Annotated in this window: 100 protein-coding genes, 3 tRNA genes, 1 other RNA gene and 1 pseudogene (2 of these 105 cut by a window edge); 44 read left to right on the forward strand and 61 right to left on the reverse strand. The window is 34.3% G+C overall.

Going from position 1 to position 115343, the window contains the following annotated elements; all coding sequences use genetic code 11:
- A protein-coding gene (locus BB050_RS14425) for an ABC transporter ATP-binding protein (RefSeq protein WP_066034028.1) crosses the window boundary here: on the reverse strand, nucleotides 1-955 show its 5' portion. It extends 800 nt beyond the left edge of the window; the window shows 955 of its 1755 coding nt (coding positions 1-955); its start codon is at nucleotides 953-955; its stop codon lies off the left edge, out of view.
- 150 nt (nucleotides 956-1105) lie between these two features.
- Nucleotides 1106-1840 (reverse strand): tRNA pseudouridine(38-40) synthase TruA, encoded by a 735-nt coding sequence (gene truA, locus BB050_RS14430; protein WP_066034029.1) that lies wholly within the window; start codon nucleotides 1838-1840, stop codon nucleotides 1106-1108.
- 282 nt (nucleotides 1841-2122) lie between these two features.
- Here truA and BB050_RS14435 point away from each other — a divergent pair, with 282 nt between their 5' ends.
- Entirely contained in the window at nucleotides 2123-2617 is a 495-nt protein-coding gene (locus tag BB050_RS14435) for a metallophosphoesterase family protein (protein WP_066034030.1), read from the forward strand.
- On the opposite strand, the gene BB050_RS14440 is transcribed toward BB050_RS14435, so the two are convergent.
- The 3 genes from BB050_RS14440 to BB050_RS14450 all read right to left on the reverse strand — a co-directional run bounded on the left by BB050_RS14440 (nucleotide 2618) and on the right by BB050_RS14450 (nucleotide 4763).
- A complete protein-coding gene (locus tag BB050_RS14440; RefSeq protein WP_066034031.1) occupies nucleotides 2618-3532 on the reverse strand; it encodes a sensor histidine kinase in 915 nt (304 codons plus the stop codon).
- Nucleotides 3533-3543: 11 nt separating this feature from the next.
- Nucleotides 3544-4203, reverse strand: coding sequence for a response regulator transcription factor (locus tag BB050_RS14445; protein ID WP_008468668.1), 660 nt, complete (start codon nucleotides 4201-4203; stop codon nucleotides 3544-3546).
- Nucleotides 4204-4352: 149 nt separating this feature from the next.
- Nucleotides 4353-4763 carry a DUF4293 domain-containing protein gene (locus BB050_RS14450; RefSeq protein WP_008468670.1) on the reverse strand — a complete coding sequence of 137 codons (411 nt, stop codon included), beginning with the start codon at nucleotides 4761-4763 and terminating at the stop codon, nucleotides 4353-4355.
- Nucleotides 4764-4944: 181 nt separating this feature from the next.
- On the opposite strand from BB050_RS14450, the gene rho reads away from it, so the two are divergent.
- Entirely contained in the window at nucleotides 4945-6780 is a 1836-nt protein-coding gene (gene rho, locus BB050_RS14455; RefSeq protein WP_066034032.1) for a transcription termination factor Rho, read from the forward strand.
- Nucleotides 6781-6918: 138 nt separating this feature from the next.
- Here rho and BB050_RS14460 read toward each other — a convergent pair whose 3' ends face one another.
- The 4 genes from BB050_RS14460 to BB050_RS14475 all read right to left on the reverse strand — a co-directional run bounded on the left by BB050_RS14460 (nucleotide 6919) and on the right by BB050_RS14475 (nucleotide 10293).
- Nucleotides 6919-7935 carry a M28 family peptidase gene (locus tag BB050_RS14460; protein ID WP_008468690.1) on the reverse strand — a complete coding sequence of 339 codons (1017 nt, stop codon included), beginning with the start codon at nucleotides 7933-7935 and terminating at the stop codon, nucleotides 6919-6921.
- A gap of 9 nt (nucleotides 7936-7944) precedes the next feature.
- The gene (locus BB050_RS14465; RefSeq protein WP_008468691.1) at nucleotides 7945-8913 is read right to left on the reverse strand and encodes a DUF3667 domain-containing protein; all 969 of its coding nucleotides are present in this window, start codon (nucleotides 8911-8913) and stop codon (nucleotides 7945-7947) included.
- A 44-nt stretch (nucleotides 8914-8957) separates the two neighbouring features.
- Nucleotides 8958-9731, reverse strand: a complete 774-nt coding sequence (locus BB050_RS14470; protein ID WP_066035177.1) for a dienelactone hydrolase family protein — start codon at nucleotides 9729-9731, stop codon at nucleotides 8958-8960.
- Nucleotides 9732-9840: 109 nt separating this feature from the next.
- Entirely contained in the window at nucleotides 9841-10293 is a 453-nt protein-coding gene (locus tag BB050_RS14475) for an Lrp/AsnC family transcriptional regulator (RefSeq protein WP_008468693.1), read from the reverse strand.
- A gap of 225 nt (nucleotides 10294-10518) precedes the next feature.
- Between BB050_RS14475 and rocD the strand changes: the two genes are divergently transcribed.
- Nucleotides 10519-11769, forward strand: coding sequence for an ornithine--oxo-acid transaminase (gene rocD, locus BB050_RS14480; protein WP_066034033.1), 1251 nt, complete (start codon nucleotides 10519-10521; stop codon nucleotides 11767-11769).
- A 139-nt stretch (nucleotides 11770-11908) separates the two neighbouring features.
- Here rocD and BB050_RS14485 read toward each other — a convergent pair whose 3' ends face one another.
- The 8 genes from BB050_RS14485 to BB050_RS14520 all read right to left on the reverse strand — a co-directional run bounded on the left by BB050_RS14485 (nucleotide 11909) and on the right by BB050_RS14520 (nucleotide 25554).
- Nucleotides 11909-13561 (reverse strand): arylsulfatase, encoded by a 1653-nt coding sequence (locus tag BB050_RS14485; protein ID WP_066035178.1) that lies wholly within the window; start codon nucleotides 13559-13561, stop codon nucleotides 11909-11911.
- Nucleotides 13562-13710: 149 nt separating this feature from the next.
- Nucleotides 13711-14970: a YeiH family protein gene (locus tag BB050_RS14490; RefSeq protein ID WP_066034034.1), complete on the reverse strand. Its 1260-nt coding sequence runs from the start codon at nucleotides 14968-14970 to the stop codon at nucleotides 13711-13713.
- Between the two features lie 88 nt (nucleotides 14971-15058).
- Nucleotides 15059-16678: a sulfatase-like hydrolase/transferase gene (locus BB050_RS14495; protein WP_066035179.1), complete on the reverse strand. Its 1620-nt coding sequence runs from the start codon at nucleotides 16676-16678 to the stop codon at nucleotides 15059-15061.
- Nucleotides 16679-16853: 175 nt separating this feature from the next.
- The gene (locus BB050_RS14500) at nucleotides 16854-17570 is read right to left on the reverse strand and encodes a thioredoxin domain-containing protein (protein WP_066035180.1); all 717 of its coding nucleotides are present in this window, start codon (nucleotides 17568-17570) and stop codon (nucleotides 16854-16856) included.
- A gap of 12 nt (nucleotides 17571-17582) precedes the next feature.
- A complete protein-coding gene (locus BB050_RS14505; RefSeq protein WP_066034035.1) occupies nucleotides 17583-18641 on the reverse strand; it encodes a sterol desaturase family protein in 1059 nt (352 codons plus the stop codon).
- Nucleotides 18642-18819: 178 nt separating this feature from the next.
- Nucleotides 18820-20736 (reverse strand): arylsulfatase, encoded by a 1917-nt coding sequence (locus BB050_RS14510; protein WP_066034036.1) that lies wholly within the window; start codon nucleotides 20734-20736, stop codon nucleotides 18820-18822.
- Between the two features lie 197 nt (nucleotides 20737-20933).
- On the reverse strand, nucleotides 20934-22406 hold the full coding sequence (locus BB050_RS14515) for a RagB/SusD family nutrient uptake outer membrane protein (RefSeq protein WP_066034037.1): 1473 nt from the start codon (nucleotides 22404-22406) through the stop codon (nucleotides 20934-20936).
- Between the two features lie 16 nt (nucleotides 22407-22422).
- Nucleotides 22423-25554 carry a SusC/RagA family TonB-linked outer membrane protein gene (locus BB050_RS14520; protein WP_066034038.1) on the reverse strand — a complete coding sequence of 1044 codons (3132 nt, stop codon included), beginning with the start codon at nucleotides 25552-25554 and terminating at the stop codon, nucleotides 22423-22425.
- Between the two features lie 927 nt (nucleotides 25555-26481).
- Here BB050_RS14520 and BB050_RS14525 point away from each other — a divergent pair.
- From BB050_RS14525 to moaA, 9 genes are all read left to right on the forward strand, one after another.
- Nucleotides 26482-27654, forward strand: coding sequence for a molybdopterin molybdotransferase MoeA (locus BB050_RS14525; RefSeq protein WP_066034039.1), 1173 nt, complete (start codon nucleotides 26482-26484; stop codon nucleotides 27652-27654).
- 138 nt (nucleotides 27655-27792) lie between these two features.
- Nucleotides 27793-28539, forward strand: coding sequence for a sulfite exporter TauE/SafE family protein (locus BB050_RS14530; protein WP_066034040.1), 747 nt, complete (start codon nucleotides 27793-27795; stop codon nucleotides 28537-28539).
- A 365-nt stretch (nucleotides 28540-28904) separates the two neighbouring features.
- The gene (locus BB050_RS14535) at nucleotides 28905-29477 is read left to right on the forward strand and encodes a molybdenum cofactor guanylyltransferase (RefSeq protein WP_066034041.1); all 573 of its coding nucleotides are present in this window, start codon (nucleotides 28905-28907) and stop codon (nucleotides 29475-29477) included.
- Nucleotides 29478-29482: 5 nt separating this feature from the next.
- A complete protein-coding gene (cobA, locus tag BB050_RS14540; protein WP_066034042.1) occupies nucleotides 29483-30271 on the forward strand; it encodes a uroporphyrinogen-III C-methyltransferase in 789 nt (262 codons plus the stop codon).
- Nucleotides 30272-30273: 2 nt separating this feature from the next.
- Nucleotides 30274-30513, forward strand: a complete 240-nt coding sequence (locus tag BB050_RS14545) for a MoaD/ThiS family protein (RefSeq protein ID WP_008468713.1) — start codon at nucleotides 30274-30276, stop codon at nucleotides 30511-30513.
- Between the two features lie 10 nt (nucleotides 30514-30523).
- Nucleotides 30524-31618 (forward strand): HesA/MoeB/ThiF family protein, encoded by a 1095-nt coding sequence (gene moeB, locus BB050_RS14550; RefSeq protein WP_066034043.1) that lies wholly within the window; start codon nucleotides 30524-30526, stop codon nucleotides 31616-31618.
- A 97-nt stretch (nucleotides 31619-31715) separates the two neighbouring features.
- Nucleotides 31716-32147 carry a molybdenum cofactor biosynthesis protein MoaE gene (locus tag BB050_RS14555; RefSeq protein WP_066034044.1) on the forward strand — a complete coding sequence of 144 codons (432 nt, stop codon included), beginning with the start codon at nucleotides 31716-31718 and terminating at the stop codon, nucleotides 32145-32147.
- 9 nt (nucleotides 32148-32156) lie between these two features.
- Nucleotides 32157-33071 carry a bifunctional molybdenum cofactor biosynthesis protein MoaC/MoaB gene (gene moaCB, locus BB050_RS14560; protein WP_066034045.1) on the forward strand — a complete coding sequence of 305 codons (915 nt, stop codon included), beginning with the start codon at nucleotides 32157-32159 and terminating at the stop codon, nucleotides 33069-33071.
- Nucleotides 33058-34065, forward strand: coding sequence for a GTP 3',8-cyclase MoaA (gene moaA, locus BB050_RS14565; protein ID WP_066034046.1), 1008 nt, complete (start codon nucleotides 33058-33060; stop codon nucleotides 34063-34065). The genes moaCB and moaA overlap by 14 nt, the downstream gene beginning before the upstream one ends.
- A 125-nt stretch (nucleotides 34066-34190) precedes the next feature.
- Here moaA and BB050_RS21745 read toward each other — a convergent pair whose 3' ends face one another.
- The 3 genes from BB050_RS21745 to BB050_RS14580 all read right to left on the reverse strand — a co-directional run bounded on the left by BB050_RS21745 (nucleotide 34191) and on the right by BB050_RS14580 (nucleotide 40192).
- A complete protein-coding gene (locus BB050_RS21745; RefSeq protein ID WP_066034047.1) occupies nucleotides 34191-34835 on the reverse strand; it encodes a hypothetical protein in 645 nt (214 codons plus the stop codon).
- Nucleotides 34836-34965: 130 nt separating this feature from the next.
- Nucleotides 34966-36396 (reverse strand): rubredoxin, encoded by a 1431-nt coding sequence (locus tag BB050_RS14575; RefSeq protein ID WP_066034048.1) that lies wholly within the window; start codon nucleotides 36394-36396, stop codon nucleotides 34966-34968.
- A gap of 277 nt (nucleotides 36397-36673) precedes the next feature.
- On the reverse strand, nucleotides 36674-40192 hold the full coding sequence (locus BB050_RS14580) for a nitrate reductase (protein ID WP_066034049.1): 3519 nt from the start codon (nucleotides 40190-40192) through the stop codon (nucleotides 36674-36676).
- A gap of 176 nt (nucleotides 40193-40368) precedes the next feature.
- On the opposite strand from BB050_RS14580, the gene BB050_RS14585 reads away from it, so the two are divergent.
- Nucleotides 40369-41073: a Crp/Fnr family transcriptional regulator gene (locus BB050_RS14585; RefSeq protein ID WP_066034050.1), complete on the forward strand. Its 705-nt coding sequence runs from the start codon at nucleotides 40369-40371 to the stop codon at nucleotides 41071-41073.
- A 232-nt stretch (nucleotides 41074-41305) separates the two neighbouring features.
- Here the strand turns inward: BB050_RS14585 and BB050_RS14590 are convergent, their stop codons facing one another.
- From BB050_RS14590 to nirB, 10 genes are all read right to left on the reverse strand, one after another.
- Nucleotides 41306-41926: a class I SAM-dependent methyltransferase gene (locus tag BB050_RS14590; protein ID WP_066034051.1), complete on the reverse strand. Its 621-nt coding sequence runs from the start codon at nucleotides 41924-41926 to the stop codon at nucleotides 41306-41308.
- Nucleotides 41927-41929: 3 nt separating this feature from the next.
- Nucleotides 41930-42643: an exonuclease/endonuclease/phosphatase family protein gene (locus BB050_RS14595; RefSeq protein ID WP_066034052.1), complete on the reverse strand. Its 714-nt coding sequence runs from the start codon at nucleotides 42641-42643 to the stop codon at nucleotides 41930-41932.
- Nucleotides 42644-42771: 128 nt separating this feature from the next.
- Complete coding sequence (locus tag BB050_RS14600) at nucleotides 42772-43137, reverse strand: hypothetical protein (RefSeq protein ID WP_008468735.1); 366 nt, start codon at nucleotides 43135-43137, stop codon at nucleotides 42772-42774.
- Between the two features lie 138 nt (nucleotides 43138-43275).
- Complete coding sequence (locus tag BB050_RS14605; RefSeq protein ID WP_066034053.1) at nucleotides 43276-44535, reverse strand: alginate export family protein; 1260 nt, start codon at nucleotides 44533-44535, stop codon at nucleotides 43276-43278.
- Nucleotides 44536-44627: 92 nt separating this feature from the next.
- A complete protein-coding gene (locus BB050_RS14610) occupies nucleotides 44628-46112 on the reverse strand; it encodes an MFS transporter (protein WP_066034054.1) in 1485 nt (494 codons plus the stop codon).
- A 97-nt stretch (nucleotides 46113-46209) separates the two neighbouring features.
- Nucleotides 46210-46869: a response regulator transcription factor gene (locus tag BB050_RS14615; protein ID WP_008468741.1), complete on the reverse strand. Its 660-nt coding sequence runs from the start codon at nucleotides 46867-46869 to the stop codon at nucleotides 46210-46212.
- 553 nt (nucleotides 46870-47422) lie between these two features.
- Nucleotides 47423-49234, reverse strand: coding sequence for a PAS domain-containing sensor histidine kinase (locus tag BB050_RS14620; RefSeq protein ID WP_066034055.1), 1812 nt, complete (start codon nucleotides 49232-49234; stop codon nucleotides 47423-47425).
- 6 nt (nucleotides 49235-49240) lie between these two features.
- Entirely contained in the window at nucleotides 49241-49825 is a 585-nt protein-coding gene (locus tag BB050_RS14625; RefSeq protein WP_066034056.1) for a DUF4202 domain-containing protein, read from the reverse strand.
- Between the two features lie 129 nt (nucleotides 49826-49954).
- The gene (nirD, locus tag BB050_RS14630) at nucleotides 49955-50332 is read right to left on the reverse strand and encodes a nitrite reductase small subunit NirD (RefSeq protein ID WP_066034057.1); all 378 of its coding nucleotides are present in this window, start codon (nucleotides 50330-50332) and stop codon (nucleotides 49955-49957) included.
- A 223-nt stretch (nucleotides 50333-50555) separates the two neighbouring features.
- Nucleotides 50556-53069: a nitrite reductase large subunit NirB gene (gene nirB / locus BB050_RS14635; RefSeq protein ID WP_066034058.1), complete on the reverse strand. Its 2514-nt coding sequence runs from the start codon at nucleotides 53067-53069 to the stop codon at nucleotides 50556-50558.
- A 268-nt stretch (nucleotides 53070-53337) separates the two neighbouring features.
- On the opposite strand from nirB, the gene BB050_RS14640 reads away from it, so the two are divergent.
- Nucleotides 53338-54111 (forward strand): META domain-containing protein, encoded by a 774-nt coding sequence (locus tag BB050_RS14640; protein ID WP_008468751.1) that lies wholly within the window; start codon nucleotides 53338-53340, stop codon nucleotides 54109-54111.
- Between the two features lie 129 nt (nucleotides 54112-54240).
- Here BB050_RS14640 and BB050_RS14645 read toward each other — a convergent pair whose 3' ends face one another.
- Together BB050_RS14645 and BB050_RS14650 are read right to left on the reverse strand one after the other, a co-directional pair.
- On the reverse strand, nucleotides 54241-55527 hold the full coding sequence (locus tag BB050_RS14645; protein WP_066034059.1) for a DUF2130 domain-containing protein: 1287 nt from the start codon (nucleotides 55525-55527) through the stop codon (nucleotides 54241-54243).
- 332 nt (nucleotides 55528-55859) lie between these two features.
- Nucleotides 55860-56741, reverse strand: a complete 882-nt coding sequence (locus BB050_RS14650) for a LysR family transcriptional regulator (RefSeq protein ID WP_066034060.1) — start codon at nucleotides 56739-56741, stop codon at nucleotides 55860-55862.
- 223 nt (nucleotides 56742-56964) lie between these two features.
- Here BB050_RS14650 and BB050_RS14655 point away from each other — a divergent pair, with 223 nt between their 5' ends.
- Nucleotides 56965-57672, forward strand: coding sequence for a class I SAM-dependent methyltransferase (locus tag BB050_RS14655; protein WP_066034061.1), 708 nt, complete (start codon nucleotides 56965-56967; stop codon nucleotides 57670-57672).
- An 89-nt stretch (nucleotides 57673-57761) separates the two neighbouring features.
- Here BB050_RS14655 and BB050_RS14660 read toward each other — a convergent pair whose 3' ends face one another.
- The 3 genes and pseudogenes from BB050_RS14660 to BB050_RS14670 all read right to left on the reverse strand — a co-directional run bounded on the left by BB050_RS14660 (nucleotide 57762) and on the right by BB050_RS14670 (nucleotide 60045).
- Nucleotides 57762-58040 carry a putative quinol monooxygenase gene (locus BB050_RS14660; RefSeq protein ID WP_008468761.1) on the reverse strand — a complete coding sequence of 93 codons (279 nt, stop codon included), beginning with the start codon at nucleotides 58038-58040 and terminating at the stop codon, nucleotides 57762-57764.
- 2 nt (nucleotides 58041-58042) lie between these two features.
- Nucleotides 58043-58647, reverse strand: a pseudogene (locus BB050_RS14665) (NAD(P)H-dependent oxidoreductase).
- A 411-nt stretch (nucleotides 58648-59058) separates the two neighbouring features.
- Nucleotides 59059-60045 carry an aldo/keto reductase gene (locus tag BB050_RS14670; protein WP_066034062.1) on the reverse strand — a complete coding sequence of 329 codons (987 nt, stop codon included), beginning with the start codon at nucleotides 60043-60045 and terminating at the stop codon, nucleotides 59059-59061.
- A gap of 117 nt (nucleotides 60046-60162) precedes the next feature.
- On the opposite strand from BB050_RS14670, the gene BB050_RS14675 reads away from it, so the two are divergent.
- Nucleotides 60163-61008 (forward strand): AraC family transcriptional regulator, encoded by an 846-nt coding sequence (locus BB050_RS14675; protein ID WP_066034063.1) that lies wholly within the window; start codon nucleotides 60163-60165, stop codon nucleotides 61006-61008.
- Between the two features lie 135 nt (nucleotides 61009-61143).
- Here BB050_RS14675 and BB050_RS14680 read toward each other — a convergent pair whose 3' ends face one another.
- Together BB050_RS14680 and BB050_RS14685 are read right to left on the reverse strand one after the other, a co-directional pair.
- The gene (locus tag BB050_RS14680; protein WP_008468770.1) at nucleotides 61144-61905 is read right to left on the reverse strand and encodes a C40 family peptidase; all 762 of its coding nucleotides are present in this window, start codon (nucleotides 61903-61905) and stop codon (nucleotides 61144-61146) included.
- A gap of 68 nt (nucleotides 61906-61973) precedes the next feature.
- Complete coding sequence (locus BB050_RS14685; protein ID WP_066034064.1) at nucleotides 61974-63152, reverse strand: acetyl-CoA C-acyltransferase; 1179 nt, start codon at nucleotides 63150-63152, stop codon at nucleotides 61974-61976.
- Between the two features lie 237 nt (nucleotides 63153-63389).
- Here BB050_RS14685 and BB050_RS14690 point away from each other — a divergent pair.
- The 4 genes from BB050_RS14690 to BB050_RS14705 all read left to right on the forward strand — a co-directional run bounded on the left by BB050_RS14690 (nucleotide 63390) and on the right by BB050_RS14705 (nucleotide 64474).
- Nucleotides 63390-63473, forward strand: a tRNA-Ser gene (locus tag BB050_RS14690).
- A 14-nt stretch (nucleotides 63474-63487) separates the two neighbouring features.
- Nucleotides 63488-63562 (forward strand) — tRNA-Pro (locus BB050_RS14695).
- Between the two features lie 16 nt (nucleotides 63563-63578).
- Nucleotides 63579-63652: transfer RNA gene (locus BB050_RS14700), tRNA-Arg, on the forward strand.
- A gap of 303 nt (nucleotides 63653-63955) precedes the next feature.
- Entirely contained in the window at nucleotides 63956-64474 is a 519-nt protein-coding gene (locus BB050_RS14705) for an STM3941 family protein (protein ID WP_066034065.1), read from the forward strand.
- Nucleotides 64475-64506: 32 nt separating this feature from the next.
- Here BB050_RS14705 and BB050_RS14710 read toward each other — a convergent pair whose 3' ends face one another.
- The 4 genes from BB050_RS14710 to BB050_RS14725 form a co-directional block, all read right to left on the reverse strand.
- Nucleotides 64507-64950, reverse strand: a complete 444-nt coding sequence (locus BB050_RS14710) for a GNAT family N-acetyltransferase (RefSeq protein ID WP_066034066.1) — start codon at nucleotides 64948-64950, stop codon at nucleotides 64507-64509.
- A gap of 60 nt (nucleotides 64951-65010) precedes the next feature.
- On the reverse strand, nucleotides 65011-65784 hold the full coding sequence (locus BB050_RS14715) for a ThuA domain-containing protein (RefSeq protein WP_066034067.1): 774 nt from the start codon (nucleotides 65782-65784) through the stop codon (nucleotides 65011-65013).
- A 27-nt stretch (nucleotides 65785-65811) separates the two neighbouring features.
- Nucleotides 65812-67581 carry a glycoside hydrolase family 9 protein gene (locus BB050_RS14720; RefSeq protein WP_083219848.1) on the reverse strand — a complete coding sequence of 590 codons (1770 nt, stop codon included), beginning with the start codon at nucleotides 67579-67581 and terminating at the stop codon, nucleotides 65812-65814.
- 425 nt (nucleotides 67582-68006) lie between these two features.
- Nucleotides 68007-68282 carry a hypothetical protein gene (locus BB050_RS14725; RefSeq protein ID WP_066034068.1) on the reverse strand — a complete coding sequence of 92 codons (276 nt, stop codon included), beginning with the start codon at nucleotides 68280-68282 and terminating at the stop codon, nucleotides 68007-68009.
- Between the two features lie 122 nt (nucleotides 68283-68404).
- Between BB050_RS14725 and BB050_RS14730 the strand changes: the two genes are divergently transcribed.
- Both BB050_RS14730 and BB050_RS14735 read left to right on the forward strand, forming a co-directional pair.
- The gene (locus BB050_RS14730) at nucleotides 68405-68728 is read left to right on the forward strand and encodes a helix-turn-helix domain-containing protein (RefSeq protein WP_123906997.1); all 324 of its coding nucleotides are present in this window, start codon (nucleotides 68405-68407) and stop codon (nucleotides 68726-68728) included.
- 170 nt (nucleotides 68729-68898) lie between these two features.
- Nucleotides 68899-70002 carry a fatty acid desaturase family protein gene (locus BB050_RS14735; RefSeq protein ID WP_008468785.1) on the forward strand — a complete coding sequence of 368 codons (1104 nt, stop codon included), beginning with the start codon at nucleotides 68899-68901 and terminating at the stop codon, nucleotides 70000-70002.
- Nucleotides 70003-70060: 58 nt separating this feature from the next.
- Here BB050_RS14735 and BB050_RS14740 read toward each other — a convergent pair whose 3' ends face one another.
- On the reverse strand, nucleotides 70061-70582 hold the full coding sequence (locus BB050_RS14740; protein WP_066034070.1) for a hypothetical protein: 522 nt from the start codon (nucleotides 70580-70582) through the stop codon (nucleotides 70061-70063).
- Nucleotides 70583-70787: 205 nt separating this feature from the next.
- Here BB050_RS14740 and BB050_RS14745 point away from each other — a divergent pair, with 205 nt between their 5' ends.
- Nucleotides 70788-71435, forward strand: a complete 648-nt coding sequence (locus tag BB050_RS14745; RefSeq protein WP_008468789.1) for a M15 family metallopeptidase — start codon at nucleotides 70788-70790, stop codon at nucleotides 71433-71435.
- Nucleotides 71436-71438: 3 nt separating this feature from the next.
- On the opposite strand, the gene BB050_RS14750 is transcribed toward BB050_RS14745, so the two are convergent.
- From BB050_RS14750 to tsaD, 8 genes are all read right to left on the reverse strand, one after another.
- Nucleotides 71439-72005: a hypothetical protein gene (locus BB050_RS14750; protein ID WP_008468792.1), complete on the reverse strand. Its 567-nt coding sequence runs from the start codon at nucleotides 72003-72005 to the stop codon at nucleotides 71439-71441.
- Between the two features lie 4 nt (nucleotides 72006-72009).
- Complete coding sequence (locus tag BB050_RS14755) at nucleotides 72010-73191, reverse strand: THUMP-like domain-containing protein (RefSeq protein WP_066034071.1); 1182 nt, start codon at nucleotides 73189-73191, stop codon at nucleotides 72010-72012.
- Nucleotides 73192-73193: 2 nt separating this feature from the next.
- The gene (locus BB050_RS14760) at nucleotides 73194-74285 is read right to left on the reverse strand and encodes an AI-2E family transporter (RefSeq protein ID WP_066034072.1); all 1092 of its coding nucleotides are present in this window, start codon (nucleotides 74283-74285) and stop codon (nucleotides 73194-73196) included.
- A 104-nt stretch (nucleotides 74286-74389) separates the two neighbouring features.
- Nucleotides 74390-75352 (reverse strand): zinc metalloprotease, encoded by a 963-nt coding sequence (locus BB050_RS14765; protein ID WP_066034073.1) that lies wholly within the window; start codon nucleotides 75350-75352, stop codon nucleotides 74390-74392.
- 285 nt (nucleotides 75353-75637) lie between these two features.
- Nucleotides 75638-76135 carry a TrmH family RNA methyltransferase gene (locus BB050_RS14770; RefSeq protein WP_008468801.1) on the reverse strand — a complete coding sequence of 166 codons (498 nt, stop codon included), beginning with the start codon at nucleotides 76133-76135 and terminating at the stop codon, nucleotides 75638-75640.
- A gap of 10 nt (nucleotides 76136-76145) precedes the next feature.
- A complete protein-coding gene (locus BB050_RS14775) occupies nucleotides 76146-76784 on the reverse strand; it encodes a DUF4159 domain-containing protein (protein ID WP_066034074.1) in 639 nt (212 codons plus the stop codon).
- 110 nt (nucleotides 76785-76894) lie between these two features.
- Complete coding sequence (locus BB050_RS14780) at nucleotides 76895-77599, reverse strand: 16S rRNA (uracil(1498)-N(3))-methyltransferase (RefSeq protein WP_066034075.1); 705 nt, start codon at nucleotides 77597-77599, stop codon at nucleotides 76895-76897.
- Nucleotides 77600-77601: 2 nt separating this feature from the next.
- Complete coding sequence (gene tsaD / locus BB050_RS14785; RefSeq protein ID WP_066034076.1) at nucleotides 77602-78624, reverse strand: tRNA (adenosine(37)-N6)-threonylcarbamoyltransferase complex transferase subunit TsaD; 1023 nt, start codon at nucleotides 78622-78624, stop codon at nucleotides 77602-77604.
- 194 nt (nucleotides 78625-78818) lie between these two features.
- On the opposite strand from tsaD, the gene BB050_RS14795 reads away from it, so the two are divergent.
- The 5 genes from BB050_RS14795 (at nucleotide 78819) to BB050_RS14815 (ending at nucleotide 87117) form a co-directional block, all read left to right on the forward strand.
- A complete protein-coding gene (locus BB050_RS14795) occupies nucleotides 78819-83354 on the forward strand; it encodes a translocation/assembly module TamB domain-containing protein (protein WP_066034078.1) in 4536 nt (1511 codons plus the stop codon).
- 309 nt (nucleotides 83355-83663) lie between these two features.
- A complete protein-coding gene (gene pfkA, locus BB050_RS14800; RefSeq protein ID WP_008468812.1) occupies nucleotides 83664-84650 on the forward strand; it encodes a 6-phosphofructokinase in 987 nt (328 codons plus the stop codon).
- Nucleotides 84651-84744: 94 nt separating this feature from the next.
- Nucleotides 84745-85749, forward strand: a complete 1005-nt coding sequence (gene gap, locus BB050_RS14805) for a type I glyceraldehyde-3-phosphate dehydrogenase (RefSeq protein WP_008468814.1) — start codon at nucleotides 84745-84747, stop codon at nucleotides 85747-85749.
- Nucleotides 85750-85880: 131 nt separating this feature from the next.
- Nucleotides 85881-86732 carry an N-acetylglucosamine kinase-like protein gene (locus BB050_RS14810; protein ID WP_008468817.1) on the forward strand — a complete coding sequence of 284 codons (852 nt, stop codon included), beginning with the start codon at nucleotides 85881-85883 and terminating at the stop codon, nucleotides 86730-86732.
- Between the two features lie 10 nt (nucleotides 86733-86742).
- A complete protein-coding gene (locus BB050_RS14815) occupies nucleotides 86743-87117 on the forward strand; it encodes a methylglyoxal synthase (protein WP_035692130.1) in 375 nt (124 codons plus the stop codon).
- On the opposite strand, the gene BB050_RS14820 is transcribed toward BB050_RS14815, so the two are convergent.
- A complete protein-coding gene (locus tag BB050_RS14820; protein ID WP_008468820.1) occupies nucleotides 87098-87478 on the reverse strand; it encodes a RidA family protein in 381 nt (126 codons plus the stop codon). The two genes, BB050_RS14815 and BB050_RS14820, sit on opposite strands and share 20 nt — an antisense overlap.
- Nucleotides 87479-87506: 28 nt before the next feature.
- Complete coding sequence (locus BB050_RS14825) at nucleotides 87507-90203, reverse strand: putative LPS assembly protein LptD (protein ID WP_066035182.1); 2697 nt, start codon at nucleotides 90201-90203, stop codon at nucleotides 87507-87509.
- An 82-nt stretch (nucleotides 90204-90285) separates the two neighbouring features.
- Here BB050_RS14825 and BB050_RS14830 point away from each other — a divergent pair, with 82 nt between their 5' ends.
- From BB050_RS14830 to BB050_RS14860, 7 genes are all read left to right on the forward strand, one after another.
- A complete protein-coding gene (locus BB050_RS14830) occupies nucleotides 90286-91410 on the forward strand; it encodes an N-acetylmuramoyl-L-alanine amidase family protein (protein ID WP_008468824.1) in 1125 nt (374 codons plus the stop codon).
- A gap of 50 nt (nucleotides 91411-91460) precedes the next feature.
- Nucleotides 91461-92426 (forward strand): MlaD family protein, encoded by a 966-nt coding sequence (locus BB050_RS14835; protein WP_008468826.1) that lies wholly within the window; start codon nucleotides 91461-91463, stop codon nucleotides 92424-92426.
- A 6-nt stretch (nucleotides 92427-92432) separates the two neighbouring features.
- Nucleotides 92433-93770: a 4Fe-4S dicluster domain-containing protein gene (locus BB050_RS14840; protein ID WP_066034079.1), complete on the forward strand. Its 1338-nt coding sequence runs from the start codon at nucleotides 92433-92435 to the stop codon at nucleotides 93768-93770.
- A 134-nt stretch (nucleotides 93771-93904) separates the two neighbouring features.
- Nucleotides 93905-94696 carry a (Fe-S)-binding protein gene (locus tag BB050_RS14845; protein ID WP_066034080.1) on the forward strand — a complete coding sequence of 264 codons (792 nt, stop codon included), beginning with the start codon at nucleotides 93905-93907 and terminating at the stop codon, nucleotides 94694-94696.
- Nucleotides 94697-94805: 109 nt separating this feature from the next.
- Nucleotides 94806-95288: an ABC transporter ATPase gene (locus tag BB050_RS14850; protein WP_066035183.1), complete on the forward strand. Its 483-nt coding sequence runs from the start codon at nucleotides 94806-94808 to the stop codon at nucleotides 95286-95288.
- A gap of 242 nt (nucleotides 95289-95530) precedes the next feature.
- Nucleotides 95531-96676 carry an N-acetyl-alpha-D-glucosaminyl L-malate synthase BshA gene (gene bshA, locus BB050_RS14855; protein WP_008468834.1) on the forward strand — a complete coding sequence of 382 codons (1146 nt, stop codon included), beginning with the start codon at nucleotides 95531-95533 and terminating at the stop codon, nucleotides 96674-96676.
- A 14-nt stretch (nucleotides 96677-96690) separates the two neighbouring features.
- Complete coding sequence (locus BB050_RS14860; protein ID WP_066034081.1) at nucleotides 96691-97116, forward strand: protease complex subunit PrcB family protein; 426 nt, start codon at nucleotides 96691-96693, stop codon at nucleotides 97114-97116.
- Between the two features lie 184 nt (nucleotides 97117-97300).
- Here BB050_RS14860 and BB050_RS14865 read toward each other — a convergent pair whose 3' ends face one another.
- Nucleotides 97301-97798 carry a hypothetical protein gene (locus BB050_RS14865; protein WP_008468837.1) on the reverse strand — a complete coding sequence of 166 codons (498 nt, stop codon included), beginning with the start codon at nucleotides 97796-97798 and terminating at the stop codon, nucleotides 97301-97303.
- A gap of 139 nt (nucleotides 97799-97937) precedes the next feature.
- Entirely contained in the window at nucleotides 97938-98759 is an 822-nt protein-coding gene (locus tag BB050_RS14870; RefSeq protein WP_008468838.1) for a UDP-2,3-diacylglucosamine diphosphatase, read from the reverse strand.
- 188 nt (nucleotides 98760-98947) lie between these two features.
- Between BB050_RS14870 and aroC the strand changes: the two genes are divergently transcribed.
- The 3 genes from aroC to BB050_RS14885 all read left to right on the forward strand — a co-directional run bounded on the left by aroC (nucleotide 98948) and on the right by BB050_RS14885 (nucleotide 103630).
- Nucleotides 98948-100006 carry a chorismate synthase gene (gene aroC / locus BB050_RS14875; RefSeq protein WP_066034082.1) on the forward strand — a complete coding sequence of 353 codons (1059 nt, stop codon included), beginning with the start codon at nucleotides 98948-98950 and terminating at the stop codon, nucleotides 100004-100006.
- Nucleotides 100007-100058: 52 nt separating this feature from the next.
- Nucleotides 100059-101321 carry a dicarboxylate/amino acid:cation symporter gene (locus tag BB050_RS14880; RefSeq protein WP_008468840.1) on the forward strand — a complete coding sequence of 421 codons (1263 nt, stop codon included), beginning with the start codon at nucleotides 100059-100061 and terminating at the stop codon, nucleotides 101319-101321.
- 233 nt (nucleotides 101322-101554) lie between these two features.
- On the forward strand, nucleotides 101555-103630 hold the full coding sequence (locus tag BB050_RS14885; RefSeq protein WP_236940336.1) for a response regulator: 2076 nt from the start codon (nucleotides 101555-101557) through the stop codon (nucleotides 103628-103630).
- Here BB050_RS14885 and BB050_RS14890 read toward each other — a convergent pair.
- Together BB050_RS14890 and BB050_RS14895 are read right to left on the reverse strand one after the other, a co-directional pair.
- Nucleotides 103627-104874, reverse strand: coding sequence for a DEAD/DEAH box helicase (locus BB050_RS14890; RefSeq protein ID WP_066034083.1), 1248 nt, complete (start codon nucleotides 104872-104874; stop codon nucleotides 103627-103629). The genes BB050_RS14885 and BB050_RS14890 overlap by 4 nt on opposite strands.
- 134 nt (nucleotides 104875-105008) lie before the next feature.
- Nucleotides 105009-106046 (reverse strand): formimidoylglutamase, encoded by a 1038-nt coding sequence (locus BB050_RS14895; RefSeq protein ID WP_008468843.1) that lies wholly within the window; start codon nucleotides 106044-106046, stop codon nucleotides 105009-105011.
- A gap of 98 nt (nucleotides 106047-106144) precedes the next feature.
- Between BB050_RS14895 and BB050_RS14900 the strand changes: the two genes are divergently transcribed.
- Nucleotides 106145-107023, forward strand: a complete 879-nt coding sequence (locus BB050_RS14900; protein WP_008468844.1) for a hypothetical protein — start codon at nucleotides 106145-106147, stop codon at nucleotides 107021-107023.
- 153 nt (nucleotides 107024-107176) lie between these two features.
- Here BB050_RS14900 and hutI read toward each other — a convergent pair whose 3' ends face one another.
- Together hutI and BB050_RS14910 are read right to left on the reverse strand one after the other, a co-directional pair.
- The gene (gene hutI, locus BB050_RS14905) at nucleotides 107177-108415 is read right to left on the reverse strand and encodes an imidazolonepropionase (RefSeq protein ID WP_066034084.1); all 1239 of its coding nucleotides are present in this window, start codon (nucleotides 108413-108415) and stop codon (nucleotides 107177-107179) included.
- 95 nt (nucleotides 108416-108510) lie between these two features.
- Nucleotides 108511-109560 (reverse strand): glutaminyl-peptide cyclotransferase, encoded by a 1050-nt coding sequence (locus BB050_RS14910; RefSeq protein WP_066034085.1) that lies wholly within the window; start codon nucleotides 109558-109560, stop codon nucleotides 108511-108513.
- An 88-nt stretch (nucleotides 109561-109648) separates the two neighbouring features.
- On the opposite strand from BB050_RS14910, the gene ffs reads away from it, so the two are divergent.
- From ffs to BB050_RS22080, 5 genes are all read left to right on the forward strand, one after another.
- Nucleotides 109649-109746: signal recognition particle sRNA small type (ffs, locus tag BB050_RS14915), an RNA gene on the forward strand.
- 174 nt (nucleotides 109747-109920) lie between these two features.
- Entirely contained in the window at nucleotides 109921-110724 is an 804-nt protein-coding gene (locus tag BB050_RS14920; protein ID WP_066034086.1) for an SDR family oxidoreductase, read from the forward strand.
- A gap of 4 nt (nucleotides 110725-110728) precedes the next feature.
- Nucleotides 110729-110932 carry a hypothetical protein gene (locus BB050_RS14925; RefSeq protein ID WP_066034087.1) on the forward strand — a complete coding sequence of 68 codons (204 nt, stop codon included), beginning with the start codon at nucleotides 110729-110731 and terminating at the stop codon, nucleotides 110930-110932.
- A gap of 250 nt (nucleotides 110933-111182) precedes the next feature.
- Complete coding sequence (gene fsa, locus BB050_RS14930) at nucleotides 111183-111839, forward strand: fructose-6-phosphate aldolase (RefSeq protein ID WP_066034088.1); 657 nt, start codon at nucleotides 111183-111185, stop codon at nucleotides 111837-111839.
- Between the two features lie 285 nt (nucleotides 111840-112124).
- Nucleotides 112125-112427: a hypothetical protein gene (locus BB050_RS22080; protein WP_236940337.1), complete on the forward strand. Its 303-nt coding sequence runs from the start codon at nucleotides 112125-112127 to the stop codon at nucleotides 112425-112427.
- Nucleotides 112428-112552: 125 nt separating this feature from the next.
- Here the strand turns inward: BB050_RS22080 and BB050_RS14940 are convergent, their stop codons facing one another.
- The 3 genes from BB050_RS14940 to BB050_RS14950 form a co-directional block, all read right to left on the reverse strand.
- Entirely contained in the window at nucleotides 112553-114022 is a 1470-nt protein-coding gene (locus BB050_RS14940; RefSeq protein WP_066034090.1) for an MFS transporter, read from the reverse strand.
- A 175-nt stretch (nucleotides 114023-114197) separates the two neighbouring features.
- Nucleotides 114198-114899 (reverse strand): LytR/AlgR family response regulator transcription factor, encoded by a 702-nt coding sequence (locus BB050_RS14945; RefSeq protein WP_008468851.1) that lies wholly within the window; start codon nucleotides 114897-114899, stop codon nucleotides 114198-114200.
- Nucleotides 114889-115343, reverse strand: the end of a protein-coding gene (locus BB050_RS14950; protein WP_008468852.1) for a sensor histidine kinase. It continues 598 nt past the right edge of the window; the window shows 455 of its 1053 coding nt (coding positions 599-1053); its start codon lies beyond the right edge, outside the window; it ends in the stop codon at nucleotides 114889-114891. The genes BB050_RS14945 and BB050_RS14950 overlap by 11 nt, the downstream gene beginning before the upstream one ends.

Genomic DNA, 115343 nt, shown 5'->3' on the forward strand with positions numbered 1-115343 from the left:
AAACACGATTGGCTGCAATCATTCCCAATTGCATCTCATTAAATTTATCCGCAATTTGTCTTAACGGATTAAATAGCATTCCGATAAACATTGTGTAAGAGAATAAATCTCCAAAAGTTGTAAAATGATCTCCGTTCAAAATTCTAAAACCGCCATAAACCACAACCAAACCTAAAGTAATAGACGAAATAATATCGGCGATAGGGAAGAAGATGGAGTTGTATAAAATAGTCTTAATCCAAGCAACTCTATGTTTGTTATTGATTTCTTTAAAATTTTCGGCTTCGATTTTTTCGCGGTTAAAAAGCTGCACGATTTTCATTCCCGTTACGCGTTCCTGTACAAACGAGTTCATGTTGGCAATCTGAGTTCGCACTTCTTCAAAAGCCACTTGCATTTTGCGTTGAAAAATTCTCGTTACATAAACCAAAATTGGCATCGCAATTACGACAATCCAAGTCAGTTTCCAGTTCATGTAAAACATAAAAATCAAAACTACAACCATTTTCATCAAGTCGCTTATAATCATAAACAAGCCTTGACTGAAAATACGAGCAATCGATTCAATATCCGAAACAGCACGGGTCACCAATTGTCCAACCGGAACCAGATCAAAATACTTCATCCTAAAACTCAGAATATGCTGAAAAAGTTTGGTTCGAATATCTTTTACAATGTCTTGACCGAGCCAGTTTGCCCAATACACAAAATAAAACTGAGAAAAAACCTCCATAAGCAAAACCACTCCCATCAAAATGATGTATAGCAGCAATCCCATTTTATCATGGGTTTTGATGTAACCGTCGACTGTTTCTTTAAGTAAATAAGGACGAAGCGCGGCAAAAATAGACAGCGAAATGGCAAAAATAATTACGCCGTAATAACGCCATTTATAAGGGCGGGTATATTTTAAAATTCGTTTGAATAATCCTGTGTCGAATGCTTTTGCTTTCATTTATTTTAGGAGCTGTTTCCTGCTTTCCGTTATAAGTTTTTCTCAAAAATATGTTTTTGTTTAATTTTTATAAAGCTTCCGTTGGTCGCTCCATAAAAATTACAAAAACTATATTTTTTTCAAAAAAGCTTTTCACTGCAATCAGGGCTATTAAATGTAATCGTAATAAATATTGGTTAAATATAAACCATGTGCTGGGACAGAAAACCCTGCTTTTTCTCTGTTTTTGCTGGCAATAATGTTTTCAAAATCTGCCAGTGTGATTTTGTGTAATCCTATATTAATCAAAGTTCCCACAATGGAGCGAACCATATTTCTTAAAAACCGATTTGCCGAAATGGTAAAAATAAGTTTTCCGTTTTCTTGTTTCCAGAACGCCTCAAAAATCGTGCAATCAAATGTGTTGACATCAGTATTAACTTTTGAAAAACACTGAAAATCGGTATGCTTCAATAATAATTGTGCCGCATCATTCATTAAACCTACATCAAGTTTCTGCGTCACATACCAGCTCAATTCCTGTAAAAACGGATTCTTAACCGTATTGATATGATATTCATACGTTCGTTTAGTTGCGTCAAATCGGCAATGTGCATCATCGTGGACTGGTAAAATATCAAAAATCGCAATGTCTTTTGGTAAATACGAATTCAGTTTATAAACCAAAACCGGAATGTTTAAAGTCTTTTCTGTGTCAAAATGCCCAAACATTTCACTCGCATGCACACCAGTATCTGTTCTTCCAGCACCCATAATGCTGATAGTTTCATTTAATAAAACTGAAAAAGCCTTATTTAAAGTTTCCTGAACTGAAGAAGCATTTGGCTGAATCTGCCACCCATGATAATGTGTTCCGTTGTAAGCGAATTGAATAAAATATCTCACTGTTGAGGTTCAAAGGTTCAAAGGCACAAAGGTATGAAAAAAAGCTTCTAAGATGCTAAGGTGCTAAGGTGCTAAGTTTTTTCTTTTTTTTAGTGACAAAGTTGCAAAGGTTCAGCGCTACAAAGGTTTTTTTTGTAATTTCTATCTGTAGAGACTGCAATGCGTCTTTCGTCCTGTTTTAAAATTTAGTTATTGAGTAATCTGACGTTAGACATACCACAGTACGTCTCTCCAGAAAAAAACTTAGTATCTTAGCATCTCAGAATCTTAGCCTCTTAAAAAATGACCAAAATCCTCTTACTTTCCGATACTCACAGTCACATCGATGATACAATTTTAAAATATGTTGCTCAAGCCGATGAAGTCTGGCATGCTGGAGATATTGGAGATCTGAGTGTTACGGATACTATAAAAAAGTTAAAACCTCTAAGAGCAGTTTATGGAAATATTGACGATGCAAAAGCGAGATTAGAATTTCCGTTAAATAACCGTTTTTCATGTGAAAATGTATCGGTTTGGATTACGCACATTGGAGGTTATCCCGGAAAGTACAATCAGAATGTTAGGGAAGAACTAGCGCTGAATCCTCCAAAATTATTTATCTGTGGGCATTCGCATATTCTGAAAGTCATGTTTGATAAAAAGCACAATTTATTGCATATGAATCCGGGTGCGGCTGGAAAAAGCGGTTTTCATAAAGTGAGAACCATGCTTCGATTTGTAATTGACGATGATAAAATAAAAGATTTGGAGATTATTGAGATAGGAGCCAAATAATTAATGCGGCAGCGGAATCTGAATTTTTATTTTAGTTCCCTGATTTTCTTTCGAAACAATTGATAATGAGCCTTTATATTTTTTAATTCTAGCTCTAATTCTATTTAAGCCAAAACCTTCAGCATCTTTTAGTTTTTGAGTTTTAAAGCCAATTCCGTCATCATAGATACGTAAAACTAATTGATTTTCTTTTTCCGTAAGAGAAAGTTTTGCTTTTTTGGCATTACTATGTTTTGTGATGTTGCTGAATAATTCGCTGACAATAAAATAAATTTTCATTTCAAATTTCTCAGCATATCTTCTGCTGGTTGGAATAAAACTCGAAAATTCAAATTCAATAGCCGAATTGGAGTTTTTTTCGCATAAATCTTCTAAAGAATATATCAGTCCAAAACGCACCAAAAGTGATGGAACAAGATCATGAGACATATCTCTTAAAAGTTCATGAGCTTCAGATAAAATAGCTTTTGCCTTTTGTATTTCATTAGATTTTATATCGTTCTGAGCTGTGAAAGTATTTAAATGCAACCCAGCTGAGGATAATAACGAATTGATATTGTCGTGCAGAAAAGAAGCAATTTTCTTGTGTTCTGCTTCTTGAGAATCAATGCCAGAATTGATGATATCTAGAAGAATTTTCTGTTTGGTGTCTTTTCGTTTTATTTTTTGCTTAAGCTTATTGTTTTGGTATAGGAAATAAAACAAAAGAAAAATGATAACGGTAAGTATAATAGATAAGCTGACGATTTTTTTATTTCGCAGCTGTTCCGATTTGCTAATAGGCTTAATTGTTGTTTTATTATCAACTTGAGTTTGAAGAGTCTTTGCATTTGCAATATCTTTTGGCTGTGCAAGACTAGTTGCTTTAACAGCAAAAAATAATAGCAAAGAGATAAAAAAACGAAAAACAGACATAAAAGCAATTGTTAAGGGTTGATCAGATTGTTTTTAAGGGCATATTTCACTAAGCCGATTGTACTTTTAATGTTCAGCTTTTTCATGATGTTTTTGCGATGCGTTTCGACAGTATGTGAACTAATAAAAAGCTTTTCACTGATTTCTTTTCCGCTATATTCCAAAGCAATCAGAATAATGATTTCAATTTCACGTGGACTTAAAATCGGATTTTCTATAATCACATTATGATTCAGTTTTGGACTGTCCATAAAGGAGTTGAAGATTTTTTCTCTGACCGCGTCGCTAAAATATTCCTGACCTTGATAAACGGCTTCAACCGCTTCAATAATATTTTCTCCAGCGCAATTTTTTGTCAGATAGCCTTTTGCGCCTAGTTTCATTACTTCTTTAATGATTTTTAAATCATCATAGCTAGATAAAATAATGACTTTACAAGGCAGTTGTTTTTCTTTAAATTCTTTAAGGGTTTCAATGCCATCTTTTTTCGGCATGCTGATGTCTAAAATTAAAACATCGGCGAGGTCTTTCACAACATCATCATAGACAGTTGTGCCGTCTAGTGAAGTTCCTGCCACTTCAAAGTTTGAAACGGTTTGAAGTAAGTTGGACAATCCATCAATTAAGACCTGATGATCGTCTGCAAGATGAATCCTTATTTTTGGTGTCATGATAAATTTGAATTTGAAAAATGCAAATTTATCACGTAAAAGCAGTATTATAGTGCCCTTTAGGTTTGATTTATAACATTATAGGGTAAAAAAAAACCCGAATAAAAATTCGGGTTTTTCTTCGCACAAAATAAACTAAGTTTATAGGTTTACCTCAAACGATCAACAGATTTTACAAGATCTTCGTCCTTTTTGATGGCCTTATTAGCTAAAACTAATAACACGATAGCAACAATCGGCATGAACATCCCAATACCTTTCTCAGAGACCTCAGTCCCTCCAGATAAATTTAGTGATCGATATACAAATAATCCTAATAAAATTAAATTTAATATTATATTAAGTCTGTTTAATACAAACTGATTTTGTCTCTTTTTAAATGAAATGATACTGATAATACTAAGCATAGTCGTCAAACCTAATAAAACAGTATAAAGCTGATCCTGCATAAAAAAGAATGGTTTTCCTGCACTAGTTGTCCAAAGCGGAACAAAAAGCATTAAAATGCCAGTTGCAGCAAAAGCTAAAAATAAATATACAGTTTGAATTCTTTGTATCATGGTCTAAAAATGTTTTACAAAAATATATTTTCTTTTTTTAAAATACTATTGTATGATAAAATTTTATTCGTATTATTGCATCATAATACCGTAAGCACTTCATACTGCGGTCAATTCAAATTAATTATCTACCTATTCTTTTTACAGTATTCCTTAAAATAATTAAATTCATAGAACATTCATGTTTGATATTTCTGCATTAAAAGAAATGAAGCTTTCTGAGCTTCAAGAAATAGCTAAGTTAGCTAAAACAATAAAGATTACTGGTGTCAAAAAAGAGACTTTAATTAGTCAGATTTTAGCACACCAAGAAGCATCTCTTGCGCCGACAGAAACTCCAAAAACTGAAGCAGCAGAAACTAAAGAAGAGAAACCAAAACGCGCTAGAATTGCACCAGCCAAAGCAAAAGCAGCAAATACCAAAAATGCACCTGTTTTAGAATTTGATAAAGTAGAGGAAACTGTTCAAAATAAAGAAACTGCAGAAAAAGTAGAGCCAATTGCAGAAAAGACGATAGAAGCAGTACAGGAAAATAAGCCTGCGGCAGGAAAAAAAGAACCTAAAGCAGTAAAATTCAATAAACAGGCATACGAGAAAAAAGTAGCACTTAAAAAAGAGAAAGAGGTAGTAAAAGAAGTAGCATCTGAAGAAGTTACAGATTTAACTCCATCAGAACCAATTTCTGAGCCAACAGCTGAAACAGCTGAAAAAACTACACAAACCCCTGCAAAAAAGGTTAATCCGAATCAGAATAAAAATCAGAACCAGAACCAGAATCAAAACCCGAATCAGAACCAAAATCAAAACGGGAATGGCAATGGAAACGGAAACCACAATAACCAAAATCCTAATCATAAGAATAAAAAGAATAACAATAATTTCAGAGATTCTGATTTTGAATTTGACGGAATTATTGAAAGTGAAGGCGTTCTAGAAATGATGCCAGACGGTTATGGATTTTTACGTTCATCAGATTATAATTATTTAGCTTCTCCAGACGATATTTATTTGTCAACTTCACAAATCAGATTATTTGGTTTAAAAACTGGAGATACAGTAAAAGGAGTGGTTCGCCCTCCAAAAGAAGGTGAGAAATTTTTTCCTTTGGTTCGTGTATTAAAAATCAATGGTCACGACCCGCAAGTAGTTCGCGATAGAGTTTCTTTTGAACACTTGACACCGGTTTTCCCTTCAGAAAAATTCAAACTTGCCGAAAAAGGCAGTTCTATTTCAACAAGAATTATAGACTTGTTTTCACCAATAGGTAAAGGTCAGCGTGGTATGATCGTTGCGCAGCCTAAAACGGGTAAAACAATGCTTCTTAAGGATATTGCAAATGCAATTGCAGCCAACCATCCAGAGGTTTATTTAATTGTTCTTCTTATCGATGAGCGTCCAGAGGAGGTTACCGATATGCAAAGAAGTGTGCGTGGTGAAGTTATTGCTTCAACTTTTGATAGAGAGCCACAAGAGCACGTAAAAATCGCTAACATTGTATTGGAAAAAGCAAAACGTTTAGTAGAATGTGGTCATGATGTTGTGATTTTGTTAGACTCTATTACGCGTTTAGCAAGAGCTTACAACACCGTTCAGCCAGCATCTGGAAAAGTATTAAGTGGAGGTGTTGACGCCAATGCATTACAAAAGCCAAAACGTTTCTTTGGAGCGGCCAGAAATGTAGAAAACGGCGGATCTTTAAGTATCATCGCAACTGCATTAACAGAAACTGGATCTAAAATGGACGAAGTTATCTTCGAAGAGTTTAAAGGAACAGGTAATATGGAGCTTCAGTTAGACCGTAAGATAGCCAATAAACGTATTTTCCCTGCAATCGATCTTACTTCTTCAAGTACACGTCGCGACGACTTATTATTAGACGAGAAAACATTACAAAGAATGTGGATTATGCGTAAATATCTGTCAGATATGAACCCAGTAGAATCTATGGATTTTGTAAATGATCGTTTCAAGAAAACGAAGAATAATGAGGAGTTTTTGATTTCGATGAATGACTAGTCTAAAGACGCTAAGATGCTAAGGTTCTAAGAATCTAAGTTTTCTAAACTTTATAAATAAAAAAGGATGAGTTTTACTCATCCTTTTTTATTGGTACAATTAGAACCTTTGTCACTTTGTTACTTTGAACCTTTGTCACTATTTCTTATCAACTACCGGCCTATTCTCTCTATTTGCCAATTCCCATGCTACAACAAAAGCCAGTTTAGTTCTTTTAGTCAAAGCATCGTATTCAATTTTTTGAGGCTCATCACCTTTTCCGTGATAATCTTCGTGAACTCCATTGAAGAAGAAAACAGATGGAATGCCGTGTTTAGCAAAATTATAGTGGTCAGAACGCTCGTAGAAATGGTTTGGATCTTTCGGATCATTAAATTTAAAATCCAAGTCCATTTTGATGTATTTTTCGTTTTGAGCCACAACTGCATTATGTAAATCAGATGATAATCTATCAGCACCGATTACATAAACATAATTGTTTGTATTTGAATGTTCAACATCACGACGACCGATCATGTCGATATTAATGTCAGCGATTGTATTTGCAATTGGGAATAACGGATTTTCAGAATAGTAACGAGATCCATGCAAACCGTGCTCTTCGCCAGTAACGTGAAGAAACAAAATTGAACGTTTGGGTCCGTGGCCTTGTTTTTTCGCTTTCGCAAAAGCTTTCGCCATTTCCATAACAGCTACAGTTCCAGAACCATCATCATCAGCTCCGTTGTACACTTCACCGTTTTTAATGCCCACGTGATCGTAATGTGCAGAAATTACCAAAACTTCATCTGGTTTTTCTGTTCCTTCAATATAAGCCCAGATATTTTCAGAATCAGGAAGGTTCTGATTACGTCTTGCATTCATAAATGCTGCAGGAACAGGCTGATAGTAATCTGAAGCCCCTTTTGGAAAAGAGATTCCACTTTTTTTGTATTGCTCAATCATGTAAAGACCTGCTTTTTTCTGTCCCTTAGAACCAGTTTCGCGACCTTCCATTTCATCAGAAGCAATAGTGTAAAGCATTGTTTTAAGATCTTTTTCGCTGATAGCCTTAATATATTTTGAAGGATCCGAATTGTCTTTAGATGCTGTTGACTGCGTTGTTTTACAAGAGTACGCAGTAACAATTAAAAATAAAATGAGTAATTTTTTCATTCTAAATAGTTAGTGTAAATTAATAAATGTGTAAAGAACGTAAAAGGTCAGTAAAAATAGGATAAAAAGCGAGTTTATTATAAACAGCATTACGCTTTTAACAAATGACACTATTCTAGATTCACCATAAAAACGATGATGTGCAGGATAAAAATAATAGAACATCCAGATTGTGCCAATAAATGTTGTAATTGAGGATATAAAAGTCAAAGGATTATTTTCTCCTAACAGACCAATCAATCGATCAATAATAAACATAATAAGAAAAATCAATAAAAGAAAAGAAAAATAATGGAGTGTGAAAATTCCATGATCAAAATAATACCACCTTTTTTTGTTGTGAAAAAGCCACAGAAAAAAAGCGAAAAATGGCATAATGATAAATAAGATTTTTGGCAGATTATGAAAAAAGGATTCTACAAACTTTTCAATAATTTCTCTTTTGGTATTGTTTTCAGTAACATGGACTGCTTTTTCATAAAGCCAATAACTGGTAGCATTCAACTTACTGCTTTCTTTTCCATATTTCTGAATAGAGTCAATCTCTTTCATTGATTTTAAATGGAAATACTTGTCTTCGTCTTTTTTTGAAAGTCCTTGTGTGTTTTTAGCCAGTTCTTTGCTAAGAGCTTTTTCACTTTTATCAATATCGCCTTTTACTTTGCTCGGAAACATTGCAATCAATAAAAATGTAATAAAACTGATGAAAATATAGAGTCTGACAGGAGCCAAGTAAGATAGGCGTTTTCCCGAAAGGTATTCTTTGGTTAATGTTGAAGGTTTAAAAAGCAAGTTGCGAATGGTTTTCCAAAAAGCATTTTCATAATGCGTCAAATCTTCAAAGAAATGAATAAACAAATGATGAAAAGTTTTTCGGCTATCGCTATTTTCCTGTCCGCAGTTGGGGCAGAATTTTAGCTCTACAACATGTCTGCAGTTGAGACAAGTTTTGTCTTCTCTAATTTTATTATGTGACATTGGTTTATGTTGATTTGTTTTGGTAGTCTTTAGGTTTTTTGAAATTATTTTTTCAGGACTTCGTTTAAGAAAAGCTGTAAATGGTCAAAAGATCTTTTTGCAGCAACAGCATTGTAAGCTGCACCTTTAGAATTGTCATTTCCTGCTTCAGGATTTGTGAAAGAGTGAACAGCATTTGCATAATAAATCATTTCCCAGTCTGCTTTAGCATCGCGCATTTCCTGTTGGAATGATGCAATTTCTTCTTTAGGGACAAAAGGATCGTCTGCACCATGGCAAATGAGAACTTTTGCAGAAATTGGTTCTGTTTTTCTGTTGGCATCTTTTCCTAAACCTCCATGAAACGAAGCAATTCCTTTTACATTCAGATGTCCGCGGGCAGCTTCAAGAACTCCAGTGCCGCCAAAACAATAACCAATAGCGACAATATTATCGGCATTCGCGCCAGACTTAACCAATTCCTTCAAAGCGGCATCAATACGTTTTTGATACGCTTCGTAATTTGTTTTATAAAATCCTGCTTGTTTTCCAGCTTCTCCCGTGTTTTTAGGATAATTTCCTTCACCGTATATATCTGCGATAAAAACGTGATAGCCTAATTTAGATAATTCTTCAGCAATTCCTTTAGAAGCATTATCAATTCCTAACCAAGCTGGCAAAAGTAAGATGCCTGGATTGTTAGTGCTTTTTTTAGCAGATTTTATAAATAAGCCATTCAATTGTTGGCTTCCTTCTGAATATTTCACTGGTTTTAACTGCGCATTCATAAGGTTAGAAAATAAGATTGCACTGAATAAATAGATTATGGAGTTTTTCATGATTTCTTCAATTTTTAACAAATATCAGAAATATTATGTTACAAAAAAACCTCACAAGTAAATTCTTGTGAGGTTTGTAACCAATATTATAAAAGAATATTTTTTCTTTTTATAATGATATATTTCGTTTAAAAGCGCAGCCTAATTCTACAATAGAATCGGTTTTGTCGATACCTGGAATTCCATCGATTTTTTCATAAAGAATACGGCGCATGTGTTCATGATTTTTGGCGATGATTTTTATGTAAAGCGTAAAAGAACCGGTTACATAATAACATTCGGTAATCTCAGGAATTTCTTTAAGCGCTTCAATAATCCGTTCAGAATCAGAATCTTTGTTTAGTGTGAGTCCAGTAAAAGAAGCCCAGTCGTAACCTATCTTCTTTTCCTGAATAATGGGCTTAATACCGCCAATCACGCCTTGTTCAATCATTCTGTTAATACGCTGATGCACCATTGTATTTGATATTTTAAGATTAGTGGCGATGGCAGAATAAGCCATTCTTCCGTCTTTTTCTAATTCTTTAAGGATACTAATATCAAATTCGTCTAATAATTCCATTCAGTAAAAATCGTTTTAAAATTGAGTCTTTTGCGATTCATAAAAGTAATTCTTTTTTTTAATAAACAGCCATCGAATCATATTTCTCGAAAAAATAAATATGTCTTTTTCGTAGTGATTAAATTTAAGTTTTGACTTTTATTTTGTTATATTTGAGTCAAAATATCGTTTTTTGGATTGTTATTTGTTTAATTTTAATATTTTTGTGGAAATAAAAAGCATATTATGATAAGTACAGAAAAAACACTTTCATCAAAATCGGAGGTTTTGATTGAAAAAGAAAACAAATATGGAGCTCATAATTACCATCCGCTTCCTGTCGTTTTAGAACGAGGAGAAGGCGTATATGTATGGGATGTTGACGGAAAGAAATATTATGATTTTTTATCTGCTTATTCTGCAGTAAATCAAGGCCACTGCCATCCTAAAATTGTAAATGCAATGGTAGAACAAGCTCAAAAACTGACTTTGACTTCTCGTGCTTTTTACAATGATAAATTAGGAAATTATGAAGAATATGTAACGAAATATTTTGGTTTCGATAAAGTTCTTCCAATGAATACAGGTGCCGAAGCGGTTGAAACAGCTTTGAAAATTTCTAGAAAATGGGCTTATGAAGTAAAGGGAATTCCAGAAAATCAAGCGCAGATTATTGTGTGTGAGAACAACTTTCACGGAAGAACGACAACTATCATTTCATTTTCAAATGATGAAACGGCGCGCAAAAACTTCGGACCTTTTACAGATGGTTTCATTAAAATAGAATATGATAATCTTGAAGCACTTGAAAATGCTTTAAATTCATCTAAAAATATCGCTGGATTCTTGGTTGAACCAATTCAGGGCGAAGCAGGAGTTTATGTTCCTTCTGAAGGTTATTTAGCGAAAGCGAAAGCACTTTGTGAAAAACACAACGTACTTTTTATTGCCGATGAGGTGCAGACAGGAATCGCCCGTACAGGAAAATTATTGGCAGTTCATCACGAAAATGTACAGCCGGATGTTTTAATTCTTGGAAAAGCAATTTCTGGCGGAGTTTATCCAGTTTCGGCTGTTTTATGCAATGACGAAATCATGAATGTGATTAAACCTGGGCAGCACGGATCTACTTTTGGTGGAAATCCAGTTGCCGCTGCAGTTGCGGTTGCGGCGCTAGAAGTGATTAAAGACGAAAAACTGGCTGAAAATGCAGAACGTCTAGGGGTGATTTTAAGAGAGGGATTAAATAAAATTGCAGATAAAAACGATTTGATTACACTAGTTCGCGGAAAAGGTCTTTTAAACGCAATTGTAATCAACACAGACGAAGAATCTGATTTAGCTTGGGAAATCTGCTTGAAGTTTAGAGATAATGGATTATTGGCTAAGCCAACTCACGGAAATAAAATCAGACTGGCTCCGCCTTTGATAATGACTGAAGAGCAAATTAAAGAATGTCTTGACATTATCGAGAAATCCTTGAATGAGTTTAAATAATCCTCCTTTGAGATTAAAAATAGAAAAAGCAGCAAGTATACTTGCTGCTTTTTTGTAGAGACCATTTTTTGTTTTAAAAAGCGACTGTTTTATAGCAATCGCTTTTTGTTATAATTACTAAAAATATCAAAAAAAGTAATTATTTCTTTTGAGGGGCACCAGGAATTAATTCTCCTTTTTGCTTGAATTTGCTGTATTCTACAACTCCTGTTTTGTCGGCCCAGTCAAAATATTTGGCCGAAAGATCGTTTACAATTCCTGGATTTTGTGCAGCGACATTATTCGTTTCTCCACGGTCTGCTTCAAGATCGTAAAGTTCCCATTGATAAGACGGATAAATTGAAACCAATTTCCACTTTCCTTCTCTTACCGCTCTGTTTCCAGCTCTTTCCCAGAATAAAGGAGCTCCACGATTTACTTCAGAAGCATTATCAAATAAAACCGGAAGTAAGCTTTTTCCAGGAAGCGGATTAGAATTTACGCCATTTAAAGTTTTAGGATATTCAATTCCTGCCAATTCATAAAAAGTAGGGGCAAGATCAATAATATGGCCAGTTCCTTTATCGATTCTTCCCGCTTTAATTTTTGATGGATACCAAGCAATAAAAGGAGAGCTAAATCCGCCTTCATGCATATTATTTTTGTAATCCTGCAATGGAGTATTAGAAAGATATGCCCAATTTTGTTCCTGATAATCGAAAGAACCAGAAGAGCCTACAGGTCCGTCGTTGCGGACTAAACCTCTTCTTAATGGATTATAAGTATTAAATCCGCCTTGAGCACCATTATCTGCAATGAAAATAATTAAAGTGTTTTTGTCTTTTTTAAGCGCTTTCAATTTGTCTAAAACTTTACCCACGTTCTGGTCCATATTGTCAACCATTGCAGCATAAACTTCCATTTTGGCTTTCCAGAATTGTTTTTCATCATAAGTCAGTTTATCCCATTCTGGAACCTCTGGATCTCTTGGAGAAATAGTCTGGTTTGGAAGTATAATACCGCTTTCTCTTAATTTTTGGATTTTTTTTTCTCTCAAAATATCCCAACCTTCATCAAATTTGCCTCTGTATTTGGCAATATCAACTGGTTTTGCCTGTAATGGCCAGTGAGGAGCAGTAAATGCCAAGTATAAAAAGAAAGGTTTGTTTTCTTTATTTTGCTCTTCTAAAAAAGTAACTGCATTATTCCCGATTTCATCTGTAAAATAGTACGAATCGTCTTTTGGGTGTAGTTCTTCGTTGTTTCGAATCATCTTTACAGGATAAGGTGTTGTACCGAAAGGAAGTGGTTTCGTGTCAAAATAATTAGAAGCCCCTTTCAAGATTCCGTAAAATTTATCAAAACCTCTTTGGTTTGGCCACTGTGACTGATCTTCAGAGCCAACATGCCATTTTCCAGACATTAAAGTACTATAACCTCCCGAACGGAAAACTTCTCCTAAAGTTAAAGATTCTTTATTTAAGTAACCTTGATAAGCTGGTAGACCAAGATTCACATCAAAATAACCAACTCCAGCTTTATGCTGATATTGTCCAGTTAGCAAAGAAGCTCTTGTTGGTGCGCAAATCGAGTTGTTGTAAAACTCGCGAAGACGTGTTCCTTCTTTGGCCAAACGATCTAAATTTGGAGTTTTAATTTCAGACCCATAATTTCCTAAATCAGAATATCCCATATCATCCACCAGAATCAAAATTACATTGGGCCTGGCAGATGCATTCTGCGCTTCGGTTTTGTTAGAGCCTATTATTCCCGTCAATAGGACAGAAAGTAAAAAAATTATTCGTTTATTCATCATATTTATAATTTACCACTAGTATATTTTTGGTTTGTTTTTTTACTTTTTGAAAAGTTCAAAAGAGAAATACATTTCTACAAACATTCGGTCGTTAGAATTGAAATCAAATTGCGGTTATATATTCCGCAGGAATGTGTGTTTTGTTTTTAAGGTTTAAAAAGCAAAAAAGCTATAATCAATGTAATAAAGATATTAAAGAATTGTGCGGTTAAAAATGCGATCAAAGGTTTTCTGCTATTATGCTGTAATAGATCTTTAAAATTGGTTTCTAAACCAATGCTAGTAAAAGCTAAAGCAAACCAAAGCCCTTGCAGATTTTTTAAACTTTCCTTTAATTCATCACGAGTTTCTGGCACAACAAAAAAAGAGAAAACAATGGAAGCCACAATAAAGCCAATGACAAACTTTGGAAAGCGTTCCCAAATAACGCGGAGCGTTGGCTTAGATTCTTGAACTTCTGAAGACTGATTGTGCGTGTAAGTCCAATAAACAGAAATCGCAAAAGCAGCTAATCCTAATAAAACATTTTGAGAAAATTTTACGATTGTACTTATTTTTAAAGCCGTTTCGCCAACCAAAGTTCCAGATGCCACTACAGCACCAGAAGTATCAATGCTTCCGCCAAGCCAAGCTCCTGTAACTTCTTCGGGAAAATTAAAATGACTGGCAATTATTGGCATAAAAATCATCATAGGAATCGCTGTGACCAAAACCATAGAAATCACGTAAGACAATTTTTTAGAATCGCCTTTTATCGCACCAGAAGTGGCAATTGCGGCCGAAACACCGCAAATTGAAACCGCACTCGAAATCATCATAGTCAATTCGTCATCGACTTTTAGTTTTCGGCAAAGCCAGAATGCAAAATACCAAACGGATAAAACCACGACCAAAGCTTGAATTAAACCTAATGATCCCGCTTTTAGAATATCTGAAAAAATAACACTCGTTCCCAATAAAACCAATCCGATTTTGACAAAAAGTTCGGTTGACAAAGCAGAACGAAACCATTGTGGGAGTTTGAAAAAATTACCGATAATCAATCCGATAGCTAAACTGAAAATTACGGCTTCTAGATTAAGCGCTTTTACTTCAGTATTTCCTGCAATAATTAAAGCTAGAATCGTTAAAACATAAACTACGGGAAATCCAAAAATGAAATTTTTAACCGATTTTCCAACTAAAAAAGTGCCGATTACTCCAATGACAATAAAATAAAAAAACTGAAAGCCAATTATTTTAATGTTTTTGATTTCGAAAACATCGAATATTAAGTCTGTTCCGTTCGTCCATTTAAAAACGGGAACTTCGGGAAGAAAAATAAAAAGAGAGATTCCGATAATGAGAAAACCGAGAATTACGACTGTCCAGTCTTCGTGAATAGTAAATTTTGTTGAGGTTGACATTGTATTCTTAATTAATTTGTTATCCTAACAGGTTTTTAAAACCTGTTAGGATATTGGAATTATTTAGTACGTAATGTTTGTAGATAGGTTACAAATCGACAAAGTATTTTTGTTTGCCAAAGTCAAACTCATAATAAGTTAAATTAGGCCACAACGGTTTAATTAAACTTTTTTCCCAAGTTTGCAGCGCAGTTTGCAATTCTTTTACTTTTTCTGGATTTTTTTGTGAGAGGTCTGTTGTTTCAGATTTATCTGAGGCAAGATTGTACAACCATTTTTCGTGTGTTTTTCCGCTAATGACTAGTTTCCAATCACCACTTCTAATCGCTTTTGCATCGCCCGAACGCCAGTATAAATCTTTGTGGGCTACTTTATTTTCGTTTACGGTTTGAATCAAATCTACACCATCATAAATTCTGTCTTTTGGTAAATCAGAACCAATTGCAGTTGCAATGGTTGTAAAAATATCCAAAGTGCTTACAGGATTTTTATAAACAGTGTTTGGTTTGATTTTTCCTTTCCACGAAAGTGCAAAAGGAACATTGATTCCGCCTTCAAAATGGGAGAATTTACCGCCTTTCAGAGGTGCATTTGTTGTGGCAAAAGTATAATCGGCACCACCATTATCGCTGGCAAAAATGATTAAAGTATTATCTTCCAAGCCTTCTTTTTTGACTTTTTCACGAATTCTGCCAATCGCATCATCTAAAGCACTGATCATGGCAAAATAAACGCGTTTGTTTTCATCTTTTACATTCGGAAAACGATCGTAATATTTTTTACGAACTTGAAATGGCGTGTGAGGCGCATTAAATGGAATGTAAAGTAGGAATGGTTTGTTTTTGTTTTTATCAATAAAAGCTTCCGCTTCTTCAGCAAATTTTTCGGTTAAATACGCTTTTTCATCAATAATAGTGCTGTCTCTGCGAATTTGTCCAATTCCGACGCGTCCATTTCCCCAAATCGTTTTATCTGTAAAATCTTTATGGTGATGATTGATAATGTCAGGATTGTCATCTTCTGGAGCATAAAGCGAAAATGCTTGATAAAATCCGTAATGATAATCGAAACCGCGGTCCAAAGGAAAAAATCCTTTATTGTGTCCCAAATGCCATTTTCCGATAATTCCAGTGCTGTAACCTTGTCTTTTGGCTAAATCGGCAAAAGTGATTTCAGATTTTGGCAGTCCCTGCGTTTTAATGGAAGCCTCGTTCGGATAATTGATTTTATCATTTAATCTCCATCCGTCTGTATTGATTAAATATTTAAAACCATAATATTCTAAATTGTTTTTCGGATAACGATCTCCGGGCTGATATTCATGTCCAAAACGTTCTTGATATCTTCCTGTAATTAATCCGGCACGCGAAGGCGAACAGATTGCAGCAGATGCATAACCATCTGTAAAAGTAACTCCAGAAGCTGCCAAAGAATCGATTTGTGGGGTAGGAGTCGATTTTCCGCCGTAGAGCGAAATATCATATTTGCCCAAATCATCGGCAAGCAGAATAATGATATTGGTCTTTTTTCCAACAACGGAATCTTTAGGTTTTGAGGCTAAAAATTCTTTTTTTCCTTGTGCCAATTTCTGATCTTCTTTGACTAAAGTGGCTTCAGTATTAATCGGCCAAAATAAAAATGCTGCCAGAAGGAGAATCACTATTAAAATGGAGAGAACAATTTTGGTTATTTTTTTATAGGTTGCCATATTTTGGTTTTTGATTAGTTCGCATTTCTTTTGCCAGTATTTTGTCATCCTGAGGAACGAAGGATCACACACGTAGCTCTACAAAGATTGTCGACTCTGATTATGGAATTACTAGTGTGATCCTTCGTTCCTCAGGATGACATACTGTGCGTTGAAACTGTGTAAAAGATTGTGCTTATTTCGAAGCCAACGCAACATCAACTTCGTTCTTCAAGTCATTTATTCCTTCTTTCTTAAAAACGATTTTTCCGTTTTGATATAAAATCAAAGTCGGGAAGATTTTGACGGTTTTTAAATCAGCAATAACTTGCGGACTGTCTTCCAATTCAATTTCTACGATTTTTAAATTCGAACCATATTCTGATCTAATGTCTTCTAAAACTGGTTTTACTTTTTTGCAAGGAGCACAGTATTTTGAACCGATATCTACGAGAACAGTTTTGTTATCAGCAATAATCTTATTGAATTCCGCCAAAGACAATTTACTTTTTAGATTAGAATAAAAAGGTTTTCCGTTTCCAATCCAATTCGCAATTCCGCCTTCTAAACTATAGGCTTCTGAGAAACCATTTTTTAATAATTCTTTTTCTAAAGCGACACTTCTGCCAGCTCCGATGGAATATATAAAAACAGGTTTTGACTTGTCTAGTTTAGCAACAGATTGCGCATAGTTTTCAGATTGGAGATTAAAGTTTACAGCACCTTCAATATGATTCAATGCAAATTCTTCTGGAGTTCTGGCATCAACAATCTGTGGATTTTTTTGGCTTTTTATTTTCGAATAAAATGAATCGAGCGATAATGAGCTGTGAATTTCATTTTGCGAAAAAGCAGCAACTGCCCATAAAAAGGCAATTGCTGTTATACTGGTTTTTACGATTTGATTTTTCATATCAAGAAGCATTTATACTTGTTCTAATACCGGTGCAGGAGTTTCTTCGGCTGTAACGGTCTTTGGTTTTAGCGGAAGCGATAATACACCTTCGGCAAGAGAACTTCCTTCTTTTTTAGATTTAAAAATCGGCCAAAGAAACTGTGCATACCATTCTTCTTGTTTGTATGATTTTGTTCCGAATGATTTTGGATATTGGCGAGTAATCAATCCTGTTCCGAAAATAACATCCCAAATGAAGAACATGTTTCCGAAGTTTCCTTTAAAATGACCAACACCGTCTCCGCTTGTATCTGCGTGATGTGCATGATGTGTAGCAGGAGTAGAGATCAATCTTTCTAAAACCCATGCAATTGGATGCAATATTCTGTATTTGTAAAAAGGTTTATCCCACGGAATGCTTGAGTGCGCTCCTAAAGTGATAAAACTTTTAATCACTAAAACAAATAAAGCAGGAAGGCCTAAACCTAAATACGTTAAAGTGGCTGTCAAATAAATTTGAGAAAAGAAAACCGTATAAATAAAGTTTTGCCTAGAAGCCATTGCCATCCCCATGTACGGAGCTGAATGGTGCGTTCTGTGAAAACGCCATAAAAATGGAACTTGGTGATGCAATCTATGGTACCAATACTGCGTTAAATCGTCAGCAATTGCTATTAAGAAAAAGCCTCCCCAAAACGGAACCCATGATAATGAATTAGCCAGATTTGGCAATAAATAAGGCAAGGCAGTTAAACTGAAAAAAGCAATGATAGGAGGCAAAATCAATTTTGGAGCTAAGAAACAAACAATGTCAATTTTGCGTTCTTCACCAGTCCATTCGTCATCATATAAACCTGCAGCAAATTCGATAATTCCTAAAACGATCATAAATACGGTTAATCCCCAAGTTCGAATATTAGCAAAAATGGGTTGTGCAAATTCTAAAAATGGAGGCAATGTTAAATGCGATTCGCTTACAGCTCCACCAGTTAGTTTAAAATACAGGTAAATTGCCACTACAGGCAATGAATAAATGAAGAAACTTATTGTTAAGTCTCTCGTTAATTTTTCTTTTTGAACTATTGCCATGATTTCTTATTTTAAAAATTGATTTACTACTGCTAATCCGCCAGCTAGGATAGCCAGTGGAACTAAAAACAAGATTATCCCAACGACAATCTTTTTTCCTATGATTTCATAATCTACTCGTTTCATAATTATTCTTTTTATGTTCTGCAAGGTTTTTGAAACCTTGCAGGTTATGCAATTAATTATTGGTTCCTCCTGGTTTAGTTGCTTGTTTGATTAAGTCAGAAATTGTTTTTCCTTTATCAGCACCAGTATTGTGAATTCTTCTGTTATAAACATCCTGCCAGTCAATCAGTGGATATAGATTATTTTCTTTTGCCTGTTCGTCAAATAATTTTTGAAGCTCAGCCAGTTTTTCAGGATACTTTTTCGCCAGATTGTTACGTTCGTTAAAATCTTCGTTTAGATTGTATAATTCCCAAACATCAGTATCGAAGTTGCTTGGAGCAGGTTTTTCGTTGCTTCCTAAAGATTTTTTTACTGCGAAAGAATCCGGCAAATGCGCAGCAGAAGCTTTCCATCCGTCTTTGTAAATAGCTCTGTTTCCAAAGATGTAGTAATACTGCACTTTATGTAATGATTCAGCTTTTGGATTGTCTAAAGAAGCTTTGAAAGTTGAACCTTGAATAAAATCTTGTTTGATATTTCTAATGTATTCTGGCGCTTTAATTCCAACAATATCCAAAGTCGTTGGCAAAATATCTGTAACGTGGCTGTATTGATTTCTTATACCGCCTTTGTCTTTAATTCCGTTTGGATAAAAAACAATCAGCGGGTTGCGAGTTCCTCCTTCAGACTGAGCATCTTGTTTCCAGTTTTTGAAAGGAGCATTTGTTGCCTGAGCCCATCCCAAAGGATAATTGGTATTTAAACCTTTAGCCGTTCCGATTTCGCCAATGTTGTTCAAATTGCTTTGGAAGTTTTCTTCGTCGGTTTTTCCTTGAGCAAATAAACTTTGGTTGATTGTTCCTTGTAGAGTCCCTTCTTTACTTGCACCGTTATCTCCAATGGCAACAAAGATTAAAGTATTATCAAGCTGTCCGCTTTGTTTTAAATAATCTACAACTCTTCCAATTTCATAATCTGTATACGTTAAGAATCCAGCGTAAACTTCCATGAATCTTGCGTATACTTTCTTTTGATCTGGTGATAATTTTTTCCATTCTGTAATTAAAGCATTACGTTCTGGCAGAACGGCATTTTGAGGAATTACACCCAATTTCTTTTGGTTTGCCAATACTTTTTCGCGATAAACATCCCAGCCTTCATCAAATTTGCCTTTGTATGGCTCAACCCATTTTTCAGCTACTTGATGCGGTGCATGAACCGCCCCTGGAGCATAATACAAGAAAAATGGTTTTCCTGGCGCCGCTTTTTGCTGTTTCTGAATGTAGCTGATGGCTTTATCTGTAATTAATTCATTCAAATGACGTCCGTCAGGTTTAATGTGAACTTGGTCTTCAACCAAATCAGGATTGTATTGGTCGGTTTGAGAGCCTAAGAATCCGTAAAAATGATCGAAACCTTTTCCCGTTGGCCATCTGTCAAACGGACCCGCATCTGTTGCGTCTTCATCTGGTGTAACACCATATTTTCCAACTGCAAACGTGTTGTAGCCATTGTCGCGTAAAATCTCTGCAATTGTTCCTTTATCTGCTGGGATTCTTCCGTCCCAACCTGGGAAACCAGCCGATAAAATAGTATGAGAAAATCCGCTTACGTGAACTCTTCCTGAATTTCTTCCAGTCAATAAAGCGGCACGGGTAGGAGCACAAATTGCTGTTGTATGGAAGTTTGTATAACGTAAACCACTATTTGCCAGATTATCAAAAGTAGGCGTATTGATTAAGCCTCCAAAAGCGCTTGAAGCTCCAAATCCAACGTCATCTAAAAGAATCCAAACAATGTTCGGAGCGCCTTTTGGTGCCGTTATAGGATCTGGCCAGTATTCTTTAGAATCAGCCAAAGTTTTTCCGATTGTACCCTTAAATTCTTGTTTGTCTTGTGCTATTCCCAATTGTGCAATCAGGATAGCAGTAATCAAAAGCCCCTTCTTAGAGCCTTTGATTGAGATGCTATTTTTTAAATTTTTCATTTTTCTATAGTTTTTTTAGTTATATGGTTTTAAATAATGGTTCCTATTTTTAAAAACATAGAAACATAGATTTGTTTTCTGATAAAAGGCGTTTCACTTATTTCAATTCACATAGCAACTATGTGTGGAGAAACGAGTTTCTCTTTTACTTTTTTTATTAATAATTTAAAATCTATGTTTCTATGCGTTTAAATTTTTTAATATCCAGGGTTTTGTGGCAATCCATCAGGATTGATATTTCTTTCGCTTTGCGGAATCGGATACAGATTATTTCTTTCTGAAACTGAGTTTTTAGCTGTAACCTTTTTTACTTCAGTAACCAATGTTCCCCATCTTACCAAATCGTACCAGCGCTGTCCTTCCTGAACAAATTCTTTTTTGCGCTCTTCCTGAATTGCAGCTCTAAAAGACGTCTGGTTTAATCCCACTAAATCAACAGTCACATCTGGAGTTGTGATGGCTTTCCCAAAAGCTCTTCTTCGCACTTGATTAATCAATTCGTATGCTTCTGCAGTTGGACCTCCTTGTTCATTTATCGCTTCCGCTAAAGACAGAAGGATGTCCGCATAACGAATAACTGGAAAGTTGATCGCTACGTTTGAAGGTGTCGCCAGATTAGACAAATCCAAGTATTTTTTGAAAATAGGTTTTGGAAAAGTGTATAGCGTACCTGTCGCTGGATTAAGCAATTGTTTGGCATAACTTACATCTCTTCTTTTGTCTCCAGGTGCATAGATGTCATAAAACAAAGCAACGTCTGAAATGATATCTGCTGGTTCTGTTGCTGTAAATCCAGTAAAAGAAGTGGCTTGAAAAGTACTTCCGCTTGATCCGTTTCCTGCTTGATTTGGTTCAAACTGAACAGAGAAAATATGCTCTTTTCCGTTCTTTTTTGTTTTAGTGAAAATATCTTGAAAATCTTCAAACAAAGCATATCCGTAACCTCCGTCAATTACTTCTCTAGCTTTTGCAATCGCGTTTGGCCAATCTTTTCTAGTCAGATACACTTTTGCCAAAATGGCTTTTGCTGCTCCTGATGTGGCACGTCCAGCATCTGCTGCCGTATAGGTTTTTGGAAGCGCTTCGGCATCTGTTAAATCTTTGATGATTTGGGTGTACACTTCCTCAACTGTAGAACGATTCGTTTTTAAATCTCCCAAATTGATAGATTTAGCTTCATGCAAAACAATCGGGACTCCGCCCCAAAGACGGACTGCTTGAAAATAAAGCAATGCTCGGATGAATTTAGCTTCATTGATCAATCTGGTTTTGATAACTTCTGAACCTGAAACTTTCGGAATATTATCAATAGAAACATTTGCTCTGTTGATTCCGTTGTAAATTTGTCTCCATGCTACCTGAACACGATCATTGGTAGCATCGTGTGTTAAACTGCTCATGGCTCTAACTTGCGGGTTTGTAGCAGAAACTCCTGCAGCTGCGTAATCAGAACCCATATCGGTTAAGAAGTAAAGGTTTCGGCCAAATAAACTTTGCTCACCTGGATCAAGGCTCAAAGAGGCATATACTGCAGTTACACTCGCTACTGCATCATCTTGAGTGATAAAGTAATTGTCTTCGGTTACAAAAGAGTTAGGTGTCACCTCAAGATCAGTGCACGATACCAATAGACTGGCACTTAAAAGGAATGTTATGATTATCTTTTTCATTATATATTTTTTTTACTTAGAAAGTTACGTTCAAGCCCGAGATGAATGTTTTTGAGTTTGGATAAGAACCAAAATCAATTCCCGGATATAAGTTGTTTTGTTCGTATGAACTTACCTCTGGATCATAGCCAGTGTATTTGGTCCATGTAATTAGGTTTTCTGCTGAGACGTAGATTTTTACGCTTTTTGTTCCGAGTTTTTTAGAAACACTTTTAGGTAAAGTGTATCCTAATGTGATTAATTTTAATCGTAAGAAAGAAGCATCTTCCACATAACGTTCAGAAACAATTCCTAAAGGAGAACTAGAAGCTCTCGGAATTTCATTACTCGGATTTGTTGGTGTCCATCGATCATTTAGAGTCGCCGCCGCATTGGTTCCAAGAGTAGAAATCTCCAATTGCTGATTTAAGGCATTAAAGATTTTTCCGCCATATGCACCTTGAAAAGAGAAATTTAAATCAAAATCATTGTATGAAACTGTATTACTGAAACTTCCAACAAATTTTGGTTGAGATGTGCCTAAATTGCCTTTGTCAAGAGCTGTAATTACGCCATCTCCGTTAGTATCAACATACTTTCTGTCACCCACTTTTGTATTGGCCAAACTGTTAATTTTTGGCTGAGTATTTACTTCTTCCTGAGTCTGGAAAATTCCGTTGGTTCTATAACCCCAGAAAGTTCCTAATGGCAAACCTACTTTGACAGTAACAGGCTGCTGTTGCAATAAAGAACCATTTGGCACTACTGGGAAAAACTGATCTACGCCATTTCCGATCTCAGTAACTTTATTTCGGTTAAGAGAAAATACAATATTGGAGTTCCAAGCGAAGTTTTCTGTTTTTATATTTTCCGTTGTTACACCAACTTCAAAACCTTTATTTTCAACTCCACCAATATTTTGAAGCACTGTGGCATAACCCGAACTCAATGGTACAGGAACGTTGATCAATAAATCTTTCGTCTTTTTATAATACACATCAAAAACAAAATTGATTCTTCGGTCTAATAATGATAAATCCAATCCAACATTATATTGATTTGTTTTTTCCCATTTCAAATCTGGGTTTGCCAATCGGGTAGGAGCTAAACCGGTATATAATGTTCCTCCAAAAGAATAATTTACAGATCCCATCGAAGCAAGAGGCAGGTAGTTTCCGATTTCTTGGTTTCCTGTCGTTCCAGCTGTAATTCTTAGTTTTGCTTCGGTTACGCCTTTAATATTGTTGGCAAATTCTTCGTCGGTAATATTCCATGAGAATCCAGCAGAAGGAAAGTAGCCCCAAAGTGATTCAGAACCAAATCTTGAAGAACCATCTGCACGTCCAGAAAGTGTAAAGTTGTATTTTCCTTTATAAGAATAGTTGACTCTAGCCAGCCAAGATTTCAAAACACTTTCATAAGCTTCGCTGTATGGTTTTACCGCCACACCATCTTGAAGTGCATTGTAAGTATTGGCATCGTTAACAAAAGTCTGAGCTCCTGCATTTACCACTTCGCCTTTTGTGTACTGAAGTGTGTAACCGCCTAGAGCAGAGAATTTATGATTTTCGCCAAAATTGGTATTGTAGGTAAGCGTATTTTCATTCAAAACAGAACTTACTAATCTTTCTCCGATAGAGGCCAATCCTTTTGTACCTGCTCCAGTAGTGGTGTTTGAAGGCGCATAGTAATTTTGTTTCGTATTTAAAACGTCGCCGCTCACCGCAACTTTAGCCGTTAACTCTTTATTGAATTTATACTCACCAAATAAGCTAGTTAGGATTCTGTTTAGTTTGGTCTCGTTCGTTGTATTTTCCAAATCATTAATTGGGTTCGGAACATAACCATTTACAGAAGTTGCGTAAGGATTGTTGGTTACGTTATAGCTTCCGTCTGTATTTTTTATAGGAACCACAGGAGCTGTCAAAACTACACTAACAAGTGGGTTTGGGTTTCTTCCTGCCGCCGCGCCTCCATTTGTACCAACACCATTTGCAATCGAATTGGTATAGTTGGCATTTACGCCAAATTTGAATTTCTGAGAATAATTTCGTTCATAGTTGGCTCGTAGCGAAATACGTTTAAAATCAGATCCTAAAACAATACCATCCTGATCAAAGTATCCTGCAGAAATAGCATATCTAGATTTCTCGTCTCCGCCCGAAAAAGATAAATTATGACTTTGAACAGGTGCTGCCGTTACAAATGCTGCCGACTGCCAATCATAGTTTCCAGAAGTCTTCAAAGCCTCGATCTGTGCAGGAGAAAAAGAAGGAGCCTGACCAATACTCGCCTGAACATCGTTTCTTAAACTTGCCCATTCGCTCGCATTCATCAATTTCAGTTTTTTGGAAATATTCTGAAATCCGAAATAGCCTTGGTACGAAATATTATCTTGTCCTTTGGTTCCCTTTTTTGTCGTAATAATTACAACTCCATTGGCACCTCTAGAACCATAAATTGCTGTTGCTGAGGCATCCTTTAGAACCTCAATAGATTCGATGTCAGCAGGATTAATAGTAGAAAGCACATTGACACTCGCACCCGCATATGTTACTCCTGCGCTACTGTTATTGTTATCGTTGTAAATTAAGATTCCGTCAACAACATACAAAGGTTCATTACCAGCAGTAATCGAGTTTCCTCCGCGAATGCGAACGCTTGAAGAAGCACCTGGACGTCCAGAACTTTGTGTAACTACAACTCCAGCAACTGCACCTCTTAATAGATTGTCTGCCGAAGAAGTAACCTGAGATAAGTTGGCTTTTGGAACCGAAGCTACCGAGCCGGTAATGTCTTTTCTCTTTTGAGTTCCGTAACCTACAACTACCAATTCGTCTAGCTCTTGACGCTCTTCTTTAAGGTTAATAATGACCGGATTTTTCTCAACAATTATTTCTAGTTTTTTATATCCGATGTAACTTACGATCAAGGTGTAAGGAAATTTCTGTCCCGTTTGAAAATAAAATTTTCCTTCGGCATCTGTCACAACGCCGTGGGTTGTTCCTTTAATGGTAACCGAAGCACCAATTATAGGTTGATTTGTAATAGCATCAACGACAGTTCCATCTAGTTTTGATTGAATAAGTGGGGTGGTATTTTGGGCTTGTATTCCTGCCGTTATGAAGAGTAGAAACAGCAGTATGTGTATGTTTAACTTTTTTTTCATTTCTTTGTGTTGGTTTTAAGTAATTAACAAGACGCCCTGAGCACTGTTTATACAGCACTCTAAAAGTGTTCTTGATTTAGTGATAAATGTTCTTTAAGCCTTGCCATTTCTGTTGCCGCAGAAATGGCTTTTTTTATTTAAAGCAACAGGTTTGCATTGTTTTCATTTTAGTCTTTTTAATTGTTAGTTATTTAATTTGTAAATAAATAGGTATGGTTTCAAGAGCCTTGCCCAATACAATTGAATGCATTGGAGAGATTTCTTGGTTAAAATTCAATAAATATTTTTGGTGATATTTTTTATGTTTTGCTTCGATATGGATTCTAAAGGCAAACAAAGTAAGAGTAGATAATTAACAACAGAAACACATATAACAAATAGTGCTATAAGTGTATTTTTTAGGAAGAATGTAACGCGATATGCTTTCTGTTGTTTTCACAATAATAATTTTTATAGTTTGAAATACTGTTTTAAACTCTACTAATCCTATAGACAAAGTTAAATTTTATATAATAAAAACCAAAAGTTTGAGGAGTTTTTTTTGAAAAATATATGTTTGTAGAAGCGCTGTAAGAAGGACTTGTCTTGTTTGTCCCTTATTTTAAAAGGGATAGCAAAGAATTCTGTAATCAGATAAATGTTAAAATAAATTTTGTGCTTGGATTAAAATTGTAGTATTTTATACTTATTTTTCAACTCTAAAACAGCACTTTTAATAGACTTAAATGGTTACAAAAGCATAAAAAGAGTCTAAAAAAACTCTTTTGACACGGATATCTAAAATCTAAATTTAAATTTCAAGTTGATTTTGAATAAATTAGAGTAATTTTATAGACTATAAAAGAAAAGTAAAATTTTTTAATCAACCTACGGATAAATACTTATATTTGTATTAAGTATTTTTACTTAGTTTTATAATTAAACGAAATGATAGAAGTAAAAGAAGCCTTAGAAATTGTCGCTGCAAACAGTTCAGTTTTGTCCACTCAGAAAATTTCTGTTCAAAAAGCGCTCGGATATGTTTTGGCAGAAACAATTTACTCGCCGATTTCAATGCCACCGTTTCGCCAATCGGCAATGGATGGTTATGCTTTTATTCATTCAAGAAGACATCAATTTGATGTGGTAGGAATTTCGCAGGCTGGCGATCATGCCAATGTAAAACTAAAAGAAAACCAAGCCGTACGCATATTTACAGGCGCATATGTCCCTAATGACGCAGATACTGTTGTAATGCAGGAACATGTAATGGTAAATGGCGATTCAATTTTGATTGCAAAAATGCCAGAACCTTTTGCTAATGTTAGAAACAAAGGCGAACAGATTAGTGCAGAGGATGTTGTTTTTGATGCCAATACATTAATAACTCCAGCAGCAATTGGTTTTTTAGCTTGTTTAGGAATTACAGAAATAACAGTTTATAAAAAACCGAAAGTGGCTATTCTAGTGACGGGAAATGAGTTGGTAAAGCCAGGCAAGAAACTTTCTAAAGGGAAAATTTACGAAAGCAATTCTGTAATGCTGCAAGCGGCTTTGCAGACCATCGGAATTAACAAAGTTAAAGTTCATACGGTGAAGGATAGTTTAAAAGCAACAAAAAAAGCATTGCAACCCATCCTTAAGAAGAATGATATTGTGCTAATATCTGGCGGAATTTCTGTGGGGGATTATGATTTTGTAAAAGAAGCTTTGCTGAAAAATGGAGTAGAAGAGCTTTTTTACAAGATTAATCAGAAACCTGGAAAACCAATGTTTTTTGGTTCTAAAAAAGATACTTTAGTTTTTGCGTTGCCAGGAAATCCAGCTTCTTCATTGACTAATTTTTATATTTATGTGTATCCTGCAGTCAAAAATAAAATGGGATTCTCGAATACGCATTTGCCAAAAATTGTTCGAAAATTAGAAAACGACATAGTCAATGACACAGGAAAAACACTTTTTTTGAAAGCATTATATAATGAAACAAGTGTTACCATTTTAGAAGGACAAGCCTCTTCCATGCTAAATTCTTTTGCTATTGCAAATGGTTTGGTAATTGTGCCTCACGATACCGAAAGCATTACAAAAGGCACATCAGTAACTATCTTGCCCATTGATTAGGTTTTTAGAATAAAGATTAAAGAATAAGGATTAAAGAGAAAAGATTTTTTAAGATAAGTAGCAAAAGCGCAGTATAAATAAAAATATATATTGTTAAACTTGAAACTTTAAACCTGAAACAAAAAACAAAAAAACAAAATGACTCTCCTAAGTTCCGAAAATATACTATTATTCAGTTTTGCATTAATTATAATTGCATTTCTATATTCAAGCGTTGGGCATGGCGGAGCTTCTGGATATTTGGCTTTGATGAGCATTTTTGCTTTTCCGGTTTCGATTATGAAACCATCAGCTTTGTTGCTGAATTTATTTGTATCGAGTATTTCGTTTTTGTTTTATTATAAAAATAATTATTTCAAACCCAAGCTGTTTTATCCGTTTGCTATTGCTTCTATTCCAGCAGCTTTTATAGGAGGTTTTATCACTTTAGATAGTGCGATCTATAAAATAATTCTCGGAATTGTATTGGTTTTTGCAGCGTTGAGGCTGTTTGGAATATTTAATTTTAAAGAAAAAGAAGAGGTAAAAATAAACCTTCCGTTTGCTTTGGCCATTGGTTTTGCGATAGGATTATTATCTGGAATGTTGGGAATTGGCGGTGGAATTATCTTAAGTCCGATCCTGTTATTTTTAGGATGGGCGTCAGTAAAAGAATCGGCTGCGATTTCCAGTTTATTCATTTTTGTAAATTCATTTGCAGGAATGTTGGGATTCTTTTTAGGAGGAAAAACAATTCCGATGGAAAGTTTTTATCTCGTTCCGATTGCTGTAGTGGGAGGAATGCTGGGAGGATTTTACGGAAGCGGCTCTTTCTCCAACAGAACATTAAAAATGGTATTAGGAACTGTGATTTTAATGGCAAGCGTGAAATTGATTTTTCCTTGAAAATAAAGTGAATTTAACCGCAAAGTACGCAAAGATTTACGCAAAGCACGCAAAGTTTTATAAAAGCGGTTGTAGAAATAGTAAAGAACGCAAAGCTTTGTGTAGATCCAACTTTGCGAACTTAATTTTAAAGGTAGCAATGAGCAAAAAAAAACTTAGCGAACTTTGCGGTAAAATTAACCGCAAAGTACACAAAGATTTACGCAAAGCACGCAAAGTTTTATAAAAGCGGTTTTAGAAATAGTAAAGTAACGCAAAGCTTTGCGAACTTAATTTAAAAGTTAAAATGAATGAAAAACTTAGCGCACTTTGCGGTAAAAAACTCATCGCAACCTGAAACAAGGAAAACTTGAAACAAAAAGACCATGGAAACACTAACAGTATTTATTCTTTGCGGAGGAAAAAGCACTAGAATGCAATCAGAAAAAGGATTGGTATCGTTTCAGGATAAGCCATTTATAGAACATATTATTCAAGCGGTTTTACCAATAACAGATCATATTAAACTAATTACTGGATCAAAAGAATATGATTATCTGCCCTATGATAAAATATCAGATTTAGTGTTAGACAAAGGCCCGCTTGGCGGAATTTACACAGCATTATCATATTCTGAAACCGAGTTCAATCTGATTTTGAGTTGTGATATTCCGTTAATTTCGACCGAATTATTGCAAGAATTAATTTCAAAACATACAAGTGAGGCTGGAATTACGGTTTTTGCATCCGAAAGCAAAACACATCCGTTAATTGGGATTTATTCAAAAAATATTGTTTCTGTTATAAAAGAGGCGATCGATTCTGATGAGCTTAAAGTGATGGATCTGCTGGCTAAATTGCCGCATCAGATAATCAATATAGAAGAAAGTGAAAACTATCATTTGACGAATATTAATTCGGCAGACGAATTAAATGATTTGAATATCAATTTAACTTAAAGACTATGCGAGATTTAAAAACACCCAAATTGACTATTGTTGGTGCAGGTCCAGGTGACGTTGAATTGATTACGCTAAAAGCAATTAAAGTTTTAAAAAGTGCCGATGTCGTTTTGTACGATGCTCTGGTAAATGAAGATTTGTTAGAATATGCACAAAATGCAGAAATTGTTTTTGTTGGAAAACGTTTAGGTTGCCATGCTTATACTCAGGATCAGATTAACGATTTGATTGTTTCTATGGCAAAAACTCATGGGCATGTGGTTCGCTTAAAAGGCGGTGATCCGTTTGTTTTTGGAAGAGGAAGTGAAGAAATCGAATTTGCAGAAGATTTTGGAATAGAAACGGCGATTGTGCCTGGAATTTCATCTGCTTTAGGAGTTCCTGCTTCGGTTGGAATCAGTTTGACACAGCGTAAAGTAGCAGAGAGTTTCTGGGTTATTACAGGAACAACTTCAGACCATAAATTGTCAAAAGATATTCAATTGGCATCAAAATCGGCAGCAACCGTTGTTATTTTAATGGGAATGCATAAATTGGGCGAAATCATTTCGATTTATCAAGAAAACAGAAATGATGATTTGCCAGTTGCCATTATTCAAAACGGAACGAAAAATTCAGAGCAAAAAGTAATTGGAACTATCAATACAATCACTAAATTGGTATCTGAAAAAAACATATCATCGCCGGCCATTATCGTTATCGGTGAAGTCGTTAGAACTACATCAAGTTGGATTTCGTATTTTCAGGAACACTTTGATGACGAATTTATTTTTCAAAATTTAAATTTATAAAAATGATTGAGGTTAAATATTTTGGAGCTGTCGCTGAAAAAACAAAATGTGAATTCGAAACATTATCTTTTTCAGAACAATGTTCGTTGCAAAAATTATTACAGGATTTAAACGAAAAATATGAGTTTGAATCACTGACTTTCAGCGTTGCAGTCAATCAAAAAATAGTTTCCAAAACTTCAGATTACACTTTACAGACTAGCGATATTGTAGCATTGTTGCCGCCATTTGCAGGAGGATAAAACATGATTTATGAGTTCATCAACCCGATATAACAGACAAATTATACTTCCTGAAATAGGAGAGGAAGGTCAGGAAAAATTATCCAGATCAAAAGTTTTAGTAATTGGCGCAGGAGGTTTGGGAGCTGCTATTTTGCCGTATCTGGCTTCTGCAGGAGTTGGAGAAATTGAAATTGTAGATCATGATGTTATCGAAATTTCTAATCTTCAAAGACAAGTGATTTACAAAACTGAAGCTATCGGAAAATCAAAAGCAAAGGAAGCCAAAGCAATGATTGCTGAATTGAATCCTTTAGTTAAAGTAAAAGCAATTTCTGAAAAGTTATCTGGAAGAAATGCCATTTCATTATTTGAAAAATACGACATTGTAGTTGATGCAACAGATAATATCGCGATCAAATATTTAATAAACGATGCCTGTCTGGTAACTGATAAACCAATGGTTTACGGATCAATTTTCAGGTTTCAAGGACAAGTTTCGGTATTCAATTATAAAAATGGACCAACTTACAGATGTCTATATCCCGAAGAAAATTTAAACGCGGCAAATTGTGAAGAAGCTGGAGTGCTTGGCGTTTCAGTTGGGATTATCGGAATGCTTCAAGCCAATGAAGTTTTAAAAATGATTCTCGGAATCGGAGCAATTTTAAGCGGAAAAATATTGGTTTATAATACGCTGAATAACGAACAGCAAAAGTACGATTTCGAAAAAAATGATTTTCAAACCATCACCAGAGAAGCATTCGAAGAAAAATACAATAAATGTGAAGTGGAGGAAGTAAGTTTTGAATCAGTTTTGAATGAAATGGATAACGATGAAGTTCTTTTTCTCGATGTTCGAAATGTAGATGAATCGCCAAAAATCAGTTTAAAAAATCAAATTCAGATTCCGTTAATGCATTTGGAAAGTAAGTTAGAAAAACTGGATAAAAAACAAACCATTTACATTTTCTGCCAATCTGGAATTAGAAGTAAAATTGCATTCGAGTTGCTTCAAAAGCATCGATTTAAAAATATAAAAAGCATTGCTGGTGGCGCTTTAGCAATGCGAAATTTATTAGAAGAAAAAAAGGATAGCCACGAATTCACGAATTTTATTTTTTAAAATCTATCCGTAAAGTATTGAATTAATTTGTGAAATATAATTGCACAAATTATTACGTTATAATTCGTGCATTCGTGGCTAAAAAAATATATAAAAAATGAGTAAAAATGTATTTGTAGAAGGACCGATTTCTCCTGAGTTTATTGCCGAATCGATTGCCAAACATCAATCAAAACATACTATTGGGGCACATAATATCTTTTTAGGGCAAGTCCGTGCCGATGTCATTCACGACAATACAGTCGTTGCCATTGATTATTCGGCGTATAAAGACATGGCAAATGAAGCGTTATATGCAATTCGTGAAAAAGCTTTCGCCAAATTTGATTTGACCTGTATGCATATTTATCATAGTTTGGGCGTGGTAAAAGCAGGCGAAATCTGTTTGTTTGTTTTTGTATCGGCAACACGTCGCAAACAAGTGTATGAAGCCACAGAAGCTATTGTAAATTGGATCAAAACCGATGTTCCGATTTTTGGCAAAGAAATGTTTGAAAACGATACATTCACTTGGAAACAAAATACCTAAGAAATTATAATGGTAGATATTACGCATAAAATAAGCACTTTAAGAGTCGCAACCGCAACCGCAATAGTCAAAGTCAGCAAACAAGAAACAATTGATGCTGTTGTCAATAATTTGGTGCCAAAAGGAAACGTGTTTGAAATGGCAAAAACGGCTGGATTATTTGCTGTAAAAAACACCCATTTATCCATTCCAGATTGTCATCCGCTTCCAATTGAATTTACTTCAGTCGAATATCAAATTGAAGGATTAGAGATTCATATTATTTTCAAAGTAAAAACCGTTTACAAAACAGGAGTTGAGGTTGAAGCGATGCACGGCGCATCTATCGTAGCGTTGACCATGTACGACATGCTGAAACCAATTGATAAAGAAATTGAGATTTCAACAATTAAATTAATTAATAAAGAAGGCGGAAAATCTTCTTTTAAAAATAAGTTTCCTAATACTATAAAAGCGGCGGTTTTTGTTTGTTCCGATTCGATTTTTGCTGGAGATAAAGAAGATCGTTCAGGAAAAACAATTGTAGAAAAACTTGATTCGTACGGAGTTGAAACTTCTCATTACGAAATCATTCCAGATGAATTGGACGTTATTCAAGAGAAAACAAAAGCTTACGCTAAAGAAAATCAGTTGGTGATCTTTACGGGCGGAACTGGTTTATCGCCAAGAGATGTAACGCCTGAAGCTTTAGAGCCGATTTTAGAAAGCAGAATTCCAGGAATTGAAGAAGCTATTCGAAATTACGGTCAGCAAAGAATGCCGTATGCGATGCTTTCTAGAAGTGTTGCAGGAACTTTGGGGAATAGTCTAGTTTTAGCGCTACCAGGCTCAACAAACGGAGTAAAAGAATCTATGGATGCTGTTTTTCCGCACGTAATGCACGTTTTTCATATTTTAAAAGGAAAAAATCATGACAGCCTCTAACACTATTTTGACGGATGGTTTTGGACGCAAGCACAATTATCTGCGCATTTCGCTGCTGGAAAAATGCAACCTGCGTTGTACGTACTGCATGCCAGCGGATGGGATCGCGCTTTCTCCAAAAGCCAGTTTAATGACTGGAGATGAGATTTTTGCAATTGCTCAGACTTTCGTAAAAAATGGTGTTGACAAAATTAGATTAACAGGCGGAGAACCTTTATTGAGAAAGGACTTTCCTGAAATTGTTTCTAAATTATCAACTTTAAACATTTCACTTTCTATAACGACAAACGGAATTTTAATTGATCGTCATATAGACGTTTTAAAGCAATTTAATGTCAAAAAAATTAATTTGAGTTTAGATACTTTGGTGGCTTCTAAATTTGCCTCTATAACGCTTCGAAATCAGTTTGAGAAAGTGATTGATAATTTGCATTTGCTTTTGAATGATGATTTTGAGGTAAAAGTGAATGTAGTCTTGATTAAAGGTTTTAATGAAAACGAAATTGTCGATTTTGTAAAACTGACTCAGTTTCTGCCAATCTCAGTTCGTTTTATCGAGTTTATGCCTTTTGCAGGAAATGAGTGGGACAGAAGTAAAATGGTATCACAGAACGAGATTTTATCTTTAGTGGAAACTCAATTTTTATCGGATCAAATTCAAAAACTGCAAGATGAAAAAAACTTCACTTCGAGAAATTATAAAATTAAAGACTTTCAAGGCGATTTCGGAATTATCAGTTCTATTACAAATCCGTTTTGTGACAGCTGCAATAGAATCCGCTTGACGGCGGATGGGAAAATTAAAAACTGTCTTTTCTCCAATGCAGAAACCGATTTGTTGACGGCATATAGAAACGGAGAATCCATCACTGATTTGATTTCAGAATCGATTCAGAATAAAAAGAAAGTCCGCGCTGGAATGTCTACCGTTAATGAAATTGATGATCCAACACTTCATTCAGATAATCGTAGTATGATTGCTATTGGGGGGTAAATTAATTATTAATTGTGAATTATTAATTGTGAATTGTCTGGCTGAGCGAAGTCGAAGCCTAATTCGCAATGACTCGTTGGAGCGTAAAAAAAGGTTCAACTCATAAAGTCAAACCTTTCTCATAACTATTTTTTCTTTTTAGCTTTAGCTTTTTTCTGAGCCTTAGCTTTCTTTTCAAGCTTCTTGGCTTTCGCTTTTGCTTTTTCTTTTTTAGCCTTTTCTTTTTTCTTTTCAGCGGCTTTTAGTTTAGCTTTTTTAGCTTTTTCTAATTTTTTAATAACAGCTTTAATCGCTTTTTCTCTTTTCTTTTCTTTTTCTTTTTTGGCTTTAAGTTTAGCTTTCAGCTTTGATTTTATATCGTTTTTTTCTTTACCAATTTTTTCAACCGTTACAACTGGTTTGTTTTCTTCAAAAGGTACCGGAATGTCATCAGTTTTGATTTCTACGATTTCAGAAACTATAGGTTCTGTTTTTGTGGGAGTCGTTGCTGCTTTTTTCACAGTCGCAGACGGAGTCGCTTTTGAAGCTACTCTTACAGGAGTTTTTGCCACAGGTTTTACCGTAGCTGCAGGAGCTTTTGTAGCTGTTGTCTTCGCAGCAGGTGATTTTGTAGTTGCAGTTTTCGCAGCTGATGGTTTTACAGCTGTTCTGGTGGTTCTTCTAATGGTTGTCTTAGTTTCTGGCTGTATTTCTGTAGTACTTTCTACAGCTGTTTCTGCGGGAATATCAGTAACTTTTTCAGCAGAAGTTGATGTTGTTCTTTTTATCATAACGGTATTTTTTATTGAGTAATAGATGTTAACCAAATGATTATAAAGCTTTTGAAGTATGCAGCTTTATCATAAATTCTTTGTTAAGCTAAATATACGCAATTTTTGAATACATAAATAATAGAACTTATTAATTTTCAACCGTTTCCAAAATCCTAAAATTGCTTTTTGGTGCTTCACAAAGAGAACAGCAATACGTTTCTGGGAGATTTTCAAACAAAAGGCCTTTTGGAATTCCCTGTGTTTCGTCTCCATATTCAGAATTATAAAGCGTTAAGCATTCCTGACATTGGTAAATATCCTGTTGCGGTTTTTCTTTTTTCTGTTGTTTTTCAATAATCTCAGACGCAGTGTTTCCTAATTCTTCAAAATATTTTCGACTTAATTCAATTAGAATGGTTGGCAGTTCGAGTTTGTCAATATCTTGCGAATGCACAATGTATTCACGTGTATTTGGGTCGAAGTTCTTTGCGAACAAGACATTGTAAGTATCGCGTATCTTAATGGATTCTAAATCCTTTGGCAGTTCATTTTTTTCAATGACAATCGATGTGAAATAGTGCCCGTCGCGATTGTATTCTGAAATTCCGAAATTCAATCCGTATGTACTGATGTCAAATTGATCTAATGTTCTAACGAGGAACGTTTTTAGGTTCAAAGCCCATTCCATTGCAACAGGTAAGTGCCAATTGAGTTCTAATAAAGAATGACGAACGTTGATGCCTCTTTTCCCTAAAAACTTTTCCCATTCCAGTTTTCGATCTTTCGGAATCCCTTTTATGATGAAAGATTTCCAAGGCGTGATACAGATTTTTCCGATTTTGCATTCAAAACACAAATCGCACATTTCTTTCAGGAAATCTAAATCGTAAAGATTGTTTCGCCAATACAATCCCAGCCAATATTGATCGATTCCCATTCTGTTCATTCCTTCGTAATAAGGAAATGGATAAAACGGAATGTTCAATGGTTTGTCGATTGTTCGGTTATTAGTGTCTAAAGCTTCGCTTACTAAAGTAAAAAGCATTTCAATATCAACAGAACCTTCGTCGGTTATTTTTTCGATTTCATAGTAAATCTTTGCCAAATCCCAGCTGTAAAGCAAAACAGGATAAACTTCCATTTTTTCCCATTTAGGAAGACGGATATACAAATACCAATAATCTTCGTGTTCTGAGGCTATAAAATTCAAATGCCCTGTAAACAGAGGAACCAATTGCTGTTTCGGATCGGTTATATTGACTTTTAGTTTTGGCTGTTCTTTAAATTCTTCCAAAATATATAAAAAACGATTTCCAGTCAGCCAATTGGTATTTCTGAAAATATCAGTCGAAACATAAGATGAAACAATATTGTTCCCGCTTTTCTGGTCGGGATAAACAAAATGATGTTTTCCTAAAGTGGTTTTGTCCAAAGATTTAAATCCTTTTGGAAAAATAATATCCTGCCTAGAACCAAACGAAATGGAATCCAGCCCTTCTTCCAAAGCAATGTTTACAACTTCTCGTAATTCTCCTGGCGATATAACGCCTCCTTTTACTATTAATCTTGTTAGTTCCATTTTTTCTTTTTGTTTCAGGTTCTTTTTGTTTCAGGTTTCAAGTTGCTTTACTTTGAACACAAATTTTACCGCAAAGTTCGCAAAGGTTTTCCGCAAAGGTTTTTTATTTTATAATGAGTTGCCAAAGTTCACAAAGCTTTGGGTAAAGGTTTTAGCGCATAGCTTTGTGAACTTTTTTCGCTAGAAAACAATTTTAAGCATAGAATATTATTCTTTGCGAAACTTTGCGAAAAACCTTTGCGGACTTTGCGTTTAAATCAACACAATATTAGAAAAGCTACACTTTGCACTTTGCAAGAATCTCTTTAACCTCTGTTTTACAACTTCCGCAACCTAATCCTGCGCCTGTGTTTTTGCACAATTCTGTGAAATCGTTTACACCACTTTTAATGGTTTCTTCAATGTTTCCAGCTCCAACCTGACTGCAGGAACAGACTAATTTTCCTAAAACCGGTTTTGCGTTTGAACTTCCTCGTAAAAGCGTATTTCGTTTGTCTGATAATTCGATTTTGCTTTCGATCATCGTTTTGAATTCTGCAAACTCGTTTTTATCGCCCATTAAAATGGCACCAACCAAAAGATCATCTTTTACGATGCATTTTTTGTAATAGCGTTTTTTCAAATCGGCAAAAACAATTTCCTCGTACGAATCGTCATTTTCTGGAATCGTAATATCTCCAATGCTGCAAAGGTTGATGTCTTCTAGTTTTAAAATATTCATCAAAATTGAACCTTTATAATAACTGCTGATATCGCCTGCTAAAAAGTTAGCTAGAATATCTGCCTGTTCTTCAGCGGCAGAAGTTATTCCGAATAATTTATTATCGAATTCAGCTATTTCACCAATTGCAAAAATATCTGGATTTGAAGTCTGTAAATATTGATTTACTTTTACGCCGCGTCCGCATGAAAGTCCACTTTCGCGGGCAATTTCAATGTTTGGAATTGTTCCAATTGTATAAACGATGGCATTGGCCGTTATGATTTTGCCACTTTTTAATGCAATCTCTATTTCATTTGGATTATCAGTTTCAAAAACTGTACTGACTTCATTATCAAAATAAATCTGAATATCACGAAGTTGTACTTCTTCAGCCAATAATTTGCTTGAAATTCGGTCCAACTGACGTTCCATCAAACGAGAAGCGCGCTGAATAATCGTAGTTTTTACTTTTTTATGTTTTAAGGCGGCTGCCAATTCTAATCCTAATAAACCACCGCCAATAATGACGACATGCTGTTCTTCTGGAGGAAGATTGGTGTTGTCTAAATGTTTTTTCAAACGGTCAGCATCTTCTTTTCTTCGAACGGTAAATCGGCCAGGAAGATGCAGCTGTGCATTTTCAGGAATAAACGGACGGCTTCCTGTTGCAAGAATCAAAGAATCGAAAGTATGAATCTCGCCTTGGCTGTCTAGAATTGTTTTTTGTTTTGCATCTATTTTATCAATAGAAACTCCCGCTTTCATAGTAATTTTTAGCTTATTGAAAGTTTCTCCGTCTTTTACTTTTAAAAGCTGTTCCCAACTGAATTCTCCAGTCATGTATTCTGGCAGTAAAACACGATTATAAAACGGATTTACTTCATTCGAAAACACAATGATTTCATCGGTTGTATTGAACTCGCGATAATTTTGAATGAATCGGAAAGAAGCTGCTCCAGCACCAACCATGGCAATTTTCTGAAAAGGTTTTACATATTTTTTAATCGAAACCGTTGTGAACTTAAAATCAGGTTCTTTTGAAACTGGATCGACAACGGTATTGGTTAAGTTATTAGTTCTATTCAAATCATTTTCAAGCTGTTTTCCCCAATGCATCGGCAGGAAAACTACTTTTTCTTTGATCGAATCGGTAACTTTTGCTTTTACGCGAACTTCTCCATTTTTGCTTGCAACGACCACAATGTCACCATTTTTGATATCGTTTTTAAATGCATCAATTGGATTTATTTCTAAAACCGGACTTGGAATATGAGTCAATAAACGAGAGACTTTTCCAGTTTTGGTCATCGTATGCCATTGATCGCGAATTCTTCCTGTGGTTAAAATAAAAGGAAATTCATCATTTGGTTGCACCGATGTATTTTCAATCGAAACAGGCAGATTAAAAATCGCTTTTCCAGATGGCGTATAGAATTTTTTATCGGTAAATAATCTTGGAGTTCCCGGATGATTGTAGTCTGGAACAGGCCACTGAAAAGTGCCTTCGGTTTTTAAACGATTATAATTTAAGAATGAAATATCAATATTGGTATTTTTGGTAAGCGCGCAATGTTCTTTGTAGATTTCTTCGGCGCTGTTGAAATTAAAGCCGTTGAAATTCATTTTTTTAGCAAAACGAATCAAGATTTCAATATCAGGAAGTGCTTCTCCAGGCGCATTGATTCCTTTAGGCAGATAAGAAATACGACGCTCCGAGTTGGTCATGGTTCCTTCTTTTTCCAACCAGCCTGCTGCAGGTAGCAATAAATCAGCAAATTTAGCGGTATCAGCATTATGCGAAATATCTTGAACGACTACAAATTTGGCATTTTGAAGCGCTTTTTCGGCTCTTCTCGAATCGGGCAAACTCACTAGTGGATTGGTACAGATAATCCAAACGGCTTTCATTTTTCCAGATTCTAAAGCTTCAAACATTTCTGTTGCCGTTAAACCTGGTTTATCTGAAATTTCGTCAACACCCCAAAAATCAGCAACTTCTTTACGATGCGTTGGATTGGCAATATCTTTATGCGCTGCCAAAAGCGTTGCCATTCCGCCTACTTCGCGTCCGCCCATTGCGTTGGGCTGTCCCGTTAATGAAAAAGGACCTGAACCCGGTTTTCCAACTTGTCCCGTTAAAAGAGATAAATTCAGCAATGCCGTGTTTTTGTCAACGCCAACAGCGCTTTGATTTAATCCCATCGCCCAAAGCGAAATAAAACCTTTTGCTTTTCCGATAATATCGGCAGCAAGTTTAATGTCGTTTACCGAAATTCCGCAAAGTTTAGAGGCTTTTTCAAGTGAAGTTCCTAAAACAAGGTCTTTATATTGTTTAAAATTTTCGGCGTGGTTTTTTACAAAATCATGATCTACGTAGCCTTTTTCGATAATGCGTCTGGCAATAGCATGATATAAAATAATATCAGAACCTGGAATAATCTGCAAATGCAAATCGGCGAAAGCGGCAGTGTCGGTTCGTCTTGGATCGATGCAGATTATTTTAGTTTTCGGATTTTTCTCTTTATGTTTTTCTAATCTTCTGAAAAGGATAGGGTGACACCATGCTGGATTTGCGCCTGTGATTAAAAACGTATCAGCCAATTCGATATCATCATATGCAATTGGTACAGAATCTTCACCAAAAGTTTTTTTGTAGCCTACCACTGCAGAACTCATGCAGAGTCTAGAATTGGTATCGATATTGTTGGTTTTTAGAAATCCTTTAACGAGTTTGTTGACTAAGTAATATTCCTCTGTTAAACATTGGCCCGAAATATAAAAACCAACGCTGTCTGGTCCGTGTTTTTTTATGATAGAAGAAAAAACCGCTGCAGCTCGATCTAGAGCAGTGTCCCAACTTACGCGTTTCAGCGGATACGATTTGCTTCCGCGCATTTCTGGATATAAAATTCGGTCAGAAGTATCGTTGACTACGTAGTGCAGATTCATTCCTTTAGAACACAACATTCCTTTGTTTACAGGATGATCTTTGTCGCCCTCGACCATTACACCATTTTTGGCATCGTTAGTCACGATTATGCCACAGCCAACGCCGCAGTAGGAACAGGTAGTTTTGATCTTCGTAGTTTGCATTAGAGTTCTATTTAGAGATACTACTTTATTTGAACAATTTGACTTTAGAAAAAGTACGTAAGCAAAAATAAGTATTTTTACGTATTAATACGTATTTTTTAGATTTATTTTTTTATTTTTGATGAAAATAAATGAGGAACAACAAATTAGTTTTTAATCGGCTAAAAATTAGACTCATGAAAGAAGAACCAACCGTTTGTTATTCCTGTGCCAATGAAAATTGTTTTATCAAGAAACATTTGCATTTAGAGCAGATGACAAGTTATATTTCTAAAAAACAGAATATAATCTGTAAAAAATCGGATCAGTTTATTACCGAAGGCTCGCCTTTGCAGGGACTTTATTTTATTTGCAAAGGAAAAGCCAAAACAGTAAAAACGGGAATTAACGGTCGGGAACAAATTGTTCGATTAACCAAAAACGGTGATATAATTGGTTTTCGCGGATTTGGAACGAGCAAACGATATCTAATTGGCGCTTATGCATTGGAAGATACGGTTTTGTGCAATTTCAGTAATGAAACAATGATTGAAATTCTAAAGCATATTCCCGAATTTACGTATGCCTTAATGTTGTTTTATGCTGAAGAATTAAATAAAAGCGAAAATAATATCCGCAAAATTGCACACATGAATGTGCGTGAACGTGTGATTGATTTATTGCTATATATTCATCGCAAATTTGGACAAAGGAATGGTTTTATTGATATTGAGCTTTCGCGAAAGGAAATTGCCGATTTTGCTGGAACGACTGAAGAGCAAGCGATTCGTATTTTATCAAGCCTAAAAAAAGAATCATTGATAAAAACAGAAGGAAAACGTGTTGGGATTTTGGAAGTTTCAACCTTGCGAGCTGAAATTATGGAGCATAAGTATTTTTAAGTTTCTAAGTTGCTAAGATTCTAAGGTGCTAAGGTTTCTGATTGTGGGGATGCATTGCAATGCGTCTGCATTTTAACACATAGAAACATAGAATTTGAAATCTGTCGAAAAAGATTATTTTAAAAATCTAGATTTTTACACATAGCTATGTGTATTTATGAAAGTGAAACGCCTTTGAGGTATTTTAAAATCTATGTTTCTATGTGTTAAAAATGATTGTACGTACAAATATTTATTTTTTTCTTCCCACAAATCGAATTACAGAACCTGTTCCGTTATGGAATAAACCTTCGCTGAGTTCGATTTCTCTTTCTTCCAATTCGATGATTTCATAATTTGGAAAATCAGCTTTGATTTCTTCGATTGAAAAAAGAGATTCAATATCTTTTGGTCCGCCGACTTTTTCGTTTTTAGTTACATATTCTAAATGCTTTTTGCTGAAAGCTTCAAATATAATAATTCCGTTTTTGCGTAAAAGTTGATCAAGCTGTTTGTGAATTTCCGATTTAATTTCAGCTGGAAAATGCGCGTAAATCAATGCAATTGCATCAAATTGTTCTGCTTCGAAATCTAGAGTTTCTAATTCGCCAACCTGATAATCAATCGAAACGTTATTTGCTTCTGCAAGTTTTAATGCTTTGTTTCTTCCTTCTTCGCTGATATCGAAAGCCGAAACATTCCAGCCTAATTTTGCAGCAAAAATGGCATTCCTTCCTTCGCCTTCGGCAGGAAAAAGAATAGTGGCTGGGTTTAGTTTTTCTAGTTGTTCTTTTAAAAAGTTATTGGGTTCTTCGCCGTATGCGAACTCTTCGCTTTTATAACGGTCGTCCCAACGCTGAGTCCAGTTGTTCATGGTTTATATATTGAATTTAATTATTAAAGGTTTATGGTCACTGTGCAAAGTCCAATCTTTATAACTTCCTACTTCCACACTTTCTAAAACTTCGACAAAATCATTTGAAGCAAAGCAATAATCCATATGATACGGCTTGTTTTCGTGTCGATACATATACAAAGTTGGATGCTCTTCTTTGCCTTGAATTTGATTGAAGTATTTATGATACGTGCTGAAAATATTCTTTTCGGCTAATTTATTTACTACTGTTGTGTGATTTCCTTCTCTTCGCGGTTTGTCCCAAATCGTATTGCTGTTGAAATCGCCCATTAAAATAGTTTTGGTTTCTTTGATTAGATCTTCGTAATAATTAATCGCTTTCCAAATCTGTGTTACATATGCGCCATCTTTATCTGCAGGATTATTTGCCCAAATGGCAAATAGTATAAAATCAGCTTTTCCTCCCGTAACGGCTATTGGTAGAATATTTTTAAAATCTGGATTATGACAATCTAATAGTTGAAACCGATAATTGCTATAAGAAAAAACGCTAAGACCTTTATTCGGATTTGTGCCGAACCAAAGAATATCTTTTGGTGTTTGTATTTTGGTTGGAAATTTTAATTTTTCAGGACTTTCACATTCAGAAATTACAGCAATATCAGGATTGTGAGCCAGAATGAATTCTGCTTTTTTTCTGAAGGCCATGTTGCAGTTCCAAGCGATGATTTTCATTTGAAAATTAAATTATTTCTCACTCAAATATAATGATTAAAGGGAAGAATATTTTTGTGACTTAAAAAAAAATACCCCTCTTCTAAAAATAGAAAAAGGGCAATTTATATATTTTGATTTCTTTAATTTTAGCCGACAAATTTTGTTTCTCCGCTATTTACATCAATTTCAGCAAAATTATGTTTTCCGATCACGATAAGCAGTTTGTTCGAGTTATAACCAACATATCTAATTTCAGGTTCGCCTTTTTTAGGTTTTCCGCAGATCGAAATTACATTAGTTTGCCATTTCAGTTTTTTTCTTTTGTAGGCAGAAACGGTCTGTAGATCATTTTCAACATAATAAACCATGTTGTTTTTTTTGATTCCTCTTTTTTGCGTTTTGGCAAAATTAATTTCTGAGTTTTTCGAAATTAAGGCATCATCGTATTTTTGGGCAATACCTGTTTGCGTGACAATAAAAGTCAGCAATGACAATTTTAGAAATGGTTTCATTAGGATAGAATTGGGGGTTCATAATCACTTCAAATATAATTAATTAAACATATAATCCGCATTATTTTTGAAATAAAAAAATACCCTTTTCCAGAAATAGGAAAAGGGTAAAAAATATGAGTTAAATTTTAAGAAAAATTATTTTTTCCAGCTAAAAATTCTAGGATTAACAGAAATCATTAACCAAGCCCAATTGTTGGTATGATTTGCATCTCCATTTTTGATAAATTCCATTGTTTTAGAACCAAACATTTGAGAATAACCGCCTGTTACCGTGATGTCTTTTTTGAAATTATATCCAAAACTTGCATCAATTTCAGTTCCTAAATAGGAATCTAGTTTTTCATTTGCAGGCGTTACAACATCAGCTGCTGCTAAAAACACATGCGGCATAAGAGCAAATTGCCATTTGTTTATATTGTAATTCAATTTTATAAAAGCATCTTGCAAACCAACATTGTTTAAGTGATTTCCAACATAAAAATAATCCATGTAACCGTTAAATCCGTGATTGGTTCCAAAAATCGGGTTAAAAGATTTAATTACGGTACTTCCGTCATTTGTAGCTTTTCCAGATAAAAATTCATATCCTAAACCAGCTTTAAATGATTCTGTAATGTTGTAATTAAAATTTGCAGCGGCATTCCAAGCGCTTACTTGCAGATCAGTACTTTTTCCAGTTTGTCCGTATACCCAAAAGTTACTGTCTATTTTGCTTGATTTGTAAGTTAGATAAGGTCCAAAAGTCTGTTTATAATCAACTAAAAGTTTTGCATCTGCGTTTGCATATTCGTAACCAGTGTTAAGCAATAAAAAACTTAAACCTAAATCAGTGCTAAATTGATTGTGATACCAAGCGTATTGCATCGCTTTATAATTGGCAACTGTATAAGGAGTTTGAATTACATTTTCAGCAGTTGAATTATAGGCTCCTCCAAAATCTAACTTTTGCTTTTCTGTCTGATAGGTAATGGTAAGTGCATCGTGGCTTTGAGCCTGTTGAGCCCAGTCCATTTCACCCAAAATACGCTGATTGTCATAAGAAAGAACTTGACGCCCCATTCTGGCACTCCATTTTTCAGTAAAATTATATTGTGCCCAAGCTTCAAAAACAGCTACGCCATTTTTATCGGCAACGGTTGCAGTAGGAACATCACCCCATGTTCTGGTATTTTGAAAAGTTAATTTTACAATTAAATCATCTTGTTTGAAATTAATGTTTAAACGCGAACGTTGAGATATTTGAGAAGTTCCTTTTTGTCCTTCTGGCAGCAAAGTCTTGTAACCGTTGCGATACTCAAAACGTGGCCTAATTTGAAGATTTACGTCTAATTCTTGTGCCTGTAAGGCAGCGGTAGATACTAGAAGTAACAGGAAAATAATTCTGATTTGTTTCATGGGTGATATTTTTTTTGAGGCGTAAATTTATAAGAAAAAGCCATGTTTTACTAAGACTTCGATCTTATTTCTAATTTTTTTTTAATCTAAGTCTAATATGCAGGTTCTAATTTTGCCTTGCTTATTTTAATTCGTTTTTCCTTAGATAGCTGTGTTATAGTGTAATGCATCCAAACGAGACAGGCAGTTGAAAAGATTAGAATAAAAATCCATGAACTTGACCAGATTCCAGTTGCAGTAAGTAAATATCCGAAGATTATCGGACCGAAGAAACCTCCCAAACCGCCAATCATTCCGACCATTCCGCCCACAACGCCAACTTCATTTGGGAAATATTCTGGAATGTGTTTGTAAACTGCTGCTTTTCCGATTCCCCACGAAATCCCAATAAGAATTACCAAAAATAGGAATACCCACATATTGGCATCAAATTTTATAACCGTAACTCCTTTTGCAATTAGTTCTTTTTTTGCAACACTTTGGTTGTGAGCTACTACAACATCTTGCCAGCTAGTAGAAGTTGGGAAAATAGCATTTTCATTTGTATTGGCAGTTTTTTGCGCAATAGGATATTCTTTATCGCCAATTTTTACAGTTTTATCACTGATTTCGTTTACGACACCTTTTTTAGCAGCTAATATTCCTGGTCCTGAAGTAGTAATTTCCATTTTTGGAATTGATAATAAAGCACTTAAAATTACCGAAGAGCCTAAAACCCAATACATTACTTTTCTTGCTCCAAATTTATCAGACAAATAACCTCCAAAAGCTCTAATTACTCCAGATGGTAAACTGAACATGGTTGCGAACAAACCGCCCATTACTAAGCTCGTTTGGTAAACGTTCATGAAATTTGGCAATAACCATTGAGAATAGGCCACAAAACATCCGAAAACCAAGAAGTAATATGCTCCAAAACGCCAAACTCTTTGCGATTTTAGTGGCAAAAGCATTTGCGAAACACTTTTGTTGCTACTTTCTATTTTTTTGTTTTGAGCAAAAATTAAAAAGGCAATTCCGATTACGACCAATGAAACAGCATATATGACAGGAAGAATTTTCCATCCGTTGTGTGGATCATCAATTGAAAAATGATTTAATAGAGAAGGAGCTAAAAACGTTGTAATTGCGGCACCGGCATTTCCCATTCCGAAGATTCCTAAAGCGCGGCCTTGCCATTCTTTTGGATACCAGATTGATGTATAGCCAATTCCGACTGCAAAACTTGTTCCGACCATTCCGAATAAAAAGCTAAGTAAGGCAAACATGGCGAAACTGTCAGCGTAGGGAAGGAGAAACAGCGGAATTGAACAAAGCAGTAATAACAGTGAAAAAACATATTTTCCGCCAAATTTATCAGTTAAAATTCCGATAGGAAGACGCATGATAGATCCAGTTAAGATTGGAATACCTAAAAGCCATCCGACTTGAATAACATCCCAATGGAAAATTCCGTTATCTACTAAAAAAGTTACCAGAACCCCATTTAATGTCCAGCAGGCAAAACACACTGTAAATGCCAATGTGTTCAAAAATAAAATTTTGTGTGATTGCAATAGTGAGTTTGTATTTTTCATAGCACTTATATTTTTATGTAAAAATAAGTACTATAACTTAGTTAAAACCTGCCAAAACGCAGTTTTTGAAAAATAATTACGTATTTATACGTATTTTTTAAATTAAAGAATACTCGGCAGCTTTATTAGATAGTTCCATTAAGTTTTTCACTTTTAGCTTTTTCATTAAGTTGAAGCGATGAACTTCGGCAGTTCTTTTACTGATTTCAAGAGCTTCAGCTATTTCTTTGTTTCCTTTACCTGATAAAAGAAGCGTCAAGATTTCTTTTTCTCTTTTGGTAATCATCATTTCTTCGCCTAAATTTTGTTTAGGTTCTAATGATGCAGATGAATTTGTCAATTGGCTAATTAATATAGAAGAAATGTCTCCGCTAAAATATTTTCCTCCCGCAGCGACACTGTGCAGAGCTTTTAGGAATTCTTCTTTGCTTGAACCTTTTAATAAATAACCATCAGCTCCAGCTTTTATCGATTTCAATACGTATTCTTCAGACTCGTGCATTGAAAGCATAATGATTTTTACGCTGTTTTTTTCATTTCTAAGTTTTTCTACTACCTCTATACCAGTTAAGTTTGGCATACGAATATCTACTATAAGTAAATCAGGATTTGTTGCTGTAACAACTTCAAGCGCATCTGCGCCATCAATTGCTTCGCCTACAACCTCGATGTTTGCTTCGTTTTCAAGCAAAGATTTGATTCCGTCTCTAACAAAAACATGGTCATCTGCTAATACTACACGAATGATATTGCTCATAGTTTACTTAATTTTGATTCTCTATTTTTACGTATATTCATCTAAAAAGAAGACGCTAATATACGTACTTTTTTTAAAAATAAATTCCAATATTAAAATTTCTAATCTTGGAAATTCCAAATTCCAAAGGATTATGTGCTCAGATTTATAAAAGTTTAAAACTTTGACAAAGTTTGCTTTTTAATTGCCTCCAGCTTTAGCTGGAGGTTTTGAAGATATGATATGAGGCTTTAGCCAAATGCATAAGTTAGGCTAAAGCCCTTTTGAAGACTTGCTTTTTACCTCCAGCTAAAGCTAAAGGCAATTGAACTTTTTATTGATGGAACAAATCTTCTTCTGAAAACATGTGCTCGCGAGAGGGATAGGAGCAAGCTACCGGAGTAGCGCGGATAGCCCGACAGTATTAGGGAAAGTGGGCGAATATAGATAAAGATCGATAGCCCACTTTTTCTAATACTGGCTCGCCATGATAATTAGATAATGAGTTAATGTATCAATTAGATAATTCTTATGAATGCGTTAAATAATTATCTAATTCTAATTGACAATTATATTATTTAAGAATTGGAATATTAAAAGTAATCCTCGTGCCTTCGCCTGGAATGGAGTTCATGAAAACGCGACCGTTGATGTATTGGATTCTTTCTTTCATGAATAAAAGGCCCATTCCGGATTCGCTGTTACGTTTTTTGTCGACTGAATTGACATCAAAACCTTTTCCGTTATCATCTACGATGATACTTAAAAGTGTATCGCTGTGTGAAAGCTGTACAATAATATGAGTCGATTCGGCATATTTAATGGCGTTGTTGATGGCTTCTTGCGTCAAACGGTAAATATTGATTTCAATTAAGGAATCCAAACGCTGGTCGAAATCGGTTTTATTGTAAAAAAGGATTTCTTTTCCCGTAAGTTTTGAAAGTTCCTGTGTTAGTTTTGCTAAAGAAGAAACGATTCCGTGATCGCTTAATTCTGGGGGCATTAAGTTGAAAGTGGCCGTGCGGACACCTTTTATAATATCCAAAGAAAGTTTCTTTAAATACTCAATTTTTTGTTCTGATTTTTCTCTGTCATCTAAATTAATGCTTTCTAAACTGAATTTTAAACCCGTCAGCATTTGGCCGATTCCGTCGTGAATTTCTTTGGCAATTCGGTTTTGTTCGTTTTCCTGATTTTCAACAATTTTGCTCGAAATAATCTTTTGTTGATTGATTTTTTCAGTCGTGTTTTCAAGGTTTAAACGTTCGACTTCGCGTTGTGCTTTTTTGCGTTCGGTGATATTGAAACAGACAATCAAAAGTTCCAGTTCGTCTTTTTTGATCATTACGGGAACCATTGATAAATCGAGCCAAATTTCTTTTTCTTCTTTGGTCAAAATTTTCATTTCGCCCTGCCAGCCACTGCGCTGTTTTTCGAAAATCAGGCGGTCAAAATTAACCTGTTCTTTTTCGTCAGCAGTAAGGACTTCAGAGAATTTTTTGTTGGATGAAAATTTAGTGTAATTGAGAAGTTTAGCGAATTTTTCTCCAATATGAATGATGGAACCGTCTGGAGAAATTCGGCAATAAAGCAACGTGTTCTCCATTGCGTAATTGAGCGATTTTAATTCTTTTACAGAGTTTTCTTTGATTTCGCTTAATATTTCGGTGTCGTATGCTAGTTTTAAAGCTTTCTTCTCGGAGGATAAAAGACGTGTAATTAATCTTTCTATTTTCTTATTGGTTGGTTTGAAAATAAAAAAGAATTCTAAAACCAGAATCAAAAGTGTAAAACCAAAAATCCAGTATTCTATTCGGCGTTGTTCGGTTACTTTTTCGTGCGCTTCAAGATCGTATTGCGTTACAATCTGGTTCATTTTTGAAAGGAAAATGCCTTCGTTTTCTAAAATCGTCTGAACCAATTTTTGATTTTCAGATGCCGATTTTTTCTGCTGTAAATTCAATAAAAAGGCGTCGGTGGTTTTTGCAATTTTATTGAAAATTGGGTTGATTTCTAGATATAGCTTATTTAGCGTTTCTGATTTTTCTTTTGGAAAAGCTAAGCTGTCATTTCCGTTTTCTAATGCGTTTTGGTTTCTTTTCCAAAGCTCTAAAACCTCTTTTAAATGCGAAGTTTTTTTGGCTGTAGCCGAATCAGAAACGTAATGTAGAATCAGAACTTCTTTTACGATTTTCTGGCTCAGCATTCTTTGCTTGCCGGAAAAATTAATGATTTTAGAATCGCTTAGTTGCTGATTCAGATTGTATTGCACTAAAAATTGACTGATAATTATAGTTAAGGCAATAGTAAGAAGTGCAAAAAAATACAGACGTCGTAAATTTTTGAAAGTGATTTTTTCTGCAGCTTCCTGATTGCTTTTTTTCATATCTTTTTACAATCCCAAAGAAGCTTTTATTAGGTTTAAGTTTTCTTCAGAATAATTGATTTTTAAGGCTTCTTGATGTCCTTTGTCCGACATTTTATCCCAAGTTTTTTTGATGATGTTTTTCAGCTTTTCTTCATCGTGTTTATGAACGAAAGGTTCTAAGTAATATTCTAAAAAGACTAGGCAAATTACATCTTCCAATAATTGAGTTTCGGCATCCTTTTTTAACAGTTTTTTCTCAATTAAGAATGAAACACGATCGATAAAAGCTTGATCGTAACCTGCTTTTGCCAGAATTTCGGCCGTAGTTTTAGAGTGGAATTTTTTCAATTCTTCTCTCCATTTCAAATAACCCACACGATCCATTGGGTACGATTCGCGAGCGACTTTCCATCGGCAGATATGCTGTGCTTTTGAAGCAATCTGAATTTCTTCTGAGGCATTTGGTTCAAACTCCATCAGTTTTTTATACATCCTGTCTGAATACAATAATTCTTTTGGATATTCTTTATTTTGGTCTAATTCGATGTTCGGATCTTGTGCATTTTCGGCATCAATCCATTCGCTTGCTTTTTGAAAAGGTGTAGTCATTTTTTTGGTTAAGTAATAGATTTCAAAGATACGGAATTAGTGGAAAAGTCGAAAGTCTAAAGTGAGATGAAAGAAGCAAGAGGCAAGACTATATAGGTTTTCAAATCTTGCTTCTTGCCTCTTAAAAGTCTAATCTACGAACCCAACAAAAACTTCATCTTCAACAATTTTAATCGGATAGGTTGCAATGTGATATTCTTCGCCATTTAGATTAGAACCATCAACAAGAGAAAATGTTTTTTTATGCATCGGGCAGGCGATTTTCGGAATATCGTCGGCCGAACCCGTCATTCCTCTCGAAAGCACCATTTCCATTTTGTGCGGGCAGGCGTTTTGGCAAGCGTACCATTCATTCCTGCGTGTGAAATTGAAAATCGCAATTTGTTTGTTTTTGTATTTGATACATCCGCCTCGATTGGTTGGAAAATCTTCTACTTTACCTGCTTTGAACCAAATTGTTGCATCGCTCGCATGAACTGTTTCGTATTGATTTAAGATTTCTTCCATTTTGATTGAGTTTTAATTTCCTGTTTCTTAGCCCTCTTTTTACAATCAAGAGAGGTTTGATGGCGCAGTAAAAAAGAGGGTAAGAAGGACAGCAAACGTTTAATGATTTTTTTCTTTTTTTTTGGAGCTTGGCGTTTTGCCACTAAGGCGCAAAGGCGCTAAGTTTTTTTAAGTTTTTGTAATTTGACTTTGTGTCTTTGTGTCTTTGTGGCAAGATATTTTTTTAAGTCCAAGCTTTTGGCATTTTTTGATCTCTTAGCGGAACAAAAACAGCATTATCGTCTTTTTCGTCTGAGTTTATAAAGTGATTGAAACGTTTTAATAATCTTGGTTTTTCCAGCACTTGTTTCCATTCGCATTCGAAAGTGTTGACTAAAGTCTGCATTTCGGCTTCAAGCGTTTCGCAGATTCCTAAACTGTCTTCGATGATTACTTGTTTCAAATAATCTAAACCACCGTCTAGTTTTTCCAACCAAGTTGAAGTTCGAATCAGCGGACCTGCTGTTCTGATGTAATACATTAAGAAACGATCCATGTATTTGATTACGGTTTCCTTGTCTATTTTTTCTGCCAATAAAACAGCGTGTTTTGGATTGGCTCCACCGTTTCCGCAGATGTATAAATTCCATCCGCCTTCAACAGCGATTAATCCGAAATCTTTTCCGCGGGCTTCGGCACATTCGCGAATGCAAGCCGAAACACCTCCTTTTAATTTATGCGGAGAACGGATTCCTTTGTATCTGTTTTCTAGCTCGATGGCAAATCCAGCGCTGTCGTCCATTCCGTAACGACACCAAGCATTTCCAACACAGCTTTTTACGGCACGAAGGGATTTTCCGTAAGCATGACCGCTTTCAAAACCATTATCGATTAATATTTTCCAGATTTTTGGCAAGTCACTTAAATGCGCTCCGAACAAATCAACTCTTTGTGCTCCAGTGATTTTAGTGTACAAATCGAATTGTTTTGCCACTTCGCCAATTACAATTAATTTCTCTGCAGTAATTTCGCCTCCTGCAACTCTTGGAACAACCGAATAGGTTCCGTTTCGTTGGATATTGGCCAAAAATCTATCGTTGGTATCTTGAGTTGTTATATGTTTGTTGGCCGTATCATTATAAATACTAGAGAATATAGAAGCAACAACAGGTTTGCAGACTTCACATCCGTCGCCTTTTCCATGATGATCTAAAACATCGTAGAAATTCTCGTATTTGTTGATTTTTACCAAATCGAATAATTCCTGACGTGTGTAGCTGAAATGTTCGCATATCACTTCTTTGACTTCTTTTCCTAAAGATTTTTGTGTTGCTTTTACTAAATCTGAAACCATTGGTTTACAGCCACCACAGCCCGAAGTCGCTTTGGTTGCTTTTACAACATCTGAAAGTGTAGCGCAAGATTCATCCAAGATTTTACAGCAGATAGCACCTTTGGTAACGTTTTCGCAAGAACAGATTACCGCTGTGTCTGGCAAATCGATTACACTTCCTAAAGAAGAACCTTCACAACCATCACGAGAACCTAAAATCAAATCTTCTGGGTTTTTCGGCAGTGCCATTTCATTAATATAAATCTGGAAAAGCGAACCATAATCGCTAGAATCTCCGACTAAAATTCCACCCAAAAGTTTTTTCGAATCTTTGGTAACGTTGATTCTTTTATAAACTCCACTCAATTTATTCTCATAAATAATAGCAGTAACGTCATTATTTTCGATAAAAGGATCACCAAAACTCGCCACTTCTACACCAATCAATTTCAATTGTGTAGACATATCGATGATTTCTCTCATGGTTTTATCACCATTTAAGATTTGTTCGGCAGCAACATCGGCCATTTCGTAACCTGGCGCAACAAGTCCATAAATGTTTTGGTTGTAAAGAGCTGCTTCGCCAATAGCAAAAATGCAAGGATCTGAAGTTCGCATTTGATTGTTTACCACAATTCCGCCTCGTACACCAACTTCAAGTCCTGAAACTCGTGCTAGTTCATCACGAGGTTTGATTCCTGCAGAAATCACAAGCATATCGACTTTTAATAATTCGTCGTTTGCAAACATCATTCCTGTTATACTTTCCTTTCCGTCAATATATTGCGTTGCTTTGTTAAGATGAATTCCAATATTTAATTCTTCAATTTTTGATTGAAGCATATCACTCGCGCCTTGATCCAATTGTCTTGGCATCAAACGAGGTGCAAATTCTACCACATGCGGATTCAATCCTAAATCTCTAACGGCTTTTGCTGCTTCAAGACCTAATAATCCTCCACCTAAAACAGCCGCTTCTGTCGCGCCTTTTTGTTTTATTTTTTTAGCGTAAGCCATAATTGCATCCAGATCTTCTATTGTTCTGTAAACAAAAACACCTTCTTTTTCGACACCTTCAATTGGTGGTACAAAAGCCGAAGAGCCTGTGGCTAAAACTAAGTAGTCGTACGTATGTGTTTTGCCTAAATGTGTATGTATAGTTTTTGAATCACGATTAATATCTGTAATAAGTTCAGATGTGTTTAGAATAATATTGTTTTCTGCGTACCATTCGGTCGTAGATAATGATAGATCATCTGCCGTTTTTCCTCCAAAGTATTCACTTAGGTGAACACGATCATAGGCGCGTCTTGGCTCTTCTCCAAATACTGTGATTTGATACTTTTCTTGTCCTGATTTTACAACAAACTTTTCGCAAAATTTATAACCAACCATGCCGTTTCCAACTACTATTACTCTAATCATGATTTCTTTAATTAAGTATTACTATGCAAATATAAGTATTTATACTTATAAAAATACGTAAACAATTTATTTTTAGCAAGAAAGTGTATTTTGGAACTACGTATTTTGACGTAATCTTTTACATAGCTTAGGTTTTGAATGATTTTGGAGTAATTCGGTTTTTTAAAATTTGAAAGGATTCTAAATAAGCGTTTCAAAAAAATGTCGTAAATTCATAAGAATTTTACATTTGTTTTACGAAGAAGAACATTTTTTAAACTAAAATCTCATGAAAAAAGTACTTTCAATATTGTTTTTAACAGTTTTAATGATAAGCTGTAAAACGACTGCAAATAAAGAATCTGCCACAACATCTTCAGTAAGCTCAACAGAAGAAGATCTAAAATATTATTTTAAAGGAACAGGAAATGAGCCGTTTTGGGGAATCAAAATAGGAAATGAGGAAATCGTTTTTACGTCATTAATACCAGGAAAAGAAAAAATTATTTTTCCTGCCGTTGATGCGATTCGAGCAATGGATGCTAATGTAAAAATGTATAAAGTAAATAATGAAACGACTTCTGCGACTATAACAATTCAGCAATTAGATTGTCAAGATTCAATGTCTGGTGCGATTTCGCCTTACAGCGTAAAAGTTGAAATTAGAAATAATTCAGAATTAGAAACGAAGAAACTTAGCGGATGCGGAAAATATCTTACCGATTATCGTCTTCACGATATTTGGGTTTTGGAAGAATTAAACGGTTACAAAGTTTTTGCAACTGATTTTCAAAAGGAATTTCCGAGAATCGAGATTAATTCGGCTGAAAATAAATTTATGGGATATGGCGGTTGCAATTCAATAACCGGACAAATCTTTTTCGAAAAAGATCTTTTGCGTTTTACCAAAGTGATTTCAACTTTAATGGCTTGTCCGCAAGGAAATAAAGAAGGAGAATTTACTAAAGCCTTGCAGAGTACGAATACTTATTCGATTGGGAATAATCAATTGATCTTGTCAAATCCTTCGGGGAAATTGGCTGTTTTTAAGAAAGTCGATTGATTTTTTATTTCTCCCGCAGATTTTACAGATTAAGCAGAATAAATCTATTTAATCTGTAAAATCTGTGGCAGTAAAAATATCTGCTCAATCTGCAAAATCTGCGAGAGCTTACATTTTTATAAATCGAAATTATTCAAACAATTCCTTAGGTTCTTCATCTTCTTGTTCTTCTTCAATAAAATCCAACTCTAAAGCTTTCACGCTCTGAACCGCATTTCCGGCAATACCGCGAATAGAACCGTACATGCCTAATGTATTATGAACCACTTTTTCGATCTGTTTTTCGCGCTGTTTCCAGATTCTTTGCATCGCTCTTTTTTCTGATTCCAGATCGTTTTGCATTTGTGTGAAACCTTCTACAATTCCTTCAATCTGCAGACGGAATTCGTTGCTGGTTAAGAAATCATACAACATCGACATTTTATCGCCTTTGTTTTCCTGCGCCTGAACCGCTTGGTTAATTTGAATTAAAGACTGACGCAAAACCGCACTTAAACCTTTAAATTCTTCATACGTACAAATCCAAATTCCGTCTCGCATGCCCATTCTTTCCATTCCAGAAGGCATCACTTCGGTTACCAAAACTCCAATGTTGGCTCTTTTGGTTCTAATATCGTTTTTGAATTTTTCAATCCACGAAGGCTGAAATGCTTTTGTTCTTTTGCTTTCGTAATAAATAGAACCGCAATTTTGATGTTCGCGTGTATTTACAATTTGAAGACAGTCGGCACCATTGGCACCTTTTTTAACTTCATCAATACTGTCGAGAGGGAAATTATTGGCCAGCCATTCTTCAATTGCTAATTCCATTACTTCGCCTTGCAATTGCATCGAACCTTGTTCCTGCTTGCGTTTCATTTCTTCCGTCAGCTTTTTTTGTTCTTCTAGCTGTTTCTGAAGTTCTTTGAATTTTAGTTCGTTTTTATCGTCTTCCTGTTTTCTGATTTTTTCACGTTCCAAAGCCAATTGCGCGTTCAATTGTTTTTCGGCTTCGGCCTGAATTGCTTCTTTCATTTCCAGTTTTTCGCGCTGTAATTTGGCGATTTCACCTTCCATTTTATTTAATTCCCTGATTTTTTCCGATTTTTCAGAGAGTTCTTTTTCCATTAAAAGCAAACGATCTTTATTTTCTTCTTCGAGTTTGGCTTTTAGCTTTTCAGAAATTTCTTTTTCAGCTGTTTTTTTCTCGCGCTCCAAACGTTCGGCAAAAAGTTCATTTTCCTGTTTTTTCTTCGCTTCAAATTCGGCTTTGGCTTTTTCCAATTGTTCGTTTTTAAGCTCTAATTCACGGTTTTGAATATTGGCTTTTTGCTGGAATTCTTTACGAATGCTATCTTCCAATTGATGTTTTAAAACATCATTTACGTCGATAGGAGTTCCGCAGTTTGGACACTGAATTGAAGATTGCTCGGCCATTTTTATTGAAATTTTTATTGTAGAATTATAATTTGCTAAGGTATTTAAAACTTCTCTTTTTATGATGTGGATTTCTGTACTAAATTGTAACGATTTTTTGTTATGGCCGCAAAGGCTCTAAGGCACTAAGTTTTTTTGCCACTCCCGATAGCTATCGGGATAAAAGGATTAAAAGGATTTTCTTTCATTTTTTGTCATCCTGACGAAGGAAGGATCACACACATAACTCGACAAAGATTTGCGATTCTGTTTGCGGAATTTCTTGTGTGATCCTTCCTTCGTCAGGATGACAAACTGTACGCTTCTTTCTACTTAAAAAAAAACTTTGCGGCCTAGCGTCTTTGTGGCAATAAAAAGGCAACAGCAGATTGTGTAATCTCAGAATCATCTTCTTTTGAAATTATAATAGAAACATTTGTAAAAAGATTCACTTTTTTCAATTCAATAAAACCAATTTCAGGATCTTGATTGTTTTTAGCAATATTTGAAGGAACAATCGAAATTCCCAATCCGTTTTTGACTAATTGTACTATTGAATTGATGTTGTTGGCTTCGTGAATAATCTTCGGCGTAAAGCCATAAAAAGCACAAAGTTCCAGTAAAACTTCATGATAATGCGGTGCATAATCTTTATTGAAGAAAACAAAAGTTTCGTCTTTCAGTTTTACAATCTCATTTTCTGATTTTATCTGAACGGATTTTTTATTGTAAACCAATGAAAAACCATCTTTAAACCATAAATGGGATTTTATTTTTGGAGAATGAATTGGTGACCTAATAATTCCCATTTCGATTTTTCCTTGTTCTAAAGCATCAATTTGTTTGGTGGTAGAAATTTCAAAAAGCTTGAAATTGACATACGGAAACTGCGCTTTCAGATGTTTGATTAAATCTGAAATTATTGATGAATAAATAGAACTTATATAAGCGATTCTGAATTCTCCAGAAACGTTTTCTGCTATTTTTTTTGTTTTAGTAGAAATGTGTTCCAAATTCTGGAAAAGAGCTTTAACTTCTTTTTCAAAATATTTCCCAGCTTCGGTCAATTCTACTTTTTTATTGTTCCGAATGAAAAGTTTTGCCTGCAGTTCTTCTTCTAGTTCAGCTATTTGTCGGCTCAACGGAGGTTGCGAAATAAAGAGTTTTTCTGAGGCTTTGGTAAAATTCAATTCTTCGGCTACAGCCAAAAAATATTTTAAGTGACGTAATTCCATGATACTTTAAAAGTATTGTTGATTGATAAAAATAGTATTTTTAAAGTATTTATGAAAAGAATAGTTTTGAAAAAGCAAAAAATAAGTCTCTCGCAGATTTAGCAGATAGGGCAGATTATTAATTTTATTAAAATCATTTCTAATCACAAATATTCCGATCATATAATAGCAAAAAGATCCCCTAAATCTGCTGAATCTGCGAGAGTTAAAAAAAACAAAAGACATGAAAAAATCAACTATTGCCGAAATTAAAGAACGATTTGACAATGATGTCGAACGCTTTTCAAATTTAGAAACGGGACAAGTCGCCACAATCGACGCGACTATTTCTTTGGAATTAATAACTGAAGCTTCAAAACGCATTGTTCCGAATGCTACAAATGTTTTGGATGTTGGCTGTGGAGCTGGAAATTATACTTTAAAAATGTTATCTAAAGTGCCAAATTTAAATTGTACGTTAGTCGATTTGAGTTTGCCAATGTTAGATCGTGCTTTTGAAAGAGTTTCGGCAGAAACGAACGGAAAAGTCGAAATCAAACAAGGCGATATCCGCGAAATTGTTTTAGAAGAAAATAGTTTTGATATTATTTTGGCTGGAGCAGTTTTGCATCATTTAAGGGGAGATGAAGATTGGGAAACGACATTTACTAAATTATTCAAATTATTAAAACCAGGAGGTTGTTTGATGATTTCGGATTTAATTACTCAAGACACCGAATTGTTGAACGAATATACGTGGCAACGCTATGGCGAATATTTAGAAGGAATAGGAGGGGCAGAATATCGCCAGAAAGTTTTGGATTATATCGAAAAAGAAGATTCGCCTAGATCGATGAATTACCAATTGGATTTAATGAAAAAAGTAGGTTTTTCAAAAGTCGAAATTTTGCATAAAAACATGTGTTTCGGAGCTTTTGGAGGAATTAAATAAGTTTTGTTCGCCACGAATTCACGAATTAATCTAAAATCTTTGCGTATAGATTTTAAAAAATAAATTCGTGAATTCGTGGCTATAAAGACTTATAAAATCTGCGCGGTTTTGTAAACCTGAATTGGGCTCGAAACCAGATTTTCTGTTTTTTTTATGAATTCTTGCAAATAAGATTGATTGTTATGCAAGTCTAATCCCGGTTGATCTTTCCATTCTTCCCATAGAATAAAAACATTTTCGGAAGTGTGCAAATCGTAACGAATACATGCCGCTTCTTTTCTAGTTTCGGTTACTAGATGTGTCAGCAGGTTTTTAACTTCAATTAAATGCTCTGGTTTACTTTTTAAAATTGCGGTTATCGAAATCATAATTATAAGTTTTTAAAAGTTTGCTCTAAATGTTTCGTATAATTCTCTTTAAAGATAACGATATTTTCTGGTGTAGCACCTTTTTCAACATCATGAAAATGAAATCCGTTTAGGCGTTCCATTCCGGTAAATTTGTTCATTTTATGGAAGCCAAACATTACGCCGTCATCAACAGAAGTTTCTTCAAAGAATTCACCTGGGAGTGTAAAAGCAGTTGCAGGAGCATTCCAGCTTGTGGTCAGCATGTATTTTCGTCCGTGCAGAAGTCCGCCAGTTCCGTAATTGATGTCTGGATTTACACGGCTTCTTCCGTCGCTTTTGTAGATTCCGTTGTTGTGTCCTTGTGTGAAAACATCGTCGATGTATTTTTGAAAAGGTTTGGCAATTGAAACCACCAAACTGGTGTGTGGTAAATAATTAAATCTGCCCAGACGAATTTTTCTACTTCTTCTTGTAAATCGATTTGATCTTCGATGTGCGATGTTTTTATTTCGTAATCGTTGTTTTTTGAAAGAAATTCGATTGTCCAATCTTGAACAGTTTTATTGAATTTTCCTCCTGAATGAGCAAATTTCTGCCCGCCGTTAATTATAAATATCTTTTTCATTTTAATTGTTATTTCTTATGAAAATGGACGTGTGAGGGATAAGAGCGATATCCTTTTTCTTTTTTCTTTAAAAAGAAAAAGATTTAGCGGATAGCCCGGTTCGCCACGGCGAAACACGCCCAAATTATTTTAATTGTTGAGATTTTTTTTAACACATAGAAACATAGATTTTTCTTTCTGTAAAAGGGAATGGAAAGAAACTAGTTTCTAACACATAGCTCTCAAAGTTTGTCATTACGAAAGAGGAATCTTCGTAAGTAACTCAGCGTAGTCAATTGCCAATCTTTGTCGAGCTTCTCTCGGAGATTCCTCGTTCCTCGGAATGACAATATTATGCTGACTATGTGCATTAATGTAAGTGAAACGCCTTTGACGACAACGAAACACTATGTTTCTATGTGTTTAAAAAATTTATTTTATTTTAGCAATTGCTTGATTGATAAAGTCCAATTCTGAAGCTGATAAATCGAAATCCATTGTTTTAGCGTTTGAGATTGCTTGTTCTGCGTTTCTTGCTCCGGCTAAAACTATTGCAATTCCTTTTTGTAAACTTGTCCAGCGCAACACTAATTGTGAAATCGAAATGTGTTTGTCGTTTGCCAATGAACTCAATTCTTCTATTAAGGTTTTGACTTGCTGTTGATCGAATTTTCCGAAATAACCGTTTCTATGGTCGTTTTCTTTTAGTTTGCTGTCTAAGAAATATTTTCCAGTCAATAAACCTCTTTCCATAGGACTGTAAGCAATGATTCCGATATTTTCTGCAACTGTGAAAGGAATTAATTCTTCTTCAATTTTACGATTTAGCATGCTGTATGCTACTTGATTTGAAGCCACTTGAATTGTTTTTTGTGCTTCCTGAATTTGTGCCACATTGTAATTACTTACTCCGAAAGCTCTGATTTTTCCTTGCTGAATTAAGCTTTCAGCAGCTTCCATTGTTTCAGAAATTGGTGTTGTGGAGTCTGGCCAGTGAATTTGAAGTAAATCAATATAATCAGTTTGAAGACGTTTTAAGCTTTCTTCAACTTCTTTGATTACGTTAGCTTTTGATGAATATTTGTAAACCGGAACTTTTTTACCATTGTCGTCAGCGTCGAAAAAGTAATCACCTTTTCCGTTATTGCTTCCGTCCCAAACCAAACCGAATTTAGTAAGCAATTGAATTTTAGAACGATTGTAAGGTTTTATAGCTTCTCCGATCATTTCTTCGCTTAAACCAAATCCGTAAAAAGGAGCAGTGTCAATTGTAGTAACGCCGTGATCGATAGAAGCCTGAACAGATGCTATTGAGTCTTTCTTTTCTGTTCCGCCCCACATGGTTCCGCCAATGGCAAATGCACCGTATGTAATAGCTGATAATTCAAGTTCTGAGTTGCCTAATTTTCTATATTCCATGATTGTAATTTTAATTTTGATTAATTTGACGAGGCAAAATTATACTGTTTTTATGATTCTTATTTGGTATATATTTGTCTTTTTTAGGTATATTTGCATCTTCAAATAAATGGAATTATGAAAAAAGAAAACTTATATGAACCTTTTACGGTTTCTTTTGAGACGCTGACGGAATATCCAGATGTAGGAGATCGTCATAATTTTTTCGAATTAGTATATATTCTTAAAGGTACAGGAAGACAGTGTATTAATAAGAATATTTTTGAATATGATCCAGGACATTTGTTCTTATTAACGCCAGAGGATTGTCATAATTTTACCATTGAAACCGAAACTAAATTTTTCTTTTTAAGGTTTAATGATATTTATTTAAAGAATTCGAGTCTGCAGAACGAAAACATTCAGCGATTGGAGTACATTCTTCAAAATGCCAATCATCAGCCGGGTTGTATTCTAAAAAATGATCCTGACAAATGTTTGGTAAAAGTAATGATCGAAGCCATTTGCCGTGAGCACCAGGATAAAGATGTTTACAATCAGGAATTGATTCAGCAATTGGTGAATACGTTGATTATTATTGTGGCCAGAAATATTGCAAAATATCTTCCTGAACAGGTTAATATTGGAACTGAAGCCAAAGCGATGGATATTCTGCAATACATTCAGAACAATATCTATTATCCTGAAAAAATTAAAGCAGAATCAATTAGCGATTATTTCGGAATTTCGAATACGTATTTAGGTCGTTATTTTAAGAAGCATGCTAGTGAAACGATGCAACAGTATATCAGTAATTATAAAACAAAACTGATTGAACACCGTTTGCAATTTAGCGATAAGCGTATTAATGAAATTGCGTACGAGTTTGGTTTTACGGATGAAAGCCACTTTAATAAGTTTTTCAGAAAACAAAAAGGCTATAGTCCGTCTGAATTTAGAAAGTCGATTCGATTGAGTGCTTAAGTCTTTTTTGCCACGAATTCACGAATTTACGCTAATTTTTTAGGCTTTTTTATTTCGCAGAAAGTACTAAAAAATAAAAAATCCGTGTAAATCCGCGTTTTCGCAAAGCGAATCTGTTTTATCCGCGTACTTTAATTAGATAATTTTTTTGATAACACGAAGTTTATGAGTGTGTTTGTTTAATTCAGGATTGTAAATTCCTGTGTGGTCTAAACGGTCAATACGCACTTTTCCACTTGCGTGAATGATGTAATTATTTTCCATTATGATTCCGACATGGGTAATATTTCCTTCATCATTGTCAAAAAATGCCAAATCGCCTGGTTCGCATTCTTCAATAAAGCTTAAAGGGTCACCCTCAAGTGCTTGTTGAGATGCATCTCGGTGAATTTTATAGCCGTTTAATTTATAAACCATTTGAGTAAATCCAGAACAGTCAATTCCAAATGGTGTTTTTCCGCCCCATAAATAGGGAGCATTCAAATACATAAAAGCAGTTTTGATTAATGCACTTTTAGGTTTGATGCCGCTAGTTTTGGTTCCTTCAAAATCAAAGTTCGAAGTATTGATTTCACTGTTGTTTAAAAAAGACAATGAGGCTCCAAGCGGAATTGGAAGCAGTAGATTGTTTGGAGCGGTGATATAATCAATTAAATCTGCATTCAAAATAATTGACTCTTTACTCAAGAGATCAAATTGCTCTTTGGTGATTTCTTGATATTGTTTAGAATCGACCCAGCCTTCGTAGTCGTCAAACTGAATTCTTATTCGAGCCCATTGATTGTGGCGTTCTAAAATTTCGATGTGTTCGCCAAACAAAAGCTGTGTCACGATTTCACTTCTGTCACTAGCTTCAGCTCGAACGGGTACTATGGCAAGATTGCAAATTCCAAACATGTAAGGAAAATTATAAAGTTAAAAATCAGGAGTTACGTTTATAACTCCTGATTTTTTTAGATATTGTTTTAAGCTCTTTCGATAACAATTGCTGATGCGCCACCACCACCGTTGCAAATTGCAGCAGCTCCAGTTTTTGCATTATTTTGTTCTAAAACATTTAGTAAAGTTACAATAATACGTGCTCCAGAAGCTCCCAGAGGATGTCCTAAAGAAACAGCGCCACCGTTTACGTTTACTTTGTTGTTATCTAAATTTAAAATTTTTGAATTGGCCAATCCAACTACAGAGAAGGCTTCATTGAATTCGAAGAAATCAACATCTGAAATTGAGATTCCTGCTTTGTCCAAAGCTTTTGGTAACGCTTTTGCTGGACTTGTTGTAAACCATTTTGGTTCTTGAGCCGCATCTGCATAACCTTTTATGTATGCTAATGGTTTTAAACCTAATGCATTTGCTTTTTCTTCAGACATTAAAACCAAAGCAGCAGCTCCGTCATTAATTGTAGAAGCATTTGCAGCGGTTACAGTTCCGTCTTTTGTAAAAACAGGTGCTAAAGATGGAATTTTATCTAATTTCACATTAGTATATTCTTCGTCTTTAGAGAATATAATTGGTTCGCCACGTCTTTGAGGCACTTCAACAGGAACAACTTCATTATCAAATTTTCCAGCCTCCCAAGCTTTGGCACTTCTTTCGTATGATTGGATAGCGAAAGCGTCTTGTTCTTCACGGCTGATTTTGTATTCAGAGGCACACAAATCAGCGCAAACTCCCATTGCGTTGTTGTCGTAAGCATCTGTCAAACCATCTTTCTGCATTCCGTCAAGCATAGTTGCTGGGCCAAATTTGTTTCCAGCACGCATTTGCACATAGTGCGGGATTAAGCTCATGCTTTCCATTCCGCCCGCTACTACAATTTCAGCGTTGCCACATGCGATTGCTTGCGCGGCAAACATTACGGCTTTCATTCCAGAAGCACATACTTTGTTTACTGTTGTCGCAGCGACTTCTTCAGACAGACCAGCAAAAAGTGCTGCTTGACGTGCCGGAGCTTGTCCAACACCTGCCTGAATTACATTCCCCATGAAAACTTCATCGACTAATTTTGGGTCAAGGTTAATTTTTGAAAGGGCTCCTTTTATAGCAGCAGCGCCTAATTTTGGTGCAGGTACAGTAGATAACCCGCCCATGAAACTTCCGATAGGTGTTCTAACGGCAGAAACGATAACAACTCTTTTGTTCATTTTCTGTTTAATAATAGTTAGTAAGCAAATTTACTCTTTATTTGAATAAATTCAAACTTTGTATTGAATAGTGAATTTTAAATTTAAGGTGAAATTTTTGTTAATTCTATTTGTTTGATTGTGAAGCGGTTTTGAAAAAAGATGAAAAAAAACTAAAAAAACTCAAAAAAAAGCTTGTGAGAAAAGGAATGTTGTTATACATTTGCACTCGCAAAACGGAAGCAATTCCTTGAGCAAGGAGAGGTGCCAGAGCGGTAATGGAGCAGATTGCTAATCTGTCGACGGGTAACCGTCGCCAGGGTTCGAGTCCCTGTCTCTCCGCTTAAATTTTGCCTCGGGGTGTAGCGTAGCCCGGTTATCGCGCCTGCTTTGGGAGCAGGAGGCCGCAGGTTCGAATCCTGCCACCCCGACTACAATTGAAATAATGGACGCATAGCTCAGCTGGATAGAGCACCTGCCTTCTAAGCAGGCGGTCGAAGGTTCGAATCCTTCTGCGTTCACAATAAGCCACTCAAATCGAGTGGCTTTTTTGTTTTATAACATTTTAGCGAGAAATTACTATGTACGCCATGAGTTGGATATTCTCTATCTGAAACCGGTATTGAGCTTATTCCTTTTATAAGTCAAATCAAACAGCGGGCTGAAAGACAGATAGCTTTGATTTAAAACTATAATAGGAATGTTTAGTTTAAATTGGTTAAAAACTCAATGGCTACAGCGTTTCTTGCTTTTTTAATATATTTTGCACTAAATTGCTTCTTCATTTTTAATTCTAAACAATAAATAAAATTTTACTGCAATCCATGAATGAAGAAATTAAATTATACCGAAACTTTAAGAAAACCAGAAATTTACTTTTGTATGCTTGTGCTGTCAACATTCTATTAGCGATTATGCTTTTATACGGCATAGGAACTTTTGATGGAATATTTAAAATAAAACTATCCATTGCTTCTGGTGGTATTCTTTTGATAATGTTTGTTTTGTCATTTAAAATGCTTGCCAGTATAAAAGATAAGTCTCCATTGATTCAAATAGATTCAAATGTTTTTTCTGGGAGAACAACACCTGTAGCAAAAGCTTTTGGGAGGATAGAATGGCAAGATGTTACCGATTTGCAATTAAAGAAGGTTGGAGGTGATACTTTGGCTGCCATAACAATTGACAATGTATCGAAATATGACGGAAAGGTTTCTAAATTTCTTTGGAAAATGGCTTATGATGAGCAAAATTCGAAATTGAATATAATGTATTCGGCTTCAGAAATTGAAATTAATGCAGATGAATTGTATAAGCTGTTTTTAAAATACTGGAAAAAATAAAAATAGTCTGTTATAAAATTTAAAGAGCCACTTTAGTTAAGTGGCTTTTTTGTTAGTTCTAAATGCAAAATCGGATAGGGTTTACCGCAGCCGTCTAAATCAGAGGTAGATTTTACTTCAAATCCAAAATGCTTGTAAAATGAAGTGGCTGTTTGGTTCTCTTTATTCACATCAACTTTTGAGATTTTAAGCTCATTAATTGCATATAGTAATAATCTCTTGCCAATTCCTTTTCCTATTTGGTCTGCTGTTACAAACAACATTTCTAAGCTTTCATCATGAGTTCCGACAAAACCAATAATTTGTTGTTGGTCATTTTTTATGCAGTACAATGAAACATTGTCAAAAAAGTTTGGAATAAGCTCTTTGTAAAATATAAAATCTTCAGGTTTTAAGAAGTCATGTGTTGCTTTTACAGAAGATTCCCAAACCGAAATCAATTCAGGATATTCTGTTTTATTTACTTTTTGAATCACAGTCTAGATTGTTTAATTTTTTGATGACTGGCAAAAATAGTAATTTTATGTACTATTGAATTATTTTTTTCCTGCTGCCCAGAAAATAGAATTTCGAAGCAGGGTAGTGTATGCTTCGTTTTGGAATAATTCTGGCGCGTGTCCCATAAAAATATAAACGTTTCGTGAAGGAAACTTATCGTTTGTCCAGACTACTGGATGATCTCCCATTTTTATTTTTGAATCTGGCTGGTAAGTAGATTCATCAACCGAAGCCAAAACATGAACATTGGGTCTCGGACTTTTGTCATGGGTATACCATTCTTCCTTTTGAATAATGAAATCAGAAGGAATTCCTTTAGCTACAGGATGAGATTTATCTTCTACATTTACTTTTCCGCTTGCAAAATCTGGTATGTAATTCACAAATCTGATTCCGCCCATAAAATCAGAAAACCATTTCCACATAGGATACCCGTCAAACTCTCCAAGCAAAGTAGCATGATGCAAGCCCACCCATCCGCCTTTTCCGCTGTTTATATATTTCTGAAATGCCTGCATTGATTCTTCGCTCCACGTATAAGGTGGATAGTCTAATTGTATAAAAACTTGATATTGTTTTAAAAGATTTTCATTGATTGTTTTGGTGTTTTCGATATAGTCAATGGTAAAACTGCTGTCGATGGCGAGTTTGTTTAGCCAAGGTTTTGCGGCTTTGGTAAATGGAAGATGATGTCCGCCATTTTCATATAAAACTAAAGCTTTAAAACGTGATTTTTTTTGTTTTTGAGCCAGACAGTCCTGCTGAAAGAAACAACTTAAAATAAGTAAAATGAATGCTAGTGAATTTTTCATGGAAATAATTTAGTAAATCGAATTAATTTACGGTTCAACAATTGCAGTTATTGCCTGTAAAAACCATGCTGAGTGCGGAATCCATTGTTCGGTCCAGCGCCATTCATTGCCTTTGTCTTCCATTTTAAAATCGATTCCAGAACCGTCTCCATTTCCATCTTTCCCCGTAATACCGTTAGAAATACCGCCTTTTTGAGATCCGTGGCCATAATTAGAATGCATATAAGGAACATTGTTCTCGCCAAATTTGTACAAAAAACACATAGAATACGGATTGCAACCTAAAATCCATGATATTTGCTGTGACGCAAATAAATCTAGCGATTTTTTTGTGGTGTTGTTTTTTTGTAGTGAAATGCTTTTTCCGCCTTCTATCGCTGCTGTAGCCAATGAAGCCAATCTTGCATTTTCACCTTGCCACCACCAGCCAGTTTCATTATCATGCGGAATAAAAAATCCGTCTTGAATTTTATCATTAAATAAAAAACTTTGCCTAGCGTAACCAAATGGATTAGTGACATTGTTGGTAACGGCTAAATTGTATTCCAAAGCTTTTTTGATAACATTTTCTGCCGCAATTCTTTCTTTACTGTCAGATTCTTTTTTCAGATATCTGGTTAGTGCCACAATAGGTAAACCAGCATCGGCTGCATGCCAAAACGGACGATTTGCATCATTACTTCTAAACCAACCTTTGTCTGTCATTCGGTTTTCAAGTTTATGAGCCCATTTTCTGGCTTCGTCTTTATAAAAATTTTCATTCGTGGTTATCCATAATTCTGTGGCCGCCATCAAAGCACAATAATCATCTATGATGTTTTCTTTTCCGTCATCATCATATTTCGTATTATTAATTAAAAGGTGTGCATAAGCTCTTTTCGCTCCGTCTAGATATTGTTTTGAAGTGAAATCACCGTTTTTATTCCATTTTGAAATTCTGGCAAGTGACGCGATTGCCATTCCAGCGCCTTCGCGAAAAGCAGATTGATATTCGTCAGTAGTAACGCTATTGGCTTTTAATCCAACAATTCTTCTTGCTGCAGGGTTTTTATCAAAATAGCTAAATACTATCATATAAAAATAATCTTCATCAGAAAGACAGCGCATCATATAATCGGCTCCCCAAATGGCTTCGTTATCGAGAGAATCTTTTATTTTCCAATGTACGAGCTTTTTTGAAATGCTTTCGGATGTGTTTATAAGTGACCAAGTTACCAAAGGCGTCTGTTGCGGAGATACAAAATTAGCGTAGGCTAAATGCGAAAAATACTTGCTCACATCTCCAGATGCATCGCACCATCCGCCGTGAACATCTACTTTTTTTGTGCTTCCAAACAATAACATGTTTTTGTCAGCTTCCAGTTCTTCGGGAGTGTTGGCTCTTTGTTTGTTATAATAGTGTACAATAGAAGAAATGGTTCGTTTTGCTAATATGTCTTCTTCAATTGAAAAGCGGGCAGAAGTATAAGTTTGATCTGCAATTTTAAATGACACTTTGTAGTTCCCTGGTTTTTGAAGAGAAGAAAAATCGGCTTTGTAATAAAAGTTACCCAGTTTCCAGTCGTCGACACTTTCTGCTTTTCCAATTTTAGACGTGAAAACTGTTTTTCCAGAATCAGCATCTATAATGTCAAAAGTTGAATTCAAAAGATTGCTTTGATGTTCAATAATAGCAATTTTTGGACTTTTTGGATCAAAGCCAACTTGATTTACATGGATGATAGTTTTGCTATAAGCTGAAATAGAAAAGAGCAAAACTATTAAGACGCATCTTAGTTGTTTTCTAAATTTTAGCATGGTTTTTTATTTTTTTCGCTTGTAGAAAGAGCAAATTACAAAAAAGGGCCATTTTTTCTTAGACGAATAGTTTAAGGCTTAAAATAGAAAATTTGCTATACAAACAAGTTTTATAAGGGTTTATGCTGTATTTGGAAAACCTATGATGTGTATTTGATGTGATTTTTATGAAATGATTAGGACTTTTTTAATTCATTATCCTTTTCACATTTTCCATTTGATTAAAGCATCTAGAATGAATTTCAAGACCTTCTATATACTGTTCGAGGCTCATTCCGTATAAATTTGGAATGTTTTCTAAATTGTTTTCGTTTGAGGACGAGATCTTAAATTGGTTTTGAAAAGATTCGGAATGGTTATTTTCTTTTTGGTTGTTATGATGAGTTGTCATAAATGGCTTTGGTTGAAATGGTTGTAGTATGTTTTTAAGATTGCGAGGTTAAAAGTTTTATTTTTTCTATTGCAAGTTTATTCTCGTTTGCAACTTCTACTAATGCAAGCAAAATGTCGTTTCTCAGTATGGTTTTATTTCTGACGTTTCGAATTAATGATTTACTTGGAACAGGCTGCCCTTTTTTTACAATACAAGCAATTGTAAGATCCACATAGGTAACGGGTAAATGCTTATCTATAAATTCATAAGCTTTTTTATTGTGAGAATTATCTTCTTTAAAATTGCTATTATTGATTAATTTTGACATATATTTGCTAATAATTATTTGTATGTATTTTATTACGTGTAAATGTAAGAATAATATTATATTATTTATTCTTTTTTATGTTAAAAAATATATTATAGCTATATTTTGTTTGAATTTTAATAATGATGTATCACGAGAAACTAAGTAAATTCTTTAAGGATAAAGGATTAAAGCAAAAGGAAGTAGGGGCAATTTTGGGATTTAGCCCTGCAATGATTGGAAGATATTTGCACGGAACAGCTAGTATAGGTTCTGACTTTATTATTAGCTTAAGTAAAAATTTTCCAGATGTGGATTTGAATGATCTTTTTGCCGATGAGCAAAATAAGGTTAATGAAGTTGGGCCAGTGTACGAGAAGCAGAATATCTTGAATGACTTACAAGAAATTGAAGGTCGTATTCATAATATTCGCCTTCGTCTGGCAGACAAAAAGTTTGAGGAATGATAGAATGTTTTCCAAAAAGTATCTAACAATTTAAAATGTCACAGTATTAATTAAACCGCTCTTTTTGAGTGGTTTTTTTGTTTAAAATATCCCTTTTTTATTTAAATCTACGCTTACAGTTTAAGTTTTTTTTTACTAAATTTGATTAACAATTTCTAGCAGTAACCAATATGGAAAAATTAAAACGACCGGTTTATGTTAAACCAGGAGCAGATGATTTTTTTAAAAAGATGCGTTTAGAAGTGAATGAAACGGTCTTAAAAAACTCGTCTTTGTATGTATTAAACGTTGTGAAGTCTTTAGGGCTTCTGGCAGTATTTTTTTTGTTCTACGCCTGTATTTTAATTTTCGGAAACCAGACACCTTTTTTATTTCTTTTTTACATTTTGTCTGGAATTACAATGATCGTTTTGTTTATAAATGCTTTTCATGATGCTGCACATGGAGCTTTGTTTAAAAAGCCAAAGCATAATGAATGGTTTTTATATGTATTAGAACTCTTCGGGAGTAATCACTGGCTTTGGATGCGACGCCATATAAGTCTGCATCATGCGTATCCAAACGTACCAGATTGGGACGTAGATATCAAACAGAGCGATATTATTAGAATATTTCCAAATAGTCCGCTGTTTAATTATCATAAGTATCAGCACATTTATATGTGGTTTATTTATCCTTTTTACAGCCTCAATTGGCTTTATATTAGAGATTTTAAAGATTTCTTTGGAACTAAGGATAATTATGTAAAGAAAGTAGTAGATAAAATTCCGAGGCAAGAAGTGTATAGACTGTTTGCTGCTAAGATCATCAATCTTGTTTATTTGCTTTTTATCCCGATGATGTTGTTAAGCCAGCCTTGGTATATGGTGCTTTTTGCGTGGCTGTCAATGCATTTATGTGGTAGTGCGCTTGGCGTAGTGGCATTGGTTTCAACTCACGTTGACGAAGATGCTCATTTTCCGCATGCGGATGAAGACGGAAATCTTTCCGATACTTGGGTAATGCACCAAATGATTGTGACTAAAGATTTTAGTACAGAAAGCAAATTGGCTAATTTTCTTTATGGCGGGTTTACACACCATGTAGCGCATCATCTTTTTCCTGCAGTTGGACATACCTATTATCCTTATATTACGCCAATTATAAGACGTTATGCAGAGGAATACGGTCTGCCTTACACTTCATATCCGTTTTATCACGCAGTTCGTTCCCATTTTAGAATGCTGAAAGACAAAGGTGTAAAAGAGAATATTTTAGTTACGGGAGAAATATAGTTTTCAAAATATTTAATAAAAAAAAGCGGTTTTTAAGCCGCTTTTTTTATGATCGTAATTATTTTTTAAGTTCTGTATTCTCTTTTTTGATATTTAGATCTTTCAAGAAGTTACCATTTATTTCAATCTCAAAGTTATCTTCTTTAAAAATGGTCAATTTTGATTCTGAAAATTTATAGACGTTGATTTTATTGTTTTTAACGTCAATGTATAAATCATAAGAATAAGTGCCACAATCGTGCTGCTTACAACCCCAAGCATGGAGTATATTATCTTGTTTTTCAAAAGGGGTTTCCGTATTCCAGTTTTTTACCATTTGATCGTAATCAGATCCTAACAATTTTTTTAATCTCGGAGCCAAACTGCTTTTAGTTAAAAACTGTGTTCCGACGATGCTTTTATCTACTAAATTATATAAAGTATCGTTCGGATTTATAGTAGTGCTGTCTGTCTTTAAAGCCTCAGTTTTTATAGAAGTGGAATCTGTTGTAGGAACTTCTTTTGCAATGTCTTTTTTGCATGAAAACAAGATTAAACTGCTAGCAATAACTATTGAAATGTATTTGGTTCTATAATTCATAATATAACTGATTTTAGAATGAATATTTTAGTTGAAAAGTTGTAATGGTCTAATTTTCATAAAGATATTAAAAATAATGTTTGTTTTGAAGTAATGCATGACGGGTTTTGAATTGAAAAAAATAAACTTAAAAATTTAAGATATTATCATAAGAACCAATTTTTAAGATTTTTTGTTTAACTTCAATTTTTAAAATTGTCTTACAATGAATCATACTTTCAAAATTTTAGTCTTTTTTCTTTTAGGAATAGGTTTTTTACAAGCTCAGAATGAAGTTTACATTTCTCCTGCAGAAGTTAAGATTTCTGATACTGCGTTTGTAAATCTAAGAGATTATAGCAATGATTTTGTTTATGATATGAAATATGCCACAGATGATAATTTCTTAAAAACTAAAGTTTATGATTGCGCTGAATGCATGCTTCGTTTAAAAACTGTAAAAGCCTTGATTGCGGCCAATAAGGATTTTTTGAAGAAAGGCTACAGAATCAAATTATATGATTGTTATAGGCCTTTAGATATTCAGAAAAAAATGTGGGAGATTGTATCGGATCCTATTTATGTGGCAGATCCAAAAAAAGGCTCCATTCATAACAGAGGAGGAGCCGTAGACATTTCTTTAGTAGATATAACAGGAAAAGAAGTCGATATGGGAACTTCTTTTGATTTTTTTGGAATTATGGCGAGTCATAATTTTAAACAGCTTTCAAAAGAAATTCTTTCTAATAGAGCTTATTTAAAAAAGACCATGATTAAAAATGGTTTCAACTCTTTTGATTCTGAGTGGTGGCATTATAATTTAAAAACAGGTTTAAAAGATAAAGTATCCAATCAGAAATGGAAATGCGATTAAAAATTACTCGACGCACCTGATATTGTCCATAAAATAAGTATTCGGATTAGTCACTTTTCCAGTTAGTTCCGAGGTAAGTTCTCGTTTTACGATATAATCTTCGGTATTCGTAAGATATTTAATTCGCATTATTGAAATTGGAGATTTTTTCAACTCTTCATAATTGTCTTTCATAAACATAAAAATCCCAGTATTGATTCGGTTGTCAAAACCTTTGTCATCACGAACAAGTGTACCGCAATTTTCTTGATTAATGTGCATTAGAGTTACAATTTTTCCGTTTTCTAATTGCAAGAATATTTTCGAGTTTTTATCAAAACAATTTGCCTTAATAAAATCTTTGCTTTTTTGGATAGATTGAAGGTTTAATGTAGGCAAACCATCAGTTTGTGCTAAAGAGAAGAAAATATAATTAAAGCTTCCGCCAAAATATTTTTCACTCATTAAATATTCATTTGTTACTTTATAAGATCCGATAGAATCATTTACATTGACACTATATTCACATGGTTTTTGGGCAAATGCGGTAAAGGTTAATAAGAAAAGAGTTAGTGTAATTAATTGTTTCATTGTGTTAGATTATTTTGGTGCAAATTAAAACTATTTTGTTATCTTTTACATCTGTCGTAAAAAAACAATACAAATTACCTCCATTTTTTATTTTCCATTTTTTTCTAATGTTTTCTACAGTTTCAGGAAAATTACGAGTAGTGACATTAGCGTGTTTATTGGCTAGTTCATTTTTCATTTCGTTTTTGTTGTACGAAATGACTTTTTGAACCTCAAATTTTCTTCCTGGAAAATCAATTAAATGGTCTGAAGTATATAAATGCGAATGTTTATGCAGTTTATTGATATGAAAAGCTGAGCTAACTTCATCAAAACCGCCAGATTTCATGATAGCGGCATTGGGCTCGTAGAGATATTGCTGAGGCAAACCATAAGAATGCGATATTGTTTCGCTTCCTAAAACAAATTCAAAAGTTTCTATTCTTTCTTTTAAGATGTTGGACGTTTTTAAAGTTATTTCGCCTGTATATCCTTTGTGAATTTCAAAAAGCAGTTCTTTAACTTCGTTTTCTAAAGCAATGATGTGAATGTTCTTTACATTTTTTAATTCTGATAATCCTGCTGAAATATCCAGTAAAGGTGCAGTCTTGATTAAAATCGAATCTGATTTTTGAAAATAGAAATCAAGCGATTCAGGAACATTTGGCAGACAGTCTTTCAGCATAAAAACCTTGCCTTTACTGTCATTTCTTCGTGAAGGATCGATATAAATCCAGTCAAATTTTTGATTGGTTTCTTCTAAAAAATGAGTCGAATCGCCAGCATGAAAAACGCAATTTTCAACTTGCAATTTTTTAAAATTGTTTGAAACAATTGCAGATAATTCTTCATTTATTTCGCAATGTGTTATCGATTTAAATTTCTTAGAAAAATAATAATCGTCAACACCGTAGCCACCCGTTAAATCAATAAGAGATTCTCCAGCTATTAAAGAAGCTTTGTAAGATGCAGTTTTTTCTGAAGAAGTCTGTTCTACAGAAATCTTGCTTGGATAAATAATGTTTTCGGTAGCAAACCAAGTAGGAAGTTTTTCCTTTGCTTTTGTTCGGGCTTCAATTTGATTTAAAATTAAAATCCAATCCACTTCAGGAAACGGATTTTTCTGCAGCGCCAATTTTGTTATATCTGCACCAGTATTTTGAATTATATATTCTTGAATTTCTGGATGCAAAATAGGATTGTTCAAAGCTAAATTCTTTCGGTTAATACGGAGACGATTTTATTGTCTGGAAAAAATTCTTTTAATATTACTTTAATCATTGTAAATGCTGGAATTGCGATTATCATTCCGACAATTCCAAATGTAATACCGCTGATTAATATGACTAAGAATATTTCTAACGGATGCGAATTTACGCTTTTTGACGAAATTATTGGCTGGCTGATGTTATTGTCAATTGCCTGAACTACTAAAAAGCCTATAACAACATAAATAGTTTTTGGTAAGATTTCAGATTGAAAATCTTGTCCAATCATGCTGATCATGGTTAAAATTGCAGCCAAAGTTGTTCCAATAATTGGTCCTAAGTAAGGAATTATGTTTAGAATGGCACATAAAAAGGCAATTACGAAAGCATTTTTATTTCCGAAGATTAGCAATACAACAAGATAAAGAATAAATACGACAATTAATTGTAGCAAGAGACCAATAAAATATCGGGTTAATAAGTGATTAATTTTTGTGATTGAATTCAAAATTTTATCCTCATTCGAATCAGGAAGAATTCTTCTTGCTTGATCTTTAAAAATTTCCTGATCTTTAATGAAAAAGAAAGTAATAAAAAATACAGATACCAATCCCATTCCCATGTCGGCCATAAAATTGATAATCGAATTTATAAAGCCAGTGAAATAACTGAAATCTAAGAATGATGTAATTTTAGAATCTTTTATAATTTTATTTAAGTCAATATGCTGAATATTAAAGTATTCTTCAAGATGGGTTTCTGTTTCCATAAATTTAGCCTGAAGATGCGCTGTGTCTAAAAGTGCTAGATTATTTGCTTGAGAAATAATTAAAGGGACAAACAATAATATGAAACCCACAATTAAAAAAATGAAAAAGATGATGGTAGTTGTGGCCGCCAAAGAATTGTTGAATTTTAATTTGTTTTTTAAAAACAAGACCATCGGATTTGCAATTAAACACAATATTAGCGAAATGCATAAGTAGACAATTACTGTTTGGATTTCATATAAAAAATATAAAACGATGCCAATTATTAAGATTGTGGCTAAAGCTCTTAATATTCCGTTTGAAATAGTTTTTGATGTGATCATGTTTAAAATTTAGACTATAAATATAGGAAAAAGCATTCTAAAATTTAGACATAAACAAAAAAAGGCGAGATGAAATCATCTCGCCTTTAATTAAGTTTTTTTTATTATGGTTGTGCAAAAGAAGCTCTAGCACCTCCAGTTGTAAAAATAGCAGCAATTCTATTTTTCTGACCTGTTGAGAACATGTACATAGCTGCGTCATCCACATAATCCATGTAGTTCATCGTCATTTCTACAGGTGTACCAGAGCAAGTGCTATAGTGTGGGTAAGCAGGAACTCCGTAGTTTGCTGTGTTATGAGTAGGAGTATCTGCAACAAGATCGCTTCCGCAAGTTGCGTCTCCCCAAATGTGACGTAAGTTCATCCAGTGACCAACTTCGTGTGTAGCTGTTCTTCCTAAGTTAAATGGTGCATTTGCAGAACCAGATAATCCGAAATAACGAGAGTCAATTACTACTCCGTCAGTTGCAGAAGAACCGCCAGGAAATTGTGCATAGCCTAAAATTCCGCCACCAATTGCACATGACCACATGTTTAATTTTGTAGTTGGAGAAGTTGGAGCAATTCCGCCTTGAGCTGTTTTTTTCATAGCGTCATTTGTTCCCCAAGAAGTTTTTGTAGTAGATTTTCTGATAACTTGATCTAAAACAAAAGTAATTCCAATGTTAGCTTTAACTCCTGCAAATAATGCTGGTACATTATTGTAGTCTGAGTTTAAAGCATTGAAATCTTTGTTTAAAACATCGATTTGTGATTGAATTTGTGCGTCTGAAATGTTTTGTGCAGCAGTTCTGTACAATACATTCACTACAACTGGAATTTCGATTTTACCATTTACCAAACGGCCAGTAAAATTTGAACCTGTGTGTTGTGCAGTAAAAGTTTCGATTTCATTCATTCTAATTGCCAATGTTGGATCGGCTTTCAATTGAGCTTCTAAAACTTCTTGTGTTGCACAACCTCTTCTTGAAGCAACGCTCGCATCTGCATTAGCAGAATCAGATTGTTCATTTTGACAAGCAAACAGCATTAATGCTGCAAATGTGGTAATAATAACTTTTTTCATAATAAATTGGGTTTTTTGTTATAAAAATGTTGATTAGTTAAATAATGCGACAATTTTATAACAAAATACCTTTTTCGCAAAATATTAGAAAAGAAATTTTGTGAGAAATTTTACAATCCCTTACAAACAGGGATTCCTACAAAAATCAACATTGAAAAATTATTAAGTATTTTCTTTCTTTTGTGTTTTTAGAATGTATTTCGTCGTGATTATCTGTCGTTTAACGATAACTTTAACTTTAAAATTCAGTAAAAATTTAAAAGAAATTTTTCAGAGTTCGAATTTTTACAGCGAAGTAATTTCGTAAAGCGCTATGCTAGCAGCCTGTACCACATTCATACTGCTGTTTTTGCCAAACATAGTAATATGCACAATTTGGTGCGAGAGTTTTAGAAGTTCTTCTGAGATTCCGTTAATTTCACTTCCAATCAAAAGAGCGATTTTTTTATCGAAAGGAATCATAACTTCTTTTAAAGGTTTGCTGTTTGAAGTAATCTCTAAAGCAATAATTTCAAAATTATTATCAGTCAAATAGGAGTGAAGCTCACTATAATCTTCAATTACAGAATGAGGCACATGAAGATGTGTGCTGCGAGAAGTTTTATTTATTTTACGAGGTGTAAGAGGAATATCTTTTCCGAAAAAGACTATGTTTTCAACTCCGAAAGCCTCAGAAATTCGGAACAAAGAACCAATATTCTGCTGAAAGTAAATATGATCGCATACCAAAGTAATGGGAAACGTTTTTCTTTCAAATTGATTTTCTTCGTGAGTTAGCTGCACTTTCTAGAATTTAATTGGTAAAAATATAATTGATGATGTTGGCACCCATTTTAAGAGCTTTGTCTCTTACGTTTGCAGGATCGTTATGGACTTCGGCATCTTCCCATCCATCACCCAAATCACATTCGTAAGTATAGAGTAAAACCAGTTTATTGTCTATAAAAATCCCAAATGCCTGCGGGCGTGTTCCGTCATGCTCGTGAATTTTTGGCAATCCGTTAGGAAATGGAAATGGCTTTTGAAAAATGGGATGGTTTGCCGGAAGTTCTACTAAATTATTATTTGGAAATATCTTTTTGATTTCTTTTCGAATAAACTGATCCATTCCGTAATTATCATCGATATGCAGGAAACCTCCGGCTGTCAAATAATTTCTCAAATTGGTTACATCAGCATCGTTAAAAACTACATTTCCGTGCCCTGTCATATGCACAAACGGATACGAAAACAAATCTGGATTGCTTGGTTCTACTGTCGAAGGTTTGTTCTTAATGCGGGTATTAATATTCACATTGCAAAAACTGATTAAATTTGGCAAGGAGGTTGGATTTGCATACCAATCGCCGCCACCGCTGTATTTAAGCAAAGCGATTTCTTGTGAAAAAGAAGAAATTGAAAAAAGTAATAATAAGCAGAATATTTTTTTCATGTTAGTTTTAAATATCGTGTTCTTCGCATTTTGTCATTTCGACGAAGGAGAAATCTCCACAAGTAGCTCGACAAAGATTAGTAGGTTTTAATGATAAAGTTGTATAGTAATTATTCATTAAAAAAAACAACGCTATGGCAAGCGACAACGGCAGCTGTTTCTGTTCTCAATCGCGTGTTTCCTAAAGTTACAGGTTTGTAATTGTTCTCTAATGCCAACGCAATTTCTTTCTCAGAAAAATCGCCTTCTGGACCAATTAAAATGGTTACATCTTCATTTGGTTTTAAAACTTCTTTCAAAGACTTTTTATCGGTTTCTTCGCAGTGAGCAATTAATTGAAGACCATTTTGTTTTTGTTTCATGAATTCTTTAAACGAAATTGCTTCATTCAATTTTGGAAGAAAGGTTTCGTTGCATTGTTTCATTGCCGAAAGAATGATTTTTTCAAAACGATCACGATTAATTACTTTTCGTTCAGAACGGTCGCAGAAAATCGGTGTAATTTCTTGAATGCCGATTTCGGTAGCTTTTTCCAAAAACCATTCAAAACGATCATTCATTTTGGTTGGCGCGACGGCCAAATGAAGATGAAATTTTGGCTTCTCGGCATTTTTTATCGAAAGGACTTCAACGGTGCATTTATTGTCTGAAGCCAATGTAATTTGCGTTTCAAACAATAGTCCTGAGCCATTTGTAACATGCAGAATATCTCCATCTTTTTTTCTGAGAACTTTTATTATATGACGGCTTTCTTCTTTATCAAAAGAAAAACTTTGAGTTGTCTCGTCGATATTCGGATTAAAAAATAACTGCATGATTAAAATTCGATTCTGGCTTTAGAAACCACAGAAGAAGTTTCAAAACGATTAGATAAGTATTTTTGGTATCCTACAATTCCTATCATTGCAGCATTGTCTGTTGTGTATTCAAATTTCGGAATAAAAGTTTTCCAGCCATATTTGCTTTCTGTTTCCTTCAAAGTATTTCTAATTCCTGAATTTGCAGAAACCCCACCGCCAATGGCAATTTGCGTAATTCCAGTTTCTTTTACAGCCAATTTTATTTTATCCATCAAAATTTCGATAATCGTATGCTGAATAGAGGCGCAAATATCATTTAGATTTTCTTCAATAAAATTCGGATTCTGTTGTTTGTTTTTTTGAATGAAATATAAAATAGCAGTTTTTAACCCAGAGAAACTAAAATCTAATCCCGGAACTTTTGGTTTTGTAAAAGGAAATGCTTTTGGATTTCCTTCCTTAGCATATTTATCAATCAAAGGTCCGCCTGGATAAGGAAGTCCAAGAATTTTGGCACTTTTATCAAATGCTTCGCCTACAGCATCGTCTGTAGTTTCTCCGATAATTTCCATATCAAAAAAACTATTCACTTTTACAATCTGAGTATGTCCTCCGCTAATGGTTAAAGCTAAAAAAGGAAATTCAGGTTTGTCGTAGCCTTCTTCATCAATAAAATGAGCCAATATATGAGCATGCATGTGATTTACAGCAATTAACGGCACATTTAAGGCTAGTGATAGTGATTTACTGAATGAAGTCCCCACTAATAAAGAGCCCATTAATCCTGGGCCTTGTGTAAATGCGATTGCGCTTAACTGTTCTTTTTGTACATTTGCTTTACGAAGTGCAGCATCTATAACTGGGACAATATTCTGCTGATGCGCTCGGGAAGCCAATTCGGGAACAACACCTCCGTATTGATTATGAATTAATTGATTGGCTACAACATTTGACAATACTTTGTCGTTATGTAAAACCGCGGCAGCAGTATCATCGCATGAACTTTCGATGGCTAGAATAAAAACCTCTGGATTTTGCATATAAAGGCACAAATTTTGAATTATATTTGACAAATCAAATGAATTTATCTCTTTGATTTAAGCAGTGCCCCAAAATTAAAGAATTTTTATCAAAAACAGCCGTTCTTTGTCTGTTCAAAATAAATTTAAAAGAAACTAAAATTAAAGAAGCTATCAAAAAAGTAAAGAAAATAATATCTAGAACCCTAATTGGGTTGATTTTACTTTTGTTAGCACTGGCTATCATACTCTCTCTTCCTGTGGTTCAGACACAGATTGCTAATTATGTTACCAACAGATTAAATGAAGATTACAAGGTTAATATTAACGTTGAAAAAACGGCAATCAATATTTTTGGTGGAGTAAAATTGAAAAAAGTGACGATCTTAGATCATCATAAAAAAACGATGATTTATTCGGATATCATCACTACCGATATTGCCAGTTTTAGTAGGCTTTTAGACGGAGATTTAATTTTTGGAGATTTACGTTTGACAGGTTTGATTTTTAATTTAAAAACCTACAAAGGTGAAGACGAGAATAATATCAATAAGTTTATCCAAGCTTTTGAGGTAGAAAATACGCCTAAGAAAAAATCAACGAAGCATTTTTTGTTGACGGCCAAAAACGCTTACATCGAAAAAGGAAGATTTTCTGTTGTTGATGAAAATAAAACGACTCCTAAGTTTCTGGATTTTACAAAATTAAATGCGTATATCAGTGAGTTCAAGTTGTACGGACCAGATGTAAATACAAATATTCATAGGTTTTCATTTATGGATCATCGCGGTTTGTATGTTTCCAATTTTGCAGGTAAATTCAGTTATACCAAAAAACAGATTAAGGTCGAAAATCTGGCTATAAAAACCAAAAGATCTTCAATTTACGGCGTAGCCATTTTAAATTATAAACCCTCAGATTTTCTTGATTTTACAGATAAAGTTAGATTTGATGTTTTGATAGATTCATCTTCTATTGCTACCAATGATATTCGCCATTTTTATGATGGTTTGGGTAAAAATCAACATTTTAAACTAAAAACTAAGTTAGACGGGCCGTTGAACAATATGACGCTTACAGGATTGAGACTAAGCGACACAAACGGATCAAAAATTAACGGAACAATCAATTTCAGAAATCTTCTGGGCAGCAAAGAGCAGAAGTTTTCTATGGATGGAAAGTTTAGCAAACTGCTTTCTAGTTATGATGATTTGGTGGTTTTACTTCCAGGAGTTTTAGGTAAAAGGCTTCCGAAAGAAATGAAGCGGATCGGTAAATTTAATATTGTCGGAAAAGCTAAAGTTTCAACTATAGCATTAGAAACTGCTTTTAAAATTGCCACAGATGTCGGAAATGGAGAAGTTGATCTTCATTTGAATAATATGGATTTTATTGATAAGGCTTCTTATTCTGGAAATATTATCTTAAACAATTTTGATGTAGGCGCGGTTTTAAATAGAAAAGATATTGGAAAAACTACTTTGAATCTTGATGTAGATGGAGTTGGTTTTACTGAGAAATATTTGAATACCGTTATTAAAGGAGACATCTCGAAACTAGATTACAATAAATATACCTATAATAATATAGTAGTAAACGGAAATTTCAAACTTCCTTATTATAAGGGACAAATTGCGATAAACGATCCGAATTTAAATTTAAATTTTGATGGTTTGTTGGATTTGAGCAAAAGAGAAAATCGTTACGATTTTCATATTAACGTTGAAAACTCAGATTTAAGAAAGCTTAAATTTATAAACGATTCTATTTCACATTTTAGAGGAGATGTCGTAGTTCAATTAACTGGAAATTCTATTGAAAACCTTCAGGGAGATATTTTTATAAACGATGCTGAATATCAGAATCCTAAAACAACTTATGTTTTTGATCAAGTCAATCTAAACTCAAGTTTTGATGCTGACCGTTTAAGGACTATTACAGTTAGTTCAAATGATGTTGTAGACGGAAAAATTGTCGGTAAATTTAGATTTGATCAATTGGATAAATTGGTTATGAATTCTGTAGGTAGTTTGTATACCAATTATAAACCTTATAAAGTTAGAAAAGGGCAATTCCTGAATTTCAATTTCCGTGTTTATGATAAAGTAGTCGAAATGCTCTATCCAGAAATAAACATTGATTCGTCGACAGTTGTACGAGGAAAAATAGATTCAGATTTGCAGGAGTTTAAATTCCGTTTCAGATCTAAAAAAATTACGGCAGATAAAAACACATTTGATAATATACGCATTAACATTGATAATAAAAATCCGCTTTATAATGCTTATGTCGAATTAGATAGCATCAAGACTCCTTATTATAAGATACGTGATTTTAATTTGATTAATGTTACGGCAAAAGATACGCTTTTTGTTCGTTCGGAGTTTAAAGGTGGAGATAAAGGCGAAGATTATTTTAATCTCGATTTGTTTCATACAATTGATAAGAATAAAAACAATATTGTCGGAATCAAGAAATCTGAAATGAAGTTTAAGGATTATATCTGGTACTTAAACGAAGATGCTGAAAAAGACAATCAGATTGTTATCGATCAGTATTTTAAAAACTTTACATTTGATAATATTGTTTTATCTCATGAAAGCCAGAAAATTGATTTAAACGGAGTTATAAAAGGAAAAGATTATAAAGATCTTGTGTTGACTTTTGAAGATGTTGACATCAATAAAATTACGCCCGCAAATTCCAAATTTGTATTTAATGGTAATTTGAATGGAAATGTCAATTATAAGCAGAATAAAAATGTTTATCAGCCCACAGCATCCATAAAAATTGATCATCTTGTCATGAACAATACAGAATTGGGTACGCTTAATTTTGATATTTCTGGAGATGAATCTTTTAGAAAATTCACGGTTAACTCCTCAATCCAGAATGGTTTTACCGAGTCGTTTAGGGCTAACGGAACTTTTGCTATAGAGAATAAAGAAACCATTATGGACATGAGTCTTAAACTGGAAGGCTTTAATCTGGCTACTTTAGGAACGATTGGCGGAGATGTTTTGTCAAATGTGCGAGGTTCTGTTTCTGGAAATGCCGCTGTTATCGGAAATTTGAAGAAACCCGAAATCAATGGACGTTTGTATGTTGAAAAAGCCGGAATGACAATTCCGTACCTAAATACCGACTACGAATTGAGCGATCGAACGGTTATTGATTTGACTAATGAAAAATTCTTGTTTAGAAATAATCAATTAACGGATACGAAATACGGTACGAAAGGTTTGCTGAACGGAAGTATCGAACATCATAATTTTGGCGATTGGAAGCTAGATTTAAATATTACTTCTAAACGTTTGGTGGCATTAGATACAAAAGACAGTGACGATGCCGCCTATTTCGGAACAGCTTTTATAAATGGAACAGCAAGCATAAAAGGTCCTGTAGAAAGTCTTTTTATTAAGGTAGATGCAAAATCTGAAAAAGGCACCGAGGTTAAGATCCCAATTAATAATGCGCAAAGTGTTGGAGAAAGCAGCTGGATCCATTTCGTAACACCAAAAGAAAAGTATAATCTTGAGAACGGAATTGTTGAAAAAACAAGAGATTATAATGGACTTGAACTGGAGTTTGATTTTGACATTACACCAGATGCCGAAGTTGAAGTTATTCTAGATCGAAATTCGGGGCATGGTATGAAAGGAAAAGGATATGGATCGCTTTTATTTAAAATCAATACTTTAGGTAAGTTTAATATGTGGGGAGATTTCCAAGCATACGAAGGGACTTATAACTTTAAATACGGTGGACTTATCGATAAAAAGTTTACCGTGAAAAAAGGAGGTTCGATTATATGGGAAGGAAACCCGATGCGTGCCCAGCTTAACTTGGAAGCAGTTTATAAAACGCAAGCCAATCCAGCAGTACTTTTAGATAATACTTCATCATTCAACAAAAAAGTTCCTGTAGAAGTGGTTATCGGTTTAAGAGGAGATTTAGCAAGTCCAGAACCTAATTTTGATATTCAGTTTCCATCGGTAAGTAACGTTTTAAAATCGGAGATACAATATAAACTGGATGATAAAGATATTCGCCAAACACAAGCTCTTTATTTGTTATCGACTGGTTCGTTTATGAGTACCGACGGATTTAGCCAGGGAGATTTCTCTGGAACATTGACAGAAACAGCTTCAAGTTTATTAGGAGGCATTATTAAGTCAGATAATGATAAAGTAAATATCGACTTAAACTACATTGCTGCAGATAGAAGAACAGGGCAGGAGGTTGACGGTCAGTTTGTGGCTAATATATCGTCTCAAATTAATGAAAGAATTACCATCAACGGAAAACTAGGAGTTCCGGTTGGAGGTGTAAATGAATCTGCTATTGTTGGAGATATAGAAATTTTGTATCGTGTAAATGAGGACGGAACAATGAACCTTCGTTTATTCAATAAAGAAAATGATATTAATTATATAGGACAAGGAATTGGTTATACGCAAGGTGTGGGTATCTCTTATGAGGTAGATTTTGATACCTTTAGTGAGCTTGTAAATAAGCTGTTTAAAAACCATAAAATAGAAAAAGCTGTAAAAAGTTCTTCTCATGATGATCTTCAAGACTCATATCTTCCTGAGTATATGAATTTCTCAAGTAAGAAAGATTCAGAAAAAAACAAGAAAAAAGCAAAAGAAGAGGAAGAGAAAAAGAAAAAGGAGGAAGAAAAGAAGAAAAAAGAACAGGAACATACACCAAGCAATAATCAAGGATTAATTCCTGACAACGATTATTAACACTTTGTTAAAAATAACCTTTTATAAAACCATTATTCTCATAATGGTTTTTTTTGTGCTAAATTTAGGCACTCTTTTAAAATTTTCCATGTGAGCGGGAAATTCTGATTTTTATAACACTTCATTAGGGTATTGTTAATTTTGACGATTTAATTAAAAAAATAGCGTTTTATTATTTTTAATGAAATTTTTTCCTAGAAAAAACTTATTAACGAAAACGTTTGAATTTAACAGATTTTATTAATTTATGATAATCGTAACCCGAAAAGTGCTGAATGTTTGCTAATTTTACACTTTAATACTTAAATAATGCCAAAAACAATAAAAAAAGTAGGTGTTCTTACCTCAGGAGGAGATTCACCTGGAATGAATGCTGCAATACGATCAGTTGTTCGAACTTGCGCATATCATAATATAGAATGCATCGGAATTTATAGAGGATACCAGGGAATGATTGAGGGTGACTTCAAAGAAATGGGACCACGTAGCGTAAATAATATTGTAAACAAAGGTGGAACGATCTTAAAATCGGCTCGTTCAGTTGAGTTTAGAACCCCTGAAGGTAGAAAGAAAGCACACGAGAATCTTGTTAAGGCTGGTGTTGATGCTTTGGTTGTTATTGGTGGTGACGGAAGTTTTACCGGAGGATTAATTTTTAATTCAGAATTTGGTTTCCCGGTAATGGGAATTCCAGGTACAATTGATAATGATATTTATGGTACAAGTTTTACTTTAGGGTATGACACAGCGTTAAATACTGTTGTAGACTGTATCGATAAAATTAGAGACACAGCGAGTTCTCATAACCGTCTTTTCTTTGTAGAGGTTATGGGTAGAGATGCTGGTCATATTGCTCTTAATGCAGGTATTGGTGCAGGAGCAGAAGAAATCCTTATTCCTGAAGAAGATCTAGGTTTAGATCGTCTTTTAGATTCGCTTCAAAAAAGTAAAGCGTCAGGAAAATCATCAAGTATAGTGGTTATTGCTGAGGGAGATAAAATTGGTAAAAACGTATTCGAATTAAAAGATTATGTTGAAGCCAACCTTCCTGAATACGACGTAAGAGTTTCTGTTTTAGGACACATGCAGCGTGGTGGTTCTCCATCTTGTTTTGACCGTGTTTTAGCAAGCCGTTTAGGGGTAAAAGCAGTAGAATCTTTAATTGAAGGAAAATCTAATTATATGGTTGGACTTCGTGAAGATAAAGTGGTTCTAACTCCACTTGAGCAAGCTATCAAAGGAAAATCAGAAATTGATAGAGAATTATTAAGAGTGTCAGACATAATGTCTACATAATCAATATAAAAGTTTAAAAAAGAAAAGAAGTTTATTGTGAGGAAATTAGACTTTGAAATAGTGTAATAAAAACAAAAGCAAAAAATTTAGTAAAATGTCAAAAGTAAAATTAGGAATAAACGGATTTGGACGTATCGGAAGAATCGTTTTTAGAGAGTCTTTCAATAGAGATAATGTAGAAGTTGTTGCAATCAACGACTTGTTAGACGTAGATCACTTAGCTTATTTATTAAAATATGATTCAGTTCACGGTCGTTTCAACGGAACTGTAGAAGTTAAAGAAGGAAAATTATATGTAAACGGAAGAAATATCCGTATCTCTGCTGAAAGAAATCCAGCTGACTTAAAATGGAACGAAGTTGATGTAGATGTTGTTGCTGAATGTACTGGTATCTTCACTACTATCGAAACTGCAAGTGAGCACTTAAAAGGTGGAGCTAAAAAAGTAATCATTTCTGCTCCTTCTGCTGACGCTCCAATGTTTGTAATGGGAGTTAACCACGAAACTGCAAAAGCTTCTGATTTAGTTGTTTCTAACGCTTCTTGTACCACAAACTGTTTAGCTCCTTTAGCTAAAGTTATCCACGATAATTTCGAAATCGTTGAAGGTTTAATGACAACTGTTCACGCAACTACTTCAACTCAAATGACTGCTGACGGACCTTCTAGAAAAGACTGGAGAGGTGGACGTGCTGCTGCAATCAACATCATTCCTTCTTCAACAGGTGCTGCTAAAGCGGTTGGAAAAGTTATCCCATCTTTGAATGGAAAATTAACAGGAATGTCTTTCCGTGTTCCTACTGCTGACGTTTCTGTAGTAGATTTAACTGTAAAAGTAGCAAAAGAAACTACTTACGAAGAAATCTTAGCTGTATTGAAAAAAGCTTCTGAAAATGAAATGAAAGGTATTTTAGGATATACTGAAGATGCAGTTGTATCTCAAGATTTTATCTCAGATAAAAGAACTTCAATCGTTGATGCTGGTGCAGGAATCGGATTAAACTCTACTTTCTTTAAATTAGTATCTTGGTATGACAATGAGTACGGATACTCAAGCAAATTAATTGATTTATCTGTACATATTGCAGGTTTAAAATAATAATATATATTTTTGCAAAATCCCGTTACTTTTACAATAACGGGATTTTCTTATTTTGTTACTTCTATAATTAATGTAAAAAACACACTTTTAAATTAAAAATAGAAAACCTAATTCCAAAAACTAAACAAATGAAATTAATAGTTGACAGTGGATCTACTAAAGCCGATTGGATTGCGATAGATGATAATGGAAAAGTATTATTCACAACACAAACTTTAGGATTAAATCCTGAAATTCTAGACGAGCCAGAAATCATTGAAAGATTAAATGACCGTTTTGATATTTTACAGAATAAAAAGAATGCTACGCATTTATTCTTTTATGGTGCCGGTTGTGGTACAGATAGAATGAAAGAGTGGCTGAAAAGAATTTTTCAAGAATATTTTTCTAACGCAATTGTAGACGTTCAAGAAGATACTTATGCTGCTGTTTACGCAACAACTCCAAAAGGAGAAGAAGCAATAGTGTGCATCTTAGGAACAGGTTCTAACTGCAGTTATTTCGATGGAAAAACATTGCACCAAAAAGTTCAATCTTTAGGATACATCGTAATGGATGATTGCAGTGGTAATGTTTTTGGAAAAGAACTAATTAGAAAATACTATTTTAATAAAATGCCTAAAGAATTGGCTGTTGAACTTGAAAAAGAGTACGACGTTGATCCTGATTTTATTAAAAACAAATTATATAAAGAACCAAACCCGAATGCTTATTTAGCAACTTACGCTAAATTTTTGATTAAGCATAAAGACACAGAGTTCTGCAGAAAAATCATTTTCAAAGGAATGAAATCTTTCGTTAAGAATTACATCAAACAATTTGATAACTGCAAAGAGGTTCCAGTACATTTTGTTGGTTCTATTGCATTTTATTTGAAAGATGAATTACAAGAGACATTTAACAAATATGAACTTCAATTAGGGAATGTTTTAAGAAGACCAATTGATGGATTAATTGCTTACCATGTCGCTAATCAATAGTTCTGGTTTTATGGAGATTGCCATTATTGCTCATGATGGTAAAAAAGCAGATTTGATTGATTTCTTAATCAAAAATGAAGCTGTTTTACACAATGAAAAAATAAGGCTTATCGGTACCGGTACTACTGGGGGGAAAGCAGAAGCTGCTGGATTTAAAACGCAGAGAATGCTTTCTGGTCCGCTGGGTGGCGATGCGCAAATTGCAGGAAGAGTTGCGGAAGGAATAACGAATATGGTATTCTTTTTCAAGGATCCTTTATCGAGCCATCCTCATGAAGCAGATATCAATATGCTGATTCGTGTTTGTGATGTGCATAATGTGCCGCTGGCAACCAATGAAGCAACGGCACAATTATTATTAGATGCTATTGCACTGCAATTATAGATATTTCTACATTAACATTTTTTGGCAGACAAGCCACTTGAACCGTTTCACGAGCTGGAGCGGTTTTTTCGTTAAAATAAGAACCGTAAACAGCATTTATTGCTCCAAAATTGTTCATGTCCATGATGAAAATAGTTGACTTTACAACGTTTTCAAAAGTCATGTTAGCTGCTTCAAGAATAGCGGCAATGTTTTTCATAACTTGAGTAGTTTCATCATTAATATTGTCTGTAACCAATTCTCCTGACTCAGGATTGATTGCGATTTGTCCAGAAGCATAAAGTGTATTTCCAGATAATACAGCTTGATTATAAGGTCCGATTGGAGCCGGAGCTTTCTCGGTAAAAATGATTTTTTTCATAATGAAATTATTTTGATTCGAAAGTAGTTTATCTGTTAGAAACGCTGCGTTTGTTCCATTTGATATCGCTAAGCATACCAGATTTAATTCCGATGAAGAAGTTCCAGTTAGAATTTGTTCCCAAAGGCTGCCAGTTAAAGGCCATTCTCCAGCTTAACAAGTCTCTTTCAAAACGGAATTGCGTAAAGGTAACTCCTTTTTGTACAAAATCGTAACCAGTTGAAACCCCCGCTTTCCATTTAGGAGTAAGGTCGGTATTAATAGAAACCATGATAGAGTTTCCGGAAATAGTATTTTCTCGTTTTACGTTTGAATAGGTTAACGAATACGCAAGCGTCATATCCCACGGAACTTTAGAATTGAAGAATTCTGTTATCACATCTTCTTTTTCAGGTTCATTGGCAAATTGGCTGTTGCGGCTGTTATTTAAATCGGTATTGGTTCCAAATAAATCATCGCTACGTCCACCGTTCCTCTGGCTTTGCGTGTTTTTTTCCTTTCCGGTTCCTTTATTCGAGAATGAGTAGTTTACAGTTACGTTTGCGCTAGTCATTCTAAATAAACTCCCGCCATTATCAATGTTGAATTTATCAATTTTGTTACCTCCATTGTCAATCGCATATGGGTCTAATGTGGCACCAAAATTCATATTCATTTTATTATCAAAAAATTGGGTTCCACCACTAACCAATACAGGCTGCCATCCAAATGTTGTTTTTCCGTCAGCGTTGAAGTTATAGCTCGTACTGAAGTTTAAGTTGTTCAGCAGCATTATTTTTTTAGGCTCTGTTTTTGTGCTGTCTCGGTCTCTTACTTTTGCCTCAAAAGTATTGCTCAGAGCAAAACCAACAATGTTAGAATTCTCTTTTCCTGGAGCACCGTATAATCCGTTTTCGAATCTTGTGTATTCAGAAGTAATTCTTCCAGAAGCATCTACGGCATATGTGTCGTAATATTTCTCAAAACTTGGCGTATAGGCATAAGTTATGCTTGGACGCATGACGTGTCGAATAGATTGGATTTTTTTATCAGCTCCAAAATTAAAAGTTCCGTAAATAGTAGTTCCTAAATTGGTGCTGAAATTATAAGTTCTAAAAGCATCAAAACCATTAACGGTCTTATTAATAGTTTGTCCGGCAGTAGGGTCGTAAACTTTTTGAATGGTTTTATTAACCCATGTTTCTTGATAAGTTGTTGAAGCTCCAGCACTAAAATATTTAAAAATTTTAAAGTTAGTGCTTAATGGTATAGTCTGTTGTAATCCTAACTGTGCATCATTAAACATTTGAGGTTTGAAAAACAACGAATCTTTTGTTTTGAAATAGTTTTTACCGCTTACGTTATATTGTAAGTTGATGTTTTTAATTAATCCTTTTTTTACCCCATTTTTCCCAACAAATGGATAAATACGATCAATACTTCCCTGCAAAGATGGAAGTGTCATAATAATGTCTTCTGTCTGAGTATTCTGGCTGTGCGTTGCAGATAATGAAATACGTGAGCCAGGAATTGTATTAAAAGTTTTATTATATGAAATCGAAGAGCTTAAGGTGTTGTTTAAGTTCGATCCAATGTTGGCTTGGTTGATAGATTGTTTGAAGTACTTACTACTACCCATGTTTACAGAAGCAGAGAAAGTAGAATTTGGATTTGATTTGGTGTCCTTAGAATGCGACCACTGAATATTGTAAATGCTTTGTTTTGAGTAATCAGGATAACCGCGCTCGCTGTTGATTAGATTTTCAAAACGGATATTGACGTTTCCTCTATACTTATACCGTTTTGCATACGCAGATTCAAATCGCATGGCGTAACTTCCGTTGGTGTAATAATCGCCAAGTACGGTTAAGTCATAATTATCGCTAAGAGCGAAATAATAACCTCCGTTCTGCAATGAAAAACCTCTTGTGTTAGAATCGTTGTAGCTTGGAATAATAATACCCGAAACGCTCTTTTCCTGACTCATTGGAAAATAAGCGAAAGGCAATGCCAGAGGAGTTGGAACGTCAGCAATTACCATATTGGTCAAACCCGTAATTACTTTTTTTCCTGGTATAAACTTAACTTTACTAGTCTGGAAATAGTATTCAGGATGATCCACATCTGTTGAAGTGGTAAAACGGGCACCTTTTAAAAAGTAAACCGAATCGTTTTCTTTTTTAGTAACTGCAGCCTTAATTTTAAATTCGCCTTGTTCTGTTCGAGAATTGTAAATTAAGGCCTTTTTGGTTTTAAAATTAAATCGGATAGAATCTGGCTGTACTTCGCTGGCTCCCTGTTTGAAATTAGGATATTGCGTTAAAACACCGGCAGAATCTTTAATCCTTCCTGCATAAACTTCATCTTTTTCATAATTAAGTACAATTATACCCGATTTTAATTCTACATCTTTATAGTATAATTCTGCTTCATTATATAGTGTGATCAGCTTATTTTTCTGGTCAATTTTAGCATAGTCTTTGGCCACATATCTAACTTTTCCGTCCAAAAAAGTCTTTTTTGGTTTAACAGTATCTAGTTTTATGGTGTCTTTAATGGCAACAGATTCTTTATCTGTTTGTTTTACAGCAGGTAAAGGCTTTTTTTTGTTTTTTATTTCTTGCGAATATAAATTACCACAACCTATAGTTAGGAAAAATGATATTAAAACGATATTAAATAAGTTTGTATGCAAAGGTTTAAATGCTATTTTTGTAAAATTATGGCTTGTTTTTTGACACGTCAAACTTACATATAATTTTTTGGCAAAAATAATCAATTCTAAAAATTATAACAGCTGCGTTTTATTAAAATTAACTTTTAGATTTATGAATGGAATTAACAAATTTAAAGTAATATTTGCTTTATTTCTAATGCTATCGTCTTTTTATGCTCATAGTCAGTCAAATGTATTTAAAGTGACACTTGACGCTGGACATGGAGATCATGACTTTGGAGCTGTGTACAGTGGGCGAATCGAAAAAAATATTGCTTTAGCTATTGTTTTGAAAGTGGGGAAGATTTTAGAGCTAAATCCAAATGTTAACGTAATTTATACTCGTAAAACGGATGTTTTTGTTGATTTGGTAGAAAGAGCCAATATAGCCAACAGAGCAAATTCAAATATTTTTGTCTCAATTCACTGTAACGCCAATAAAAATACAGCAGCTGATGGAACTGAAACTTACGTAATGGGTTTAAGTAAAGTAGCATCAAACTTAGAGGCTGCAAAAAAAGAGAACTCCGTAATTACATTAGAGAAAGATTACAAGCGTAAATACGAAGGCTACGATCCAAATTCTCCAGAATCTATGATCGGTATGACCTTGATGCAAGAAGAATATTTGGATAATAGTATTACTCTGGCTACTAAAATCGAAGAGAACTTTGAAAAATTAGGAAAAAAACTTCGTCATGGAGGTGTGAAACAAGCGCCTTTTATGGTACTTCATAAAGCGTATATGCCTAGAGTTTTGGTTGAAACAGGATTTGTATCTAATCCAACAGAAGGAAATATTCTTAATTCGGAAGAAGGTCAGGATGATATTGCAAGAGCAATTGCAGAAGCTATTTTAAGTTATAAAAGAGAATACTTTGGTTCAGGAACTGAGTCAGAGGATAGTCGGCCCATAAAAGATACTTCAACTAAGGCAAAACCAAAAGCAACCGCTCCAGTAGCCGCGGCAAAAAGTGCTCCAAAAGGAACGTTTTTTAAGGTGCAGCTTATTGCAAGCATTAAAAAAACACCATTAGAACCTAAAAACTTTAAAGGGCTTAAAAATGTAACGATGATCTACGAAAATAATATTTATAAATATTTCTACGAAGAAACTCCGAGTTACGAAACAGCCCAAAAATATTTGCAAGAAGCTAAAAGTAAAGGGTATGGCGCTGCGTTTTTAGTGGCAACTAAAGATGGCGAAAAAATCAGTATTCAGGACGCGATTAAATAATAAGCGTAAGTTCGAATATTTATATTAATTTTGTACAAACACTTAGAATTTTGAAACTAACAAGAGAAATTAAAACGGCTATTTTAGTCATCGCATCCATTCTACTATTTATCTGGGGATATAGTTTTTTAAAGGGAAGAGACCTTTTTACTAATTATACAATATTATATGCTGAATATGATAATGTTGAAGATTTATCACCTTCAGCGCCAGTAACGCTTAACGGACTAGCGATTGGTAAAGTAAATAAAATTACAATTGATGAAGTTACAGGTAAATTACTAGTTGAACTTCAGCTTAAAACAGATTTTCCAATTTCTAAAACAAGTACAGCTTATATTTATTCGCCGAGTTTAATTGGAGGAAAGCAAATTAAAATTGTTCCAAATTTTGCTGATAAAGAATTAGCAGAAGATGGACAAAAATTGGCTTCGAACGTTGAACTGGGGCTAACAGAATCATTAGGAGGAAAAATTGAACCAATTCAGCAAAAGCTTGATAAAATGCTTTTGAATATTGATAATTTGGTTACAGGATTAAATAATACTTTAGACAAAAACACTCAAGAAAATCTAAAGAAAACAATTGCTGAACTAAGTCAGACAATGACACAGTTTCATAAAGCTTCAGGAAGTCTAAACAATATTTTGGATACCAATAAAGGACAGATTAACGGAATGGTAACAAACTTCAATAAAATGTCTGGTAACTTCAATAAAATTTCAGATTCATTAAACAAAGCAGATTTAGGTAAAACCGTTCGTAACTTGAACCAGACTTTAGCTAAAGTAGATGTTTTAATGAGCAATCTTAATTCTGGAAAAGGTACGGCAGGAAAAATACTTAACGATGAGGCATTGTATAACAACCTGACTAAAACTTCAAAAGAACTTGAATTGTTATTGCAAGATCTTCGCCTTTATCCAACTCGTTACGTAAACGTTTCTCTTTTCGGAAAGAAAAATAAACCATACGTAGCACCAACTGAAGAAACAAACTCAACCGATAAAAAATAATTATAAATGAGTTATTTAGATAATATTTTATTCGCAGTACTTCTTATAGCAGGTTTCGGTTTTTTTGCAGCGAGCGTAAAAAAAATCATCCGAAATATTAATCTGGGAGTCGATGTAGATCGAAAAGATAATCCTAAAGCTCGTTGGAAAAACATGGCATTGATTGCTCTTGGGCAGTCAAAAATGGTGAGACGCCCTGTTGCTGGAATCCTTCATATTATAGTATATGCAGGTTTCATTATCATTAATATCGAATTACTCGAAATCATCATTGATGGATTATTTGGAACGCACAGAATTTTTGCTCCTTATTTAGGAGTAGTGTATGATGTTCTAATTGCCTCTTTTGAAATATTAGCAATACTTGTAATTTTTTCTGTTACAGTTTTTTGGCTTAGAAGAAACTTTATCCGATTAAAACGTTTCATACATTCTGATTTAACAGGATTTCCAAAAAGTGATGCAAATTACATTTTGTATTTTGAAACGGTTTTAATGATTTTGTTCTTGTTGATGAATGCTTCAGATTATCATCTGCAAAATGTGCCTGGAGGATATTCTCATTTTCATAAAGCGGGAAGTTACCCAATAAGCCAATTTATAGCGCCGATTTTTAATGGAACTTCCAATGAAGTTGTGGGACTATTATTTGAAGTCTTTTGGTGGCTGCATATTGCTGGTATTTTAGTTTTCATGAACTATTTATACTTTTCAAAACATTTGCACATTCTTTTGGCATTCCCAAATACGTATTTTGCCAATTTAAAACCGGAAGGTCAATTTGATAATTTAGCTTCGGTTACTAAAGAAGTGAAATTAATGATGGATCCAAATGCAGATCCGTTTGCGGCTGCTCCAGCTGATGAAAATGCACATCCGGCTAAATTTGGTGCAAGTGATGTTCAGGATTTAAACTGGGTTCAGTTGTTGAATGCTTATACTTGTACAGAATGTGGACGTTGTACTTCTTCTTGTCCAGCAAATCAAACAGGTAAAAAATTGTCTCCTCGTAAAATTATGATGGACACAAGAGATCGTTTGACAGAAGTTGGTAAAAATATCGATGCTAATAAAGGTGTTTTTGTTCCAGACAACAAAACTTTACTAAACGATTATATCACACCAGAAGAATTGTGGGCTTGTACGTCTTGTAATGCTTGTGTTGAAGAATGTCCAGTAAATATCAGTCCGTTGTCTATTATTATGGATATGCGCCGTTATTTGGTTATGGAACAAAGTGCTGCGCCAATGTCATTAAATGCCATGATGACTAATATTGAAAACAATGGCGCGCCATGGCAGTATAGCCAGCAAGACCGTTTAAATTGGAAAAACGAGAATTAAGATTTATGGTTTAATCGGTTAGTTGTTTAACCGTTTAATCGATTTTAAAATAATATTTCGGGTTTTATAGAATTGTCTTTTTTCTTTGACAATTAAACAATTCATAGATTACCGATTAAACAAAAGTGAGAGAAATGTCAGAAAGTTTAGTAGTGCCAACAATGGCAGAAATGCTTGCCGAAGGAAAACAGCCAGAGGTTTTGTTTTGGGTAGGTTGCGCAGGAAGTTTTGATGATAGAGCAAAAAAAATTACTAAAGCGTTTGTACGAATTTTGAACCGTACGAATGTTTCTTTTGCGGTTTTAGGTACAGAAGAGAGTTGTACTGGCGATCCTGCAAAGAGAGCCGGAAATGAATTTTTGTTTCAAATGCAGGCCATGATGAATATCGAGGTTTTGAATGCTTATGAAGCAAAAAAAATTGTTACAGCTTGTCCGCACTGTTTTAATACTTTAAAAAATGAATATCCTGAATTAGGTGGAAACTATGAAGTTATTCATCATACAGAATTTTTGAAGTCATTAATTGATGATGGGAGATTGATTGTAGAAGGCGGGCAGTTTAAAGGGAAAAAAATTACTTTCCACGATCCTTGTTATTTAGGAAGAGCAAATAAAGTTTACGAAGCGCCAAGAGATTTAATTCAGAAATTAGACGTTGAATTAGTCGAAATGAAGCGTTCTAAAGCAAACGGATTATGCTGTGGAGCAGGAGGGGCGCAAATGTTTAAAGATGCTGAACCTGGAAACAAAGAAGTAAATGTGCTTCGTACAGAAGATGCTTTGGAAACTCAGCCTGATATTATCGCGGCAGGCTGTCCGTTTTGCAATACTATGTTGACAGACGGAATTAAAAATAAAGAAAAAGAAGGCCAAGTTAAAGTTCTGGACATCGCTGAATTAATTGCAAACGCACAGGATTTGTAATCTGAGGTTCTAAGTTACTAATGTGCTAAGGTTCTAAGTTTTTAACTTGAAACTTGAAACTTGAAACTTGAAACTTGGAATAAAAAAACAAAATAAACAAAATTTAAAAATGTATATACCTTTTGAAAATTTACCGGGTGAATCTAGAGTTTGGATTTACCAATCTAACAGAAAATTTTCTGAGGAAGAGTTTTCTGAAATAGAAGCAGATTTAAAAGCTTTTGTTGATCAGTGGGCTGCACATGGCACAAGTTTAGAAGCTTCTTATTTATTAAAATACAACCGATTTATTATATTGGCTGTAAATCAAGAAGTTCAAGCTGCTACAGGATGTTCTATAGATAGTTCTGTTGAGTTTATTCAAAGTTTAGAAAAAAAGTATGATGTTGATTTATTAGATAAAATGAATGTTACTTTTAAGCTTGGAGAGCATATTGCACACAAACCATTAATTGATTTCAAGAAAATGGTTAAAGATAAAGCGGTAACAGCAAATACAATTGTATTTAATAATTTGGTTACCAATATTGAAGAATTTAATGAAGCTTGGGAAGTTCCTGCAGCCGACAGCTGGCATAGCAGGTTTTTCTAAGAAAGATATTAAAATATTAAAGGCATAAAATTTATATTTTGTGCCTTTTTTTATGGTTTTAGATTTCAAGTTTCAAGTTTGAAACCTAATAGGTTTTTAAAACATGTTAGGGTTGTCTGAAAGATTGCAATTTTTAGAAATATTTATCAACTAGAATTAATCTAATTTTGTCAAAAATCTAACAATTTAAACGGTTAATTAGACGCTATTTTTGAGTATTTTCGTAGAATTAAATTTAATCCATGAAAATAGCAATAGTCTGTTATCCTACTTTTGGAGGTAGTGGTGTGGTAGCCACAGAGTTAGGTCTCGAATTAGCCAGAAGAGGACACGAAATACATTTTATTACATATAGTCAGCCAGTAAGATTGGCGCTTTTAAACCCTAATGTTCATTACCATGAGGTAAATGTTCCAGAATATCCTTTGTTTCACTATCAGCCGTACGAATTAGCGCTATCGAGCAAATTGGTTGATATGGTGAAATTGTACAAAATAGAGCTTCTGCATGTCCACTATGCTATTCCTCATGCTTATGCGGGTTATATGGCAAAGCAAATGCTGAAAAATGAAGGTATTAATCTTCCGATGATTACAACACTTCACGGAACAGATATTACGCTTGTCGGAAACCATCCTTTTTATAAACCTGCAGTAACGTTCAGTATCAATAAATCTGATTATGTGACTTCGGTTTCTCAGAGTTTGAAAGATGATACATTGAAATTGTTCAAGATTAAAAACAAAATAAAAGTTATTCCTAACTTTATTGAGTTGGACAAAGTAAAGAAAGATCCTAACGCACCTTGCCATCGTTATGTAATGGCTAATGAAAATGAGCGCATTATTACGCATATCAGTAACTTTAGAAAAGTAAAACGTATTCCAGACATCATTAAGATTTTCTACAATGTTCAGAAAGAAATTCCGGCTAAATTAATGATGGTTGGTGACGGACCTGAAAAAGAAAAAGCAGAAATATTATGTCAGGAATTAGGGATTTTAGATAAAGTAATTTTCTTTGGGAATAGTCATGAGATTGATAAAATCTTATGCATGACCGATTTGTTTTTACTGCCTTCGGAAACTGAAAGTTTTGGTTTGGCTGCCTTAGAAGCAATGGCATGTGGAGTTCCAGTAATTTCGAGTAATTCTGGTGGTCTGCCTGAAGTGAATTATGATGGTTTTTCTGGCTACTTGAGCAATGTTGGAAATGTTGAAGAAATGGCGCAAAATGCGTTGAAGATTTTAAAAGATGATGCTGTTTTAAGTCAATTTAAAGCAAACGCATTAGAAGTAGCAAGAAAATTTGATATTAAAAACATATTGCCTAAATATGAAGCTTTATATCAGAAAGCAGTTGATGATTATAAGTTGGAGAAACACTAATTTAAAAGGATAAAATGAAAAAAGTAATTTCTGTTTTAGCGGTTTTTGTTTTGATTTCGTGTGGAGTGAAGAAGGTTGAAAGTTCAAACGCATCGCTGTATGTGGTTTTGACAAAACAATCTGATGGCGGTGGAAATATTAAATTTTTTGAAATTTTAACCGAGCCAAATGAAATCAAAATGCTTGAAAACGATCCGAATTTAGCACATAAAATGAAAGATCCAGATGTTCAAGAGTATAATTACGTGATTCTTAACATGGGTGAGAAAAACACTAGCGGTTATACAATCGATGTTGAAAAGGTTGAAGAAACCGATAAAAACATCATTATAACAGTAAAAGAAAACAGTCCTGCAAAAGACGCCATGACTATGCAGGTGATTTCATATCCTTATACGGTTGTAAAAATCCATTCTAAGAAAGAAATTATTATTAAATAAAATTATATAAAGACTGGACTTCGACTCCGCTCAGCCTGACATTGATTGTTTTTAGGAAACGATTCCAAGGTTGTCAGGCCGAGCGGAGTCGAAGCCCTTTTTTAAATTTCTTTTGAAACCCATAAAAAAAGCCTGTCGCTTTTAAACGACAGGCTTCTTCTTACAATTATTTTTTAGTTTTATTTTAGAATCTAAATTTGACACCTAAACCAACGTCAAATCCAAAATTGTCATCGTCGTAATATCCAGAACCAATTTCTGGTCTTGCGTCTAATGATAAAGTAAGTGGCACTTCTTTAAATCTATATTCTATACCGATATCTCCAGCAGCAAAAACATATGTTCCGCTATCATTGTATCTGTAATTATTGTTGTAATAATCATGATCCCAAGCAGCTAGTCCTCCACCGACACCAGCATACCAGTTAAAACCTCCGTCGATGTTCCAAACCCATTGGTAAAGAGCGACTCCTTTTATTGCGTCTACATCTCTGCTGTTTCTCCATCCTAAATCAAATTCAAGTCTGTTTTTTTGATTCAATCCTAGTTGGTATGATATTTCTCCCCCAAATCCGTTATTGTCACCCAGACGTAATCCTAAAGCGTGTTTCGAAATTTCTTGTGATTGAGCCGTAAATGCTAAACCAAGAAGCATAATGGCAGATAATAGTATCTTTTTCATAAAAATGGTAAATTAATTTTTTTCAAATGTATTATTACAGTCAGATATAAAACGTATAACATTTTTGAAAATTGTTACATAATTTACATTTTTAAGATTTTGACGTGTTAAAATTCTTAAAAAACTGTTTCTTAGGTGTTTATTTTAGGATTATGGATGAAATTAACTGAGAAGTAATCAGGTCTTCCATTTCTAGAAGATTTTCTTCTTCTGCAAAATTGCTGGCCTTATAAGAATATAATTTCCATCGTTTTTTATGATATTCTAAAGCAGTTAAATTTTCTACCCAATCACCTGAATTTAAATATAAAGTAGAACCGTGTTTGTTTTCTTTCGTCATGATTTTTGGTTCATGAATGTGCCCGCAAATGACATAATCGTAGTTTTTTTCTATAGCCAGATCGGTTGCAGTGGTTTCAAAATCTGAGATAAATTTTACAGCTTTCTTAACGCTTGCTTTTATTTTTTTAGAAAAAGAATACGGTTCGCGTCCTAATTTTGCCAGACACCAGTTCGCAAAACGATTCATTAAAATTAAATAATCGTAACCCAGTCCGCCCAATTTTGCAATCCATTTGGAATGCTGAACAGACGCGTCAAAAACGTCTCCATGGAAAATCCAGGCTTTTTTATCATCTAATTCTAAAACCAATTTATCGACTAGAGCAAAATTTCCCATATTCATATCGCTGAATTTTCGAAGTATTTCATCGTGATTTCCAGTAATATAATACACTTTTGTTCCTTTAGAAGCCATTCCGATAATGCGCTGAATAACTCTCAAGTGTGCTTTTGGAAAATAAGATTTGCGAAACTGCCAAGCATCGATTATATCGCCGTTTAAAACTAAAGTTTTGGGTTTAATGCTTGAAAGATAATTGTTTAGTTCTTTTGCGTGACTTCCGTAAGTTCCTAAATGGACATCAGAAAGAATGACCAATTCGACATTTCTTTTTTTCAATTTTTCTTGATTTGAAGTTTTACAAATGAAAGAAAGTTTGTGAAATCTGACTTTATTAAAAGGTTATTAAAAAGAGGATAATTTTACCAAATTGTGATTTTTATTCCATTTAATGTTTCGTTAATAATACCAGTTTTAAATTTTTTAATTTAATTCATAAAACTTACATTTGCTCAAAACAAAACACAATGGCAGGAAACAGCTTCGGCACACTATATAAAGTTACTACATTTGGAGAATCTCACGGTGAAGCGTTAGGCGGAATTATCGACGGATGCCCTCCAGGAATCCAATTAGATTTTGAAGCAATTGAAGTAGATATGGCTCGCAGAAAGCCAGGTCAGTCAGCAATTGTTACACAAAGAAAAGAACCAGATAGCATTCAGTTCTTATCAGGAATATTTGAAGGAAAAACAACAGGAACTCCAATTGGTTTCATTATTCCAAATACCAATCAAAAATCAGACGATTACTCGCATATAAAAGATAACTACAGACCAAGCCACGCCGACTATGTTTACGATCAGAAATATGGTTTTCGCGATTATCGAGGTGGAGGTAGAAGTTCTGCTAGAGAAACAGCAAGTAGGGTAGTAGCGGGTGCAATTGCAAAACAAATGTTGCCTGAAATTAAGATTAATGCTTATGTTTCTTCTGTTGGACCAATTCATTTAGATACACCTTATCAGGAATTGGATTTTTCTAAAATTGAAAGCAATCCAGTGCGTTGTCCAGATGAGAAATCTGCAGCGATTATGGAAGAATATATTCGCGATATCCGCAAACAAGGAGATACTGTCGGAGGTGTTGTAACTTGTGTAATTCAGAATGTTCCGGTTGGTTTAGGAGAGCCAGTGTTTGATAAACTTCATGCAGAATTAGGAAAAGCAATGCTTTCTATTAATGCTGTAAAAGGTTTTGAATACGGAAGCGGTTTCTCTGGTTCTGAAATGAAGGGAAGTGAGCATAATGATTTATACAACCCAGACGGAACGACAAAAACAAATCTTTCAGGAGGAATTCAAGGCGGTATAAGCAACGGAATGGATATTTATTTCAGAGTGGCTTTTAAACCTGTTGCAACTATTATGCAGACTCAAGATTCTTTAGATAATAAAGGTAACATTACACCCATGACAGGAAAAGGACGTCATGATCCGTGTGTAGTGCCTCGCGCAGTGCCTATCGTAGAAGCGATGGCAGCAATTGTTTTGGCAGATTTCTATTTAATCAACAAAACATATTAATAAAAGGTAAGACAGTGAGGGTCTTATATTTTAATAATCAAAAAATAATTTAATGCAAGAAGTTACAGAAACTAAAAAAACATCATTTCTTTCGGGATTAACAGGGCAAATTATAATTGCAATGGTTCTAGGAGCCATTTTAGGAATTATATTGCACAATACCATTTCGCCAGAAGCAGCACAGGCATTTAGCAGTAAAATAAAAATGCTCGCAACCATCTTCATTCGTTTGGTGCAAATGATTATTTCCCCATTGGTTTTTACGACTTTGGTGGTTGGAATTGCAAAATTGGGAGATATCAAAACTGTGGGAAGAATTGGAGGAAAAGCTATTGGATGGTTTTTTACAGCTTCATTTATTTCGCTTCTAATTGGATTGTTTTATGTCAATATTTTACAGCCAGGTGTTGGTCTAAAATTAGATCACGTTGACATGGCAGCAGCTTCAGAAGTTACTGGTAAAACGCAAAATCTGTCTTTTGATAATTTCGTTGAGCATATAGTGCCAAAAAGTATTGTCGAAGCAATGGCAACTAATGAGATTCTACAGATTGTAGTTTTCTCAATCTTCTTCGGATTGGCAGCCGCTTCTCTTGGAGATACTGTTAAACCAATTATTGGTGCTTTCGATAAATTATCGCACATTGTTTTGAAAATGGTAAACTATGTAATGAAGTTTGCGCCAATTGGAGTTTTTGGAGCTATTGCAGGTGTGTTTGCTATACGAGATGCAGAAGAATTGGTGATTACTTACTTCAAATTTTTCGGTTCTTTCTTAATTGGAATCAGTACTTTATGGATTATTTTAATTGCCATAGGATATATTTTCCTTAAAGGAAGAATGACTGAATTGTTAAGACGCATTACTGGACCTTTGGCAATTGCTTTTGGAACAACAAGCAGTGAAGCTGTATTTCCAAAATTAACAGAAGAATTGGAAGGCTTTGGAGTGAAAGACAAAATTGTTTCTTTTATGTTGCCGCTTGGGTATTCGTTTAACCTAGACGGAAGTATGATGTATATGACTTTTGCAAGTATTTTTATTGCTCAATTCTACAATGTGCATTTAGATTTAGGAACGCAAATGGCAATGCTTTTAGTTTTAATGCTTACCAGTAAAGGTATTGCAGGTGTACCAAGAGCAAGCTTGGTTGTCGTTGCGGCAACTTGCGGTATGTTTGATATTCCAATTGAAGGAATCGCATTAATTCTTCCAATTGACCATTTCTGCGATATGTTTAGAAGTGCTACGAACGTGCTAGGAAATGCATTGGCTACTTCTGTTGTTGGGCAATGGGAGAGCAATAAAGAATAATAATAGTACTGAGATTTTAATTTTTTTATCTTAGTTATCGATATAATATTTGACAAGCTGTATTTTTTTATGAAATACAGCTTTTTTTTATTTTAAAGTGTATATTTGATCAAATTAGCCGATTAATGCCCCACAAACGGATTCTTTTTCTTTTATTTTTAATTCTGAATTGCTTTGCCAATTCGGCAATCGGGCAATCTAATTGTAACCTCGATCCTAAAATTGATAAGACTGTGAAGAAAGCGCTTTTGAATTTTAGAGAATCTAATTTTGAAAAATCACTTATCTATTCGAGAGCTGCTTTAAATGCGGCGACAGCAGTAAAAGATTATTGTCTCATTGCTCGTTCGTACAATATTATTGCTGCGAATTACAACGAGCTGACGGAGTTTGATAAAGCTATTTTTTTCTATAAAAAAGGGCTGTATTATGCCAATAAAACCAGCAATGATACTTTAAAATGCAATCTCTATAATAATTTAGGGAATATGTACTGCTTTGAAAAAAAGCAATTTGATGAAGGAATTCGGTACTATAAAAAAGCGGTAGCCTATGCTTTGAAGATTAATGATCTAAAAGAAGTTTATTTTACCAATGTAAATATCGCTTGGGCTTATTTTGATATAGGAAATTATAAACAGGGAAATCTTTTTTTAAAGTATGTTAACAGCACTAAAATAAAGTATAATGACGGTTCAACAGAAGTTATTGTTGATATGCTCAATGGTATTTATTCTAGCCATATAAATGATAATAAGGCCGCAAATGCTTATTTTTTAAGTGCTATTGAAACAGGAAAAAAATGTCAGGAGAAAACAGATCTGGCAAATGCTTATTTAGAATATTCGCATTTTTTAAATAAAATAAACAAGCACAAAGAAGCATATGATGCACTGGTTAACCATTATAAAGTTTCGGATAAGGTATATGATGTTAAGAAGCTTAAAAAGGCATCTCAGGCCGGTTTAAGTCTTGAATTGGATGAGTATAAGAGACAAATTGATAAAGTTGAAGGTGAAAAGGTAGAGCAGTCTCAAAGTTTAAGGAAATCAAAAATTATTGTGATTCTTTTTATTTTGATTTCTCTCATTCTTTTAATTTTAATTGTCACACTTATAAAGAATATCCGGTACAAGAAAAAACACAATTTGGAGCTTCTTAAAGCAAAAGAAATCGCAGAAGAAGCTTCTTTGCTCAAAACACAATTTATATCGACTATAAGCCACGAATTGCGTACGCCACTTTATGGTGTGGTCGGAATTACCAACATGCTTCTCGAAGAACATAAAGAAATTTCGAGAAGCCAGCATTTAAGTTCTCTAAAATTTTCTGCCAGATATTTATTGTCTCTAGTAAATGATATTTTGCAGATTAATAAAATTGAAGAAAACAAAATTGTACTTGAAAACCTGACTTTTAATATTTCAGACGAAATTACGGTAATCAAAAACTCTCTTTCTTTCCTTTCGCAGAAAAATAATAATAGAATTTCTACCAATATTGACTCAAATATTCCGGAATATTTGATTGGAGATAAACTTCGTCTTGCTCAGATTTTAATGAATTTGGTAAGTAATGCATTGAAATTTACTAAAGACGGACAAGTTGAAATTAACGTAAAGCTAAATAAAGTAGAAGGAAAGCTGTATTATTTAGATTTCTTAATTAAAGATAACGGAATCGGAATCGCAGTTGCAGATCAGAATAAGATTTTTGAAAAATTTGTCCAAGTTGGCAGACGAGATGAAGATTATCAAGGTACAGGTTTAGGGCTTAGTATTGTAAAAAGATTGCTAGGGCTTTTTGGAAGTACGATTACATTGGATAGTGATCTCGGCAAAGGAACTGCATTTTCGTTTACAATTGCATTCGAACATGATTTAGCGAAAACGAAAAGCATTATTGATGAAATTGAAGTTGATCTTACTTCAAGCGAAATTTATAAAATTTTAGTTGTCGAAGATAATTTGATCAATCAGCTTGTTACGAAAAAGATTATCGAAAAAAATAATTACTCCTGCAAAGTGGTTGACGATGGTTTTGCGGCGCTTAAAATTTTAGAAAACGAAACCTTTGATTTGATTTTGATGGATATCAATATGCCTTTAATGAACGGATTTGAAACTACAAAAAGGATACGTCTTCTCGGCATAGAAACTCCAATTGTGGCCTTAACTGCTTTCGATAAAGACGAGATTACAGATGAAGCGATTTCGTCTGGAATGAATGATATAATCATTAAACCTTTCGAACCAGTTAAATTATTTAAAATAATCAATTTCCTTATAAACGAAAAAAACGCTGTTTAATACCAGCGTTTTTTATTTTTCTTAGAGTTATTTGATTTTCTCGATTTATGAGCGCCTCCGCTTCTGTTTGAGTTTTTAGGTTTTTCCCCAGCTTCTGGACTTCCAGAATGCCATTGATACGGATGATCTGCAATTGTTTTTACGTCCACTTTGATTAATTTCTGAATATCTTTCCAATAAGGAAGCTCATCTTTTCCGCAGAAAGAAATCGCAATTCCACCATTACCGGCACGACCTGTACGGCCAATACGGTGAACGTAAGTTTCAGGAATATTCGGTAAATCAAAATTGATTACATATGGCAATTGTTCAATGTCAATTCCTCGCGCCGCAATATCCGTTGCAACCAATACGCCAACTTCTTTGTTTTTGAAAGCATCTAAAACACGTTGTCTAGCGTTTTGTGATTTATCTCCGTGAATGGCTTCTGCAGGAATATCTTTCTTACGAAGTGCTTTCACAACATTATCAGCCCCATGTTTTGTTCTCGAAAAAACAAGAACGTTCGATAAATTTTCCTCTTTAATCAAGCTGTATAATAAGTTTCTTTTTTCTGTTTTATCAACAAAATAAACACGCTGTTCTACATTTTCAGCTGTTGATGAAACGGGCGAAACTTCAACTTTTGCTGGATCTTGAAGAAACATTTCAGCAAGCTCACGAATCGCAATTGGCATTGTTGCAGAGAAAAGTAAAGTCTGTCTGTTTTTTGGAGTTAATTTAACGATCTTTTTCACATCGTTTATAAAACCCATATCCAGCATCTGATCGGCTTCATCCAGCACTAAAGTATGTAGATGATTCAAATCAAGAAAACCTTGTTTATGTAAGTCAAGCAGTCTCCCTGGAGTGGCTATTAGAATATCGACTCCTTTTTTTAAGGTTTCAACCTGTGGATTTTGCGAAACACCTCCAAAAATTGTTAATTGTGTTAGATTGGTATATTTGCCATAAGTGTCAAAACTTTCTCCAATTTGCACAGCAAGCTCACGAGTTGGCGTAACAACTAGCGCACGAATTTGCTTTGCTTTTTTTGATGAGCCAACAATTCGATGTAATTGATGTATGATTGGAATGGCAAATGCCGCCGTTTTTCCTGTTCCTGTCTGCGCACAGCCAATTAAATCTCTTCCAGATAAAACAACCGGAATAGATTGTTCCTGAATCGGAGTGGGATTTATATAGCCTTCTTCAAATACGGCTTTTTGTATACTTTTTGAAAGTGATAGATCTTCGAATAACATATCTTAGTGATTAACTATTTTAGCTTTAATTCTAAAATGCCGTGCAAAGATAGGTTTATTCGGTCAATCGTTTGTTTGAATTAGCTTTTATTTGGCAAAACCATTTTTTTTTGAATTTAGAACTTACTTTTAAATCAGTCTTTTTCGATATTGGCTTTAATGAAATCAGTCACTAAATAACCAATTAATTTGCCAATTAAATTATTGTTTGGAGAATTGTCTAAATCTGGTGCACCTTCGCAAATATGCAGATAAGTGGCGTTTTTATGTTCGCCGAAGAAAGAAACAAATTGTCTCAATTCTTCCACAGAAAAACCACTGATTGTCATAGCACTGCTGGCGATGTTTGGAATTGCATCAAGGTCGATTTCAATTCCAAAAGAATCATTTTTAATAAAATCCAAAGCTGTAATCATCTCACGATTAAAATCTTTTTCTTTTCTGATATTGACGCTGTCGTAAGTATTGTATCGAACGCGGTCTTCTAGTTTTTTTATAATATCTAGAACGCTTTTTGAAGTGTAATTTTCATGAAGCCCAAAAATGAAATATTTCTTTAAAAAACCTTCTTCATAAGCGTATGAAAATCCATTTCCGCTGTGACGGCCTTCTAAAATCCTAAAATCAGAATGTGCATCAAAATTAATTGCGTTTACTGGTTTTCCTTTCGCAAGAGCGGCGCCTTTAATATTTCCGTAAGCATTGTTATGGCCTCCGCCAATAATTATTGGAGTTTTTCCGGCTTTGATAATAGTAAAAATGATATGAGAAACTTCTTTGTCTATTTTTTCAACTAGCTGACTTAATTTTGAACGATCATCTATATCATTAAAATCAAGGTTTTCTACTTCGCGCATTTCATTTGCAACGTTGATTTGCCCTAAAACAATAATATTGCTTCCTTTACAAAACCTATTATGCTGAATGTTTGCAATGCTTTTTATGGCACATTGCCATGCCGAGGCTGCCCCAGGTCTTCCGTAATTGGCGCGCACGCCAATATCTTCAGGAATTCCTAAAAGAACATATTTTGCTTCACTTTCTTTGAGAAAAGTAACTTTGTCAGCTCCTGGCGGAATGACAATCATCTTTTCTCCGAACTTTAATTCACCACTTCTATGATTTGTGACTTTTGCTAAATCATTTATAGTGAAAGGGATTAATTTTTCCATGAAAAAAATTTATTTTCCAAAAATAATATAATTGTAGAAACTTACGTTATTACCTTATATTAATTCTTAAATTTGTTATTAAAGAAAATTATTTAAATATGGAAAACCCAAAGAACAACAATTCAAGTCTAAAGGCGGTAATCGCAGTTTTAGCAGTCCTACTGATCGGTAGTTTAGTGTATATTTTTAAATTATCTTCTGATACAGAAGTAGTTAAAACGGAGCTTACAACAACTTTGACAGAAAAAGAATCTGTAATGAAAGATTTACAGGAGTTAAAAGCGACTTATGATGCTGCAATTGCTGAAAATACTTCGATGTCTGACGAATTGATCCAAGAAAGAGACAAAGTAGTGGCTTTAATGGATGATTTGAACAAGTCTAAAGGAGATGTTTCTAAATACAGATCTCAAGTTCAAGCAATGCAAAGCAAAATGAAAACTTTAGTTGCTGAAAACGATGAGTTGAAAAAACAAAATGGTGTTTTAACTACTCAAAGAGATAGTACTATTGTAGTTTTAGGAGAATCTAAAAAATATAATGAAGTATTAGTGGGTCAAAACGAAGAACTAGCTAAAACTGTTGAAAAAGGTTCTAAATTATCTGTATTGAATACTAAAACTTCAGCTTACAAATTGAAAAGCTCAGGTAAACAAATTGAAACAGATAAAGCAAGCCGTGCTGACGTTTTAAAAGTTAGTTTTACAATTGCTGAAAACCAAATTGCTAAATCTGGTGACAAAACGTATTATGTTCAAGTTATTGATGCTAAAAACAATGTTTTAGGCGAGAAAAAAACAGAAAGTTTTGGAGATAACTCTTTAACTTACAGCTTTAAGACTACAGTAAAGTATGAAAATAAAACTGTACAAGTTAGCGAAGATCTTCCAGGAAAAGATTTTGCAAAAGGAACTTATTTTATCAATATTTTTGATAATGATGAGTTAGTTTCTAAAACTAGTTTCAGTTTAAGATAATTCGCAGAAGGGAATAAAATACCACTAAGATATTAAAGGTCTGTGATTTCACAGACCTTTTTTTATGTATGAAATTTGAATTTTATTGTTGTTTGAAAAACGATACGTTATCCGTTGTTGAAACCACTGGCAATATTTAAATCGTTGAAATGATTATTCTAAAATTTTTCCTTCTACAAAAACAGATTCAATAAGATTGCTTCCAAAAGCGTAAGGAATTTGATAGTAAGAGGAAATTGGTTTTGTCAGGATTAAATTGGCTTTTTTGCCTTTTGTAATACTTCCGTGAGTTTCAGAGAGTCCCATGGCATATGCGCCGTTTATTGTTGCGGCATTGATGGCTTCTTCTGGTGTCATTTTCATTTTGATGCAGGCCGTTGCTACAACAAAATTCATATTTCCTGATGGAGTAGAACCAGGATTAAAATCTGTAGCCAATGCTAAAGGCAAGCCCGCTTTAATCATTTCGCGTGCTGGCGTATATGGAATGCTTAAAAAGTAAGAACACGAAGGTAAAGCTACAGGCATTGTTTCTGTTCCTTTTAAAGCTTCAATATCTTCTGGATTCATAATTTCTAAATGATCGACAGAAAGTGCATTAAATTTAACTCCAGCCTGAATTCCGCCAATAGAGTTGAATTGGTTTACGTGAATTTTTGGTTTTAAGCCAAAGGCCAAACCTGCTTCCATAATTTTTTCGGTTTCTTCTACTGAGAAATAACCGCTTTCGCAGAAAACATCTACATAATCTGCTAATTTATTTTTAGAGATTTCGGGAAGCATCTCGTTTATAATTTCGTCCAAATAACCTGCTTTATCGTCTTTGTAGTGTAAAGGAAATGCATGTGCGCCTAGAAATGTAGCTTTTATGGCAATAGGATAGTTTTCAGCGAGTTTTTTAATTACTCGAAGCATTTTTAATTCTCCGTCAACTGTCAATCCGTAACCAGATTTAATTTCTACAGCTCCAGTTCCTAAATGCATTACTTCTTCTAAACGAATTTTAGACTGTTCATAAATCTCTTCTTCGGAAGTTTCGTTTAGCTTTTTGGCTGAATTTAAAATTCCGCCGCCGCGATTGGCGATTTCTTCATAAGAAAGTCCATTAATGCGATCTACAAATTCCTGCTCACGATTTCCTGCGTAAACAATATGAGTATGGCTGTCACACCAAGATGGGAGCACAACTCTTCCTGTTGCATCTATTGTTTTGTCGGCATTTATTTTTGGAAGATTATCCATTGAGCCGAAATCTTTAATGAGATTGTCTTTTAAGACTAAAAAAGCATTTTTAATTGTTGGAAGATTAGCCATTTCAGAACCTGAAACTTTAGCAATAGAAGTTTCGCGAACCTGAAGTAACTCTTGTATGTTTGTAATTAAAGTGATCATTAATATGAATTGTTATAAAACACAAATTTCACAAATTTCCACGGATTAATGTGTGAAAACTTGTGAAATTCGTAAAATTGTTTTTTCTCTAAAGATTATTCAGAAACTGTTATTTCAAATATTTTATCCCAATATTTACCAGTAACAAAAATGGTTTTAGTTGCAGGGTTGTAGGCTATACCGTTTAGAACTTCAGCATTTTTGCTTTTTACAAATTTACGTAGTTCAGATAAATTGATAATTCCTTCAACTGCACCAGATTTTGGATCTACAACAGCAATGGCGTCTTTTTGCCAAACATTAGCATAAAATTTTCCATTGATCAATTCTAGTTCATTTAATGCTTTAATTTTTGAACTGCCAGAATAAACATTAATGTAATCAATTAGTTTTTGATTAGAAGGATCCATTTTCCAGATTTTCTCTGTTCCATCAGAATGATAAATGTATTTGTCATCATGTGTCATTCCCCAACCTTCAATATCTTTATCGTATTTGAATGTTTTTTCTAGTTTGAAAGTTTTAGCATCATAAATAAACCCGGTTTTTTCCTGCCATGAAAGCTGATATAATTTCCCATTGAAGAAAGTAATTCCTTCTCCAAAATATTCTTTCGGAAGATTAACTTGTTTGATTACTTTTCCGTTTTTATAATCTACCTCTCTGAAGTATGAATCTTCTTTTTGTCCTGTACTTTCAAAAAGTCTTCCGTCATGAAATTCTAAACCTTCAGTAAAAGCTGTTGTATCATGTGGAAAAGTGTTTACAATTTTATAGTTTAATAATTTAGGTTCGATGTCAGATACAACTTCAATTCTTTTAGTTGCATCAGAAGAATCTCCACCAAAATATACAGAAGCTTTTAGATATTGGTAGCCTAATTTTTGATCTTTTAATTCAAATTTAAATTTTTCGGCACCTTTTGTACCTCCAACTCTTTTATCATTTATAAAGTAAGCAATGCTGTCGATTTCTTTCGAATTTGGGTTTAAAACTCCGATTGAAAGCGATTCTTTTTGTGTAAAATGGGCTGGAAAAGCAGAATCATCGATAGTAAATAAAGAATTTTCACCTTTATTTTTTTCTTTACATCCAATTAATGTGATTCCTAATAAAATGACAGCTAGGAAGTTATATTTTTTCATAGTTTAAAATTTCAATATGCCAATATACGACGTTATTTTTATAGCAACAAAGGTCTTGCAAAAATATAAAAAGGTTGTATATTTGCACCGGCAAGTCCTACACGACCAGCTCCTGCAGACTCCCCCAGGATGGGAACATAGCAAGGGTACGTGGTTGAGCGGTGCGATGTAGGTCGCTTGCCATTTTTTTTAGAATTTAATTAGTTTGTAATCTTCCTTTATGGAGGATTTTTTTATTTTTACCCAATCTTAAGTTAGACGTTATTTGGTTAAAAGTAAAGATTGAACATATTATATAGCGTTCAAAATAATACCATCTCCAAAAATCATAACTCATAATCCATAATTTATAACTAAAAAATGAGCAAAGTCGTTTTAATTACCGGAGGATCATCAGGAATTGGAAAATCTATTGGTGAATTTTTACATCAGAAAGGTTTCGTTGTTTACGGAACGAGCAGAAATCCTGAGAAAGTTCTAAATTCTATTTTTCCTTTGGTTGCATTAGATGTTCGAAATTCTGATTCTATTAAAAATGCTGTAAACCGAATTATTGAAACCTCAGGAAGATTAGACATTGTAATCAATAATGCTGGAGTTGGAATTACTGGGCCATTAGAAGAAATTCCTACGGAAGAAATTCGAAATAATTTTGAAACGAACTTTTTCGGACCGATTGAAGTTATGAAAGCTGCGCTTCCGCAGATGCGTAAGCAGAATTCGGGACTTATAATAAATATTACTTCAATTGCTGGTTACATGGGACTTCCGTACAGAAGCGTTTATTCGGCTTCAAAAGGAGCTTTAGAGTTGATTACTGAAGCCTTGAGAATGGAAGTGAAGTCTTTTGGAATTGAAATTACCAACGTTGCTCCTGGAGATTTTGCTACAAATATTGCAGCAGGACGTTATCATGCACCAGTTATAAAAGATTCGGCTTACGAAAAGGTTTATGGAGAAGTTCTGGCAACTATGAATGATCATGTTGAAGCGGGAAGTAATCCAAATGAAATGGCAGAAGCGGTTTACAAAATCATTCAGACCAAAAAACCGAATGTACACTATAAAGTTGGTGCATTTATGCAAAAGTTTTCGATTGTATTAAAACGTGCTCTTCCGGATAAAATGTACGAGAAGATGCTTATGAATCATTATAAATTATAAAATTATGTATCGATTTTCTGAGGTTTTGATTAGTATCATTCCAACTTTATTTTTGTTTTTAGTTTTTGGTGCTATTTGGTTTGTAGTTCGTAAAGTCTTTAGGGCTTTAAGTGATAAGATAAATAATTCTGAAAATTATAAAGAAGATACTTTAAGAGTTCTGGAAGAAATTAGGGACGAATTGAAAGAATTAAACAGAAATAAATAATTTACTCTTTGTAATTATTTTGTGAATTTTGATAGAATTTACAAATTGATCTCGTTTTTGAAATTGTTATTGGTATTGATTTCGTAATTTTGCACCTGCGTTTGCGTGAGGGATAGGAGCAGTCCGCGGCGGCGGAGCAGATTATCCCGACCAGATTTGAGAAAGGCTCTTATAAACGTTCTGATGAGTGCGCCTTTTGCAAATATGGTCACGCCCAGAATAATTCAACACAATTTAAATAATATAAATTATGAAATTTTTTATTGACACAGCTAATTTAGCTCAAATTAAAGAAGCACAGGCTTTAGGTGTTTTGGATGGTGTGACGACTAATCCGTCATTAATGGCAAAAGAAGGAATCACTGGAAAAAACAATATCCTTAAGCATTATGTTGACATTTGCAACCTTGTTGATGGTGATGTAAGTGCTGAAGTTAACGCCCTTGACTTTGAAGGTATGGTTAAGGAAGGCGAGGAGCTAGCTGAATTGCATGAGCAAATCGTTGTAAAACTTCCTATGACTAAGGAAGGTGTTATGGCAGCTAAATATTTTTCTGATAAAGGAATTAAAACTAACGTAACTCTTGTTTTCTCTGTAGGACAAGCTATTTTGGCAGCAAAAGCTGGAGCAACATATGTTTCTCCGTTTGTTGGTCGTTTAGATGATATTTCTACTGACGGATTGAATTTGATTCAAGAAATTAGAGAGGTTTATGATAACTATGGTTACGAAACTCAAATTTTAGCAGCTTCTGTGCGTCACACAATGCATATTGTAAACTGTGCAAAAATTGGTGCTGATGTGATGACTGGACCTCTTTCTGCAATTTACGGTTTATTGAAACACCCATTGACAGATATCGGTTTAGCTCAGTTTGTAGCTGATTTTGAAAAAGGAAACAAATAATCCTTAGATATTTACAAAATTAAAATCGTCTTTTTTCTAACGAGAAAAGGCGATTTTTTTTACTTTTATGTTGAATCTTAAATAGTTAAATATGAAAGTTATCTTATTTATGTTGTCTTTTTTGCAGCGAGTTTTTCAATAAACGCCCAAGCCGCTAAAGTTATTACTTCGGTAAATGAGGCTGGAGATGTTGCTACTTATGAGTTGGATTGCTCTGTAAAATTTCAAACACTTGCAAAAGGTCTTCGTTATAATATTACGAGACATGAGTTTAAAGGTCCGGAATTGAAAAACTCTTATCGTCTTTTATTGGTAATGGATGGGTTTTATTCGAAAACATTAAATAGTGAAATGACAATCTCGGCAGTTTTAAGCGATGGCACAAAAATAGAAGCTAGAAAAACGATAGAAGATGATGGTTTCTTTGATGGAGCTTGCACCTTAAAAATAAAAGATCCGAAAGCGCTTTTAAATGCCGATATTGATAAGATAATCGTTCATGCAGACAAAGATGTCGTTTATCCTTTATCGGCTCAGAATAAAGCTATTTTTAAGAAGAATTTGAGTAATATCATTAATGCGAAGTAAAAGAGGCTAAGTTTCTGAAATGCTGAGATTCTAAGTTTTTTCTTTTTTTGAAATAAAAAAAAATCCAAATTCCGATTAGTAAAATTGGAATTTGGATTTTTTATATATTGGATTTTTTTTAATTCTTAGTGTCCTCCGCCAGCACTTTCGATGTGGCTGATTCCTTGTTTTTTCAAGATTTTAGGGCAATAGAAACCATAGAATCCTAAATAAGCAAAACCGATAAGCGGTACGATGTATGAGAAATGTGTATATGTGATTCCAAAAATTCCATTTGGATTTGTAGCATCTAAATCACAGATGCTTCCTTGTAATAATGGAATTACTCCACCACCAAGAATCATCATAATTAAGAAAGAAGATGCTTTTCCTGTGTTTTTTCCTAATCCTGCAATCGCTAAATCGAAGATTGAAGGCCACATGATAGATAAGAACAATCCTCCAGAAATAAAGAAGAATTTAGCAATTTCTGGGTCTGGCCAAGCCAATCCTAAAACCATCATCGTTAATCCCGAAATTCCGAAAAGCATTAATGTTTTTCCAGCGTTTTTACCACCAACAAAACTTACAGCAATAAATAGTAAAATCCAGATTGGGTAGATGTAGAATGAAGAAACATCGTGAGCAGCAAAGATATTTGCTCCGATAATTACTCCAAATGCAGCAGCAGGCACAATAAATTTAAGAGCTGTATTTACTAAGTTAGAAGTATTGAAAACATTTACTCCACCATTCCAACGGCCAATCATTAAGCTTCCCCAGTAAAGCGCAATAAATGGTGCAACTGCATCTTCTAATATATTTCCGAATTCGTGTGTGTGCAATAAAGCAGGCAAGTTACTGATGATAGTTACCTCAGTTCCAACATAAATAAAAATTCCTAACATCCCCAAGTATAATTGCGGATAGTCAAGAATGTTAAAACTGCTGTGTTTGTCTTTGATGATTGCTTCTTCCTCTTTTATAGGATCTTCAATTTTAGAAAAGTTCATAAATACCGCAACAGCAATAAATGCAAGACCTAAAATGATGAATGGCAATTTAATATCTTCTAATGAAAGCGCTGTTTTTTTGTTGTCTCCCATTCCGAATAAAGCGATACCTAACAAGATAGCTCCGATTGTTGTTCCAAAAGAGTTGATTCCTCCTGCAAGCGTTAAACGGTGCGCTCCAGTTTCTGGACTTCCCATTTTAATGGCTAAAGGATTTGCTACAATTTGCTGAATTGAAAATCCTAATCCTACTGTAAATAAAGCTGTTAAGAAGAAAGGGAAACTTTGAATTGTAGCCGCTGGGACGAATAAAAACGAACCTACAGCTGATAAAACTAATCCTGCTGACAGGGTTCTTTTGTACCCGTATTTTTGTAAAACGTCTACTTTTAAAGAAACGATAAAGAATATGATTGATCCAACAAAATAAGCAGCATAGAAAGCCCAAGCTACTAATTGAGATTGTACTTGCGATAACGTAAATACTTTTTTGAATACTGGAATCAGGATGTCATTGGCTGAACCAACAAAACCCCAAAAGAAGAAGACGATTATCAAAGAGATAAATTGCCCCCATTTGGTTTGCACATTTTCTGAACTCATAATAATAAGGTTAATTTTTTATTTTATTGTTTTTTGAAGACCGTAAATATATTTGTTAGGATTATCAAAAAAAAATAAAAAGGTATAAATAATGTTAAATTTAAACCAACGACTGTGTTTTTTCAACAAAGTGTTAATTTTAACCCACTTAGAAAATGTAATTCGTAATTATATTTTATTCCAATATCTTGTTTTTAACCTCTTTACTGTAGTTTCTGCCTATCGGAATGTTGTAAGATTGAATTTGAACGCGGTTTCCTTCTATAGATTTTACCTTATTTAGAGCAATTACATAAGATTTATGTATTCTAAGGAAGCGATCTTGAGGTAATTCTTCTGAGAGCGATGTAAGAGATTTATGTGTAATATAAGTTTTGTCTGGCGTGACAACTTTTATATATTCTTTCATTCCTTCAACAAATAGAATTTCTTCAATATTAATCTTCATCATTTTTTTATCGACTTTGATAAAAATATGAGAATCGCCTTTTGCGGTTTCGACCTTAATATTGTTTTTGAGATTGTATTCGGTGGTTATTTTATTGATGCATTTTATAAATCTTGGCAGCGGAATGGGCTTGACCAAATAATCTAGAACATCCAAATCATAACTTTCGGCAGCAAATTCTCTAAAAGCAGTGGTAATGATAACTTTAGTTTTATTTTCGATGAGGCTGATAAGTTCAAAACCAGTCATCATGGGCATGTTAATATCTAAAAAGACGGCATCGACAGTAGTGCTATTAATAAAATCGAGCGCTTCCAGAGAGTTAGTGAATGTTGCTATAACTTCAAAGTCTGTAAAATTGGTAAAATAATTTTCCAGGACTTTAATAGCTAAAGGCTCATCATCAATTAACACGCATTTAATCTTCATTCTGAGTAGGTATTTGTAATCGGATTATGTAGAAATTTAGTTTAGTGCTATGCTTCAGGCTAAAATTGTTTTTGTAAATCAGTTTCAGTCTTTTTTTTGTATTAACTAAACCAATTCCTCTTTTTGGATTATGATTTTGTGAAAGTACAAAATTATTTAAGATTTCAAAATCGAGCGTTTTGTTTTCGATGACTCTGCAATTGATTTTTATTTTTAAGTTTTTGTTGTTTAGACCGCCATGCTTGAATGCATTTTCTACCAATGAAATAAAAATTAGAGGAGGTACAACTACGTCATCTATGTTTGATTCTAAATTTATGGTCACTTCAACATTTTCAAAGCGAAGCTTTTCTATTTCGATATAATTCTGGATATAATCGATTTCCTTTATTAACGGAACGAATTTAGTTCCCTTTACATCATATAAAACATATTCCATCAAAT

The sequence above is a fragment of the Flavobacterium anhuiense genome (assembly GCF_001705175.1).
In the GTDB taxonomy this organism is placed as follows: Bacteria; Bacteroidota; Bacteroidia; order Flavobacteriales; family Flavobacteriaceae; genus Flavobacterium; species Flavobacterium anhuiense.

Coding starts and splice junctions, on each gene's coding strand:
- BB050_RS14435 (WP_066034030.1), top strand. CDS start 2,123: ATGACCAAAATCCTCTTACTTTCCGATACTCACAGTCACATCGATGAT.
- BB050_RS14440 (WP_066034031.1), bottom strand. CDS start 3,532: ATGTCTGTTTTTCGTTTTTTTATCTCTTTGCTATTATTTTTTGCTGTT.
- BB050_RS14445 (WP_008468668.1), bottom strand. CDS start 4,203: ATGACACCAAAAATAAGGATTCATCTTGCAGACGATCATCAGGTCTTA.
- BB050_RS14450 (WP_008468670.1), bottom strand. CDS start 4,763: ATGATACAAAGAATTCAAACTGTATATTTATTTTTAGCTTTTGCTGCA.
- rho (WP_066034032.1), top strand. CDS start 4,945: ATGTTTGATATTTCTGCATTAAAAGAAATGAAGCTTTCTGAGCTTCAA.
- BB050_RS14460 (WP_008468690.1), bottom strand. CDS start 7,935: ATGAAAAAATTACTCATTTTATTTTTAATTGTTACTGCGTACTCTTGT.
- BB050_RS14465 (WP_008468691.1), bottom strand. CDS start 8,913: ATGTCACATAATAAAATTAGAGAAGACAAAACTTGTCTCAACTGCAGA.
- BB050_RS14470 (WP_066035177.1), bottom strand. CDS start 9,731: ATGAAAAACTCCATAATCTATTTATTCAGTGCAATCTTATTTTCTAAC.
- BB050_RS14475 (WP_008468693.1), bottom strand. CDS start 10,293: ATGGAATTATTAGACGAATTTGATATTAGTATCCTTAAAGAATTAGAA.
- rocD (WP_066034033.1), top strand. CDS start 10,519: ATGATAAGTACAGAAAAAACACTTTCATCAAAATCGGAGGTTTTGATT.
- BB050_RS14485 (WP_066035178.1), bottom strand. CDS start 13,561: ATGAATAAACGAATAATTTTTTTACTTTCTGTCCTATTGACGGGAATA.
- BB050_RS14490 (WP_066034034.1), bottom strand. CDS start 14,970: ATGTCAACCTCAACAAAATTTACTATTCACGAAGACTGGACAGTCGTA.
- BB050_RS14495 (WP_066035179.1), bottom strand. CDS start 16,678: ATGGCAACCTATAAAAAAATAACCAAAATTGTTCTCTCCATTTTAATA.
- BB050_RS14500 (WP_066035180.1), bottom strand. CDS start 17,570: ATGAAAAATCAAATCGTAAAAACCAGTATAACAGCAATTGCCTTTTTA.
- BB050_RS14505 (WP_066034035.1), bottom strand. CDS start 18,641: ATGGCAATAGTTCAAAAAGAAAAATTAACGAGAGACTTAACAATAAGT.
- BB050_RS14510 (WP_066034036.1), bottom strand. CDS start 20,736: ATGAAAAATTTAAAAAATAGCATCTCAATCAAAGGCTCTAAGAAGGGG.
- BB050_RS14515 (WP_066034037.1), bottom strand. CDS start 22,406: ATGAAAAAGATAATCATAACATTCCTTTTAAGTGCCAGTCTATTGGTA.
- BB050_RS14520 (WP_066034038.1), bottom strand. CDS start 25,554: ATGAAAAAAAAGTTAAACATACACATACTGCTGTTTCTACTCTTCATA.
- BB050_RS14525 (WP_066034039.1), top strand. CDS start 26,482: ATGATAGAAGTAAAAGAAGCCTTAGAAATTGTCGCTGCAAACAGTTCA.
- BB050_RS14530 (WP_066034040.1), top strand. CDS start 27,793: ATGACTCTCCTAAGTTCCGAAAATATACTATTATTCAGTTTTGCATTA.
- BB050_RS14535 (WP_066034041.1), top strand. CDS start 28,905: ATGGAAACACTAACAGTATTTATTCTTTGCGGAGGAAAAAGCACTAGA.
- cobA (WP_066034042.1), top strand. CDS start 29,483: ATGCGAGATTTAAAAACACCCAAATTGACTATTGTTGGTGCAGGTCCA.
- BB050_RS14545 (WP_008468713.1), top strand. CDS start 30,274: ATGATTGAGGTTAAATATTTTGGAGCTGTCGCTGAAAAAACAAAATGT.
- moeB (WP_066034043.1), top strand. CDS start 30,524: ATGAGTTCATCAACCCGATATAACAGACAAATTATACTTCCTGAAATA.
- BB050_RS14555 (WP_066034044.1), top strand. CDS start 31,716: ATGAGTAAAAATGTATTTGTAGAAGGACCGATTTCTCCTGAGTTTATT.
- moaCB (WP_066034045.1), top strand. CDS start 32,157: ATGGTAGATATTACGCATAAAATAAGCACTTTAAGAGTCGCAACCGCA.
- moaA (WP_066034046.1), top strand. CDS start 33,058: ATGACAGCCTCTAACACTATTTTGACGGATGGTTTTGGACGCAAGCAC.
- BB050_RS21745 (WP_066034047.1), bottom strand. CDS start 34,835: ATGATAAAAAGAACAACATCAACTTCTGCTGAAAAAGTTACTGATATT.
- BB050_RS14575 (WP_066034048.1), bottom strand. CDS start 36,396: ATGGAACTAACAAGATTAATAGTAAAAGGAGGCGTTATATCGCCAGGA.
- BB050_RS14580 (WP_066034049.1), bottom strand. CDS start 40,192: ATGCAAACTACGAAGATCAAAACTACCTGTTCCTACTGCGGCGTTGGC.
- BB050_RS14585 (WP_066034050.1), top strand. CDS start 40,369: ATGAAAGAAGAACCAACCGTTTGTTATTCCTGTGCCAATGAAAATTGT.
- BB050_RS14590 (WP_066034051.1), bottom strand. CDS start 41,926: ATGAACAACTGGACTCAGCGTTGGGACGACCGTTATAAAAGCGAAGAG.
- BB050_RS14595 (WP_066034052.1), bottom strand. CDS start 42,643: ATGAAAATCATCGCTTGGAACTGCAACATGGCCTTCAGAAAAAAAGCA.
- BB050_RS14600 (WP_008468735.1), bottom strand. CDS start 43,137: ATGAAACCATTTCTAAAATTGTCATTGCTGACTTTTATTGTCACGCAA.
- BB050_RS14605 (WP_066034053.1), bottom strand. CDS start 44,535: ATGAAACAAATCAGAATTATTTTCCTGTTACTTCTAGTATCTACCGCT.
- BB050_RS14610 (WP_066034054.1), bottom strand. CDS start 46,112: ATGAAAAATACAAACTCACTATTGCAATCACACAAAATTTTATTTTTG.
- BB050_RS14615 (WP_008468741.1), bottom strand. CDS start 46,869: ATGAGCAATATCATTCGTGTAGTATTAGCAGATGACCATGTTTTTGTT.
- BB050_RS14620 (WP_066034055.1), bottom strand. CDS start 49,234: ATGAAAAAAAGCAATCAGGAAGCTGCAGAAAAAATCACTTTCAAAAAT.
- BB050_RS14625 (WP_066034056.1), bottom strand. CDS start 49,825: ATGACTACACCTTTTCAAAAAGCAAGCGAATGGATTGATGCCGAAAAT.
- nirD (WP_066034057.1), bottom strand. CDS start 50,332: ATGGAAGAAATCTTAAATCAATACGAAACAGTTCATGCGAGCGATGCA.
- nirB (WP_066034058.1), bottom strand. CDS start 53,069: ATGATTAGAGTAATAGTAGTTGGAAACGGCATGGTTGGTTATAAATTT.
- BB050_RS14640 (WP_008468751.1), top strand. CDS start 53,338: ATGAAAAAAGTACTTTCAATATTGTTTTTAACAGTTTTAATGATAAGC.
- BB050_RS14645 (WP_066034059.1), bottom strand. CDS start 55,527: ATGGCCGAGCAATCTTCAATTCAGTGTCCAAACTGCGGAACTCCTATC.
- BB050_RS14650 (WP_066034060.1), bottom strand. CDS start 56,741: ATGGAATTACGTCACTTAAAATATTTTTTGGCTGTAGCCGAAGAATTG.
- BB050_RS14655 (WP_066034061.1), top strand. CDS start 56,965: ATGAAAAAATCAACTATTGCCGAAATTAAAGAACGATTTGACAATGAT.
- BB050_RS14660 (WP_008468761.1), bottom strand. CDS start 58,040: ATGATTTCGATAACCGCAATTTTAAAAAGTAAACCAGAGCATTTAATT.
- BB050_RS14670 (WP_066034062.1), bottom strand. CDS start 60,045: ATGGAATATAGAAAATTAGGCAACTCAGAACTTGAATTATCAGCTATT.
- BB050_RS14675 (WP_066034063.1), top strand. CDS start 60,163: ATGAAAAAAGAAAACTTATATGAACCTTTTACGGTTTCTTTTGAGACG.
- BB050_RS14680 (WP_008468770.1), bottom strand. CDS start 61,905: ATGTTTGGAATTTGCAATCTTGCCATAGTACCCGTTCGAGCTGAAGCT.
- BB050_RS14685 (WP_066034064.1), bottom strand. CDS start 63,152: ATGAACAAAAGAGTTGTTATCGTTTCTGCCGTTAGAACACCTATCGGA.
- BB050_RS14705 (WP_066034065.1), top strand. CDS start 63,956: ATGAATGAAGAAATTAAATTATACCGAAACTTTAAGAAAACCAGAAAT.
- BB050_RS14715 (WP_066034067.1), bottom strand. CDS start 65,784: ATGAAAAATTCACTAGCATTCATTTTACTTATTTTAAGTTGTTTCTTT.
- BB050_RS14720 (WP_083219848.1), bottom strand. CDS start 67,581: ATGCTAAAATTTAGAAAACAACTAAGATGCGTCTTAATAGTTTTGCTC.
- BB050_RS14725 (WP_066034068.1), bottom strand. CDS start 68,282: ATGTCAAAATTAATCAATAATAGCAATTTTAAAGAAGATAATTCTCAC.
- BB050_RS14730 (WP_123906997.1), top strand. CDS start 68,405: ATGATGTATCACGAGAAACTAAGTAAATTCTTTAAGGATAAAGGATTA.
- BB050_RS14735 (WP_008468785.1), top strand. CDS start 68,899: ATGGAAAAATTAAAACGACCGGTTTATGTTAAACCAGGAGCAGATGAT.
- BB050_RS14740 (WP_066034070.1), bottom strand. CDS start 70,582: ATGAATTATAGAACCAAATACATTTCAATAGTTATTGCTAGCAGTTTA.
- BB050_RS14745 (WP_008468789.1), top strand. CDS start 70,788: ATGAATCATACTTTCAAAATTTTAGTCTTTTTTCTTTTAGGAATAGGT.
- BB050_RS14750 (WP_008468792.1), bottom strand. CDS start 72,005: ATGAAACAATTAATTACACTAACTCTTTTCTTATTAACCTTTACCGCA.
- BB050_RS14760 (WP_066034072.1), bottom strand. CDS start 74,285: ATGATCACATCAAAAACTATTTCAAACGGAATATTAAGAGCTTTAGCC.
- BB050_RS14765 (WP_066034073.1), bottom strand. CDS start 75,352: ATGAAAAAAGTTATTATTACCACATTTGCAGCATTAATGCTGTTTGCT.
- BB050_RS14775 (WP_066034074.1), bottom strand. CDS start 76,784: ATGAAAAAAATATTCTGCTTATTATTACTTTTTTCAATTTCTTCTTTT.
- BB050_RS14780 (WP_066034075.1), bottom strand. CDS start 77,599: ATGCAGTTATTTTTTAATCCGAATATCGACGAGACAACTCAAAGTTTT.
- tsaD (WP_066034076.1), bottom strand. CDS start 78,624: ATGCAAAATCCAGAGGTTTTTATTCTAGCCATCGAAAGTTCATGCGAT.
- pfkA (WP_008468812.1), top strand. CDS start 83,664: ATGCCAAAAACAATAAAAAAAGTAGGTGTTCTTACCTCAGGAGGAGAT.
- gap (WP_008468814.1), top strand. CDS start 84,745: ATGTCAAAAGTAAAATTAGGAATAAACGGATTTGGACGTATCGGAAGA.
- BB050_RS14810 (WP_008468817.1), top strand. CDS start 85,881: ATGAAATTAATAGTTGACAGTGGATCTACTAAAGCCGATTGGATTGCG.
- BB050_RS14815 (WP_035692130.1), top strand. CDS start 86,743: ATGGAGATTGCCATTATTGCTCATGATGGTAAAAAAGCAGATTTGATT.
- BB050_RS14820 (WP_008468820.1), bottom strand. CDS start 87,478: ATGAAAAAAATCATTTTTACCGAGAAAGCTCCGGCTCCAATCGGACCT.
- BB050_RS14830 (WP_008468824.1), top strand. CDS start 90,286: ATGAATGGAATTAACAAATTTAAAGTAATATTTGCTTTATTTCTAATG.
- BB050_RS14840 (WP_066034079.1), top strand. CDS start 92,433: ATGAGTTATTTAGATAATATTTTATTCGCAGTACTTCTTATAGCAGGT.
- BB050_RS14845 (WP_066034080.1), top strand. CDS start 93,905: ATGTCAGAAAGTTTAGTAGTGCCAACAATGGCAGAAATGCTTGCCGAA.
- BB050_RS14850 (WP_066035183.1), top strand. CDS start 94,806: ATGTATATACCTTTTGAAAATTTACCGGGTGAATCTAGAGTTTGGATT.
- bshA (WP_008468834.1), top strand. CDS start 95,531: ATGAAAATAGCAATAGTCTGTTATCCTACTTTTGGAGGTAGTGGTGTG.
- BB050_RS14860 (WP_066034081.1), top strand. CDS start 96,691: ATGAAAAAAGTAATTTCTGTTTTAGCGGTTTTTGTTTTGATTTCGTGT.
- BB050_RS14865 (WP_008468837.1), bottom strand. CDS start 97,798: ATGAAAAAGATACTATTATCTGCCATTATGCTTCTTGGTTTAGCATTT.
- aroC (WP_066034082.1), top strand. CDS start 98,948: ATGGCAGGAAACAGCTTCGGCACACTATATAAAGTTACTACATTTGGA.
- BB050_RS14880 (WP_008468840.1), top strand. CDS start 100,059: ATGCAAGAAGTTACAGAAACTAAAAAAACATCATTTCTTTCGGGATTA.
- BB050_RS14890 (WP_066034083.1), bottom strand. CDS start 104,874: ATGTTATTCGAAGATCTATCACTTTCAAAAAGTATACAAAAAGCCGTA.
- BB050_RS14895 (WP_008468843.1), bottom strand. CDS start 106,046: ATGGAAAAATTAATCCCTTTCACTATAAATGATTTAGCAAAAGTCACA.
- BB050_RS14900 (WP_008468844.1), top strand. CDS start 106,145: ATGGAAAACCCAAAGAACAACAATTCAAGTCTAAAGGCGGTAATCGCA.
- hutI (WP_066034084.1), bottom strand. CDS start 108,415: ATGATCACTTTAATTACAAACATACAAGAGTTACTTCAGGTTCGCGAA.
- BB050_RS14910 (WP_066034085.1), bottom strand. CDS start 109,560: ATGAAAAAATATAACTTCCTAGCTGTCATTTTATTAGGAATCACATTA.
- BB050_RS14920 (WP_066034086.1), top strand. CDS start 109,921: ATGAGCAAAGTCGTTTTAATTACCGGAGGATCATCAGGAATTGGAAAA.
- BB050_RS14925 (WP_066034087.1), top strand. CDS start 110,729: ATGTATCGATTTTCTGAGGTTTTGATTAGTATCATTCCAACTTTATTT.
- fsa (WP_066034088.1), top strand. CDS start 111,183: ATGAAATTTTTTATTGACACAGCTAATTTAGCTCAAATTAAAGAAGCA.
- BB050_RS14940 (WP_066034090.1), bottom strand. CDS start 114,022: ATGAGTTCAGAAAATGTGCAAACCAAATGGGGGCAATTTATCTCTTTG.
- BB050_RS14945 (WP_008468851.1), bottom strand. CDS start 114,899: ATGAAGATTAAATGCGTGTTAATTGATGATGAGCCTTTAGCTATTAAA.